The sequence below is a fragment of the Chryseobacterium sp. NRRL B-14798 genome, from assembly GCF_050470705.1.
In the GTDB taxonomy this organism is placed as follows: domain Bacteria; phylum Bacteroidota; class Bacteroidia; order Flavobacteriales; family Weeksellaceae; genus Chryseobacterium; species Chryseobacterium cupriresistens.
Map to the genome: position 1 here is coordinate 113,371 of NZ_JBFLUL010000005.1, position 115,343 is coordinate 228,713.

At 36.7% G+C, this 115,343-nt stretch carries 100 protein-coding genes and 5 tRNA genes (2 of these 105 only partly in view); 70 read left to right on the forward strand and 35 right to left on the reverse strand.

The features are described from left to right. A protein-coding gene (locus AB1278_RS00990; protein WP_343643428.1) for a hypothetical protein crosses the window boundary here: on the reverse strand, positions 1 to 754 show its 5' portion. Its footprint begins 725 nt before the window's first position; 754 of the gene's 1,479 nt are visible here — the first part of the coding sequence; its start codon is at positions 752 to 754; the stop codon falls past the left edge of the window. 61 nt (positions 755 to 815) lie between these two features. Here AB1278_RS00990 and AB1278_RS00995 point away from each other — a divergent pair, with 61 nt between their 5' ends. The 6 genes from AB1278_RS00995 to AB1278_RS01020 all read left to right on the forward strand — a co-directional run bounded on the left by AB1278_RS00995 (position 816) and on the right by AB1278_RS01020 (position 9,586). Beyond that, positions 816 to 1,403: a thymidine kinase gene (locus AB1278_RS00995; RefSeq protein ID WP_062672824.1), complete on the forward strand. Its 588-nt coding sequence runs from the start codon at positions 816 to 818 to the stop codon at positions 1,401 to 1,403. Positions 1,404 to 1,606: 203 nt separating this feature from the next. Beyond that, positions 1,607 to 4,054 (forward strand): bifunctional UDP-N-acetylmuramoyl-tripeptide:D-alanyl-D-alanine ligase/alanine racemase, encoded by a 2,448-nt coding sequence (locus AB1278_RS01000; RefSeq protein ID WP_202842154.1) that lies wholly within the window; start codon positions 1,607 to 1,609, stop codon positions 4,052 to 4,054. Positions 4,055 to 4,056: 2 nt separating this feature from the next. Then, the gene (locus AB1278_RS01005; protein ID WP_110008959.1) at positions 4,057 to 6,216 is read left to right on the forward strand and encodes a patatin-like phospholipase family protein; all 2,160 of its coding nucleotides are present in this window, start codon (positions 4,057 to 4,059) and stop codon (positions 6,214 to 6,216) included. A gap of 5 nt (positions 6,217 to 6,221) precedes the next feature. Then, positions 6,222 to 6,641, forward strand: coding sequence for an rRNA maturation RNase YbeY (gene ybeY, locus AB1278_RS01010; RefSeq protein ID WP_429811837.1), 420 nt, complete (start codon positions 6,222 to 6,224; stop codon positions 6,639 to 6,641). 147 nt (positions 6,642 to 6,788) lie between these two features. Further along, positions 6,789 to 8,651, forward strand: coding sequence for a tRNA uridine-5-carboxymethylaminomethyl(34) synthesis enzyme MnmG (mnmG, locus tag AB1278_RS01015; RefSeq protein ID WP_429811840.1), 1,863 nt, complete (start codon positions 6,789 to 6,791; stop codon positions 8,649 to 8,651). A gap of 113 nt (positions 8,652 to 8,764) precedes the next feature. After that, positions 8,765 to 9,586 (forward strand): class I SAM-dependent methyltransferase, encoded by an 822-nt coding sequence (locus AB1278_RS01020; protein WP_429811843.1) that lies wholly within the window; start codon positions 8,765 to 8,767, stop codon positions 9,584 to 9,586. 1,346 nt (positions 9,587 to 10,932) lie between these two features. Here AB1278_RS01020 and AB1278_RS01025 read toward each other — a convergent pair. Continuing rightward, positions 10,933 to 12,123 carry a phosphoglycerate kinase gene (locus AB1278_RS01025; RefSeq protein WP_429811846.1) on the reverse strand — a complete coding sequence of 397 codons (1,191 nt, stop codon included), beginning with the start codon at positions 12,121 to 12,123 and terminating at the stop codon, positions 10,933 to 10,935. A gap of 644 nt (positions 12,124 to 12,767) precedes the next feature. On the opposite strand from AB1278_RS01025, the gene rpiB reads away from it, so the two are divergent. From rpiB to tsaB, 7 genes are all read left to right on the forward strand, one after another. Continuing rightward, entirely contained in the window at positions 12,768 to 13,202 is a 435-nt protein-coding gene (gene rpiB, locus AB1278_RS01030; RefSeq protein ID WP_330744755.1) for a ribose 5-phosphate isomerase B, read from the forward strand. A 340-nt stretch (positions 13,203 to 13,542) separates the two neighbouring features. Further along, complete coding sequence (gene rnr / locus AB1278_RS01035; protein WP_429811850.1) at positions 13,543 to 15,696, forward strand: ribonuclease R; 2,154 nt, start codon at positions 13,543 to 13,545, stop codon at positions 15,694 to 15,696. Positions 15,697 to 15,949: 253 nt separating this feature from the next. Continuing rightward, on the forward strand, positions 15,950 to 16,636 hold the full coding sequence (locus AB1278_RS01040; protein WP_202842164.1) for a LysE family translocator: 687 nt from the start codon (positions 15,950 to 15,952) through the stop codon (positions 16,634 to 16,636). Next, the gene (locus AB1278_RS01045) at positions 16,633 to 17,562 is read left to right on the forward strand and encodes a S66 peptidase family protein (protein ID WP_202842166.1); all 930 of its coding nucleotides are present in this window, start codon (positions 16,633 to 16,635) and stop codon (positions 17,560 to 17,562) included. The genes AB1278_RS01040 and AB1278_RS01045 overlap by 4 nt, the downstream gene beginning before the upstream one ends. A 42-nt stretch (positions 17,563 to 17,604) precedes the next feature. Beyond that, positions 17,605 to 17,976 (forward strand): YraN family protein, encoded by a 372-nt coding sequence (locus AB1278_RS01050; protein WP_343643426.1) that lies wholly within the window; start codon positions 17,605 to 17,607, stop codon positions 17,974 to 17,976. 82 nt (positions 17,977 to 18,058) lie between these two features. Further along, entirely contained in the window at positions 18,059 to 18,808 is a 750-nt protein-coding gene (locus tag AB1278_RS01055) for an SDR family NAD(P)-dependent oxidoreductase (protein ID WP_429811855.1), read from the forward strand. A gap of 67 nt (positions 18,809 to 18,875) precedes the next feature. Then, complete coding sequence (gene tsaB / locus AB1278_RS01060) at positions 18,876 to 19,556, forward strand: tRNA (adenosine(37)-N6)-threonylcarbamoyltransferase complex dimerization subunit type 1 TsaB (protein ID WP_429811858.1); 681 nt, start codon at positions 18,876 to 18,878, stop codon at positions 19,554 to 19,556. A 17-nt stretch (positions 19,557 to 19,573) separates the two neighbouring features. Here tsaB and AB1278_RS01065 read toward each other — a convergent pair whose 3' ends face one another. From AB1278_RS01065 to AB1278_RS01080, 4 genes are all read right to left on the reverse strand, one after another. Next, positions 19,574 to 22,129, reverse strand: a complete 2,556-nt coding sequence (locus AB1278_RS01065) for a tetratricopeptide repeat protein (RefSeq protein WP_343643423.1) — start codon at positions 22,127 to 22,129, stop codon at positions 19,574 to 19,576. 148 nt (positions 22,130 to 22,277) lie between these two features. After that, on the reverse strand, positions 22,278 to 22,841 hold the full coding sequence (locus AB1278_RS01070; RefSeq protein ID WP_202842176.1) for a Maf family protein: 564 nt from the start codon (positions 22,839 to 22,841) through the stop codon (positions 22,278 to 22,280). Positions 22,842 to 22,849: 8 nt separating this feature from the next. Further along, positions 22,850 to 23,368 carry a KdsC family phosphatase gene (locus AB1278_RS01075; protein WP_202842178.1) on the reverse strand — a complete coding sequence of 173 codons (519 nt, stop codon included), beginning with the start codon at positions 23,366 to 23,368 and terminating at the stop codon, positions 22,850 to 22,852. After that, positions 23,358 to 24,107, reverse strand: a complete 750-nt coding sequence (locus AB1278_RS01080; protein WP_202842180.1) for a Rossmann-like and DUF2520 domain-containing protein — start codon at positions 24,105 to 24,107, stop codon at positions 23,358 to 23,360. Before AB1278_RS01080 ends, AB1278_RS01075 begins: the two co-directional genes overlap by 11 nt. 181 nt (positions 24,108 to 24,288) lie before the next feature. Between AB1278_RS01080 and AB1278_RS01085 the strand changes: the two genes are divergently transcribed. The 5 genes from AB1278_RS01085 to lepA all read left to right on the forward strand — a co-directional run bounded on the left by AB1278_RS01085 (position 24,289) and on the right by lepA (position 28,957). After that, on the forward strand, positions 24,289 to 24,840 hold the full coding sequence (locus AB1278_RS01085; RefSeq protein WP_034694015.1) for an RNA polymerase sigma factor: 552 nt from the start codon (positions 24,289 to 24,291) through the stop codon (positions 24,838 to 24,840). Positions 24,841 to 24,856: 16 nt separating this feature from the next. Beyond that, positions 24,857 to 25,399 carry a hypothetical protein gene (locus AB1278_RS01090; RefSeq protein WP_429811865.1) on the forward strand — a complete coding sequence of 181 codons (543 nt, stop codon included), beginning with the start codon at positions 24,857 to 24,859 and terminating at the stop codon, positions 25,397 to 25,399. A 6-nt stretch (positions 25,400 to 25,405) separates the two neighbouring features. After that, the gene (locus AB1278_RS01095) at positions 25,406 to 25,918 is read left to right on the forward strand and encodes a hypothetical protein (protein WP_137904559.1); all 513 of its coding nucleotides are present in this window, start codon (positions 25,406 to 25,408) and stop codon (positions 25,916 to 25,918) included. 98 nt (positions 25,919 to 26,016) lie between these two features. After that, complete coding sequence (locus AB1278_RS01100; protein ID WP_429811868.1) at positions 26,017 to 27,036, forward strand: hypothetical protein; 1,020 nt, start codon at positions 26,017 to 26,019, stop codon at positions 27,034 to 27,036. Positions 27,037 to 27,160: 124 nt separating this feature from the next. Further along, a complete protein-coding gene (gene lepA / locus AB1278_RS01105) occupies positions 27,161 to 28,957 on the forward strand; it encodes a translation elongation factor 4 (protein ID WP_062672783.1) in 1,797 nt (598 codons plus the stop codon). A 55-nt stretch (positions 28,958 to 29,012) separates the two neighbouring features. Here lepA and AB1278_RS01110 read toward each other — a convergent pair whose 3' ends face one another. Next, a complete protein-coding gene (locus tag AB1278_RS01110; RefSeq protein ID WP_411414393.1) occupies positions 29,013 to 29,654 on the reverse strand; it encodes a DUF1579 domain-containing protein in 642 nt (213 codons plus the stop codon). Positions 29,655 to 29,776: 122 nt separating this feature from the next. Between AB1278_RS01110 and AB1278_RS01115 the strand changes: the two genes are divergently transcribed. The 16 genes from AB1278_RS01115 to AB1278_RS01190 all read left to right on the forward strand — a co-directional run bounded on the left by AB1278_RS01115 (position 29,777) and on the right by AB1278_RS01190 (position 42,714). Then, positions 29,777 to 30,472, forward strand: a complete 696-nt coding sequence (locus tag AB1278_RS01115) for an NUDIX hydrolase (protein WP_110008940.1) — start codon at positions 29,777 to 29,779, stop codon at positions 30,470 to 30,472. Positions 30,473 to 30,925: 453 nt separating this feature from the next. Further along, positions 30,926 to 31,468: an NADAR family protein gene (locus AB1278_RS01120; protein ID WP_429811873.1), complete on the forward strand. Its 543-nt coding sequence runs from the start codon at positions 30,926 to 30,928 to the stop codon at positions 31,466 to 31,468. 29 nt (positions 31,469 to 31,497) lie between these two features. Beyond that, positions 31,498 to 32,046 carry a 2OG-Fe(II) oxygenase gene (locus tag AB1278_RS01125; RefSeq protein WP_429811875.1) on the forward strand — a complete coding sequence of 183 codons (549 nt, stop codon included), beginning with the start codon at positions 31,498 to 31,500 and terminating at the stop codon, positions 32,044 to 32,046. A gap of 76 nt (positions 32,047 to 32,122) precedes the next feature. Next, complete coding sequence (locus tag AB1278_RS01130) at positions 32,123 to 32,458, forward strand: hypothetical protein (protein WP_120232302.1); 336 nt, start codon at positions 32,123 to 32,125, stop codon at positions 32,456 to 32,458. A gap of 2 nt (positions 32,459 to 32,460) precedes the next feature. After that, positions 32,461 to 33,315 (forward strand): hypothetical protein, encoded by an 855-nt coding sequence (locus tag AB1278_RS01135; protein WP_343642655.1) that lies wholly within the window; start codon positions 32,461 to 32,463, stop codon positions 33,313 to 33,315. A 63-nt stretch (positions 33,316 to 33,378) separates the two neighbouring features. Then, positions 33,379 to 34,449, forward strand: a complete 1,071-nt coding sequence (locus AB1278_RS01140; RefSeq protein WP_411414395.1) for an adenylosuccinate synthetase — start codon at positions 33,379 to 33,381, stop codon at positions 34,447 to 34,449. Positions 34,450 to 34,517: 68 nt separating this feature from the next. Next, positions 34,518 to 34,991, forward strand: coding sequence for a macro domain-containing protein (locus tag AB1278_RS01145; RefSeq protein WP_062672771.1), 474 nt, complete (start codon positions 34,518 to 34,520; stop codon positions 34,989 to 34,991). A gap of 14 nt (positions 34,992 to 35,005) precedes the next feature. After that, positions 35,006 to 35,599: a DUF4291 domain-containing protein gene (locus tag AB1278_RS01150; RefSeq protein WP_429811880.1), complete on the forward strand. Its 594-nt coding sequence runs from the start codon at positions 35,006 to 35,008 to the stop codon at positions 35,597 to 35,599. 17 nt (positions 35,600 to 35,616) lie between these two features. After that, complete coding sequence (locus AB1278_RS01155; RefSeq protein ID WP_411414397.1) at positions 35,617 to 36,849, forward strand: TIGR02452 family protein; 1,233 nt, start codon at positions 35,617 to 35,619, stop codon at positions 36,847 to 36,849. Further along, positions 36,846 to 37,355 (forward strand): O-acetyl-ADP-ribose deacetylase, encoded by a 510-nt coding sequence (locus tag AB1278_RS01160; protein WP_202842218.1) that lies wholly within the window; start codon positions 36,846 to 36,848, stop codon positions 37,353 to 37,355. The genes AB1278_RS01155 and AB1278_RS01160 overlap by 4 nt, the downstream gene beginning before the upstream one ends. After that, complete coding sequence (locus tag AB1278_RS01165) at positions 37,352 to 37,936, forward strand: hypothetical protein (RefSeq protein ID WP_202842219.1); 585 nt, start codon at positions 37,352 to 37,354, stop codon at positions 37,934 to 37,936. The genes AB1278_RS01160 and AB1278_RS01165 overlap by 4 nt, the downstream gene beginning before the upstream one ends. After that, positions 37,933 to 38,619 (forward strand): SIR2 family NAD-dependent protein deacylase, encoded by a 687-nt coding sequence (locus AB1278_RS01170; RefSeq protein WP_202842221.1) that lies wholly within the window; start codon positions 37,933 to 37,935, stop codon positions 38,617 to 38,619. Before AB1278_RS01165 ends, AB1278_RS01170 begins: the two co-directional genes overlap by 4 nt. Further along, entirely contained in the window at positions 38,619 to 39,560 is a 942-nt protein-coding gene (locus tag AB1278_RS01175) for an ADP-ribosylglycohydrolase family protein (protein WP_411414398.1), read from the forward strand. Before AB1278_RS01170 ends, AB1278_RS01175 begins: the two co-directional genes overlap by 1 nt. 10 nt (positions 39,561 to 39,570) lie before the next feature. Continuing rightward, positions 39,571 to 40,113 (forward strand): RNA 2'-phosphotransferase, encoded by a 543-nt coding sequence (locus tag AB1278_RS01180; RefSeq protein ID WP_202842226.1) that lies wholly within the window; start codon positions 39,571 to 39,573, stop codon positions 40,111 to 40,113. 1 nt (position 40,114) lies between these two features. Next, positions 40,115 to 40,843, forward strand: a complete 729-nt coding sequence (locus AB1278_RS01185) for a metallophosphoesterase family protein (protein WP_202842228.1) — start codon at positions 40,115 to 40,117, stop codon at positions 40,841 to 40,843. 146 nt (positions 40,844 to 40,989) lie between these two features. Then, positions 40,990 to 42,714: a hypothetical protein gene (locus AB1278_RS01190; RefSeq protein WP_202842230.1), complete on the forward strand. Its 1,725-nt coding sequence runs from the start codon at positions 40,990 to 40,992 to the stop codon at positions 42,712 to 42,714. Positions 42,715 to 42,775: 61 nt separating this feature from the next. Here the strand turns inward: AB1278_RS01190 and AB1278_RS01195 are convergent, their stop codons facing one another. Continuing rightward, positions 42,776 to 43,657 (reverse strand): cupin-like domain-containing protein, encoded by an 882-nt coding sequence (locus AB1278_RS01195; protein ID WP_110008924.1) that lies wholly within the window; start codon positions 43,655 to 43,657, stop codon positions 42,776 to 42,778. Between the two features lie 445 nt (positions 43,658 to 44,102). Here AB1278_RS01195 and AB1278_RS01200 point away from each other — a divergent pair, with 445 nt between their 5' ends. Next, the gene (locus AB1278_RS01200) at positions 44,103 to 46,880 is read left to right on the forward strand and encodes a carboxypeptidase-like regulatory domain-containing protein (protein WP_429811888.1); all 2,778 of its coding nucleotides are present in this window, start codon (positions 44,103 to 44,105) and stop codon (positions 46,878 to 46,880) included. 56 nt (positions 46,881 to 46,936) lie between these two features. Here AB1278_RS01200 and AB1278_RS01205 read toward each other — a convergent pair whose 3' ends face one another. Further along, positions 46,937 to 47,434: a DinB family protein gene (locus AB1278_RS01205; RefSeq protein WP_062672748.1), complete on the reverse strand. Its 498-nt coding sequence runs from the start codon at positions 47,432 to 47,434 to the stop codon at positions 46,937 to 46,939. A gap of 181 nt (positions 47,435 to 47,615) precedes the next feature. On the opposite strand from AB1278_RS01205, the gene AB1278_RS01210 reads away from it, so the two are divergent. The 8 genes from AB1278_RS01210 (at position 47,616) to AB1278_RS01245 (ending at position 57,510) form a co-directional block, all read left to right on the forward strand. Next, positions 47,616 to 48,515 (forward strand): GLPGLI family protein, encoded by a 900-nt coding sequence (locus AB1278_RS01210; protein ID WP_202842234.1) that lies wholly within the window; start codon positions 47,616 to 47,618, stop codon positions 48,513 to 48,515. Between the two features lie 133 nt (positions 48,516 to 48,648). Continuing rightward, entirely contained in the window at positions 48,649 to 48,903 is a 255-nt protein-coding gene (locus tag AB1278_RS01215) for a FeoA family protein (protein WP_082798751.1), read from the forward strand. After that, positions 48,903 to 50,936 carry a ferrous iron transport protein B gene (gene feoB, locus AB1278_RS01220; protein ID WP_429811893.1) on the forward strand — a complete coding sequence of 678 codons (2,034 nt, stop codon included), beginning with the start codon at positions 48,903 to 48,905 and terminating at the stop codon, positions 50,934 to 50,936. Before AB1278_RS01215 ends, feoB begins: the two co-directional genes overlap by 1 nt. Before the next feature lie 218 nt (positions 50,937 to 51,154). Next, a complete protein-coding gene (locus AB1278_RS01225; RefSeq protein ID WP_429811896.1) occupies positions 51,155 to 52,171 on the forward strand; it encodes a DUF4421 family protein in 1,017 nt (338 codons plus the stop codon). A 69-nt stretch (positions 52,172 to 52,240) separates the two neighbouring features. After that, positions 52,241 to 53,623, forward strand: coding sequence for a phosphoglucosamine mutase (glmM, locus tag AB1278_RS01230; RefSeq protein ID WP_429811899.1), 1,383 nt, complete (start codon positions 52,241 to 52,243; stop codon positions 53,621 to 53,623). A gap of 47 nt (positions 53,624 to 53,670) precedes the next feature. Next, a complete protein-coding gene (locus AB1278_RS01235; RefSeq protein WP_429811902.1) occupies positions 53,671 to 54,249 on the forward strand; it encodes a Crp/Fnr family transcriptional regulator in 579 nt (192 codons plus the stop codon). Between the two features lie 702 nt (positions 54,250 to 54,951). After that, entirely contained in the window at positions 54,952 to 55,920 is a 969-nt protein-coding gene (locus tag AB1278_RS01240) for a quinone oxidoreductase family protein (RefSeq protein WP_429811905.1), read from the forward strand. Between the two features lie 207 nt (positions 55,921 to 56,127). Continuing rightward, entirely contained in the window at positions 56,128 to 57,510 is a 1,383-nt protein-coding gene (locus AB1278_RS01245) for a tetratricopeptide repeat protein (RefSeq protein ID WP_227943862.1), read from the forward strand. A gap of 45 nt (positions 57,511 to 57,555) precedes the next feature. Here AB1278_RS01245 and AB1278_RS01250 read toward each other — a convergent pair whose 3' ends face one another. The 4 genes from AB1278_RS01250 to AB1278_RS01265 are packed head-to-tail and all read right to left on the reverse strand — an operon-like array spanning position 57,556 to position 60,426. After that, positions 57,556 to 58,422 carry a hypothetical protein gene (locus tag AB1278_RS01250; protein WP_343642614.1) on the reverse strand — a complete coding sequence of 289 codons (867 nt, stop codon included), beginning with the start codon at positions 58,420 to 58,422 and terminating at the stop codon, positions 57,556 to 57,558. A gap of 47 nt (positions 58,423 to 58,469) precedes the next feature. After that, positions 58,470 to 59,348: a DMT family transporter gene (locus AB1278_RS01255; RefSeq protein ID WP_343642612.1), complete on the reverse strand. Its 879-nt coding sequence runs from the start codon at positions 59,346 to 59,348 to the stop codon at positions 58,470 to 58,472. Further along, positions 59,335 to 59,988, reverse strand: coding sequence for a leucyl/phenylalanyl-tRNA--protein transferase (gene aat, locus AB1278_RS01260; protein WP_202842248.1), 654 nt, complete (start codon positions 59,986 to 59,988; stop codon positions 59,335 to 59,337). Before aat ends, AB1278_RS01255 begins: the two co-directional genes overlap by 14 nt. 60 nt (positions 59,989 to 60,048) lie before the next feature. Then, on the reverse strand, positions 60,049 to 60,426 hold the full coding sequence (locus AB1278_RS01265; RefSeq protein ID WP_041461994.1) for a DUF3127 domain-containing protein: 378 nt from the start codon (positions 60,424 to 60,426) through the stop codon (positions 60,049 to 60,051). Positions 60,427 to 60,604: 178 nt separating this feature from the next. Between AB1278_RS01265 and AB1278_RS01270 the strand changes: the two genes are divergently transcribed. The 9 genes from AB1278_RS01270 to AB1278_RS01310 all read left to right on the forward strand — a co-directional run bounded on the left by AB1278_RS01270 (position 60,605) and on the right by AB1278_RS01310 (position 65,296). Next, a tRNA-Leu gene (locus tag AB1278_RS01270) sits at positions 60,605 to 60,686 on the forward strand. 4 nt (positions 60,687 to 60,690) lie between these two features. Then, positions 60,691 to 60,766: transfer RNA gene (locus AB1278_RS01275), tRNA-Gly, on the forward strand. A gap of 6 nt (positions 60,767 to 60,772) precedes the next feature. Beyond that, positions 60,773 to 60,856: transfer RNA gene (locus AB1278_RS01280), tRNA-Leu, on the forward strand. A 119-nt stretch (positions 60,857 to 60,975) separates the two neighbouring features. Beyond that, positions 60,976 to 61,057, forward strand: a tRNA-Leu gene (locus AB1278_RS01285). A 77-nt stretch (positions 61,058 to 61,134) separates the two neighbouring features. Next, positions 61,135 to 61,218 (forward strand) — tRNA-Leu (locus AB1278_RS01290). Positions 61,219 to 61,587: 369 nt separating this feature from the next. Further along, positions 61,588 to 64,092, forward strand: a complete 2,505-nt coding sequence (locus AB1278_RS01295) for a hypothetical protein (RefSeq protein WP_343642609.1) — start codon at positions 61,588 to 61,590, stop codon at positions 64,090 to 64,092. Positions 64,093 to 64,094: 2 nt separating this feature from the next. Beyond that, a complete protein-coding gene (locus AB1278_RS01300) occupies positions 64,095 to 64,442 on the forward strand; it encodes a YrhB domain-containing protein (RefSeq protein WP_343642607.1) in 348 nt (115 codons plus the stop codon). Between the two features lie 81 nt (positions 64,443 to 64,523). Beyond that, on the forward strand, positions 64,524 to 64,865 hold the full coding sequence (locus AB1278_RS01305; RefSeq protein WP_429811911.1) for a hypothetical protein: 342 nt from the start codon (positions 64,524 to 64,526) through the stop codon (positions 64,863 to 64,865). An 80-nt stretch (positions 64,866 to 64,945) separates the two neighbouring features. Beyond that, positions 64,946 to 65,296 carry a hypothetical protein gene (locus AB1278_RS01310; RefSeq protein ID WP_343642601.1) on the forward strand — a complete coding sequence of 117 codons (351 nt, stop codon included), beginning with the start codon at positions 64,946 to 64,948 and terminating at the stop codon, positions 65,294 to 65,296. 51 nt (positions 65,297 to 65,347) lie between these two features. On the opposite strand, the gene AB1278_RS01315 is transcribed toward AB1278_RS01310, so the two are convergent. Next, complete coding sequence (locus tag AB1278_RS01315) at positions 65,348 to 65,968, reverse strand: helix-turn-helix domain-containing protein (RefSeq protein WP_343642599.1); 621 nt, start codon at positions 65,966 to 65,968, stop codon at positions 65,348 to 65,350. A 124-nt stretch (positions 65,969 to 66,092) separates the two neighbouring features. Between AB1278_RS01315 and AB1278_RS01320 the strand changes: the two genes are divergently transcribed. From AB1278_RS01320 to AB1278_RS01355, 8 genes are all read left to right on the forward strand, one after another. Beyond that, positions 66,093 to 66,488, forward strand: a complete 396-nt coding sequence (locus AB1278_RS01320; protein WP_343642597.1) for a molecular chaperone Tir — start codon at positions 66,093 to 66,095, stop codon at positions 66,486 to 66,488. Positions 66,489 to 66,507: 19 nt separating this feature from the next. Continuing rightward, a complete protein-coding gene (locus AB1278_RS01325; protein ID WP_343642595.1) occupies positions 66,508 to 67,209 on the forward strand; it encodes a PspA/IM30 family protein in 702 nt (233 codons plus the stop codon). 3 nt (positions 67,210 to 67,212) lie between these two features. Next, entirely contained in the window at positions 67,213 to 67,869 is a 657-nt protein-coding gene (locus AB1278_RS01330) for a hypothetical protein (protein ID WP_429811916.1), read from the forward strand. 126 nt (positions 67,870 to 67,995) lie between these two features. Beyond that, complete coding sequence (locus tag AB1278_RS01335; protein WP_062672688.1) at positions 67,996 to 70,017, forward strand: flotillin family protein; 2,022 nt, start codon at positions 67,996 to 67,998, stop codon at positions 70,015 to 70,017. Between the two features lie 154 nt (positions 70,018 to 70,171). Next, entirely contained in the window at positions 70,172 to 74,974 is a 4,803-nt protein-coding gene (locus AB1278_RS01340) for a DNA repair ATPase (protein ID WP_429811919.1), read from the forward strand. Between the two features lie 229 nt (positions 74,975 to 75,203). Then, on the forward strand, positions 75,204 to 75,572 hold the full coding sequence (locus AB1278_RS01345; RefSeq protein ID WP_062672683.1) for a hypothetical protein: 369 nt from the start codon (positions 75,204 to 75,206) through the stop codon (positions 75,570 to 75,572). 41 nt (positions 75,573 to 75,613) lie between these two features. Next, on the forward strand, positions 75,614 to 77,029 hold the full coding sequence (locus AB1278_RS01350) for a PLP-dependent aminotransferase family protein (RefSeq protein WP_343641312.1): 1,416 nt from the start codon (positions 75,614 to 75,616) through the stop codon (positions 77,027 to 77,029). Positions 77,030 to 77,043: 14 nt separating this feature from the next. Beyond that, a complete protein-coding gene (locus AB1278_RS01355) occupies positions 77,044 to 77,529 on the forward strand; it encodes a GNAT family N-acetyltransferase (RefSeq protein WP_429811923.1) in 486 nt (161 codons plus the stop codon). Positions 77,530 to 77,603: 74 nt separating this feature from the next. Here AB1278_RS01355 and AB1278_RS01360 read toward each other — a convergent pair whose 3' ends face one another. The 6 genes from AB1278_RS01360 to AB1278_RS01385 form a co-directional block, all read right to left on the reverse strand. Then, entirely contained in the window at positions 77,604 to 79,457 is a 1,854-nt protein-coding gene (locus tag AB1278_RS01360; protein WP_429811926.1) for a LamG-like jellyroll fold domain-containing protein, read from the reverse strand. Positions 79,458 to 79,856: 399 nt separating this feature from the next. Beyond that, positions 79,857 to 80,525 carry an HAD-IA family hydrolase gene (locus tag AB1278_RS01365; protein WP_202842268.1) on the reverse strand — a complete coding sequence of 223 codons (669 nt, stop codon included), beginning with the start codon at positions 80,523 to 80,525 and terminating at the stop codon, positions 79,857 to 79,859. A gap of 7 nt (positions 80,526 to 80,532) precedes the next feature. After that, positions 80,533 to 81,687, reverse strand: a complete 1,155-nt coding sequence (locus AB1278_RS01370) for a TIGR03364 family FAD-dependent oxidoreductase (RefSeq protein WP_429811929.1) — start codon at positions 81,685 to 81,687, stop codon at positions 80,533 to 80,535. An 11-nt stretch (positions 81,688 to 81,698) separates the two neighbouring features. After that, positions 81,699 to 82,997 carry a DUF5690 family protein gene (locus AB1278_RS01375; protein ID WP_429811932.1) on the reverse strand — a complete coding sequence of 433 codons (1,299 nt, stop codon included), beginning with the start codon at positions 82,995 to 82,997 and terminating at the stop codon, positions 81,699 to 81,701. Between the two features lie 9 nt (positions 82,998 to 83,006). Continuing rightward, positions 83,007 to 85,832 carry a TonB-dependent receptor gene (locus AB1278_RS01380; RefSeq protein WP_429811935.1) on the reverse strand — a complete coding sequence of 942 codons (2,826 nt, stop codon included), beginning with the start codon at positions 85,830 to 85,832 and terminating at the stop codon, positions 83,007 to 83,009. 600 nt (positions 85,833 to 86,432) lie between these two features. Continuing rightward, positions 86,433 to 87,002: a helix-turn-helix domain-containing protein gene (locus tag AB1278_RS01385; RefSeq protein WP_202842276.1), complete on the reverse strand. Its 570-nt coding sequence runs from the start codon at positions 87,000 to 87,002 to the stop codon at positions 86,433 to 86,435. A 177-nt stretch (positions 87,003 to 87,179) separates the two neighbouring features. On the opposite strand from AB1278_RS01385, the gene AB1278_RS01390 reads away from it, so the two are divergent. The 10 genes from AB1278_RS01390 to AB1278_RS01435 all read left to right on the forward strand — a co-directional run bounded on the left by AB1278_RS01390 (position 87,180) and on the right by AB1278_RS01435 (position 96,611). Further along, positions 87,180 to 87,887: a response regulator transcription factor gene (locus tag AB1278_RS01390; RefSeq protein WP_062673733.1), complete on the forward strand. Its 708-nt coding sequence runs from the start codon at positions 87,180 to 87,182 to the stop codon at positions 87,885 to 87,887. 3 nt (positions 87,888 to 87,890) lie between these two features. Then, positions 87,891 to 89,303 carry a sensor histidine kinase gene (locus tag AB1278_RS01395; protein ID WP_429811938.1) on the forward strand — a complete coding sequence of 471 codons (1,413 nt, stop codon included), beginning with the start codon at positions 87,891 to 87,893 and terminating at the stop codon, positions 89,301 to 89,303. A gap of 233 nt (positions 89,304 to 89,536) precedes the next feature. Beyond that, complete coding sequence (locus AB1278_RS01400) at positions 89,537 to 90,031, forward strand: hypothetical protein (protein ID WP_429811941.1); 495 nt, start codon at positions 89,537 to 89,539, stop codon at positions 90,029 to 90,031. Between the two features lie 29 nt (positions 90,032 to 90,060). Next, positions 90,061 to 90,888: a YoaK family protein gene (locus tag AB1278_RS01405; protein ID WP_137904592.1), complete on the forward strand. Its 828-nt coding sequence runs from the start codon at positions 90,061 to 90,063 to the stop codon at positions 90,886 to 90,888. 315 nt (positions 90,889 to 91,203) lie between these two features. Beyond that, positions 91,204 to 93,000 carry a DNA mismatch repair endonuclease MutL gene (gene mutL, locus AB1278_RS01410; protein WP_202842279.1) on the forward strand — a complete coding sequence of 599 codons (1,797 nt, stop codon included), beginning with the start codon at positions 91,204 to 91,206 and terminating at the stop codon, positions 92,998 to 93,000. A gap of 5 nt (positions 93,001 to 93,005) precedes the next feature. Continuing rightward, complete coding sequence (locus AB1278_RS01415; protein WP_202842281.1) at positions 93,006 to 93,761, forward strand: rhomboid family intramembrane serine protease; 756 nt, start codon at positions 93,006 to 93,008, stop codon at positions 93,759 to 93,761. Between the two features lie 234 nt (positions 93,762 to 93,995). After that, positions 93,996 to 94,760 (forward strand): endonuclease/exonuclease/phosphatase family protein, encoded by a 765-nt coding sequence (locus tag AB1278_RS01420; RefSeq protein ID WP_411414426.1) that lies wholly within the window; start codon positions 93,996 to 93,998, stop codon positions 94,758 to 94,760. Between the two features lie 73 nt (positions 94,761 to 94,833). Beyond that, on the forward strand, positions 94,834 to 95,805 hold the full coding sequence (locus AB1278_RS01425) for an endonuclease/exonuclease/phosphatase family protein (protein ID WP_202842283.1): 972 nt from the start codon (positions 94,834 to 94,836) through the stop codon (positions 95,803 to 95,805). A gap of 4 nt (positions 95,806 to 95,809) precedes the next feature. Then, positions 95,810 to 96,172, forward strand: a complete 363-nt coding sequence (locus AB1278_RS01430; protein ID WP_202842284.1) for a hypothetical protein — start codon at positions 95,810 to 95,812, stop codon at positions 96,170 to 96,172. A gap of 28 nt (positions 96,173 to 96,200) precedes the next feature. After that, positions 96,201 to 96,611 carry a hypothetical protein gene (locus AB1278_RS01435; RefSeq protein ID WP_429811945.1) on the forward strand — a complete coding sequence of 137 codons (411 nt, stop codon included), beginning with the start codon at positions 96,201 to 96,203 and terminating at the stop codon, positions 96,609 to 96,611. Between the two features lie 71 nt (positions 96,612 to 96,682). Here the strand turns inward: AB1278_RS01435 and AB1278_RS01440 are convergent, their stop codons facing one another. From AB1278_RS01440 to AB1278_RS01510, 15 genes are all read right to left on the reverse strand, one after another. Continuing rightward, a complete protein-coding gene (locus tag AB1278_RS01440) occupies positions 96,683 to 98,197 on the reverse strand; it encodes a GH3 auxin-responsive promoter family protein (RefSeq protein ID WP_429811947.1) in 1,515 nt (504 codons plus the stop codon). 105 nt (positions 98,198 to 98,302) lie between these two features. Continuing rightward, positions 98,303 to 98,713 carry a BrxA/BrxB family bacilliredoxin gene (locus AB1278_RS01445; protein WP_047099553.1) on the reverse strand — a complete coding sequence of 137 codons (411 nt, stop codon included), beginning with the start codon at positions 98,711 to 98,713 and terminating at the stop codon, positions 98,303 to 98,305. 455 nt (positions 98,714 to 99,168) lie between these two features. Next, on the reverse strand, positions 99,169 to 99,615 hold the full coding sequence (locus tag AB1278_RS01450) for a GatB/YqeY domain-containing protein (RefSeq protein WP_062672649.1): 447 nt from the start codon (positions 99,613 to 99,615) through the stop codon (positions 99,169 to 99,171). Between the two features lie 91 nt (positions 99,616 to 99,706). Next, a complete protein-coding gene (gene ftsZ / locus AB1278_RS01455) occupies positions 99,707 to 101,620 on the reverse strand; it encodes a cell division protein FtsZ (RefSeq protein ID WP_429811950.1) in 1,914 nt (637 codons plus the stop codon). A gap of 125 nt (positions 101,621 to 101,745) precedes the next feature. Next, positions 101,746 to 103,131, reverse strand: coding sequence for a cell division protein FtsA (gene ftsA / locus AB1278_RS01460; RefSeq protein ID WP_120232264.1), 1,386 nt, complete (start codon positions 103,129 to 103,131; stop codon positions 101,746 to 101,748). A gap of 79 nt (positions 103,132 to 103,210) precedes the next feature. Next, positions 103,211 to 104,179: a cell division protein FtsQ/DivIB gene (locus AB1278_RS01465; RefSeq protein ID WP_429811953.1), complete on the reverse strand. Its 969-nt coding sequence runs from the start codon at positions 104,177 to 104,179 to the stop codon at positions 103,211 to 103,213. 90 nt (positions 104,180 to 104,269) lie between these two features. Continuing rightward, entirely contained in the window at positions 104,270 to 104,647 is a 378-nt protein-coding gene (locus AB1278_RS01470; RefSeq protein ID WP_330744695.1) for a GxxExxY protein, read from the reverse strand. A gap of 218 nt (positions 104,648 to 104,865) precedes the next feature. Next, complete coding sequence (gene murC / locus AB1278_RS01475; protein WP_429811956.1) at positions 104,866 to 106,224, reverse strand: UDP-N-acetylmuramate--L-alanine ligase; 1,359 nt, start codon at positions 106,222 to 106,224, stop codon at positions 104,866 to 104,868. A 202-nt stretch (positions 106,225 to 106,426) separates the two neighbouring features. Continuing rightward, a complete protein-coding gene (locus AB1278_RS01480; RefSeq protein WP_429811959.1) occupies positions 106,427 to 106,720 on the reverse strand; it encodes a GIY-YIG nuclease family protein in 294 nt (97 codons plus the stop codon). Positions 106,721 to 106,826: 106 nt separating this feature from the next. After that, a complete protein-coding gene (gene murG, locus AB1278_RS01485) occupies positions 106,827 to 107,921 on the reverse strand; it encodes an undecaprenyldiphospho-muramoylpentapeptide beta-N-acetylglucosaminyltransferase (RefSeq protein WP_346564673.1) in 1,095 nt (364 codons plus the stop codon). 1 nt (position 107,922) lies between these two features. After that, positions 107,923 to 109,161, reverse strand: a complete 1,239-nt coding sequence (locus AB1278_RS01490) for an FtsW/RodA/SpoVE family cell cycle protein (protein ID WP_202842300.1) — start codon at positions 109,159 to 109,161, stop codon at positions 107,923 to 107,925. Positions 109,162 to 109,183: 22 nt separating this feature from the next. Continuing rightward, entirely contained in the window at positions 109,184 to 110,521 is a 1,338-nt protein-coding gene (gene murD, locus AB1278_RS01495; protein WP_429811962.1) for a UDP-N-acetylmuramoyl-L-alanine--D-glutamate ligase, read from the reverse strand. Positions 110,522 to 110,583: 62 nt separating this feature from the next. Beyond that, positions 110,584 to 111,825, reverse strand: coding sequence for a phospho-N-acetylmuramoyl-pentapeptide-transferase (gene mraY, locus AB1278_RS01500; RefSeq protein ID WP_114819545.1), 1,242 nt, complete (start codon positions 111,823 to 111,825; stop codon positions 110,584 to 110,586). A gap of 77 nt (positions 111,826 to 111,902) precedes the next feature. Next, complete coding sequence (locus AB1278_RS01505) at positions 111,903 to 113,363, reverse strand: UDP-N-acetylmuramoyl-L-alanyl-D-glutamate--2,6-diaminopimelate ligase (protein ID WP_411414415.1); 1,461 nt, start codon at positions 113,361 to 113,363, stop codon at positions 111,903 to 111,905. A 55-nt stretch (positions 113,364 to 113,418) separates the two neighbouring features. Then, a protein-coding gene (locus AB1278_RS01510) for a penicillin-binding transpeptidase domain-containing protein (protein WP_110011284.1) crosses the window boundary here: on the reverse strand, positions 113,419 to 115,343 show its 3' portion. Its footprint extends 67 nt past the window's final position; 1,925 of the gene's 1,992 nt are visible here — the last part of the coding sequence; its start codon lies beyond the right edge, outside the window; the stop codon is at positions 113,419 to 113,421.

A 115,343-nucleotide genomic window follows, 5' to 3' on the forward strand; every position in this document is an offset into this window, starting at 1 on the left:
CATCATCTGCTACCGCATACTCAGGTTCTTTCTTCGATTCCTCTCCGGAAATTAGTGATTCCTGTTCTTCTATTTCATGCAGCTGATTATTAAAAACCGCTTCTTCTGCTGTTACTTCATTATAAAACAGATCTTCGTTAAGATCTTCATCCGAATCCGGTGTAGAATCTGCAAGGATTTTATCCTCATCCACAAAACTCAGAACAGCTCTTTGTTCTTCTGAAATTTCATTTTCATCAATTTCATTCAGCTGATTATTAAAAACTGCTTCTTCTTCCAGCGTTTCATTTCCAAAATCCTGTTCCTGATTTTCAGGTGCGTTTTCAGTCTTATTTTCTTCTACAAAGCTTACGATATTTTCATGGAATTCGTTTTCAACAATTTCATTCAGCTGATTATTGAAAACGGCTTCTTCTTCAGATTCCTCAGAAAAAACTTCATTTTCATCAATTTCGTTCAGTTCATTATTGAAAATAGCCTCCTCTTCGGTTACTTCACTTCCTGTATCATGATGTTCTGTTTCTCCTGAAACAAAAGAGACATACTGATGCTCCGGATTTTGTGCCGTATTATCTGTTACGAAGTATTCGATATTTTTTTCCAGCAGTTTCAAAAAAGAAATCCTGTTAGCAAGCTCATCTACAAGATCTTGCTTGGAAAGTAATTCGTCTATATTACTTATTTTGTCCAGATTATCAATGATATTCATGGATTCAAAAAAAATCTTTTCCTTTAAATCTTGGATATTCTGCATAATAAGATTCTTATTAAAATTGCTTACTTTTGATGTTAAAAATATACGGCTAATTTAACAAATGTTTTTAGAAAATACAATTAATCATTCCAAACAAAGTGGTTGGATGGAAGTAATTTGTGGCTCTATGTTTTCCGGTAAAACCGAGGAACTTATCCGCAGATTGCGAAGAGCGGAAATGGCAGGACAGAATGTGGAAATTTTTAAACCCAAAATGGATGTACGGTATTCTGAAGAAGATGTAGTTTCCCATAATCAGAATAAAATCCGCAGTACAGCAGTAGAAAACCCTAATGAAATTCTTCTGCTGGCTTCCAATTGTGATGTAGTAGCCATTGATGAAGCTCAGTTTTTTGATGAAAGCATTGTTGATGTTGCCAACCAGCTCGCCAATAGCGGGATCAGAGTCGTTATTGCAGGATTGGATATGGATTTTTTGGGTCGTCCATTTGGACCAATGCCCAATTTGATGGCGACTGCAGAGTATGTTACAAAAGTGCATGCTATTTGTAAGAGAACCGGTAATCTTGCCAACTACTCGATGAGAACTTCACAGGGAGATAATCTGGTGGAACTGGGAGAAACAGAAAGTTATGAAGCAGTAAGCCGCCGTGTTTTTATTGACGAAGTACTTTCAAAAAGAAAATAATCGGATAAAGCAGACGACGAAATCACTAAATTGTAAAACTGTTTGCTATAAACCGTAAAATATATTCACTAATATAAAATGAAAAGCGAAAAAGCTACACTGTAAAATATTTAAAAAGGAAAAACCGGATGATGTCATAAATCTTAGCCCTTTTACTATTTTACCTTTTTGCCGTTTCGCTAAAAAAAGCAGAAAGGGTACCAATGAATTATACAGTACAACACATTGCAGAGATCACCAATTCACAGTTCATTGGTGACGGAAGTTTATTGATCAAAAATATAGCATACGACAGCAGGATTATTTATTCTATCAAGAATACAGCTTTCATTGCGATCAATACTCACAAAAATTCCGGTGAAAAATTTATTGAGTCTGCAATGGACAAGGGAATCAATGTCATTATTTCTGAACATCATTATCCGGCGTTTGAAAATATAACCTGGATCATTGTTGAAAATTCTGTAGAGTTTCTTCAAAAGTTAGCAAAGTATCATTTTGAACATTCTCATTTACAATCCATCGGGATTACGGGAAGTAATGGTAAAACTATATTAAAAGAATGGCTCTATCAATGTCTGTGGAATGAATTTCCTACAGTGAAAAGCCCTAAGAGTTTTAATTCCCAGATCGGCCTTCCGCTGTCTCTTCTTCAAATCAACAATTCTCATCAACTGGGAATTTTTGAAGTGGGAATTTCAAAACCGCATGAAATGGAAAAACTTGAAAATATTTTCCACCCTCAGATCGGACTGCTCACGCATATCGGAACTGCTCACGCGGCCAACTTTTCTTCCGAGGAAGAATTGATTAATGAAAAAATTATTCTTTTCAAAAATTCTGAAGTGATCATTTATAATGGAGATAATTTTTTGGTTGATCAAAAAATTAAAAAATCCTATTCTGATAAAAAATTAATTTCTTACGGTTTTAAAAAAGAGAATCAGGTTTTCATCAAAAACAATATTTCCAAAGATGAAAACATCATTGTTGAATATTTGGGTGAAGAAATCAGTTTTCCTGCACATCAGAGAGACGAAGCTACATTAACCAATGCTATGGCGCTTATCTCCGTGCTTAAGGAACTGAATATCGAAAATAAAAAGATCGTTGAAAAAATCAACCTTTTAAAAGCCGTTGAAATGAGGCTTGAAGCCATTGAAGGAATTAAAGGCAATATTATCATCAATGATTCTTTTAATCTTGACCTCGACTCTTTGAAGACTGCCCTGCAGTTTTTGAATGAATACAACAAATCTAAAAAATCACTGGTCTTAACAGATATTGTAGGAGTAAACTCCAACGCCAAAGAATTATATGAAGAAGTTTCTGAACTGGTGAATGAGCAAAATTTTGACTCTGTCTTCTTAATTGGTGATGAAATATCAAACTTTAGTGAATTATTTAAAACTAAAACATATACTTTTATTGATACTAAAGAGCTCATTGAAAGCAAACATCTTACTGAAATAGAAAATCAGATTATTCTGCTCAAAGGAGCCAGAAAATTTGAGATCGAAAAACTGAAAGATATTCTTGAACTCAGAAAGCATGATACGGTATTGGAAGTAAACCTTAATGCAATTCTTCACAATATCAACTATCATAAATCATTGCTGAAACCGGGAACTAAAATGATGGCAATGGTGAAAGCCAACGCTTACGGGCTGGGAAGCTTTGAAGTATCAGAATTTCTTCAGCATCATCATATAGATTATCTTGGGGTAGCCTATGCAGATGAAGGTGTAGAGCTCAGAAAAAAAGGAATCACTACTCCTATTATTGTGATGAATCCCGAACAGCACAGTTATCAGACAATTATTGAATACAACCTTGAACCTGAAATCTACAGTTTCAGAGTTTTGGAATTATTCTATGAAGCGGTTCAGAAATCCGGATATGATAAGAAGTATCCAATCCATATCAAGTTGGAAACGGGAATGCACCGTCTTGGTTTTAAAGACTTTGAGCTGGATCAATTAAACGAAACTTTAAGCCATAAAAATGTAAAGGTTCAAAGTATGTTCAGTCATCTATCTTCTTCTGATATGCCTGAAGAAAAAGAATTCACTTTAAAACAACTGGAGGTTTTCGAAAAAAATTCCAGCTATCTTATTGAAAAATTAGGCTACACTCCTATACGCCACATCCTGAATTCAGCAGGAATCACAAGCTATAAAGATCATCAGCATGACATGGTAAGAATTGGTATCGGAATGCTTGGAGAATCTGCAGATCCTGAAATTCAGAAACAATTACGATCTGTGGTAAGCTTTAAAACCGTAATTTCACAGATATCAACCGTTGAAAATGGTGAATCTGTAGGCTACAGCAGAAGATATAAAGCAGATCATCCTACAAGAATTGCAACGATTCCTGTAGGATATGCAGACGGAATTCCAAGACTGATCGGAAATCAGGTAGGAAATGTCGGAATTAATAAAACACTGGCACCCATCGTTGGAAATATCTGCATGGATATGATGATGATTAATGTAGACCATATTCCCAACGTAAAAGAAGGTGATACCGTAACTGTTTTCAACGCCAAACCAAGCTTAAAAGAATTCGCAGGATACTGCAAAACGATAACCTATGAAGTATTAACCTCCATTTCCCCGCGGGTGAAACGGATTTATATAAAAGATTAACTATGAGAAAACTCCTGATTCTGCTTTTCATATTCCCACTGTTATTGATCCATTCTCAGGTAAAAAAAAATCTGGTAATTCCGAAGAATCCAAAAATAGGCCTGTCTCTGGCCGGTGGCGGAGCCAAAGGATTTTCACATGTTGGAGTTCTTAAAGTGCTGGATTCATTGGGAGTGAAAGTGGATTACATTTCCGGAACGAGTATGGGAGCCATCGTAGGCGGATTGTACGCCGCAGGCTATTCCGGAAAAGAAATAGAAAAAATAGTCATGGATACGGATTTCTATTCTCTGATTATGGATCCGAAGTCCCGGCAGGAAGCAAGCTTTTTCAACAAATCCGTAGACAAATATCTTTTATCCATTCCGCTTAAAAACGGAAAAATTACACTTCCCTCTTCCATCAGCACCGGCCAGAGAAACGTTTATCTTCTGAAAGAACTTTTCAAAAACGTTTCCAATATTGAAGACTTTTCTAAAATGCCTATCCCATTCCTATGTGTTGCCACCAATCTTGAAAGCGGAAATATGCAGATTTTTGAAAAAGGAGATCTCGTACAGTCTATTATGGCAAGTTCTGCGTTTCCTTCTTTAATGGATCCCGTAAAAATTGGTGACAGCATTTATATAGACGGAGCAATGACGGTAAACTATCCGTCAAAGCCTCTAAAGGACAAAGGAATTGACATCGTCATTGGTGTGGACCTTAATCAGGATCTTTCTAAAAGAGAAGATTTAAACAATATTATAGCCATTCTGAACCAGGTCATAGATTTCGGTATCAAAAGAGATACCCGAAGACAATACAGATATACAGATATCAATATTAAACCCAATCTGAAAGGAATGTCTGCTACAAGCTACGATGATAAAAAGAAAATTCTCGACAGCGGATATGTGGAAGGTATGAAATATTCCCAGGTATTAGACCAACTGCCAAAGAGATCATTTGACCGTCTCAGACAACAGGTGAACCCTATATATTCCAATGTTTATAAAATAGACAGTATTTCCATTGAAGGAAGCAAAATTTATGGTAAAAACTACACGCTGGGAAAAATGGGATTACGCCTTCCCTCTTTGCAGACCTATGGAAGCATTAATAAAATGATAGATAAACTGGTTGCTACCAACAACTACAAATTTATCAATTATGATATCGTTCAGGAGAATGACGCCAATTATCTGAAGCTTTACGTAACTGAAGATGATGCCCGTCATTTTTTAAAATTCGGATTGCATTATGACGAAGTTTTTAAAACGGGACTTCTTTTGAATTATTCTGCAAAAAGGCTTTTATTCAAAAATTCAAACCTTTCGGTTGATCTCGTTGTAGGAGACCGTCTCAGATATTACCTTAATTATTTTGTAGATAACGGATACATTCCGGGAGTTGGGCTCTATTCATCAGGAATGAGCTTTGATATAAAGAATGTAGATAATTATGTAGTAGACCGCTGGGAATGGATCAGAAATGAAGCTTATATACAGTCGACCTGGAAGGATAAATTTGCCATTGGCGGCGGTATTAGCCACGATTATTTTAAAGCAGAAAACAGCAATGGAGATAACAGGCGATACAGCCGTTTTCTGAACCCTTATGTTTTTATTAAGACCGACACTCAGGATGATAAGGAATTCCCTACAAAAGGGGTTTATTTTGCAGCAGAAGGAAAGGTTGTAGATCTTTTAAAGTCTGAAGTTGATAAAAGAATCATTCAGATCAAAGCGGACCTTAAGCTTAATATTCCGCTTAGCAAACAATTCAGCTATCGTCTCAATCTGTTTGGAGGAGTTACTATCGGTGAAAACCTTCCAGGCTATTACCAATACAGATTAGGCGGAATTTTTGAGCAGAATCTCATCAATTTTAAAAGCTTTGGTGGATTTTATTTCGCCCAGTTGTATACAAACAATGTAATACTGGCATCTAATGATATCCAGTTTAAGTTTAATAAAAACTATTTTATCAGCGGAAACTTTACCTTTGCCAACTTATCAAACGATATCAAGTTTGAGGATGCAGTTAAAGTAAATTATAGCTCACTGGGAATTACAGCTGGTTACAAATCTCCTTTCGGGCAGATAAAAGTAAACTTCAGCCACTCCCTAAAAAATAACCAAAAAGGTATATTCAGTGTTATTTTAGGACACTGGTTTTAAAAAAAATGATACAGTTCTTTTACGAAAACTTACCAGAGTCGGTAAGTACAGATTACAAAAAATGGCTGGAAGATCTTATTCTTTCAGAAGGAAAAAAATTAGGAGAAATCAATTACATTTTCTGTGATGACGAATATCTTCTTAAGATCAATCAGGATTATTTGCAGCATGATTATTATACAGATATCATCACTTTTGATTATGTAAAAGGTAAGACAATAAGCGCTGAGATTTTCGTATCTTTGCAGCGCATTTATGATAACGCCTCTACCCTTTCCCGAGATTATGAAGAAGAATTAAGAAGGGTTTTAGCCCACGGTATTTTACACCTTGCAGGCTATAAAGATAAGACGGAAGAGGAAGAAAAAGAGATGCGGAGAATGGAAGATCTGTACCTGGATAAATACAGGGATTTAAAGTTTTAAAATTGAAGAATCACTTAAAGTCCCACATCTAAAGTACTCTATTCTAGCAACAATATAAGTTTACCTAGAGTACATTCTCCAAAAATGTTTCACGTGAAACATTGGTTATAAAGATAAGGTTTAAAGCTTAAAACAAGCGAGATAAAAATGATTTCAGAAATATATGATGTAATAGTAGTAGGTGCAGGACACGCAGGTTGTGAGGCAGCAGCCGCAGCAGCTAACCTAGGTTCAAAAACACTGCTTATTACAATGAATATGCAGACCATCGGACAGATGAGTTGCAACCCGGCAATGGGCGGAATCGCAAAAGGACAGATCGTAAGAGAGATTGATGCAATGGGAGGATATTCCGGAATTGTGGCAGACAAATCTGCGATCCAATTCAAAATGCTGAATCTTTCAAAAGGTCCTGCGATGTGGTCTCCGAGAACCCAAAATGACAGAATGCTTTTTGCCGAAGAATGGCGTTTAGCATTAGAGAATACTCCCAATCTTGATTTCTTTCAGGATATGGTGAAACAACTGATTGTTGAAAATAATAAAGTAGCCGGAGTGGTTACTTCTTTAGGAATTGAGATTAAAGCAAAATCTGTAGTTCTTACAAACGGAACTTTTCTTAACGGATTAATCCATGTTGGAGATAAACAATTAGGAGGAGGAAGAATGGGTGAACCAAGAGCTTTTGGAATTACAGAACAACTGGTCACTTTAGGTTTTGAGGCAGGAAGAATGAAAACCGGTACTCCACCGAGAGTAGACGGAAGAAGTTTGGATTATTCAAAAATGGAAGAACAGAAAGGAGATGAAAATCCTCAAAAGTTCAGCTATCTTGATACACCAAAACTCACCAAACAACTAAGCTGTCATATCGTATATACTAATGAAACGGTACACGATATTTTAAGAGAAGGCTTTGACAGAAGTCCAATGTTTAATGGAACGATTCAAAGTTTAGGCCCAAGATACTGTCCAAGCATTGAAGATAAAATTAACCGTTTCGCAGAAAGAAACAGACACCAGCTTTTCGTAGAACCGGAAGGATGGAAAACTGTGGAAATTTATGTCAACGGATTCAGTTCTTCTCTCCCGGAAGATGTACAGATCAAAGCGATGAAACATATACCAGGATTTGAAAATGTAAAAGTTTTCCGTCCGGGTTACGCTATTGAATATGATTACTTCCCTCCTACCCAATTGAAACATACGCTGGAAACTAAATTAATAGATAATTTATATTTCGCAGGACAGATCAATGGAACAACCGGATACGAAGAAGCAGCCGGCCAGGGATTAATTGCCGGAATCAATGCACATAATAAAGTACATGAAAAGGGAGATTTTATCCTAAACAGAGATGAAGCTTATATTGGAGTATTGATTGATGACCTAATTACAAAGGGAACTGAAGAACCTTACAGAATGTTTACTTCCCGTGCAGAATACAGACTCCTTTTAAGACAGGATAATGCCGATATCAGATTAACAGAAAAAGCATATCAGCTAGGACTGGCAAAAGAAGACAGATTAAGACGCGTCGAAACTAAAGTATCTGAAAGTCAATCACTTGAAGAATTCCTTCGAGAAACTTCTTTAAAACCAGGTATTATTAACCCTGTCCTGGAATCTATTGAAAGCAGCCCAGTAGACCAAGCTTACAGAGCAGCTCAAATCCTAACCAGACCTAATATGACATTAGAAAAACTGGATGAAATTGATTTTATTAAAGAAGTTTCTACCCAATATAATGATGAAGTAAGAGAGCAGGCAGAGATCAATATTAAGTATAAAGGATATATTGAGAAAGAAAAAGAAAACGTTGCAAAGCTGAATCGTCTGGAAAATATTAAAATTCCTGAAGATTTCGATTATACAAAGCTTTCCAGTCTTTCTGCAGAAGCAAAACAGAAGATGTCTAATGTACGTCCGAAGACTATTGCACAAGCTGGAAGAATAAGCGGAGTTTCCCCTGCTGATATTAATGTTTTATTGATTTACCTAGGGCGTTAAAAAAATGTTTCACGTGAAACATTAGAAAATAAAAACAAAAATTAAGGTATTTATAAGCGTAAAACACTTCTGAATATCTTAATTTTTTTATCATATAAAAGATATTTACTTCAATGAAAATAAAAGATCATTTTCTTTCACAGGAAATATTTGAAATTAAAGAAACAGAAACTAAAGGAGTTTTTAAAACTACTCCTATTCCATCCAATATTTCCAGATATTATGAAAGTGAAGATTATATTTCTCACCACCAGGATTCCGGAAGTTTAAAAGAGAAACTTTATAAATTTCTTCAGTCTTTTAATCTGCAGTATAAAAAAAATATACTGGTAGACAGAATAAAAAAAGGATCAAAAGTTTTGGACTATGGATGCGGCGCAGGAGAATTTGTAAAATATATTGAAAATGATTTTGAAACCTATGGATTTGAACCGGATTCTGATGCCAGAAAAGCAGCACAGGGAAAAATAACCAAGGCTTCTATTTTAGATGATATTACCAAAATTGAGGAAAATACCTTAGATGCTATTACACTATGGCATGTATTTGAGCACATCGAGAATCAGGACGAAATGCTTGCTGTTTTTCATCAAAAATTAAAAGAAAAAGGAATACTTGTTATTGCAGTTCCCAACCCTACTTCCTATGATGCAAAACATTATAAAGAATATTGGGCCGCTTATGATGTTCCAAGACATATCTATCATTTTTCAAAGAACGGTATGGAAAACCTGATTTCCAAAAATCCTGACTGGAAAATGAGAAAGATCAAACCTTTGGTTCTTGATTCATATTATATCTCTATGTTGAGCGAAAAATACAAAAAATCACCCTTATTTTGGCTAAAAGCAGTGATCTTTGGAACAATTTCCAACGTAAAGGCATTATTTTCGAATGAATTTTCAAGTTTGATATACATTATCGAAAAAAGATAGAAAATCGATTTTTGACCTATTTATGAAGGTCAATTTTCAGCAATTTTAAACTTAAAAACAAAAAACTCAGGATTTTTTCTTCTGAGTTTTATTTTTTTATATCTATTCAATCAATAATTTCTTTACCAACTTTAAATGCAATTTTTTAATCTGATTATCTTTATTAAAATTAACAGACCTATCCCCTACTCTATTTTTAAAATATTCAAAGAACAATCCAAAATCAATCTAAAGTTGAAAATCATGTCAGAATATTATACAATCTTTCTACGAGCATTAAAAGAGAAAAAAATATAAAAAAACAAATTATGAAAATAAAATTCCCCAAAAACAATAGTATTTCCTGCTAAAAATAAATCAGCATATAAATTCCCGAAAAAAAACAGAAAATCGATTTTAAAGGCATTTATGTAGGTCAATTTTTCAGCGTTTCAGGCAAAAATAAAAACCAGCAGTCAGACAAGACATTAATTTTTAAATTGATTCAAAAGATGCAGGAAATGAAAATAAGAACTGCCCTACCCTACACATCAAGAATAATGACAAAATATAAAAGTATCAGAAAACAATAAAGCGAGTTTGTAAAATTTTATCAGAAATTAATTCTTAAAAAAATTTCAATGCTAAAAGTATTTCAAAAAACTACCTAATTTTTTCTTACTATAAATAACATAAGAAAATCTGGTAATTGGTTCATTTTACAGTACTTAAGAAATAATCAAAGCTAAACCAAACCATTTAAAAAATAAAATAAATAAGCTTATTTATTGAAATTCAACAAAATACAGAGCATTCACACTTATATGAAATAAATTAGATGCAAAATAGTATTTTAAAATAACTATCAGAATCTTCTAAGCAAGAAAGAAAAAGTAAATCTACCCTATTTCAAAAATAAAAGCTATAAGTTCAGTCATTAGGTTACCTACACCTATGAAAAAACTACCTGAAAAATAAATATCAAAATAAAAAACGATCGAAACTGCTTTTAAAATAGAGATCTTCAACCATGCAAAATTTACCAGAAAATTGATAAATAAAATTCAATAATCTATCTACTATTTCAAAATTACAAAGCAAAAAAATGATCCAATGATCTCCAAAAATTCTGTTTAAAAAATAGAAAAAACACTAAAATTACGGAGATATAAAGGAAGATTCTGATAAGAAAAAATACTTTAAAAGCTTAAGCAGTTGAAAGAGAATTCAACTTAATCACATATAACTATAAGTTATATCTAAAATACAATGGAAATACCGATCGATAAAGGATTTTCTGTATATTCCGGAAATAAAAAAAGCCTGCTAATATAATTAGCAGGCTTTACAATATCTTGCTTTTTCTATTAATTATTGATTGCTGCTACCCCTGGTAACTCAAGTCCTTCAAGACTTTCAAGCATTGCTCCACCTCCGGTAGAAACATAGCTTACCTGATCGGCATATCCGAATTGCTTAACAAAAGCAACACTGTCACCTCCTCCAACTAAAGAGAAAGCACCAAGTCTTGTTGCTTCAGCAATACTCTCTCCTAAAGCAACTGTACCACCAGCAAAATTTGACATTTCAAAAACCCCGATAGGCCCGTTCCAAAGAATAGTCCTTGAATTCAACAATACATCATTAAACTGATCTCTCGATTTGTGACCCGCATCAAGTCCCATCCATCCTTCAGGGATTGCATAGATATCAGCTTCTTTTCTCTCCACATCATTACTAAAGCTTTCAGTAATGATAGCATCAGAAGGAAGATATACTTTTACTTTATGCTCTTTAGCTTTTCCTAAAATCTCAAGTGCCAAAGGAAGCTTATCTTCTTCTACAAGAGAATTACCAATTTTTCCTCCAAGTGCCTTAATAAAAGTAAATGCCATACCTCCACCAATGATCAGATTATCTACTGCAGGAAGAATATTTTCTATAATGGTAATTTTAGTTGAAACCTTAGAACCTCCTAAAATAGCTGTAACAGGTCTTTCCCCACTTTTCAATACTTTATCGATAGCCTGAAGCTCTTTAGCCATTAGCAAACCGAAATATTTAGTTGATGGAAAATACTGAGCGATTACTGCTGTGGAAGCATGAGCTCTGTGCGCTGTACCAAATGCATCATTTACATAAGCATCTCCTAACTTTGCAAGTTTCTCCGCAAATGCAGCATCCCCTTTTTCTTCTTCATTATGAAAACGTACATTTTCCAATAATAAGATTTCCCCAGGTTTTAAATCGGCAGCTGCCTGCTCTGCTTTCTCTCCGATACATTCATCCACAAACTTTACTTCCTGTCCTAAAACAGAAGAAACTTCGCCTACAATATGTTTAAGGGAAAATTCATCTTTAACCTCTCCCTTAGGTCTTCCAAGGTGTGTAATTAAGATGACAGAACCACCATCATTAAGGATCTTCTCCACTGTAGGTTTCACAGCAACAATTCTTGTATTGTCTGTCACTTTCAGTTGATCATCCTGCGGAACATTGAAGTCCACTCTTACCAGAGCCTTCTTATCTTTAAAATTAAGATCATTGATTGTTTTCATAAGTAGATTTATTTTTTGCTAAGCCCTATGAAACCGTCGTGCTCAAAATCCGTTTTAGCTTTCGGAAAAATCTCGCAAGAACAATTTCATAAATCTCATTGAATTTTTGTTTCACAAATGTAAGGTTTTAAACTTTTTCAACAGTTTGATTAAAATAAAAGTTTTCAAAAACTTTCCCCGAACCCAATCACCCATTAATCAACAATTTTTTCTCTTTAAAAAAAAAGAATAATGTAGTTGTTGTTGAGTGTTGTGAATTTCGGGGATAAGTTTTATGATAATAATTGATAACATTCAACTTGTATCCAATTCATATTTAACTCACAATATAAATTCCTGTAAACCCGCTATTTCAAACACTTATTAACAAATGTTGATAACTTTGAAATGAAGCCATTATTAGTTATTTTATTATGGAAAAATCTGGGGATAGCTGAAGAAAACATCTGGAAAGTTGTGGTAAAAATCTTCGGAAAGAATTTCTATTACGAAATAAATTGATCTTTAAAAATAGAAAGTTGAGAAAAGTTTTCCACAGTTATTCACATACCTTTTCACAATTAACTCAGGGTTTACTAACACGAATTGTTATTATTCTTACCTTTGTAAGGAAATAGAATCTAATAAAGCTTAATAAGAGTATTATGAAAAGAAAAATTGCGATCGCAGCAGACCATGCCGGCTATGAATATAAGGAGATTGTTAAGAACTACCTTTCAGAAAGGTTTGAAGTTCAGGATTTTGGAACGTTTTCCACAAACAGTGTGGATTATCCGGACTTTGTACACCCTGCTGCAACCTCTGTGGAAAACGGAGAAAATGAGCTGGGAATCCTGATCTGTGGAAGCGGAAACGGAGTTCAGATCACTGCGAACAAACACCAGAAAATAAGATGTGCTTTGTGCTGGATGCCGGAGATTGCAACACTGGCAAGACAGCATAATGATGCCAATATGATTTCAATACCGGCAAGATTCATAGCTAAAGAACTGGCGCTGGAAATTGTAGATCAATTTCTTTCAACAGACTTCGAAGGGGGAAGACACCAGAACAGAGTTGACAAAATTGCATTTTGCTAAATAAATAAAATAAGGCTTGTAAATCACTTTGCAAGCCTTATTTATTTTTTATTCGTACATTTGCAGTGTCCAATAGAAATTTATACTCTATTTTTCTCCAAAGCCTTTCTTATATTTGAAATATATTAATAGAAGGTTTTTCTCTTTTCTTCTCCAGAATTGTATTAAATTTATACAAAACTAAAGCTCCCGTTGTAAGTAAACTGAAAGATAATTTCTGATGATTTACGGAAAGATTCTAATGATGAAATTGAATGACCTTATACAAAGGAACGAATAAGGAAGATTTAGAAAAAGGTTTTATTTGAGATAAGACCAAAACAATTAAAAGAAAATTAAAATGCCAAAAAAAAGAAAATATATAAGTCATAAAAATGATTTAAAAATGATGGAGATCGGAAGAATGATCCTCCGTTTTATGAATGCAAATTCATCCAAAATTTATAATTATAAGCAGATCGCTGACGGAATAGATTACAAAAATCCAAGACAAAGAGAACTTGTGATCCAGGCACTGCATAAACTTCAGGGATCTGAAAAGATTAAAGAAGTAGAAAAGGGAAAGTATATTGTGAACCTGAAAATCGCAGGAACGCTTACTGGAACTATTGATTTCAACCAAAGTGGAAATGCTTATGTAAGTGTGGAAGGATTGGAAGATGATGTCTTCGTTCATTCCAAAAATGTGAAGGATGCGCTGCAGGGAGATAAGGTTCTTATTATAACTTATCATTATAAAGGAAAGAAGCTGGAAGGCTCTGTCCTGGAAGTTTTGGAGCGTACCAGAACAGAATTTGTAGGAACATTTCAGAAGGTTACCCACAAGGAATTTGGATTTGTGGTTTGTGATAAAAAAACAATCAACACAGATATCTTTATTCCGAAAGGAAAGTTCAACAATGCTGAAGATGGTGATAAGGTCATTGTAAAAATGACAGAATGGAGGCCGGGTGACAAAAATCCGGAAGGAGAAATCATTCAGGTGCTGGGTGCTCCGGGAGAACATGAAACGGAAATCCACTCTATTCTTGCAGAATATGGTCTTCCTTATGAGTTTCCACCGGAAGTAGAAGCAGACGCAGATAAAATCGACAGAAGCATCACAGATGAAGAAGTTGCAAAACGATGGGATATGCGTAGTATCTGTACGTTTACGATCGACCCTAAGGATGCGAAGGATTTTGATGATGCTTTATCCATAAGAAAGCTGGAAAACGGAAACTGGGAAATCGGGGTTCATATTGCAGACGTATCCCATTATGTAGTTCCGGGAACTATTCTGGATGATGAAGCTTATCAGAGAGCCACTTCGGTATATCTTGTTGACAGGGTTGTGCCGATGCTGCCGGAAGTATTGAGTAATGATGTCTGTTCACTTTGTCCCCATGAAGATAAATATACTTTTTCTGCAGTTTTCGAACTGAATGACAATGCAGAAATTCAAAAGCAGTGGTTCGGAAGAACGGTTATTCATTCAGACAGAAGATTTACTTATGAGGAAGCGCAGGAGCGTATCGAAACCGGACAGGGAGATCTGGCTGAAGAGATTAATACGCTTGATAAGCTGGCCAAAATAATGCGTCATGAACGTGTCAGAAAAGGAGCCATTACTTTTGACAGAAGTGAAGTAAGATTCAATCTTGATGAAAATAATGAGCCGGTTGGGGTTTACTTTAAAATCAGTAAAGATTCCAACCACCTGATCGAAGAATTCATGCTTTTAGCCAATAAAAAAGTATCAGAATTTGTATCCCTTTCAAGAAAAGGTGAGATCACCAATAATACATTTATTTACAGGGTACACGATGATCCGGATCCTGCAAAGCTGGAATCGTTGAGAGACTTCGTTGCTACTTTCGGATATAAAATGGATTTGGCCAATACCAAAAAAGTGGCTGCGTCTTTGAATAAACTTCTTCATGATGTAAAAGGAAAAGGGGAAGAAAATATGATTGAAACCCTTGCGATGAGAAGTATGAGTAAGGCGGTATACTCTACGGAACCAATCGGCCACTATGGTTTAGGTTTTGAGTATTACAGTCACTTCACCTCTCCTATCCGTCGTTATCCGGATTTGCTGGCACACCGTCTTCTTCAGCATTATCTGGACGGAGGGAAATCTCCAAACAGAGGTGAACTTGAAGAAAAAGCAAAACACTGCAGTGCTATGGAAAGACTGGCAGCTGATGCGGAAAGAGATTCCATCAAGTACATGCAGGTGAAATTCATGGAAAAACATCTGGGAGAAACATTCAGAGGAGTGATTTCCGGAGTGGCAGAGTTTGGTTTCTGGGTTGAAATTCCTGAGAATGGTGCTGAAGGTTTGATCAAGTTAAGAGACCTTGTGGATGATTCCTATATGTATGATGCGAAAACCCATGCTGTATACGGAATAAGACATGGAAATAAATACCAGCTTGGAGATGAAGTTCAGATTAAGGTGGTGAAAGCCAATCTGATTCAGAAGCAGCTTGACTTCCAGATTGTGAAGTAAAGAATTAAGTCTTTAAGAAGACTGTTGATAAAATTATAAAGGCTGATGTGTTACCAAACCGTCAGCCTTTTATTTTCTAAATGTAAAAAGTATGAAATGTACTCTCCTCTACTCTCCTATTTCTTAATAAAAAATTACATTAAACTCTTATTAATATCCACTTGATATATCACAACTTTATTGAATAATTAAATCATAAAGTCTAACTTTGTATTAAACGAAATGAATTTTATTCATTTTAAAATACTACTTAATGCTAGAACTTGTACTATCTGCCGTCATATTAGGATTTATGCTAAGCCTGGTTTTCATAGGACCTATTTTTTTCCTGCTTATTGAAACCAGCTTTTCCAGAGGCCCCAGACATGCCTTGTCTCTGGATCTTGGCGTCATTACAGCAGATTTATTATGCATTGTAGCAGCCTATTATGCCAGTACAGATATTGTAACGTTAATAGATAAACATCCGGGATTCTACAGGATCACTTCTATTCTTATTTTTGTCTACGGGATTGTGATGCTGGTGACCAAAACAAAAATGCATATGCCCGGCGAAGAAAGGATTATTGGACAGAATTATATTAAGACATTTTTCAATGGTTTTTTCTTTAACCTTCTCAATGTGGGAGTCATTCTTTTCTGGCTGGTAACGGTAATTTCCGTAAGGAATCAATATCCGGACACCAGCAGTTTTGTTTTATACATCAGCATAGTTCTGGCCACTTACCTTTCTATAGATCTTGCCAAGATATTTCTTGCCAAGCAGTTTCATGATAAATTAACACAAAAACTGGCCAACCAGATCAGAAGAGTTGTTGGCTGTATTCTCATTATCTTCAGTTTCTTTATTTTCCTGCAGAGTTTCAAAAAATTCAATCAGTTTGAAAGACAACTGGAGGAAGCAGAAAAGAAAGAAGTAAAATATCAAAAAGCAAAATGAAAAAAATGATCTTTCCAAAGTCTCTTAAAAAAGGAGACAAAATAGCTGTTATTTCCCCTGCAGGAGCTGTAGATGCCACTCAACTGGAAAAGGGAATAGAAATGATTAAAAGCAGAGGTTTTGAACCCGTTCCCGGAGAACATCTCTACACTAAATTTTCAAACGGATATAATTATGCCGGAACAGAAAAGGAAAGAGCAAAAGATATCAACTGGGCTTTTAACGATAAGGAAATAAAAGCTGTATGGGCTTCAAGAGGAGGCTATGGTTGCCAGCATCTTATTCAGCATCTGAAGCTGAAAAATTTCTCAGAAAACCCGAAATGGTATATTGGATATTCTGATAATACAGTTATCCAAAGTTATCTGATGAAAAAAGGTTTTGTTTCCATCCATGGACAAACCATCAAAACATCCAGCTTTGGAGTTACCGGAGAAAGTTATGATCTTATTTTCGATATCCTGAAAGGGGAAAAGCCAAAATACAGCCTTAAATCTCACCCATTCAATAAAAAGGGGAATATTCAGGGAGAACTGGTCGGAGGGAATTTAGCCCTTATCTATGCCCTTCTTGGAACCAAATATTCATTTGACTTTAAAGACAAGATTCTGTTTATTGAAGATATCGGGGAAAACTTCTATGCACTGGACCGTATGATCATGAGTCTGGAGCTGGCAGGTGTTTTCAATAAAATCAAAGGATTGATTGTTGGTGGAATGACCAATATGGGTGATGAAAAGGAAAATCAAAGCTATGATGAAAGTTTTGATGAGTTCGTTTATAAACTGATCTCAGACAGAATTTCAAAATATAAATTTCCCGTAGTGTTTGCTTTCCCGAATGGACATATTAAGGACAACAGACCCCTTTTAATTGGTGCCAACGTGAAAATGAAAGTGGATGCTAATGTAAAAATAGATTTTTAAGGCACCACTACTCTCCTATCTCCAAACTCTTAACTATACACTATGGCCCATCATAATGATTTTGGAAAAATAGCAGAGAATCTTGCTGCTGATTATCTTCAGAAAAATGGTTATACCATTAAGGCCAGAAACTTTCGTTTTAAGCAAAACGAAATTGATATCATTGCTGAAAAAGATAATCTGATTATTATCGTGGAAGTGAAAGCAAGATCCACCGATGCGTTCATCCTTCCTCAGGAAGCTGTAACCAAAACAAAGATAAAATCTATTGTTTCTGCAGCTAATCATTATCTGGAGGAATGTAATAACGATCAGGAAGCCAGGTTTGACATTATTTCTGTTCTTCCCGATGAAAACAAAAATTTAGTACTTGACCATATCAAAGATGCTTTTCAGTCTTTTGATGCGAATTAATATATCAATACAACAATGTTTGAATGTAACAGAATCATGACATTGATAGAGGAGTGCATTCGGACATTTAACAACCAATTTTATGAAGACAATATTAATCACCGGTGCAACTTCCGGTATAGGCAAAGCCACTGCAGAACTTCTTGCAAAGCAAGGAAACAGAATTATTATTTGTGGAAGGAGAAGTGAGGTGCTGGAATCTGTAAAAACAGAACTTTCCCAATACACCGAAACATTTAGTTTAATATTTGATGTAAGGAATCTTGAAGAAGTAGAAGCGGCCATTAATTCCCTTCCTGAGAACTGGAAAGATATTGATGTTCTGATTAATAATGCTGGCAATGCTCATGGGTTAGATCCTCTCTCTGCTGGTAAGACGGATGACTGGGATTCTATGATTGACGGAAATGTGAAGGGATTACTGTATGTTTCCAAAATGATTATTCCGGCGATGAAAACTAAAAATTTAGGTCATATTGTAAATATCAGTTCTGTAGCAGCAAGACAAACCTATGCGAATGGAGTAGTGTACTGTGCAACAAAGAAAGCAGTAGACGTTATTTCGGAAGGTATGAGACTGGAGCTTACCGAATTTGGAATCAAAGTAACCAATATCCAGCCGGGAGCTGTAGAAACCGATTTCTCTCTGGTAAGGTTCAAAGGCGATAGTGAAAAGGCTTCAACGGTGTATGCAGGCTATGATGCCCTGAAAGCAGAAGATATTGCTGATGCCATTGCTTACTGTGTAAATGCTCCGAAACACGTTACTATTTCAGATATGACTATCTATCCGAGTGCTCAGGCTGAGCCAAGAACGATTTATAGAAAATAGTCCAAAATAATGGAGTAAATTTGCAGAAAATTAAATGCAATTTTGCTGTTTAGCTTAAAATAAAAAAATGAAAATTCTATATCTGGAAACATCATCGAAAAACTGTTCAGTAGCCATATCAGATAATGAGAAGTTATTGTGCCTTTGTGAAGAAGTTTCTGAAAACTATAAACAGTCTGAAAGTCTTCACACTTATGTAGAGTGGGCATTGGAAGGAGCGGGGATAGCGCTTAAAGATATCGAAGCCGTTTCTTTAGGAAAAGGTCCCGGATCTTATACCGGCCTAAGAATCGGAGCAGCCTCAGCTAAAGGGTTTTGTTATGGACTCAGAGTTCCTTTGATAGCAGTGAATTCTCTTGAAAGCATGATAGAGCCTTTTTTAGGCGATAACTATGACTTCGTTATCCCTTTGATCGATGCAAGGAGAATGGAGGTTTATACGGCCGTTTATGACGGTAAAACAGGGGAGGAGTTATCCAATACCGAAGCCAAGATTCTGGATGAAACATCTTTTAAAGAATTTAAAGATAAAAAAGTTCTGTTTATAGGGGATGGCGCTAAAAAAGCAAAAGAGATCGTAAATCTTCCGGATGCAGTTTTTAATGAAAACGTTTATCCGTCTTCCCAATATCTGATCAGAAAAACGCTGGAGAAAATAGAAAATAAAGAATTTGAAGATATGGCTTATTTTGAGCCTTTCTATCTGAAGGACTTCCACGGAGTAAAGAAAAAGAAAAGCGAAGAATAAATCTTCGCTTTTTTATTTTATTGAGGTCTTGGCGGGATCTTGGAACCCGATTTTGTTTCGTTTGGCTGTTTAGGACTTTGCTGTGGAGCAGTATTCGTATTAATGTTCTGCATCGTATCCAGCTTCTGTACTTTTCCACTATTCATTTGTGGAACTCCCGTATTTTGGGTGTTAGGTTGTACAGGTGCTCCTGACGGTTGTTGAGGAATATTATTTCCTTTGTTGTCCGTTGCCTGGAAGCTGAGGTCACTTTTCAGATAATTCAGCATTTCTTTAGCTCTTATTCCTTCAGGTGTTTTGGAATAATTCAGGGCAATCTGTTCCAGCTGGAGAATCATAACTTCTTTTCCACTTGATTTTCCTGCATTGAACGCATTTAATAAATACAGCTTAGGAACCAGAGCATCTTTCGGAAACTTCTGAATCGTCTGATCTATAATATCTTTACTTTCCACAAATTTTTCTGATTCAAATAGCGCATATGCCTTCTTATATTCGTTTTCAACTTCTTCAGTTGATTTTACAAATGATTTATTTTTAGGATTTCTGGCAAATTCAGCGTAAGAAGTATAAGGATAATCAGCTAAGAGAATTTGTTTTGCTCTTTCAGAAGCCTGTGGATTTTTCTCATAATTCATGGCAAAAATCTCATACAATGCCTGTAACATCACTTTTTCTTCCGGTTTTACATCTACAAGATCATAAAGCGTTTTCGTAGCCAGTGGAGTATTGGTAAAATAATTCTGATACATAATTCCCAGACCTAGTGAAGCAGTGTCTCTGTCCTTTTTTAACTGAGATAATTTCCCCTGATCCGTAGGAATCTGTTCAATATAGTACGCAGGCTCAAAACGTCTTGGATTAGGCGCAGAAGTTACTCCCAACGCTTCATTTTTCATATCTTCAATAGAGGCCATTTTCTTGGAAGAACGCCAGTTATCGGCCAGGGCACGGTCTCCCCAGATCTGCTTAAATGAAGAGGTTCCTTTGCTTACCGTTCCTGAATTGCTGAAATAAAAACCTTTTGTAGTGACTCCAAAGTCTTCAAAAGAATTGCCGCTATTGGCAAAAATAGAATTGGCACTGTAATCTCCGGTATCAAAACCTTTACTTCTTTCTGCACGTCTTCTTTCCTGCTCCTCTTTCTCTTCTTTAATCTTTAATTTGGCAATATATTTTGTGAAATAATCTGTTTTCTGACTGTCATTCATCTTTGCCAGCGTAAGGATACTGTCATTCTTTTTGATCAGATAGTAGTTTTTGGAAATCTTTTTAATGTATTCAGACTGGTCTTTTAACAGTATTTTTGAAGGTTCATAAGTCATTACAGCAAGTGCAGAATCATAATAACTTCCGGCTCCGATATAATCATTCTTATCAAGATAGCTTTTTCCTATTTCATAATAAGCCAATCCACGGATCTGAGGATCAGAAACCTTTTCAAACAGTGATTTTCTGAAGAATTGCTGCGCTTCATCCTTTTTGCCTGCTTTATTGGCCATTAATCCTAAAGCGTAGTAAAATTCGTTCTTTCTGGAGCCATACATTCCCTTTTTACTGATTCCTTCCAGGTAATTTTTTGCTCCTGCATAATCACCTTTGCCGTTAAAAGTTTTGGCGATGGCAACCTGAGATTTTACTTCAAATTCGAAATCACTGGCATATTTATACGCTGCAGCATAGCTTTCTCTTGCTTTATCATTCTGATTCAGATTTTCCAGCACCTGACCTCTCAGATAAGCGATTCTGCTTTTCAGTTTTCTGTTTGTATTGAGCTCAAAAGCATTGTCAAGTTCCTTGGCAGCTTCTTCTTTCTTACCGGCATCAAGAAGAGATTCGGAATAGTAAATGCTCAGCAGTTTTGCATAACTTTTACTGATATCTTCACTTTTCAGTTTGGCAAATGTTTCATGCGCTCTGTGATAATCTTTGATTTGATCATAAGCAAGCCCCTGATAGATTCTTGCAAGTGCAATTCTCTTATCATCTTTCATACGGGTGAAGACATAATTGAGAGCATCCAGGGCCTCCAGAGATTTACCACGGTAAATTCTTGCCTGCGCAAGGATCATGTAGGCATCAAAAATCTGCTTGTTTTTCTCTTCACCATTTCTGGTTACAGAATATTTATTAATTGCTTTTAAAGCTTTAGCTTCTGCAATTTCCAGAGTAGTGGCTCCTTTATTCTCTTCTCCGTCAGGTCTTGAAGGACCGTTTCCCTGAGGTCCGCCGGGAATATTCGGAATTCCTGAATTGCCTCTTCCTGAAGGTCTGTTGGCTACTTCTGCCATCTTCATCGAATTTTCGGCAAAAGCCTCAGTCTGTCCAAGATCACTTCCTAAAGGCTGTTCTTCATAAGTCAGAATAGGAATGTAGGGAGCATAAAAGTTGTCCTTATGCCCTTTGTCTCTGGTGGTAAACTCACTGTTTAATGCATCTTTTGCATTAAATAATGTGTTATAATATGTGGAAAATCCTTTCAATACTCTTGATCGCTGCTCCGGCTTTTTGGTTTTGGTAGCACAGGAAGCAACAAGACATATGACTAAAAGGAATAATATATTCTTTTTCATTATTCAATATAACTCGCTAATCTGCTTTTTATTATCAGCAGTTTGATGATTTTGTAAAAATAATAAAATTTTATAATGAATAATATTTATATTTCTGGTAGAAATATTTTATTTCTTCTTTAATGGGAGTTTCGAACCTGATAATCTTTTAAATCAGAGAAGATTCTTTCAGTATTTTATAAACAAGATGGGTAGGGAGCCCCATAATGGTATAATAACTTCCGGTAAGACTTGTGATCTTTGCCATTCCCAGCCATTCCTGAACACCATAGCTTCCGGCTTTGTCGAAAGGCTTATAGTTCTGAATATAATAGTTTATTTCATCATCCGAAAGCTTGTCCAGAGTAACATCAGCCACATCGGTTTCAGTGATCGATTTTCCGGCGGTTTTGATGGTAATTCCCGTATACACCTGATGCGTTCTTCCTGAAAGGTTTTGAAGCATTTTAAAGGCATCCGCTTCATCTTTAGGTTTACCAAGGATCTGATTGTCGATAGCAACTACCGTATCGGCAGTCAGAAGTACTTCACCCGCTTCAAGTTTTCTAAAGGCTGAAGCTTTTAAATCAGAAAGATAAGCTGCAGCATCTTCTATTTTGATGTTTTCCGGAATAATTTCTTCACAGTCTATTTTTACAACTTCAAATTCAAAGCCTAAACTCGAAAGAAGTTCTTTTCTTCTTGGGGATTGTGATGCTAAAAGTAATTTCATACAGATACTTATACAGATTGAGTATTATCGTCATGCCAGTTCCCCTGAACTTTCATTACCTGTTCAATGACATCACGAACCGCACCGGTTCCACCTTTTTTCGGGGAAATATAATCGGAAATTCCTTTTACTTCAGGAACCGCATTTTCAGGACATGCCGCAATAGCTGAATTTTCCATAATATGAATATCCGGAAGATCATCACCCATGGTTAGTATTTCTTCGTTCTTAAGATTGTATTTCTTCTTAAAGTCTTCAAAATCAATCATTTTGTTGTGGGACTTAGGGTAGTAGTCCTGAATACCCAGATAATTGATTCTGTGCTTTACCATTTCATCATTTCCTCCCGTAATAACCCCAATTAAATAATTGTTTTTTAAAGCTTTTACTACTGCATAACCGTCCAGGACATTCATTACCCTGCACATATTTCCTCCGGGAAGCAGATATACGCTTCCGTCTGTGAAAACTCCGTCAACATCAAATACAAATGCCTTAATATCTTTTAATTTCTCTTTATAGCTCATACATTTCCTGAATAGAATGATTCATTGTTTTATAAATTTCAAGACTTTCGTCTTTTAATAATTGTTCATGCAGCTGTAAAATTCTTACATCATTTCTTACTGCGGGGCCTGTTTGTACCATTTTAGGTTCAATTTCATGAATTTTCTGAACCGTTTCATCAATCAGCGGCAAGAAATAATCAAACGGAATTTCCTGAGAATCTGAAATTTCTTTAGCCCTTGAAAAAAGGTGATTCACAAAATTGCAGGCAAAAACAGCTGTCAGGTGAATATATTTTCTTTTCTCGTAGCTGCTTTTCATCACCCTTTCTGAAATTTTTGAAGCAAGATCGAACAGTATCTTTTGATCCTCTTCATTTCCGGCTTCTACGAAAAACGGAATTTTTTCATAGTCAAGTTCCTTGGATTTTGAAAAAGTCTGTAAAGGGTAGAAGCTGGATTTTCTATACTCACCAGCCAGAACTTCTTTTGGAAGAGATCCTGAGGTATGGGCCACCAGACAATCTTTTTTTGTAATAATTTTTGAGACTTCTTCCACAGAATGATCGCTTACACAAAGAATATAAAGATCTGCTTCTCCCAGATGATCCGTAGAGTAAGGAATATTTAATTCTTCAGAGATTTTACTTAATTCTTTTTCGTTCCTCCCAAATAGCTGCGCCACAGGAATGCTTTTCAACGTGAAAGCTTTTGCCATATGATAGGCAACATTTCCGGAACCGATGATTACAATTTGCATATAACAAATATAAGATTTTAAGCTGAGCCGGGAAAGGAAGATCACTTCAGAAATCAGGGACTGTAATCTAGGCACGTTTATTGCGTAAGTGTCTCATATTATTTTTAATATTTAAAATGAAAATTGAATTTTTAATTTAACTTTCAGCTATTTTTGTAATCCAAAACAATGAAGGCATCTTATGAAGATTAAGGACGCGGAAATTATTTCGTTGATGCAAAATCCACGAACCCAGGATAAAGGGGTTCGTGCCTTGATGGATGCCTATCAAAGCAGATTGTACTGGCACATACGAAGAATTATTGTGGACGGAGATCTTGCACAGGATACTTTGCAGGAAACTTTTATTAAAGCATATCAGAATTTTCATCAGTTTAAAAATGATAGCCAGTTGTATACCTGGTTGTACAGAATCGCTACCAACGAAGCACTACAACAGGTCAACAAAATGAAAAAAATGCAGAAAACGGATGAGGATCCGGAGTATCATATGCAGAATCTCGTCGCAGATAATACAGAAGGAGATGCTGAAGAAATACAGATTTTACTGCAGAACGCTATACAGAGCCTGCCCGAAAAGCAGAAACTGGTATTTATGATGCGGTATTATGATGATTTGCCCTACGAAGAAATATCAAAAATTGTGGATATGTCGGTAGGCACTTTAAAAACAAATTATCATTATGCCAAACAGAAAATAGAAGATTATATTAAAGAAAATTACGAAAAATAATTTTTGACCAACAAAGATGAAAGAGTTCGACATAGAAAAATTAGAGCGTAAAAACATTTACACAGTTCCTGATAATATGTTTGAAAATATTCAGGAGAACGTTATGAATGATATAAAGGCAAGTAAAAAAGCACCTGTCTTTAAGCTGAACTGGATGTATGCAGCAGCGGCATCGCTGGCTTTGATTTTTGGAGCAACTTATGTTTTTAATTCAGATAATGATTCCCCTGAACAGATGCTGAACTCTAAAACAGCTTATGCTGCCAATAACGGAGCACAGAAAACAGAAAGCGAGCTGGCTTATGAAACTTTAAAATCTGATTTAACTTCTGTTGAAAACAATGATCAAACAGTTGACAATCAAAAAAATAACAATGTCTACGCTTCTAAAAGTGTAAACGAAACCAAAAAAACTGCAGAGACCCCTGAACCGGTGAAAACTGTAAAGAAAAAAGAAGAAACACGAATGAATGAATATCTGGACTCGTTTTCTAATTCTGAAATTGCAGAGTTAGCAAGTAATTCGACTCAGGACGTTTATTTGGATATTTATAATTAAAAGAAAATGAAAAAGATATTATTGACGTTTTTGATTATTTATGGCTTTGGATTGAATGCCCAAAGAACGGATTATGATTGGAAAAAGATGGATCCTAAACAAAGGAAAGAAGTCATCAATAATCTTTCTCCGGAAGAGAGAAAAGAACTCCTGAAGAAATTCAGGGACAATATGATCATGGATAATCTTAATGTTGATCCAGACGATAAAGCCGAATTTACACAATTGTATAACGAATATCTGGATAGCCAGAGGCAGATAAAAAGTCAGTTTAATTCGAACTTTGATCCTGAATCCTTAACGGATGACGAGGCTAAAGCAAAATTGCAGCAAAGTTTTGAATTGGGACAGAAGTTATTGGATAACAGAAAGAAATACGCAGATAAAATGCAGCAGGTAATTCCCTGCCAGAAAGTTTTGAAGCTGTTTCAATCCGAGAAAATGATGAAGGATAAAATGGACGAAAGAAGACCTCACGGAAACCATAACAATGCTTCGGGACCTAAACAGAACCCATAATAGTTTATTTTTTTAATGTTGGACGGCTCTTACAGATCTTTCTGTGAGAGCCGTTTAATTTTATCAAAAAAAAATTATTTTTACCACAAAGTTTATCTATGAAAAATGTACTTTTCTTTTTATTGTTTTCGATCGTATTATGGGGTCAGAAAATAGAAACCATTGATCTTTCAAAATCTATTAAAGATAACAAAAACTCTATCAAAAGTCTTACGGTGATAGATAAAAGAGCCCATCAGGAAATTGGAATGGTTATGTATCATAAAGATGAGGTAAAAGTTGTTTTCGAAAATAATGCCAGTAAAGATATACAGGATTGGTTTTATAAATACAATCCGGTAAGGGGAAATGATGAGATGATTTTTTTGCTTGAAAATTTGAATGTTTCAGAAGACAAAAAGGAAAAGTACTCTATCGGAAAGCTTGAATTAAAGGCAAGCACATTTATTAAGAAAAAAGACGGATATCATTTTATGGATAGAATAGATACTGTAGCAACAGTCTCATCACGAACAACTCCTTATCTGGCACAAAGTCTGGCAAGAAAAGTAACTTTAATTCTTACTGATATTTTTAAAGAATCTTATAAAGCAATACCTTGGGAACTTAGTATTTCAGAAAATGATTTTCCTGATTATGCCTCTGTATTAAAAGAAAAACTGAGCATTCTAAAAGCAAATGAACTTAAAGAAGGGGTTTATAAAGACTATTACAGCTTTTTTACACACAATCCTGAATCCGGATTTACTTTGCAGACTAATGATAAAGGAATCGTTACTAAGGCCGTAAAAGGAGAAGAAAAAATAGCAATAAGACATTTTTATGGTTTTGTGTATAAAGGGATTGCCTACAAAAATATACCCGTTGGTTACACTGAAATTTTTAAAGATGATAAAGGTGTTTTTATTGAGGTAACAAAAGCAGAATTATTTCCTGAAACGGCAACAACGGGGGTTACAATTGGCGCCGCAGCAGGAGGTCTGATTGGTGGCGTTATTGGTGCAGTGATAGATGTCAGTTTATCAGGCAAAAGAAAGAATACTGTAGGACCTAAAGTTTATCTTGATCCTTTTACTGGAAATTATGTATTACCGGAAGACTTTGGCAAAACAAAATGATATTTAAAAAGAGGAAAAATTTTCCCTCTTTTCTTATTGTTATCTGTGTTTCAGTTAAAAGAAAGAATTAAGGATGAAAAATTCTCCTGCAATTTCTTATCTTTGCAAATTACAAGATTCTTAAATGAAAAACATACGAAATTTTTGCATAATCGCTCATATCGACCATGGTAAAAGTACCCTGGCAGACCGTCTATTGGAGTACACGAATACCGTTACCCAAAGAGAATTGCAGTCTCAGACGCTGGATGATATGGATCTGGAGAAAGAACGTGGGATTACCATTAAGTCACACGCCATCCAGATGGATTATGAGTATAAAGGAGAAAAATATATTTTAAACCTTATTGATACCCCGGGACACGTTGACTTCTCTTATGAAGTATCCCGTTCTATTGCTGCCTGTGAAGGAGCTCTTCTTATTGTAGATGCTGCACAGAGTATTCAGGCACAAACCATCAGTAACCTGTATCTTGCATTGGAAAATGATTTAACGATCATTCCGATTCTGAATAAAATTGATCTTCCGTCTGCAAATCCTGAAGAAGTAACCGATGAGATCATGAACCTTATCGGATGCGAATATGAAGATGTATTGAGAGTTTCCGGTAAAACAGGAGAAGGTGTTCATAACCTTTTAGAGCAGATTGTTGAAAGAATTCCTGCACCGGTAGGAGATCCTGACGGTCCGCTGCAAGCTTTGATCTTTGACTCTGTATACAACCCGTTCAGAGGTATTGAAGCTTATTTTAAAGTAGTGAACGGAAGCATCACTAAAAATGAAAAGATCAAATTCTTCGCTACAGGAAAGGAATATGGAGCTGATGAAGTGGGTACATTAAAACTGAAGCAGGTTCCGAAGAAAACAATCCATTGCGGAGATGTAGGATATCTTGTATCCGGTATTAAAGATGCCCGTGAAGTAAAAGTAGGAGATACCATCACTTCATTTGAAAAACCTGCTGATGCACCAATTGATGGATTTGAGGAAGTAAAGCCAATGGTATTTGCCGGGATTTATCCAATCGATTCTGAAGATTTTGAAGAATTAAGATTCTCTCTTGAAAAATTAAGACTGAATGATGCTTCTCTGGTTTTCGAGCCGGAAAGTTCTGCCGCTCTTGGTTTTGGTTTCCGTTGCGGATTCTTGGGAATGCTTCATATGGAAATCGTTCAGGAACGTCTTGACAGAGAGTTCAATATGAACGTAATCACGACGGTACCGAACGTATCTTATTTTGGATATACTAAAAAAGAGCCTGAAGTTCCGATTTTGATCAACAACCCATCTGAAATGATGGATCCTTCAACGATGGACAGAGTAGAAGAACCATTCATCAAGGCGTCTATCATTACAAAATCCGATTTCGTAGGAGCAGTAATGACTTTATGTATTGAAAAGAGAGGAGAAATCGTTAACCAGAGTTATCTGACATCAGAAAGAGTAGAGTTAATTTTCAATATGCCTCTTGCTGAGGTGGTATTCGATTTCTATGACAGATTAAAATCTATCTCTAAAGGATATGCTTCATTTGATTATCATCCAATCGGATTCAGAGCTTCCAAGCTTGTAAAAATGGATATCCTGATCAATGGTGATATGGTAGATGCCTTATCTTCATTGATTCACGATTCTAATGCTTATTACATCGGTAAAAGAATGTGTGAAAAGCTTCGTGAGCTGATCCCGAGACAACAGTTTGATATTGCTGTTCAGGCTGCATTAGGTACGAAAGTAATCGCAAGAGAAACTATTAAGGCCTTGAGAAAAGACGTTACCGCAAAATGTTACGGAGGGGATATTTCCAGAAAACGTAAGTTATTGGAAAAGCAGAAAGAAGGTAAGAAGAAAATGAAGCAGATTGGTAGAGTAGAAGTACCGCAATCAGCGTTCATGGCTGTATTAAAGTTAAATGATTAATTATTAATCTATTATAAATTGAAAACCGCTTCTGATGAAGCGGTTTTTTTATGGATTATTTTTTACGCGTATATTTTATTTCCATAGTTTTATATTCCTTTCCGGTCTTGGAATCAGGGCCGTACATTTCAAGTTTTTGAGTATTATCATCCACAAAGGTGAATACTTCTCTGAAATTACAATCTTTTCCAGGTCTTGAAGGATCCGTCATTTTTCCTTTAAACTCAACCGATTTTGTGGAAGGATTCCAGTCTCCTTCGCTGTGCATGATTCCGGTTCCCATATTGTCGATCCATGTACTGACAAACTTTTTCTTTGCGTTATCATATCCCACAATACTCATTCCTTCAAAAGGCATCCCCATAAAGTCACCTTTATGATTAGTGATCTGATAACGTCCGCCAAACATCATTTTATTGGTCGCCTCAGATTTACTCATCATAGGTTTTGCTCCGTTTTCCATCCACATTGTCGTTTCACCTGTCCAGGTTCCATCAGATTTTGCAAGCATTTTCTGCATTTCTCCCGGAGTTGAGTACGCCATCCAGTCTTTCATTGCGGTTGCGGAATCTACAGGTTTCCATTCAGATGTAGAAGCTGAATCTGTTTTATCAGAACCAGTGGCAGCTGTCGTTTTTCCTTTCTCGCAAGCTATTAATAAAAAAGCTGCAGAAAGAATTGTTAATAAATTTTTCATAATAATTTAGTTTTAAGATGGTTAGAAAGATAACTTAAAGGTAAGAACTTTTATGCTAATTAAAATTTTTTTTAATACAGGCATAAATTGTAACTTTGTGTATTCATAACGCAAATCAAATTATGGAGTCTCCAAAAAAATTACAGGATATAAAAGTGGCTGTAGATGCCGTTATCTTTGGATATTTTGATAAAAAAGATCTTCAGATCCTTCTGATTAAAAGAAATATTGAACCTTTTAAAGGAGGCTGGGCACTTCCGGGAGGGCTTGTTCTTGATGATGAAAGTGTAGATGATGCGGTAAAAAGAGAATTGTATGAAGAAGCCGGTATAAAGCCCGATTTTTTGGAACAACTGTATACTTTTGGTAATCTGGGCCGCGATCCGAGAAACAGAGTGGTTTCTGTGGCTTATTTGGGGCTTGTAAACCCATCTTATCATGAACTGTTTGCCGATTCAGATGCCGATGACGCACAATGGTTTAGTATTAATAAACTTCCATCAGTAGCATTTGATCACAAAACCATTATTGAGACAGCATTAAAAAGACTTCGCACAAAAATTCAATACCAGCCGATCGGCTTCAATCTTCTCAATGAAGAATTCCCTTTTTCAGATCTTGAAAATCTTTATAAAACCATTGTCGGACAAGAAATTGACAGAAGAAACTTCCGCAAGAAAATCATGAGCTACGGACTCCTGAACGAAACCAATAATGTTAAAAAAGAAGGCAGCGGCAGACCTGGAAAACTTTTTACTTTCAATAAAGAAAAATATAAAGAGCTGGAAGAGCAGGGCTTTTATTTTGAAATCAAATAGTTTGTTTTAAACACAAATTTCACAAATGTCTTGCACAAATATTCATTAATATTTACAGGCATTTTCGGAATGCACATTATACAGTATTAAGACATTCAATAGGAAATATCTAACTCCGGATTGTATTATCGGTCTTCTGTCATTCTGACGGAGGAAGAATCTCCTAATTGATTAGGTTCTTCACACACTGTTGAACTACGTTCGCAGACCTTCAGTCTGTGTTTAGAATGACATTGATATAATAACAATTTTTAAGATCAAATTCCACCAGTTTTAGCTGAAACCTATCAAATTTGTGTCATTTGTGATTAAAATTTGTGTTATTCGTGTTTGTTAAGATTAATTTTTTATTGCTGGAAATCAATTAATTATATTTATTAGCGTAAAATTAACACAAATAAATTTGGTGTAAAAGCTGATATTCTTTTAAATTTGTGTCAAAATAACGCAATCATGAAATATACCTTACAAAATATTATAGAACGCTTTCAAAAAAAGGAAAAGATAAAATATCTCTTTTTCTGGGGACACACGGCAACAGATATTGTTACCAAATCATGTTTAAGCCAATGGTCTCCAGGAAGTTTTGAAGAAAACGGAATTACCTATAGAACAGCAGAACATTATATGATGGCTGCAAAAGCAAGATTATTTAATGATGCTGAAATGGAAAAGGAAATTTTAAAAGCCACTACTCCGAATCAGGCAAAAGCTCTCGGACGGAAAGTGAAAAACTTCGACCCGAAACTTTGGGATGAACATAAATATCACATTGTAACTCAGGGAAATCTTTTGAAATTCTCCCAAAATCAGAAATTTAAAGACTTTCTTTTATCAACCGGAGACAAAGTTTTAGTGGAGGCAAGTCCTTATGATAGAATCTGGGGAATCGGGATGCTGGAAACAGATAACAGAGCTGAAAACCCTTTATTATGGAACGGAGAAAACCTTTTAGGATTTGCTTTGATGGAAGTAAGAGATGAGTTAAGAAGGTAAAAACACAAACCAGACACAAAATATTAATTATGGAAAAAATAGAATTACACCCACAAATATTTCTGATTGAAAATTTTCTTACTGAGACTGAATGTGATCATTATATCAGTCTTTCACAGGACAAAGTATTTGAAGAAGCAAAGATCAATGTATTGGGACGCCAGCAGATGAATAAGGGGATCAGAAATAATGACCGGCTGATGATTTTTGATACCGCAATGGCTGAGGAACTTTTTACCAAGGCTGTAGAATTTCTGCCTCAGGAACATGATGGATATCAGATTCTTAACTTTAATGAAATGCTCCGGGTTTATAAGTATGCTCCGGGTCAGCAGTTTAAAATGCACAGAGACGGAAGTTATATCCGGAATGAAAAAGAAAAGAGCTTTTATACCTTTATGATCTATCTGAATGATGACTTTGAAGGCGGAGAAACAGAATTTGAGAACTTATTTACCGTAGCTCCCAAAAAAGGAACAGCACTTATTTTTCATCACCCGCTTAGGCACGAAGGAAAAACTTTAATTAGCGGAGTAAAGTATGTTTTAAGAACGGATATCATGTATTACAGGAAATAACCATTCTTAAAAAATAAAGGCATTGCTATGTCTTGTTTAATTAGCGTAATTTTAACACAAATAAAAATATTTGATCATGGAAGATGAATTAAAACCCAGATTTATCGAATCATTACAAAGAAATAATGATCAGATCAGAGAAGACCGTGCAAAAATCATCGGAGCAGATTCCGAACTGATTTACAGGCGCAGAGTGGAAGATATCGAATTAAAAATTAAAAGACTCGAGCGCGAACAGGAAGGGCTTATTGATATCAGTCCTTTAGACAGAAACAGTCTGACTTTTGCGGATTTCAATCCCGAAGCATTCGTTCAGAAAGACATGGAATTATCATTAACAATCAGAAATCTGAATATTCAGCTCGAAGTTACCCAAAAGAGATTTGAATATTTATTTGGAAAAAAATTATAGTCATGGGAAGTACAAGATATGATTTAGAAGCTCGTTATGACAGAGCAAGAAAAGCAGGTTACGGAACAAAATCCGCAGGGGAAATTTTCACTCAGAATGCCAAAAGAATAGCTCATGAATCGATGAATCCACATGGAATTTCTTTCAGGGAATCCCGGGATTCGGAAGTCCACCCCAATTCAGTTCCCATTATTTTAGGATTAGATGTTACCGGAAGTATGGGACATATTCCTCATGAGTTGATCAGAGATGGATTACCGAAACTCATGGGCGGAATCATCCAGGGAGGCGTTCCTGATCCGGCCTTACTATTCCTTGGAATCGGAGATCATGAATGTGATGGTTATCCGCTACAGGTGGGACAGTTCGAATCAGGAGATGCAGAACTGGATATGTGGCTTACCCGAACCTATATTGAATCTGGAGGAGGTGGGAATGCAGGTGAAAGTTATCTTTTAGCGTGGTATTTTGCAGCATTTCACACAAGAACAGATGCCTTTGAAAAGAGAAAACAAAAAGGACTGCTGTTTACCGTAGGTGATGAACCTTGTTTAAAAACACTTCCTGCTTCCGCCATCAGGGAAATTATGGGAAAAGGGCAGCAAACCTATACTCATTTTGAACTGCTGGAAGAAGCACAGAAAAAATACGAAGTATACCACATCAGTGTTTTGCATTCGGATCAGGCACTGAGAGCAGACAGAGGCTGGAAAGAATTATTAGGACAAAACTGTATTTCCATAGCAGATCACAGGAACATTCCGGATGTTATAAAAAACATTATCTGTGATAAATTTAAAGACCAAACCTTTGGGACACCAGGAACAGGAGGGTTGGATCAGTTTCAAATGCTTTAGAATTTCTGAATACCAGTAGTAAATTGATAAAGCGGTCATTAAGGTTTAAAAAAATAAAAAGAGATGAAAAAGGCGCAAATCGTAATAGGACTTGGTTTTGGTGATGAAGGAAAAGGAATTACCACAGATTTTCTGGCTTCTCAGAATCCGGAAGCTGTTGTGATCAGATTTTCAGGAGGACAGCAGGCTGCCCATACCGTAATGATGAATGAAAGAAAGCATGTGCATTCCAGTTTTGCAAGCGGTGCACTTCGTGGTCTGCCTTCTTACTTTACCGAGCATTGTACCATTCATCCGGTTTTTCTACTCAATGAAAGAGAAGAGTTAAAAGCAAAGAACGGAAACATTGAGCTGCATATCCATCCATTGGCAAAGCTGACAACTCCTTTCGATGTATGGCAGAACAGAACAAATGCCCGTAATCTGGAACACGGAACCTGCGGAAAAGGAGTGGGAGCCACGATGAAAAGACACGAAAGCCCTTATAAACTATTTGCTGCAGACCTGGTTGCGCCCAGAGAGATGCTGATGGAAAAGCTGAAAGGAATTGCCTATTATTATGGCTTTATAGATAAAAACGAAATTAGTGAACTTTTACAGCCTTTTTTAGATGCTATTGACAGTATGGATTGGAAAATAAGTGACTATAACTATCTGGCTAGCTTCGATCACCTTATTTTTGAAGGAAGTCAGGGTATTTTACTCGATATGGATCACGGCGTTTTTCCCAATGTGACCTATGCCCATACCACTTCAAAAAATGCCTTTGAGATCTGTAGGCTTTTAAAAATTGAAGACGTTGAAATGTATTATGTCACCAGAAGCTATTCTACCCGTCACGGAAATGGCTGGATGAGCAATGAAAAAGTAATGGATCTGAAAAACAATGAAGAAGAAATCTGTATATTCAATGAATATCAAAAGGAGCTAAGAACCGGAGAAATAGATTACAAACTGCTGAATTATGCCTTAAAACTGGATGGAGCTTATGCATTTCCGGTTAAAAAAAATCTTGTCATTACTTGTCTGGATCAGATTGATGAGGAATTTAAAGTAGAAAATCTTGATGAGGAATTTGATGTTGTCTATGGATCCTATTCTCCTTATTCTAAAGATTTTAAACGGATTTTTTAAATTCAGCAGTTAAAAATGTTAATTTTATTTGGAGAGGAGGAAATGATAGAGAATAAAAGTAAATAACCATGAAAACGATACAATATTTAAAAGGGGATGCTACGGTCCCACAGGCCAAAGGAATAAAGATCATCGCCCACATCTGCAATGATATCGGAGGTTGGGGAAAAGGTTTTGTACTGGCAGTTTCCAAAAGATGGGAAGAGCCGGAAAAAGAATATAGAAACTGGCACCGTTTCAGAAGTAAAAATAATTTTGCTTTAGGAGAAATTCAATTGGTTCAGGTTGAAAAATACATTTTTGTAGCCAATATAATCGGGCAAAAAGGAATAAAAACCGGAAGTAATGGTGTCCCTGTTCGGTATGATGCCATTGAAAAAGCTCTGGAAAAACTTTCCAACGAAGCTTTGCTGCTGAACGCAAGCGTTCACATGCCAAGAATCGGATGTGGACTGGCAGGAGGAAAATGGGAAGAAATTGAACCTATTATCGAAAGAACATTGCTTGTAAAGAATGTGGAGGTATATGTGTATGATTTTTAATAAATTAACCAACAATGAGAGAATTTGAAATAAGAGCAGATTATAAAAATGACACGCTGATTGTCTATCAGGCCTATAATAAAGCAATTGCAAAATCAGCCGTAGAGAATCAGAAATTTACAGCTCCTTTTTCATTCAACAGGATGACCTGGATAAAGCCTTCTTTTCTCTGGATGATGGAGCGCAGCAACTATGGACAGAAACCCAATCAGGAATGTACCCTGGCCATACATATTAAAAGAGAAGCCTGGGAGGAAGCTTTAAGCAAAGCAATTCTTACTTCACCTGAAAAAAGGGTTTATCCCGATCCCCGAAAATGGGAAAAAGATTTTGAAAATGCCGGAATATATGTGCAGTGGGATCCTGAAAGGAATATTAAAGGAGCAAAACTGAATTACCGTTCCATTCAGGTAGGAATCAGCCGCTCATTGATTAAAGAGTTCAATGAAGAATGGATTGTAAAAATAGAGGATTATTCTCCTTTGGTTAAGAAGATTCTGAATCTTACCAGGTCGGGAGAATTTGATAAGGCAAAAAAACTGCTGCCGGTAGAAAAAAACTATCCTCTGTCAAAAGAACTGGCTTACAGAATTGGAGCCACAGTATAACCAAATAAACGAACGTCATGAAAACAACAACATTATACAGACCGGTAGGAGAAAAAGAAATGATATTGATTATGGAAAGCGGATTTAAAAAATTTCCTCCAAGACTGGAATGGCAGCCCATTTTTTACCCCGTTCTTAATGAAGAATATGCTTCAGAGATTGCGGAAAAATGGAACACCAGAGACGAAGCTGGAAACTATCTTGGTTTTGTAACCCGGTTTGAGGTGTTGGAAAAAGTGACGGATCAATATCCTGCACAGAATGTTGGGGCTAGAAATCACAATGAATTATGGGTTCCTTCTGAGGATCTTAACAGCTTTAATAAGGCAATTGTAGGAGATATCAAAGTAATCAAAGTCTTTATAGGAGATGACTTTAAGAAGGCTGCAAGTGCTGAGTTGGAAGATTTGATGATCAACATAAAAAAACTAACGATGACTAATAAAGGAATGGCAAAAGATACTTTGGATATCTTAGCTAAAAAATATTATATTAACGAACATAACGAAAAAATAAATATAGAAAACGAGCTGGAAATCAGTAAAAAAGAAACCTCTCTTTTCACTCCGGAACAGCTTTCTGAAATGAAAGAATCTCCGTTGCCGGAAATCAGTTTTGAAACAAAAATTGAAACCTGGAAGTGCAGTTCTTTAAAAGCAATTTTACAATTAGCCGAAGAAGAAAATCAGGAAAAGATTATGTGTCTCAATTTTGCATCAGCAAAAAATCCGGGTGGAGGATTTATCAATGGAGCAGAAGCACAGGAAGAAAGTCTGGCAAGAACTTCCGGACTGTATGAAAGCTTACTTCAGGCATTTGATTATTACACAATTCATCGTGCAATGGAATCCTGTTTTTATACGGATACAATGATTTACAGTCCTAAAGTTCCTGTTTTCAGGAAAGATAAGGGAGAGTTGCTTCCTAAGCCTGTTCTGTGTAATTTCATCACGTCTCCGGCAGTCAATGCAGGCGTGGTAAAACGTCAGGAACCGGAAAGAGCACATGAAATTCTTGATGCAATGGATCTTAGAATGGATAAAATGCTTTCACTGGCTTTACAACAAGGAAATGAAGTGTTAATCTTGGGTGCATGGGGCTGTGGAGTTTTCAAAAATGATCCAAAAGAAATTGCAGGATTATTTAAAAAACATCTTCAGGGAAAATATAAAAATAAATTTAAAAGAGTGGTTTTCGCAGTGCTTACCAAGAAAGAAGAAATGTTGAAACCATTTGAAGAAATACAATGAAAATTGAATTAATAAAAGGGGATATCACAAAAATCAAGGCCGATGCTATTGTCAACGCAGCCAATTCTTCCTTACTTGGTGGAGGAGGAGTTGATGGTGCCATTCATCGGGCAGGAGGTTCTAAGATATTGGAAGAATGCAGGGCAATCAGAAACAGGCAAGGAAAGTGTAATACTGGCGAAGCTGTCGTAACTACTGCCGGAAATCTTTCGGCAAAGTATGTTATTCATACGGTAGGCCCGGTTTGGAATGGTCATGCTGAGAAAGAATCAAAACTTCTTGCAAACTGCTATCATAATTCTTTGAAATTAGCGGAAAGCCTTGGTGTGAAAACCATTGCTTTTCCTAATATTAGTACAGGAGTCTATAGATTTCCAAAAGAACTGGCAGGAAAAATTGCGGTAGATGAAGTCAGAAAATTTCATTCAGATAGTTTTGAGAAAGTTATTTTTGTCTGTTTTGATGATGAAAATGAAAAGATTTATAAAGACCTTTTACAACTGTGAAAAAAAATAATTTCAGATTCGTAGATCAACCTGAAGATCCTAACGTGGGATTGGCAAATGAAGAAATTGCTTTTCTTCAGAAAGAATTGAATCTGCGGTTTCCTGAAAATTATATTTATTATCTTCAACATGCTGGAAAAGAATCAAATGTTTTCCCTGTGGAAAATGATATTGTAAAGCTGAAAAAATACCAAAATCAATTGAAAGATGCTTTGAAGCAAAGAGGCTTACTGAGCACCGAAAGTCTTTTTTGTTTTCAGTATAATATAGAGTATGAACCTCTGGTGGGACAGGATTTTGAAACCTTTTATTTTTTCAATTTATCACATCCTGAATCTCCCGATCTGTATATTTTTGGAGACTTTATGACCAATTTTGATTGGCGAGGATATGATAAAGAGCTTACAAATAAAGAAAATTTTGTAGATTTTATCAATTATAAAACGAAAGATAAATTTGGACCAAAGCGACTTAAAAGAATAGGAAATACCCTTTTAGGGATTCTGGTAGCTCCTTTTATTATAATCGTGCTTATTATTGTTGCGGGCCAAGTTTTAATAGAAAAAATTAAAAACCAATGAAAAAACTAACCATATTAAGCGGTGCAGGAATCAGTGCCGAAAGCGGAATAAAAACCTTCAGAGACGGAGACGGTCTCTGGGAAAATCATAATGTAACGGATGTGGCAAGTCCGGAAGGCTGGAAAAAGGACAGAGCTTTGGTTCTGGAATTTTACAACCAGAGAAGACGCCAGCTGCATGAAGTACAGCCCAACGAAGCTCATCGCTTACTGGCAGAGCTGGAAAAATATTTTGATGTTCAGATCATTACCCAGAATATTGATGACCTTCACGAAAGAGCAGGATCTACTAAGATTCTTCATATTCATGGAGAATTGTTCAAGTCATGTTCGAGTAATAATAAAAGCCTGATTTATGAACAAAAAGATGATATTAAAATTGGTGATAAAGCTGAAGATGGGGCACAATTAAGACCATTTATCGTTTGGTTTGGAGAAGATGTCCCTTTGTATCAAACGGCAAGAGAAATCGTAAAAGAATCGGATATTCTGCTGGTTATCGGGACTTCTTTGCAGGTATATCCCGCAGCAGGACTGATTCATGATATCAAAGACGATTGTCTTTTAATTGTCATCAATCCTAATGAAACGGGATTCGGATACGGACAGAGAGCTGTAGTAATGAAGGAAACAGCCACTCAGGGAATGAAAATATTATTTGATAAATTAGTCAATTTAGCTTGATGGAAAATAAGGTAAAAGCTGGAATTATGGGTGTTTGCATAGGTGACGCTCTTGGCGTTCCTGTAGAATTCAAAAAAAGAGAAGATTTAAAACGTTTTCCGGTAACGAAAATGCTGGAGTATATGTCATGGAACCAACCCAAAGGAACCTGGAGTGATGACAGCTCTCTTACACTTTGCCTTGCTGATGAACTTTCCAAAAGATATGATCTGGAAAAAATCGGACAGAGTTTCGTAAAATGGAATAAATACGGTCACTGGACTGCCCATGGAAGGCTTTTTGACATTGGAGGAACGACAAGACATTCTCTGGCGAGATTAATCAAAGGTGAGAGTGCACGATTTTCAGGAAATATTTTTGAAGAAGACAACGGGAATGGTTCTCTGATGAGAATTCTTCCCCTCGCTTTCTATCTTGAGAAGGAAAATGATATTCAGAAACTCTATCTGACGGTAAAAGAGGTTTCTGCAATAACTCACGGCCATTTCCGTTCTGTTTTTGCCTGTTTCATCTATGTCATTTTTGCCATTCAACTGTTGAAAGGAAAGAATAAAAAAGAAGCATATGAGCAAACACAGAATATCACTTTAAAATATGCTGAAGAACAAGGATTTAATCCTAATGAAATTGAACTTTTCAGAAGGATCTTAAAAAATGATATTTCCAAATATCCTGAAGATGAAATTAAGAGCGGCGGCTATGTTCTTCACAGCCTGGAAGCCTCTCTATGGTGTTTTTTAAACTCAGAAACCTATTCTGAAGCTGTTTTGAAGGCTGTCAACCTCGGGGAAGATACCGATACAACGGGAGCTATCACAGGAGGAATTGCCGGAATTTATTATGGATATGAAAATATTCCACAAGAATGGATTTCTGAGCTGGTGAGAAAGGATGATATTGAAGCATTATGTGAGAAATTACACCAAAAATTAATGAACTAAAACACAACCCATGAACGAAATAGAAAAGAAAAAGATAAGTAAATTTTTAAGCCTGATCTTACGTCATCAGCCGGATAGTATAGGTCTTACCCTGGATGAAAATGGTTGGGCAGATGTGGAAGAGCTGAGAGCAAAATCAGCCCAAAAGAGAATATATTTTACCTCCGAAGAATTGGATGAGGTGGTAGAAACAAACAACAAAAAGCGTTTTGCTTTTAATGAAGATAAAACAATGATCAGAGCAAGTCAGGGACACTCTATTGATATTGACCTGGCTTTGGAAGCCAGACAGCCTCCGGAATTTCTGTACCATGGAACAGCAGAAGCCAATATTTCTTCTATTTTAGAAAAAGGAATTGAAAAAAGAAGCCGTCAGCATGTACACTTAAGTGCTGATAAAGAGACTGCTACCAAGGTTGGAATGAGACACGGTAAACCTGTGATTTTGACCATCAGAACCGGAACAATGCATCAGGAAGGATTATCTTTCTATCAGTCTGCAAACGGGGTTTGGTTAACAGATTTTGTAGATGCAAAATATATTTCAAAGTAAAATGAGCAGAACATTAGTGGTTGGAGACATTCACGGAGGATTTAAAGCCTTACGGCAGGTTCTTGAAAGAGCCGAGGTTACGCCAAATGATCAGCTGATTTTCCTGGGAGATTATGTAGACGGATGGAGTGAGTCTTCTGAAATAATACATTTTTTAATGGATCTCTCCAAAAAGCAGGAATGTATTTTCATCAAAGGAAACCACGATGCATGGTGCGAAGATTGGTTAACATCAGGCAAAAATCCTGATGTTTGGCTTTTCAACGGAGGAAAAAGTACTGTTGAGAGCTACAAAGAATATCTTCTGGAAGATCTGGATCTTCACCTTGAATTTTTTCAAAGGATGAAAAACTATCATATTGACGATCAGAACCGGTTGTTTATTCATGCCGGATATGCTTCCATGCACGGCCCCGAAAGAGAAGTATATTCCAGCAATTACCGCTGGGACAGAACCCTCTGGGAAACGGCTGTTGCAATGGATAAAAAACTGCAGAAAAACTCAGAGCTTTATCCTAAGAGACTGCTTTTGTACAATGAAATATTTATAGGGCATACACCGACTCTTGATATCGGAATTACAGTACCGGCCAACAAAGCCAATATCTGGAATATGGACACCGGAGCGGCTTATACCGGATCTTTATCTATCATGGATATCGATTCCAAAGAATTCTGGCAAAGCGATCCGCTTCCTTTCTTATATCCAAAAGAAAAAGGGCGAAATTAATACTGTTGAGAACAAACCTAACAGGTTTTCAAAACCTGTTAGGTTTCTATCTGCAAAACAATTTTACCTTTTGTAATTTTGACTGTCAACCCATCCCCGTTTCTCACAAAAGATGATTAATTTTAAAGTCTGAAAATATGACTTCAATGAAACTGAAATATCTTTTATTCACCCTGAGTTCTACCTTGTTTTTGGCTCAAAAATCATTTCAGACCCCTTTTGAAAAAGGAAACGGAAATCAAACTGTTACCTACGATGAAATGAATAGCTATTACCAGAATCTGGCTAAAAATTTCAATACCATTCAATACCTTAAAAAGGGAGAAGATGACAATGAAAAACCCATTTATGTAGTGGTTTATAATCCTTTTCCTGAAAAAGACCTTGAAAAATTAAGAAAAAACAAAGCCATTCTTTTTGTCAACAATGGAATTCACCCGGGAGAGCCGGATGGAATAGATGCTACCATGATGCTGATGAGAGATCTGGCGGCTAAAAAAATTAAAACTCCGCAGAACTTTATTATTGCTGCTATTTCCGCTTACAATGTCAGTGGAATGCTCAACAGAGGATCTTACTCGAGAGCCAATCAGAATGGACCGGAGCAGTACGGTTTCAGGGGAAATGCAAGAAATTATGATCTGAACAGAGATTTTATCAAGGCAGATTCCAAAAATGCCAGAAGCTTTCAGGAAATCTACCAGTGGTTAAAACCGGATGTTTTTATTGATAATCACGTCAGCAACGGAGCGGATTATCAATATACGTTTACCTATATTTCTACTTTTAAAGAACGTCTGGGCAATACTCTGGGGAATTACTTCTACAATCATTATCAGGCTAAAAATCTTGAAGATATGAAAAAGCTGGGGTATGAAAGTACACCTTACGTCAACATTCACGGAGATGTTCCGGAAGTAGGATTTGCCTCATTTGAAGACTCTCCCAGATATTCTACAGGATATACTTCGCTTTTCAATTCCTTAGGAACTGTTCCGGAAACCCATATGTTGAAGCCTTATGATAAAAGGGTAGATGCTACCTACAAATATATGTTGGTGAACCTGCAGAATTTGGATAAAGATTATCATACCATAAAGCAGCTCCGTATTGAAAATTTAAAACAGTATCAGGCCGGAAAACAATATGGAATCCGTTGGAAAATAGACTCCACAAAATTTTCAACGATGGATTTTAAGGGCTACGAAGGAAAGTACAAACCTAGTGAAGTTTCGGGGAAGCCAAGGCTGTATTATGACCGTAATAAGCCTTTTACAAAGAACATCAAGCTTTTTACAACAGCTGTTCCAACGGGATATATTACCATTCCGAAGTATTATGTCATTCCACAATCACAATATCGTGTAATTGAAGAATTGAAGAGAAACAATATTCAGATGAGTCCTTTGCAGAAAGACAGTACTTTGTCTGTTGAGTCCTATAAAATCAAAGATTTTAAAACCGTTAAAAACCCTTATGAAGGCCATTATCTGCACTTTGAAACGACGGTTGATGCTTCCCGTAAAAGTTTGCTGTTTTCGGCAGGGGATTATCTTGTTACTACCGATCAGCCAGGGGTAAAATATATTATAGAAACTCTTGAGCCTGAGGCATTAGATTCATTTTTCAACTGGAATTTCTTCGATGGAATTCTGGCGCAGAAAGAATACTATTCTGCTTATATTTTCGAAGATACAGCTGCCGAACTCCTGAAAAAAGATAAAAAGCTGAAAGAAGCCTTTGAAGCAGCGAAAGTGTCAGACAAAAAACTGTCCGAAGATGGAACTGCACAACTGGATTGGATCTACAGGCATTCTCCTTATTTTGAAGAGAAAACTTTCAGGCAGTATCCGGTTTACAGAGTGTTGTAATTAATTGATAATAAAGAATTAAACTAAAACAGGCGTTTCCACGGAAACGCCTGTTTTTTAATTATCTTGGTAAGCCTCTTTTCAAAGCTATTTCTGCTCTTTTGATCGCCATTTTCTCCTTCCAGTCCATGTATTTCTTTTTGAAATTAGACTTCATGATATCGTCAAATTTACGCTGTACGGTAAGATTCCATAGGGAATGTGCTTTTACAGCCCATGATTTGTCCCAGGCTCTTAAAGAAATTGAGAAACTTCCGTCCAGATATTTCATCCAATGCCACCATCCGGTAGGCATGAACAATGTATCTCCATGTTCAAGGAAACACTCAATTCCTTCCACACCATCCAGTGCAGGGAACTTGGTGAAGTCAGGATTTTCAATATCATAATCTTCCAGGGCATAGGTTGCATACGGAATCTGATACAGCCTTTCTTTCCATTTGTAATCAAAAAGAAGAATATGTTTTCTTCCGTTGAAGTGAGTATGGAAAATATGAGCCATATCAATGTCAAAGTGAAGGAACGTCACTGATCCTTTTCCACCAAAGAACATATTCGGATATTTATCCAGGAATCCTCCCATCAGGTCTTTGGGAGAAATATAATCTTCCAGTAATTTCGGGGCATATTTTATAGGGTCGAAGAGAAAAATTCTAAGATCGGTTGGCTCTCGCTGGATAAGATCTATATAATCTCCAAACTTCATTTTTGCTGCTGATGCATTGATGGGAGCCGAAGGATCTGCCTTTGAGCTGTCGTATAGCGGAACCTCCACATCTCCTACAACTTCCTTCATATATTCCATCGTCCATTTTTGATAAGCAGGCCACTTTTTTGCCATATTTCTGATGACAACGGGCCTTCTTGGCTTCAGATATTTTTCGTAGAAATCTTCTTTAGAAATGTCTTCTACAACATCTATAGGCTTTAAAATAATTCCCATTTTATAAATTTTATGTTACAAAATTATTAAATATATATATATGTACGAGTGTTTAATTTTTTTTTAATCTATGATTCAAATCAGATTTTCCTATTTAGAATAAGTAAAAATATCAATTTTCTTACTTCCCTTTAAAATTGTTGTTTATGCCTTCATTAAGACAAAACCTATTCATATTATGTTACACAAATCAAAAATTAATTTAACTCTTCTTTTGCAGAATCTATATGCCAAAGATCATCTTATCATGAAATAGATATCATAAAAAAAAGGGCGAATCGTTTTGATTCTTTTTTAATATATTTCTTTTTCATAGAAAAACAAAAGTTTAAAAATTATCACTATGTTTGTAGTGATAAAGATTTAACCTTTAATCGTAAAACTCATCTTTATAAAAAGTGTAACAAAAAACAATAACCATTAACTAATTGAGCAAATAATAAGTATGAAAAAAAATATTTCTTTATTTCTGATGCTATTCTTTACTGTGCTTACTTTTGCGCAGAAAACGGTTTCAGGAAAGATCACCGATGATGATGGGGTCGCGATACCCAGTGCCAGTGTGACGATCGAAGAGCCCGGCAAAGACGCTATTCTTGCTTACGCTATTACGAACTCAAAAGGAGAATATAAAGTAACCTTCACTTCCGCTGAATCCAATGTGGATCTGAAAGTGAAAGCGTTCAATCAGAAACCTCTTACAAAGCAAATCAGTAACAGCGATCAGACTCTGAACTTTAAAATGCAGTCTGAAGCTACAGAAATTAAAGAAGTACAGCTGAAAACCAAAATGATCACCGCAAGAGGTGACACCATTTCTTATGATCTTAAGGCTTTCAATAGTAAAAATGACCGAACCCTTGCGGATGTAATGAAGAAGATTCCGGGAATTGAAGTAAACAAGGACGGAACAATTCTTTACCAGGGGAATGCCATCAATAAATTTTACGTCAATGGAAAAGACCTTATGGAAGGAGGTTATGGAACCATCAACAACTCTCTTCCAAAAGATGCCGTACAGAAAGTAGAAGTTCTGGAGAACCACCAGCCGGTAAAAATACTTCAGGACAAAGTGCCTTCTGATCAGGCAGCTATCAATATCAAGCTTAAAAACTCTGTCACCATGACAGGTAGAGGTGAGGTAGGAACCGGTTTTGGAGATCCATGGCTTTGGAATGTAAAACTGACTCCCATGTTTTTCGGGCAGAAAAGCCAATGGGTAGTCAATTATAAAACCAATAACATGGGTGAACAGGTGGAAAATGAAGGGAATATTCTGGCGTTTGGAAGTTCATGGGAAGGAAGAAGAAGTAATATCTCTCAAAATAACTGGTTGAGTGTAGAGAATGCAGATACTCCGAATTTGCCAGTGAAAAGATATCTGATGAATAATGTTCACTATTTGTCTGCAAACTATTTAACAAATATTGATAAAAAGAAAGAGTGGGAATTGAAGATTAATGCAAATTATACCAACAATGCAGTAGAAAGAGAAGACTATAAAGAAACAACTTATTTTCCAACCATAGAACGTCCACAACCGTCCACGGTGATAATGAGTACAAGGAATAATTTTTATACAGATAAACTGAAAGGAGAATTAATCTTTACCAAAAATGCTAAGAAAGGGTTCTTTAAAAATACCACAAGTTTCAGCCAGTTCTGGAATGCAGACAGAGCATTTGCTGAAAGAGCAGGAAGATCAGGAAATCAGGGAGTGGAATCTCCAACATCATCTTTCCAAAACTCATTGAGTACTATTATTCCATGGGGAGAAAAGATGGTGAATTTCAAATCATATATCAATTATCAGGATGATCAGCAGACATTAAAAGTAGATCCGGCAAGTTATTTACAGTTGCCATACAAACTTCCAAAGGTAAACCCGAACGATCCTAACGAAAAAGATAGATATGGCATTGTAAATTTTGCACCAGGCACTTTAGCGCTACAACAGTTCAGACTAAAAACTTTAGATACCTCACATTCAGCAAATATTAGTTTTTCTAAAAAAGGATGGACATTCACTCCTCAGGTGGGATTTGATTTCTCTACAGATAAGCTAAATACAAACTTTGATGGGCAAGCAATTCAAAATCCTTCTGTGCCGAATGATGTACCGCCAAATTTCAATGATGGTATTTATGAAAACAACCTGAAATTTACAGAAATTGTTCCTTCTGCTTCGCTAGGTGTTAATTATAAATCTGAAGCTTGGAGTATTTTTGCAAATTTTCCAGCAAATTTCAATAGCATTAAAGCTGAAGATGATTTAAGAGGAGTTTCAAAATCACTAAATAAGACAACGTTTACTCCAAATGCTTTTATTCAGTATTCATTTGCTTCATTCTGGAAAGCAAGTTTGAATGGAAACATCAGCAATAATTTTGGAGATATTCAAACGGCTTATGCAGGTTACATGTTATTAAGCCCTAGAGGATTTAATGTAATGGATCCTAATAACCCGATACCTCAAATAACGTCAAAAATGGCAGGATCTAGAATTGAATACAGAAATCCATTAAACAATCTATTCTTTAATATTAATTATTCATTGAGTGATAGTAAAAGAAATTTGCTTTCTTCTCCAATTTTGGATGCAGCAACGGGGTCTACTTTAATCCGATACATTGAAAGAGAAAATCATTCAAAGAGTAATAGATTTAATGTTGAGGTTGGTAAATACTTCCCAAAATTCAAGACCAATGCTTCTGTGAGCTATGGAAATACATTGACAAAAAGTGATGCGTTCTTGGATGACACTCAATATTTGAGCAAAAACAATACTCAGACTTATGGACTTAAGTTCAATAATACCTATTTTAGCTGGGCAAGTGTAGATTATACACTTAATTTATCAAGAAACAAGCAAGATAATATAGGCTTGAGTTCTAATCAGAGCAGGCTCGGTGTCAATACAGGATTTAATCACAATCTGGCAGTTTATTTCTATCCTATAGAAGACCATACGATTGGATTCAATTGGGATCAGGTGAATACAAGTGATGGAAGTAATAAATATAAGAATGCGTTCTATGATATTTCTTACCAATTTTCATGGTCTAAAAAGAAAATTGATTTTGAAATTAAATGGTTGAATATTGCTAACAGAAAATTCTTTGAAACCTATAATATCAATCAAACAACAAATAGTTCTTCTTACACGAAAATTCAGCTTCGCCCAAGCCAGGTCATGCTAACCGTAAAATTCAACTTTAAATAAAACAAAAAACCAATCCATGCGGATTGGTTTTTTGTTGAGATATATTGAGATGTTAATTAAAAACTTTGCTGGTCTGCTGAAGGCCCATAGCTTCCCGGCAAAGGAATATTGTTCAGCCTGTAATACACTCCTAGTTGAGCCCTGTGATGAGTAATCTGGTTTAAGGCATGGCGTATTGCCCCATATTTGCTCCAGCTTGCCAGCTCATGGCCGTCATTTTTAATCGTCCAGCTGGGATTCAGATCGTTTTCTGTACTGTTTTCTAATGCTGTTTTTGCTGACTGGTAATCATCTTCCAGTTTTTTCATCAGTTCATCTCTTGTAGAAAGAATGGTAGGTTTATAATCTCCTTTGGCAAAATCCAGTTCAGAAGTTTTTAAAATTGTGTTCGGCCATTCAAAAACTTCTACAAGATGGGTGGCAAGGGGCATCATTTTCATACTTTTTTCATGTGGAGCATAATCATTTTTTCCTTCAGGGAATAGTTCAATAAATTTTTTTGTGGTTTGAAATTCTCCCTCCAGTTCGGATTTTAATTGAGATAAAGTGTCCATAATATTTTGTTTTTTAGAAACTTAAAGGTAAGCGTTTTAAAAATGAAACTGTTCTAACAGAATCATAATTTTTTAAGTAGTAAAGATTGAAAAGGAAGAATATTTTTTACTGGAAAATAAAATTTGAAAAAAACTGTAACAAAAGAAGACATATGATTACTAATTATATAAACTTGTTACAATGAAAAAGTTATTCTCTATATTTTTGATCACTCTGTTTGCTTTTGCAGGCGCTCAGGAGTCGAAAGAAACAGCCAACCGTTTCTTTTATGAACTGACTTTTAAGCCTAAGAAAGATTCAGCAAGAATGGATAAAATCATTACCATTCTTGATATCACGCCAAAAAAATCAATCTATCAGGATTATACAATGCCCGCTCAGGATTCTATCATTAAAGTTCAGATAGAAGAAATGGAGAAAACCAAATCTTTTAAGGATATGACCAAGTTGATTAGGTGGCCGAAATTTTCCTATAAAATTATTAAGACTTATCCTGACATGAAAGTACAGTATGTAGACAGAATCAGCAGAAATCTGTTTTCATATGAAGACGATCCGAAGCTGCAATGGAGTATTCTACCAGATAAACAAAAAATAGGCGCGTACAATGCTCAGAAAGCAACTACTGAATTTGGAGGAAGAACATGGACAGCATGGTTCAGTTCGGATATCCCTTTTCAGGATGGACCTTACAAATTTAAAGGACTTCCAGGGCTGATTGTAAAAATTGAAGATGGTGATAAAAATTACTCATGGCAGTTAAGCGGCAATAAAAAAATAGAAAACTACGAAGAATTATCTTATGCTGATAAGATTAATGCCAAAATGGGAATGATGAGCAATACAGTAACGCCTACATCAAAAGAAAAGTTTCTTAAATCTTATGAAGGATACAAAGCAGATCCTTTTGCAGAATCCCGTCCATATATGACTGCAGAGAATATGAGCAGACCAATGCCAGGAACAGATGGAACTGTAGGTGACTTTATGAAAAGACTTGAAAAACAAGTGAAAGATTTCTTCGGATCTAATGATAATCCAATAGAAAAAGAACAGCCTTCTGACAAGAAGAAAAAATAAGACTTCATATCAACTAAATTATATTTTGAATCACCCCAGATACAGCAATGTGTTTGGGGTGATTTCTTTTATGCTAAAACGTTATTTAGATTAAATTTAAATAGCGTATATTTGCAGGACTAAAAATTAGGCTTTGAAAGAGAAAGGATTACATAAATTAAGTGGATTCCCTAAAAACAAAATGGGGAAGATATTGGGATATGATAACGACCATCTTAAAATGCCCAATAAAATTATTGAAATGGGACTTCTTCCGGAGACCATTTTCAGAATTTTGTATCAGGCTCCGTTCAGCGGGCCAATGTATGTAGAATTTGGAGCAGAAAAAAGCCGGATTGCTCTTCGTGAGGAAGAAGGAGATTACATCATTGTTGAAGAATTGAATTAATGCAGGAAAACAAGAAAAAACAGATACTTTTAGTCGGGAATCCTAATGTAGGAAAGTCAACGGTTTTCAACACGCTTTGCAACAAAAAGCAGAAGACCGGTAACTACGCCGGCGTTACCGTTGCAAGTCATTCGGGGAACTATGTTTACAAAAACGAAGAAGTAGAGGTTATTGACCTTCCAGGTTCTTACAGTGTATACCCGAGTTCAGAAGATGAGGCTATTTTTTCCAAATATCTTATTGATGAGCAGAAAAACTATGCAGGAGTTGTTTATATTCTTGAAGCATTAAGTTTAAAAAGAGGACTGCTTCTGTTTCAGCAGATTCAGGATCTTGGAATTCCTATGATATTGATTGTCAATCAGATTGACCAGGCAGAAAGAAGAGGAATCACTATAGATATTCAAAAATTTTCCGAAGCATTAGGGATAAAAATTATTCAGACCAATGCCAAAGAACAGATCGGAATTGATACAGTAAGGGAAGCTGTTTATAACAACGAATTTGTAAAAACAGATCAAGTTTCTTTTGAAACACCGAATGAACACAGAGATTTTATTCAGAAACTGGTGGCCCATAAAGGGTTTGACAATGAATATAAAGCCTGGATGAGCCTTTCATTGGGAACTGATCTTGGAAGAATCAGCGGAGTAATGGAACAGCTGAATGAACCGGATTCTAAAAGCTTAGTACCGAAAAGGCTGCAGGTACAGGAAACCGTAAGAAGGTATCAGAATGTGGACAAAATTCTGGCTGATGTCATCTCTAAAAAGGCTCAGTTCAAAGAATTATTAACCGAAAAACTGGATAAAGTTTTAGTTCATAAATTCTGGGGTTATGTAGTCTTTTTAGCAATTCTGCTGATTATTTTCCAAAGTGTTTTCTTCCTTGCCGAATATCCGATGAGCTGGATTGAAGATGCATTCTCCTGGCTGGCTGCATTTACCAGCGAACATCTTCCTGAAGGCCCCATTAATTCATTGATTTCAAATGGAATTGTTCCTGGTATAGGAGGAATTGTGGTTTTTGCACCACAGATCGGAATTCTTTTGTATTTCCTTTACCTGCTCGAAGATTCAGGATATATGGCAAGAGTAGTATTCCTGATGGACAGACTGCTGCGCCCCTTCGGACTTAACGGTAAAAGTATAGTTCCGCTTGTATCAGGAACTGCCTGTGCAATTCCTGCGGTGATTTCTACAAGAAACATTGAAAATGTAAAAGAAAGATTGCTGACCATACTCGTAACACCATTCATGACATGTTCTGCGAGACTTCCGGTATACAGTATTATCATCGGACTGATTATTTCAGAAGGAACATTTTTAGGAATAAAATATAAGGCACTGGTATTGATGGGGATGTATCTTCTTGGCTTCCTGGTCGCTTTATTCTCCGCATCAATTCTCAAAAGATTTATTAAAAGCAAAGGAAAAACATATCTCGTAATGGATCTTCCTGCTTATAAAAAGCCGCTTTTCGGATATGATTTTAAAATGGTTTTAGGAAAAGTATGGGAATTCATTACGGGAGCCGGAAAAATAATTTTCATCGTAAGTATCATTATCTGGTTTTTAAGCTATTTCGGGCCAAGCCAAAAAACAAATGAGTTTGTAGCCACAGACGTTCACCTGGATCATTCTTACCTTGCTAAAATGGGTAAAGGAATAGAACCTGTAATTGCTCCTCTTGGTTACGACTGGAAAATGGGTGTAGGAATTCTTACAAGTTTCGTGGCAAGAGAAGTCTTTGTGGGAACAATGTCTACGCTCTATAGCCTGGAAGATGATGCTCCGGAAGTGAAAGTAATTGATAAAATGAGAAGAGATGTAAAACCCAACGGAGAAAAAGTCTTCAGTTTTGCAACCGGAATTTCGGTGCTTCTTTTCTACGCATTTGCAATGCAGTGTGTTTCTACACTTGCAGTAGTCTACAGAGAAACCAAAAGCTGGAAATGGACCAGTTTTCAGGTAGTCATGATGACAGGTTTGGCATATTTTGTGTCGATGATAGTATATCAGATTTTAAAATAATGGACTCATCATTAATTATTCAGTACGTACTTATTATACTAATTGTAGCATTCGCCTGTTACTCTTTATTTAAAGTACTTAAAAAGAATTTCGCTCCAAAGAAATTCAGCTCCAAAAGAACCCACTGCGATAAAGATTGCGGCTGTTCTTAATATTGGGTTCACCGGATATTGAAAAAAATGTAGTAATTTCATTTTTTCTAATATAAATTATTCGGGTTGAACTTTTTAAAAGCAGGATTATTAATTGTATTTTCTTTACTGGCCATTTTCGGAAAGGCACAAACAGATACCATAAATACCAAGTCTTATGCAGACAAGGTAATGATCCGTGTGAATCTTGATACCAATATTGAAAGCTATGTTTTCTCATCAGGAGAAGGTAAGAATGCATTCAATATGGACCTGTCCATCAACAATAAAACAAAAACCTCATTTTCAATTGATTATAGAATAATAAGTGCGACAGTATCATTTGCACCCAGATTTTTAGAGGGAAATAATGATGATGAAATGAAAGGGAAAAGTTCTTACTCCGACTTAAGCTTCAGGTTTTTTCCGGGAAGATTTATTCAAAATGTTTATTATAAAAATGTAAAAGGCTTTTATGTTGAAAACATGAAAGAACTATCTCCGGAATGGCAGGAAGGAAGAGATCCCTATATTCAGTTTCCGGATTTAAGGGTACAAACCTTTGGCGGGTCTACATCCTATGTTCTCAATAAAAATTTTTCAGCAAGAAGTATCTATACACAAGGAGAATGGCAGAAGAAAAGCAGGGGAAGCTGGGTACCGTTTATAGATTATGATCTTACCATTTTCAGAAATACGATTGACGGAGTAAAAAGCAAAGACACCCAATACAATATAGGAGGAAACATGGGATATTTCTATAATTGGGTTATTGGAAAAAAAGTAAATATTTCGCCTCATCTGGCTATTGGGATTGGAGGTAAATTCTCCAGTTACAGAGAGCTTGATAATGGATCAACAAAACAAAATGCCCAATATGCAACTATAAGAATGCAGGGCGGTCTTCATGTGGGTTATAATACTGACCGGTTTCTGTTCGGAGGTAAAATAAATTTTAAAAGCTATGCCTACGATCAGAAAAACAGCCAGAGTGTAGAGAATAGTAACCTTTATGGGCTGTTGTATATAGGGTATCGTTTTGCACCACCGAAAGTTGTGAAAAATACCTATGATAAAGTCCAAAAAAAGATTCCGGTTTTATAAGTTGAAGGGTCTTTTAAGTATCTTTGCGTTGGAAAATTTAGAGAAAACAAAATAAATTAAAAAAACATCATGTCATTAATAAAATCTATTTCCGGAATTCGCGGAACCATTGGTGGTAAAGTAAATGATAACTTAACACCGCTGGATGTTGTAAAATTCGCATCCGCTTTCGGAACCTGGCTTCAGAATAATAAAAACAAAAAAAATCTTACTCTTATCATCGGAAGAGATGCCAGAATTTCCGGCCAGATGGTTTCTTCCTTAGTTACAGCTACATTACAGGGATTGGGGATTAATGTGATAGATCTTGGCCTTTCTACAACCCCTACTGTTGAAGTAATGGTGCCTGAGCTGAATGCAGACGGAGGAATTATCCTTACCGCTTCTCATAATCCAAAACAATGGAATGCCCTTAAATTATTAAACGAAAAAGGAGAATTCATCAGCGGTGAAAACGGTGCTGAAGTCCTGGCGCTGGCAGAAAGTGAAGACTTCAACTATGCAGAAGTGGATGATCTTGGAAAATATGAAACAAGAGATGATGCTTTCGATATCCATATTCAGCAGATCCTGGATTTGCCAATGGTAGATGTGGATGCGATCAAAGCGAAGAACTTTAAGGTTGTTCTGGATGCGGTAAACTCTACAGGAGGGATTGCTATTCCAATGCTTTTGGATAAATTAGGTTGTGAAACCGTTAAATTATATTGTGAGCCTACAGGACACTTCCCACACAATCCTGAGCCTTTAAAAGAACATTTGGGAGATATCTGCGAATTGGTGAAGAAAGAAAATGCAGATTTGGGAATCGTTGTAGATCCGGATGTAGACAGATTGGCCCTGATTGATGAAAAAGGAGAAATGTTTGGGGAAGAATACACCCTGGTTGCCGTTGCAGATTACTTACTGAAACATAAAAATGGAGTAGCTGTTTCTAATCTTTCTTCAAGCCGTGCTCTGAGAGATGTGGCACAGACTCACAACTCAGAATACTTTGCGAGCGCTGTAGGAGAAGTAAATGTAGTTACTCTGATGAAAGAGAAAAATGCTATCATTGGAGGAGAAGGAAATGGAGGAATTATCTACCCTGATTTACATTACGGAAGAGATTCTTTAGTGGGGGTTGCACTGTTCTTAACGCATCTAGCCAAAGAAAATAAAACTGTCTCTGAACTGAGAGCAGGATATCCGGGCTATTTCATGGGTAAAAAGAAAATAGAGCTGACACCGGAGATTGATGTAGATGCTATCTTAAGCAAAATGGAGCAGGAATACAAGAATGAAGAAGTTTCTACAGTAGATGGTGTAAAAATAGACTTTGAAAACAACTGGGTTCACCTTAGAAAATCCAATACAGAGCCAATCATCAGAATTTATACTGAAGCTCAATCTCAGGAAGAGGCAGATCAGTTGGGAGATGATATCATTGCTAAAATCAAGAGTTTAATCTAATAATATAGGAAGAACGGGCATATTGTCCGTTCTTTTTTATATCAGAAATGTTTGAACATATCAAAGACAGATTTCCTTTCCCCAAAGAAAAGTGGAGAAAATTTCTGGGCAGTTTCCAGCGTATGGAAGTCCCTGCCAAGACTTTGCTTTTAAAAGAAGGTGAAGTTTCCTGCAATGCCTATTATATTGAAAAAGGCATGGTAAGAGCCTGGTACAATAACGACGGAAAAGATGTTACCTTCCAGTTTTTTCTTGAAAGTACCATGTTTTCATCCCTTGAAAGTTTTAAAAAAGGCCTGCCGAGTATGGTGTCATTTGAGACCATAGAACCGTGTATTTTATACAGAATCAACAAACCTGATGTGGAAGCTTTCTTAGATGAAGTTTATGAAAATCCAGAGCTCAGAAATTTCTTTATGGATGCTCTTTTTGAAAGAGTATTCGATTATATGAAACATTTCTTTTCATTTATTAAGGACTCACCACAGCAGCGATACCTGAATCTTGTCAGGCAAAAACCGGAAATTATCAAAAGGGTTCCGCAGCATTATATCGCTTCCTATCTCGGGATTACTACCGTACATCTCAGCAGAATCAAAAGTAAAATATTAAAAGAAAGACTTTAAGAGGCTGGAAGATGGAAGTCAGAAGCAGGTAGTTTAAAAACATACGGCATAAATTCTGACTCATCTTAAACGCAACGTCCGCAAAGAATAATCTTTATTATTGAAAATGTTCGCAAAGACGTTCCACTCAGCAACGATTGTTCTTTGTTGAACGAAGTGCCTTTGCGAACAAAAATAGTATACAATATCCTGTTCCCTAGCGTCCTCCGCGTTTCCATCTTTAAGTGGCATATATTGTTTTTAATGCAACGTCCGCGAAGAATAAAATAATATGTATTGTTGAAAATGCTCGCAATGGCGTTCCACTCAGCAATGGTCACTATTCTTTGCTGAACGAAGTGCCCTTGCGAACAAAAATAGTATACAATATCCTGTTCCCTAGCGTCCTCCGCGTTTCCATCTTTAAGTGGCATATATTGTTTTTAATGCAACGTCCGCGAAGAATAAAATAATATGTATTGTTGAAAATGCTCGCAATGGCGTTCCACTCAGCAATGGTCACTATTCTTTGCTGAACGAAGTGCCCTTGCGAACAAATAATAATAACAATATTATGTTTCCTAGCGACCGCAGCGTTTCAACTCTATTACTGGATTTATAAACTCCCAGCCTCCCACTTCCTGCTTCCTTTCCAAAAACTCATAACAAATGTTATCGCTTTACAGCCTTCTCCCCTCCTAATTTTGTATAAAAATTAAAAGAATGAAAGCAGCCGTAGTATTTGAAAAAGGAAGCACTCCTCAATATGCAGATTTCCCGGAACCTGAAGTACAGGAAAATGAAATTTTGATTTCTGTAAAAGCCGCATCAATTAAAAATCTCGACAGGGCCAGAGCAGGCGGAAATCACTATTCAACCGAAAACCAGGAACACCGGCCAACGGTTATCGGAACAGACGGAGCAGGATACCTTGAAAACGGAGATAAAGTGTATTTTTTCAGCAAAAAAGGAACCGTAGCGGAGAAGGCCGTGGCTGATAAAAAAATGATCATTCCCATTCCTGAAAAACTGGACTTTTCTTTGGCGGCCGCATTACCCAATGCAATAATGGGATCCGCAATGGCCTTAAAATTCAAAGCAGGATTGCAACCGGGAAATACTGTACTGATTAACGGAGCAACTGGAATTACAGGGAAAATTGCCGTTCAGGTGGCCAGAATATATGGAGCAGGTAAAATTATTGTTACCGGTAGAAATGAAGAATCTCTGCAGTCTTTGCTTGAATTAGGTGCCGATGAGGTGATTTCGCTCAGGCTGGAAGATGATGATTGTAAGCAGAAAATAAAAGAAATTCATATGGAAACTCCTATAGATATTATTATAGACTATATCTGGGGGCATTCTGTAGAAGTTATACTGTCAGCTCTTAAAGGAGACGGAACTTTTTCGCATAAAACAAAACTCATAACAATAGGAGGAATGAGCGGTGATATCGTTCAGCTGTCTTCACAGATCCTAAGAGGAACCGATATTCAGATTTCAGGATCAGGATTGGGAAGCTGGACTAAAGAAGAATCTCACCTCCTGTTCTCAAAAATCATCCCTGAAATGTTTCAGGCAGCAACAGAAGGAAAAATTAAAATGGAAACACAGGATGTTGATATTAAAAATATCGAAACTGTATGGAATGCTGAGATACAAAGTGGAAAACGCCTGGTCATAAGAATTTAACCCCAATTTCCGTTTTTTTATCCACAATCCTTTTATCGGTTTTCTTTTTTTACTATTTTTATAATAGAAATTTATGAAATGGAATATTCAAAAAAAAGTTGCAACTTTGCATAAATATTTGAATATCAGTTTCAGATATATTATTAATTAAACGTTTGCCGAGGTTTGTAAGCAAATTCAGACATCAGGCCGACAAAGAGGACACTATTGGAAGAGTATTTTGGAAATGAACTTGTAAAAAAGTTCGAGGAAATGATGGAAAACAATGACGAATTCTACTTTGATACAGAAGAGTTGGAAGATATCATTGTTTATTATTTGGAGCTTGGTGATTTTAATTACGCTGACATGGCTGTTAATTATGGACTGAAGCTTCACCCTAATTCGTTGGATATTAAGATCAAAAGACTTGAAATCCTTCTGGAATGGGAAGACTATAATACGGCGAAAGAACTTATTGACGAACTGAAAGGCGCTTCTATGGAGAATACAGACTTTTTGGTTTGTTACGCCAAGTATTATTCGAACCTAGGAAATCCCAGAAAATCCATTGAAATCTGCAAAAAAGCTTTGACATTAGAGGAAGAAGAAAACTTTCTCCACAACTTTATTGCGGACGAATATGTGAATCTCGGAGATCCTTTTAACGCTCTTAAACATTACAGGAAAGCACTGAAGGAAGATCCTACGGATGAATATTCGCTGGAAAATGCTATGGTATGCTTCAGTGACCTGAATAAGAGTGAGGAGGCTATTGCCTTTCTTAATGAATATTTAGATGAATTCCCTTATTCTGAAACCGCCTGGTTTGAATACGGACAATTCTATTTTAACAGAAAAAATTATGATGAAGCGATAAGAGGCTACGACTATTTACTGGCAATCAACTCAAACTCTGTAGGAGTATATGCCAATAAAGCAGCTTGTTATGAAGCTTTGGGACAATACCAGAAGGCGATCGAAACGTATGAAGAAATGCTGGAGCTGGAATACACGAAAGCATTTACTTATTATAAGATCGGACTATGCAATAAGGCCTTAAAACAGCCTATTTTAGCTTTAAATGCATTCCAGAAATCATTAAGAGAAGACCCTCAGTTTTATCTTGCCATGATGGAACAGTCTTATCTTTACGAAGAAATGGGAGGAATGTCTGAAGCATTGCATTTTGCCAAAGAAGCTACCCAGCTGAATGAAAACAATCTTGATTATCAAAAGAGATTAGCGTTCTTATTCATCGATTCAGGAAAATTTGAAGAAAGCCTTTCCTGTCTTAAAAAACTGGTAGATGCAGAACCTTCAAGGTTTTACAACTGGTATGCCTATTCAGAAGTTTTGATGTTGGTAGGAGAGTATGAAGATGCGGTAACAGTCTTGAACAGAGCCATAAAAAAACATTACAGAGCAGAGCTTTTTTATCAGCTGAGCAATTGCTATTACAATCTTAAAGATCAGGATAAAGGTTTTGAATCTCTTCAAAAAGCATTGGAACTTGATCCTTCTTTAGCAAAGGATATGCAGAAAAAATATCCTTTCATTAAAGATGAGGTGAAAAAGGTAAAAGCCAGTAAAGTGAAGAAAAAGAACTAGAATAACCTAAAATAAAAGAAAAACCTGCAGAAATGCAGGTTTTTTTTATTGATAATTGTATTCGTAGAAAAACTTATCCGGGACAATGCTGTTCGGGTTTCCGTTTGTATCAAGCGATTGCCTGCTTTCTTCAGATGGGTAACCGGCAGTATTAAAAGTTGTTGTATACTTATGCTGAGTTGTTCCGGTTGCTGTTCCCCCTCCGGCTGTAGTTTGGGTAAATTCTCCCTTATAAGCACTTAAGCTGTTCTTGATATTTGAGAATAGCATGCTTATGCCATCGCTGCTCTCATTTCCATTAAAGATAATTTTGTCAAAACCTTTTACATTTTTGAAAGGATAGTTTTTATCCGTGTATGTATAAGTCTCTTTTTCTGTATAGTTAACGGTATTTCCATTGACAATTCCGGTTCCTGAGCCTGCATTGCTTACCATATTTCCATTATTATACGTGATTACACTGTTGATAATAGAAGAACCTGCCGCTCCTGAATTCGTTTGTTTTTTTACGCTGATTTCTGTAGTACTGGTATAGGTATAAGTAAATGTAACAGTGTTCTGTACGGTTCCGGTTGTAGAATATTCCTTCGTAACCGCTGTTGACATACGCCCGTTATTATATCCATATTCAACAGTGCTTTCAAGAATATTATTTTCGTAATGTTTAATGCCTGTAATATAATCATCGGTATACGTGAACTCAATTCTTTGCCCGTGATTAATATTGTTAATCATGCTGATGATTTTAGTTCCGTTGTAATTGATTTTCATGACAATCCCATCCATTGTCATCTTCGTAGGAAGAATCACATTTTGATTAGAGGGATCACTGTTATCAAAAGGAGTATCGTCAGCATTGTAACAGGAAAGTAAAGATAAGGCTGCGGACCCCAAAAGTAGAAGTTTTTTCATAGTTATAAGTTAAATCACCCAAATATAATTTAATTTATAATATGATTTTATTTTTTTGGATTTGTTCTTAAAAAGATGAGCCCGGCAATAATAATTCCAGCTCCTGCAAATTGTAAATAGGTCAGTTTCTCACCATCAATTATTCCCCAGATAATAGCAACAATAGGCATCACTAAAGTTACTGTGGATGCAAAAAGAGGAGAGGAAACTTTAAGTAAACGGTAATTCATCATCATCGCCAGACCTGTTCCGAAAACAGATAACAGACTGACAAACATAAGTCCCATCAGATTATCCTTCGAAAAGCTGAATTCCGAAAAGAATCCCGTACCTGTCAGCGCAAGAATGGAAGGCAGCAATAAAACAAAAGAAAATACAAAAGCAGATAAAACCGTAGAAGAAACCTCCATAAGCTTTGATTTTACAGTGGTTGTACTCAGTGCATAACATAAAGTAGCCAATAAAAGGAGCAGAATAGGGATCATTTTCAACTCTCCGCTGTCGCCTCCGCCAAAAGCCAGAATGCATACCCCCGTAAAGCTTATAAGTGTTCCTATGATCTGTTTTTTTGTCGTTTCAAACTTCCATACCAATGCGCCCACAATAATCACAAAAATAGGCATCATTGAGTTGATAATTCCGGCAATGCTGCTGCTTACTTCAGTTTCTGCAATCGGAAATAAAAACATAGGAATGAAATTTCCTGTAAAAGCAGCCAGAATTAACCACTTCAGATGTTTTCTGGGAAAAAGTTTATAATTGGAAATCGCGACCGGAAGTAAAATAATTCCGGCAATAAGAACCCGTAAAGAACCTACCTGAAACGGATTAAAATGTTCCAGTGATTTTTTGATCAAAATAAAAGATGATCCCCAGATAATACTCAGGACAATCAGAAGAACCCACTTTTCTTTATCTGCGTTCATTATTTTCGTGTAAGATTTTTAGAAATTCTTTTTTGGGAATCATTTTTGCCCCCAAGCTTTCCAGGTGTTCTGTATGGGATTGACAATCAATTAACTCAAGGCTGTTTTTATTGCTTTCCACAAAGTTGATAAAGCCCGCTTTTGAAGCATTACTTACCTTGGCAAACATGCTTTCTCCGCAGAATACATTTCCAATCTGCAACCCGTAAAAACCCCCTACAAGTTCTCCATCCTGCCATACTTCAATACTTTTGGCCAAACCGTATTGATGAAGCTGGATAAAAGACTCCATCAGTTCATCAGAAAGCCACGTTCCCGACTGCCCTTTTCTTGTAGCCTGCTGGCAATTTCTGATTACCTCCCTGAAATTCTTATTCTCGGAGAAAGTAAAAACATTTCTGTTGAGTATCTTTCTCATAGATTTTGAAACTTTTAATTCTTCAGGAATAAGCACAAACCTTGGATCGGGACACCACCAAAGGATTTCCTCTCCGGGGTTGTACCAGGGAAAAATACCGAGCTGATAAGCAAACCAGATACGCTCTACGGACAGGTCGCCACCAAAAGCAACCACTCCCTCATGGCCATCATACAGCTCCGGGTCGGGAAATGAAATCTCGTTTTCGTCTAATCGGACCATTTTTAGCAAAAAAATCCCACTTCAAAAAGCAGGATTTATAATTGATCTTTTATTCTTTAATTAGAAAGGTAAATCATCATCGTCGTCTCCGGCAAAAGGATTCTCATTAGAAACCGGGGATGCAGACTGCTGAGGCATTGCCTGAGTAGGTTCTGAAGCATTATCAAAAACTTTCTCTACTCTCCACCCTGTAATAGAGTTGAAGTATTTAGTTTCACCCTGCGGAGAAACCCATTCTCTACCTCTGATGTTGATTCCTACCTTTACGTTTTCTCCTTCTTTAAGGTTATCTAATAAACTGATTTTATCAGATAAAAATTCTATGTTTATCGGCTGTGGATACTGTTCCTGGGTCAAAATAACCATTTCTCTTTTTTGAAACCCGCTCGCAAATGTTTGAGCATCAAAAAGTTTCTTTACCGTTCCTTGTAATTCCATATCGTAAATATTAACGATGTAAAAGTAAGAAAATGAAATGTAATAAAAGAAGCTGTGAAAAAAAAATGTGGAAATTTTATTTTTTTTTCCTGAAAAGTTTGGTAGTAAAGGAAATTGTCCTATATTTGCACTCACAAAAACGAAGCAAGCTCTTTAAAACTTACAATATAAAAAACCAGCGGATGTGGTGTAATTGGTAGCCACGCCAGACTTAGGATCTGGTGCCGTGAGGCGTGGGGGTTCGAGTCCCTTCATCCGCACTATGCGAAAATAGCTCAGCTGGTAGAGCACAACCTTGCCAAGGTTGGGGTCGCGGGTTCGAATCCCGTTTTTCGCTCCACACCATGCCCTGGTGGTGGAACTGGTAGACACGCAGGACTTAAAATCCTGTGTCCGCAAGGACGTACGGGTTCAAGTCCCGTCTGGGGTACAAGACCCTCTGTAATATCTTACGGAGGGTTTTTTGTTTTAATAGAGAGTGTTCTTTAAATAAAAATCTTATATTTGTAAGAAATCAGGTTGAATCTGAGTATTCAGATCAGCGAATCAGCGGATGTGGTGTAATTGGTAGCCACGCCAGACTTAGGATCTGGTGCCGTGAGGCGTGGGGGTTCGAGTCCCTTCATCCGCACAATTCGAAAAGGGCTCTTTAGAGTCGTTAAGAAGGTTGGAACCTCTGGTTCGAATCTTTTTTTTTGCCCACACCATGCCCTGGTGGTGGAACTGGTAGACACGCAGGACTTAAAATCCTGTGTCCGCAAGGACGTACGGGTTCAAGTCCCGTCTGGGGTACAAAGCCCTCTGTAATTTATTACGGAGGGCTTTTTTGTTTCTAATAATCACAACTATTTATTCGGATTTATTATAAGGTGTGTTTCAATCATAGCCACTTTGATTGATCTGTTTATAATATTAACCAAGATTTCAAAAATTAAGTGATGTTTGCTTTTAAATTTTAATACGTCAAGTTCTGTCGTTTTCCGCACTGATATTTGTGACAATAAAAACACAAATATGAAATTCAATATCAAAGTTAGGAAGATTCTGTGCCGGGTATTATAGAATTTAAGGTTAAAATAATCCTGATCAGATATTTGAATCTTTCCCTAAACTTTGTTTCGATTTTCATGCTGAATTTTTATTAACCTAAAATTTTAAGCAATGAACTATGACAATTATTTTAACGATTTTGATGACTTCGATGAAACGAGTAAAAGAATCCTGCAATCTTTCTCAAATCATTTGGTGTACAGTGAATCTTTTTTAAGCAAAACACTAAAACAACCCACGGATTTACAAAAAGAAACCTCTTTACCATCCACTTCGCCTTCGGTTTCAGATATTTCAGACTGGCAGACGGATGAATATATCAATCTGGAACTTTTGGTTTCAAAAATTAAGTATGCCAACAGTGGAATGAGGGATTATATTCTGGAATACAATCCGAATGATTATCAATCTAATACTCAAAGCAAGAGTCTTTCACTTCCGGGCAAAAATTTCATCAGGCTGAAAGCTTATCTGAACTCAAAAGCAGAAAGTGTCTCAGTAAAATGGAGCCAGACCCAAATTGCCCAGGAAATAGCAGTAAGAAAAGAAAAAATCTATTACAGAATCAATTTTTTCTATGGAAAAAGTGACGAAAAGGCAATTATCCTGGAAACCTGTTCTTATCAGGAATTCAGGGATTTGAATATACAGTTAGGGTATGGTAATATTGATGATTATGATGCTGACTACAAATACTTTCTGAAAAATTTTGCTGATGCTCTCAAAAAGTATGAAAACCCTGAATCGCTGAAGTTTATTTACGAAAACATTCCGGACACTATTTTATCCAATTTGTCTGTGCATATTGATAAATTAACATTCTTTAATCATCTTGAAATACTTTCGGACGCAGATGACTCAAATATTTTCAAGGACAGCAGTTCTGCGGTGATACAGGTTTTCAAAGCAATCGGAGATCCGGTTCCTGTTCTTAAGTATTTCCGTGAAAACCCGGGTAAGCTGAACAGAATGTATTACAATTTAGACGGAAGCACAGAATATGAGGGTAAAATGCAAAGCAACCGGATGATCCTGGCCAATATCATGATGCTGTTTTCTCTGTTTGTGAATAATGATAAGCGGAAAAAAGAAGCCCAATCCTTTATTATTGGTAAGGGTTATAAAATCAACAGTGATATTCTTGAAATGGGAATTTTCCAGAGAAGTGATGACCACTACAGAGATACATTTCTCCTGCAGCAGCAGAAAGAGGTACAGCGAAATGTAAAAATAGTACCGAAAGAAGGAGATCCCAATGCAAAAGAGACCGTTACAGAAGATCTGGATGAAGGGACACAGTTTCATCCTCTGGATATGGTGTATCTTACAGATATCAGCGGAGAGAAAGAGAAAACCTATCTGGTGCCTGCTATTTATCTGAAAGCAATGGCAGATGCAGAAGAGTGGGCGGTTGTACAGCAGAACATCCGTATAGCGGCTAATCTTATCGCTATTGTAATTGGTGTTGCCACATTGGCAACCTCCGGAAATCCCTATTTTATTTTACTGGCTGCTGCCGATATTTCTTTGGCGGGGGCTGACCTTACCGTACAGACATTTAAAGAAGAAATTGCTACCTATGAAGGGGGGGCAAAATTTCTGGCAGTCTGGGAAGAGATTTATATGGTGGGAGGTATGGCATTGGCAGGTTTAACTGTTGTAGGTGGTTTTTATACCGGAGCAGCCAAACTGATTGCAAAAATGGCTGACGGAAGTGCTAAGAATTATCTTAAGACTTTGGTATTAAAAGCTGTGCTGGAAACCAATATTTCTAACTTCCAAAGAAATACGATAAAAGTAATCGAACCCCGGGAAATTTTCCTCGGAGCGGAATATAGAGTGCTTGGTAACACCATGGCAGAAAACGGAGTCGTTTTCTTATCCGGACAAAGACAGGGGACATTTTTGAACGCCTATGCTGTTGTGTACAAAGGTGAAGTGATAGAAGAGTTTACTAAAGCAGAAATGCATATGTTCTACAAAAAATGGCGTAAATTACAGGGAGAAAAATTAGTAGAGGAGCTGGAACATCTGGGTGGACATGTGCCGCCAGGCAGCTCTATTGTAGAAACAACCGTTGAAGCAGAAGTAAAAGCATTTATAGAAGGGGAAAAACAATTTTTAAATACCATAATTAAAAATCCTTTTGAAAAGATGAAAGAAGCGATGCCTTATTTTAATCATAAATCAGAAGGGAATATAGTCAAACAAATAGATGATGAGAATTGTGCTAATGTCGTAGAAGCTGTAATAGGATTTTTAAAAACAGGGGAATTACAATTAGCCAAGCCATCGACATATCAATCATTTGATAAAGTAATAGCAAAATGTGGAGGAGGTCGCTTTAGTGATACAACATTTCCTCGTTTAACAAAAGAGGCTATATTAGGAGAAGGTGAAATTGCTATTATTTATGGAGCCAAGAAATACCATCCAAGTGGAATAGTTGATGGGCATTATTTTGTGGCAGTGAAAAAGAATAAGGAATTACATTTATTTGATGGGCAAACAGGTGAATATGTCGTTTATGATGTAAAAAGTATGAAAGCTAGGAACTTTCTCCAAAGAAATTATTTAAACTTTATGTACACAAAAACAGGAAAAATAAAAAATTAGTTATGTTAACAGACAAAGAATTGCTGCAAATAGCAGAGCGTTATTTAAAAAGAAAAGGAGAACGTGGAGATGAGAATATTGAAGTTATGATCTATACAAATGATATTATTAAAAAGCCATATGGTAATATTTACTTCTATAATTCTAAAGAATTTATATTAACTGGAAACTTTAATAAATCATTGATGGGAAATGCTCCCTTTCTCGTAGAAAAAAAAACAGGTAGGGTAGTTGGCTTTGGTACAGCAAGAAGATTAGAAGATTATATAGAGTCTTATGAAAATGGAACATTATCTACATCTTTGCATACTTATTGGTATCCGGACGAAGATAGATTTGATTACAAATAAAATGAAAATAGAAACAGCAGTGAAATTACTGCTGTTTTTTTATTATTTTTCATACTTCAAAATCACAAAACTGAAGAAAAAATGATGTTAACAGACAAAGAAATGCTAGCAATAGCAGAACGTTTTGTAAGAAGAATAGTAGATAAAAATATAGAACCGATAATATTATTGGAAGAAATAATTAAAAAAAACTACGGCAATATTTATCGCTATCAGTCCAAAGAATTTCTTTTGACAAGAGATTTTAATAAAGCACTGGGAGGCAACGCTCCTTTTTTAGTTGAGAAAAAAACAGGAAGAGTGGTTACTTTTGCTTCAGCAATGAGTTTAGAGAATAATGTAAAAGCCTATGAAAATGGAACGATGGGAAAAAGTTTAGACCTTTACTGGTATCCCAACGAAGATCGGTTTGATTACAAATAAAATGAAAATAGAAACAGCAATGCAATTACTGCTGTTTTTTATTATTTTTCATACTTCAAAATCACAAAAGCTGAAAAATTATGTTAACAGATAAAGAAATGCTAAAGATAGCGGAACGCTATTTACAAAGTAGAGCGGAACACTTTGGAGGATTAGATATTGAAGTAGTAATATTGACAGATCATATCATTAAAAAGTCATATGGAAATATTTATGATTATCAATCTAAAGAATTTCTTTTAACAGGAGATTTTAATAAAACATTAGTAGGGAATGCCTCTTTTTTAGTGGAAAAAAGGACAGGAAAAGTGGTTACCTTTGGTACTTCGGTGATATTAGAAAGGCAACTAAAAGCCTATGAAAATGGAACATTATCAACGGCTTTAGACACTTACTGGTATCCTGATGAAGATAGATTTGATTACAAATAAAATGAAAATAGGAACAGCAGTGCAATTACTGCTGTTTTTAAAGACTTAAAACTATCTTTTATTTTCCAAATTCTCCAGTCTTTCAAAAATACCAGTGAAGATATTCTTGTTTCCTGTCGAAAAGTATCCTACAATCTTAAAGTATTCCTGATCGTTTTTGTTTTTTAGTTGATTATCGGTTGCGTATTGAAGGTTTCCATTGATATGAACCAGTAGATTGTTAATAGGTTCTGTTTTCGGATCTGCTTTGTTCAGAAATAAAATATCACCGGATTGATACTGGGGAAGCAGTGTTTTTTCAGGAGAAAACTCATAGACCAGATCAACAGATGCTAATATTTTTTGCAATAGTGCCGTGTTTGGATTATTTTCTTCTGTGTTTGTTTTTGCTTCTTTGCTATTTTGAATAGCCAGCTCCGGGAAAAGCATCAGCTGATCAATGTCTGAAACACTTACTAGCTGGTTTACCTGAAGGGTTTCAGTCAGTAATTTATCAAGATTAAGATTAAAATGATTCGCTACCTTTAGTATAGTTTCTATCTTAGGTTCTGCGCGCCCTTCCTCGTAAGAGCTGATCACTCCTCTGTTTAAATCAAATAAATCAGCAAAAGCCTTTTGGCTTAGTCCTTTCACCTGTCTTATTTTTTTAATATTAGTTCCAAAGAAGCTCATTTTGTCTAATCTTTTTTGCAAAGATAGAGAATCTGGAATAAATAATTGCTAATAATATTTGCAATTTGAAAATTTTATTTTATATTTGTGTAGACGAAAAAAATAAAACACTAAACCAGCCATCATGAGAAATCAAATATTCAGAACGGTTAAAGAATGGTTGTTAGATTATGAGTTCAACATCACGCTGGAGGATGAAGCTCAGAGAATCTTAATCATTGAAAAAGAATCCAACGGAATAAAAAACATGATCCTTATCGTGTCAGACTCTATTCTGATCATGGAACAGTTTCTTTTTGAAATTAAAAATCCCACCGAAAAAATTTTTCTGAGATTGCTTCAGAAAAACAGAGACATTGTTCACGGGGCATTCGCATTGGACGGTACAGGAAGACGTGTGATTTTCAGAGATACGCTTCCCACTGATAACATGGCACAAAACGAAGTAATGGCTTCCATTAATTCTTTAGGAATTTTGGTGGGGGAATTTACAACAGAAATGCTGGAAATGAGTAAGTAATTCACAAAAGATATTTAAAATGAACATTTTCAAAAGATTGTTAACGATAGGAAAAGCAGAGATCCATTCTGTGATCGACAGCTTTGAAGACCCGATCAATTTAACGGAAGAGGGAATCCGTGAAATGAAAGAACAGCTGGGAAAAAGTATAGAAGCACTTGCCCAGTTGAAAGCCCTTGCTATACGTAAAAAGAACGAAGCAGAGACAGAAGGGCAGACTGCCAAAGATTACTATAATAAAGCTATAGTCATTGTTCAGAAAGCAGAAAAAGGAGAGGTAGAAACAGCAGAAGCAGACCGTCTTGCCAAAGAAGCACTGAAAAAACAGACCTCTTCATTGGAAAACGCAACAGCTCTTCAGAAAGAACATGAGAAACTGTTTGCTGACTGCGAGAAGTTACAGGGTAATATCAACCATTTGAAATCAAGCATTACCAAATGGGAAAATGAATTGAAAACCCTGAAAGCAAGAGTTCAGGTGAGTGAAGCCACAAAAGATATCAATCAGAAGATGACCCAGATGGATACCGGAAGCGCGGTAAGCATGCTGGAAAAACTGAAGGATCGTGTTGTACAGCAGGAAGCCCTTGCAGAAGCTTATTCTGACCTTTCAAAATCAGGAAAAAGCATTGATGAAGAGATCGATGCCATGGTAAACAGTAATGATACAAAAGCTGAAGAAGCTTTAAACAGATTAAAGGAAACCCTTAAAAAAGGCTAATATATGACCTTTCAGGAATTTTTAAATATAGCATTTTCTCCGGTAAATACGGTGCTGACAGTGCTTCTCGGGCTTTCAGTGGTCTATTGGCTCTTTACCATTCTTACAGGGTTGGATGTCGATGTAGGAATTCATTCCGACCTGGATGCAGATGCTGATATAGAAGCTCCGGACGGTCATCTTCACGCACCCGATCATGATCCTTCAGCCTGGATGCATTTCCTGAAATTTCTGAATCTGGATATCGTTCCGGTCACGTATTTTCTTACACTTTCATTGCTGATCACATGGCTGGGCTCGTTTTATCTGAATTATTTCGTACCTCTTCCTACTTGGGCAGGAATACTGATCCTTTTTCCAATGATGATTGGAGGAATGCTATTAACCAAAATCATTCTAAAACCGCTGAATCCCTTTTTTAAAGAGATTAATCATAAAGGAGAATTATCCTATGCCTTTTTAGGAAGAGAAGGACGCTTAAAATCCAGTATTCAGGATGATAAAATAGGAATGATGGAAGTCTTTATCGGAAGTGACCCTATGACTCTGATGGTGAGGAGCAATGACGGAAGCAGGCTGGAGCATGGAACCCGGGTTATGATTGTAGATGAGGAACCCAAAAAAAGGATTTACTATGTACAGAAATCAATAAGATATTAAAATAAAAAACTAATAACCATGCTAACTATTTTTTTGATCTTGCTGAATTATATCCAGGATATCATCTTCCAATTCTTATAAAAACAAAAAAAAACACATCTATATAAACTATAAACTTATAAAACTATGAACTTACCTTTAATTGCTGGAATTGTTGTTGCTGTGGTAGCATCAATCGGATTGATTTTCTGGATTTTATCGATGTATAAAAAAACTGTTCAGGGAATTGTTATTTTAAGAACTGGTTATGGAGGTACAAAAGTCTTCTTTAATGCCGGTATTGTCATTCCCATTATCCATCGTATGGAATCTATGGATATCTCCGTAAAAAAACTGGAGATTTCAAGAGAGGGAAGAGCAGGCTTGATCTGCAAAGACAATATGAGAGCAGATATTCAGGTGGCATTTTTTATCCGTGTCAATAAATCAGTAGATGATATTGTGAATGTAGGTCAAACGATTGGTTGTCAGCGCGCTTCAGATGCCCAGACATTAAGAGAATTGTTTGAAGCTAAATTTTCAGAAGCTCTTAAAACAGTAGGAAAGAAATTTGATTTTACAGAATTATACGAAGCAAGAAGCGAGTTCCGCCAGGAAATCCTTGATATCATCGGAACAGATCTTAATGGCTATGTTCTGGACGACTGTGCGATAGACTACCTTGAGCAGACTTCTATTGACAAACTGGATAAAGATAATATCCTTGATTCTGAAGGGATTAAAAAAATTACTGAACTTACGGCCACTCAGAATATCAAAGCCAATCAGGTTCGTCGTGATGAAGAAAAAACCATTACAAAACAAAATGTAGAAGCCAGAGAAGCCATTCTGGAACTTGAAAAACAGCTGGCAGAAAAAGAAGAATCTCAAAAAAGGGAAGTGGCTAATATCAAAGCCCGTGAAAATGCAGAAATTCTGAAAGTAGAAGAAGAAGAGCGTCTGAGATACGAAACTGTTCGTATTGCTACAGAAGAAAAATTGCAGATTGCAGAAGAAAATAAACTTCGTCAGGTCGTTATTGCTGCCAAAAATAAAGAACGTGCAGATCTGGTAGAAACCGAAAGAGTATTAAAAGATAAAGCCCTTGAAGCTACAGAAAGAGAAAGAATTGTCTCTCTTGCTCAGATTGAAAAGGAAAAAGCAATAGAACTGGAGAAAAAAAGTATTCAGGATGCGATCCGCGAGCGTTTAACCATGGAGAAAACCGTAGTAGAAGAGCAGCAGGGAATCAAAGATCTGGAAGCTTTCAAAACTGCAGAAAGAAACAAGCAGGTAGAAATTACCGTTGCCACTCAGGAAGCAGAGAAAAAGCTGATCGAGGAAACAAGAGCTGCAGAATCCCGCAGATTGGCAGCAGAAAAAGATGCGCAGAAATATGTCATTGAAGCACAGGCGAAGAGAGATGCAGCAGAAAAAGAAGCTGAAGCCCGTAAGATCATTGCAGACGCGAAAGCAAAAGAAGAAGCAACCGTAGGATTATCAGAAGCTCAGGTAATGCATGCGAAAGCAGATGCTGCAGAAAGACAAGGCGTTGCAGAAGCAACTGTTATTGAGAAAAAAGCTGATGCCAACAAAAAAGAAGGAATTGCTCAGGCAGAAGTCATCAAAGAAAAAGCATTGGCAGAAGCAGCAGGAATCACAGAGAAAGCAGAAGCCATGAAGAAACTGAATGATGCCGGAAAAGATCACGAAGAATTCCGTCTTCAGCTTGCCAAAGAAAAAGATGTGGAACTGGCTCAGATCGCTATTCAGAAAGATATCGCAGAAGCGCAGTCTATGGTACTGGCGGAAGCTTTCAAATCTGCAAAAATTGATATCGTCGGAGGGGACAATACTTTCTTCGACAATGTTATAAGACAGGTTTCTGCAGGAAAAGGGCTGGATAAGTTCATCAGCCACAGTGAAAACGCACAGATTGTAAAAGAAAACCTTCTGGGTGATGGAGAAAATATCATCGGAAAAGTGATGGGAATGGTGGATAAATATAAAATCTCTTCTGATGACATCAAAAATATGAGCATTGCTTCTTTGATCTTTAAACTGAATGGCGTAGCCAATCAACAGGAAAAAGGAATTCTGGAAAGAGCTCTGGACATGGCTAAACACCTGGGTGTGGAGCACAAGCCGGTGAATAACAACCATGTTTAATACAAGAGTGCTTTAAATGCTTAAAAGATTCTAACACTCAAACCTTACAGGTTTTTAAAACCTATAAGGTTTATATCAAAAAAATTTTCAAAGTACCACAAGTTATACAAAGAACTGCTGTAATTCAGCAGTCATGACAACCTAAATAAAAACGATGTCAGAACAACTTAATTCCGGAACTTACGAAATTATTCAGAACCGTTTAAATGAGCAGAAGAATGATCTGATTCAGAGACTTCAACAGCTTAATGAAAACCGTAAAAATATATTTGGCGGAGTAGATTTTTCGCTTGTAGCCAATGAAAGAATTTCTACGGATCACAGCTGTATTGCCAAAGATGTCTATTCACTAGGTGATCACCTGATTTTCGGGTCTAATGCACATCTGGGACTTCAGACGGAAATCAATATTTCGGACGTTTTTTCAATATATACAATCAATAATGACCGGTTTGAACCTCAGGATCACACCCTGATCAATGATGAGGTTTTCATTGACGAGTTTAAAAACCTTTACAAATATTACAGAAATACTTTCTTTGCAAGATTTACCTTCACGGAAAACTATCTTTATATGGTTTTTCAGTTGTCGGAAAGTACTACAGATATCAAAGCCTTTAAATGGCTGATTAAAGGGAATCAATTGACGTATATCGATTCGAGAAGTGCCTCCGAAACCTCATATCCTCAGCAGCATGGCTTTGTATGGACAAAGGCAACAAGAGATATGCAGAGATCCGGAAAACATCCTCATATTTCCTTAGCAGATAAAGTTTTTGTAGAAAGCATCGGTGGAGATATTACCATCAAAGTAGAAGACAATACAGATACCGGGAAGGGAATTTATTCTGAAGATGTCATTCACAAAGATCAGAATCTGGATGATGCAGAGATTCATTTCTGTGATCTGGATAATCTTGTTTTGTTTAAAATAAAGCCTTATCAGGAAACAGAACGCTATTTTATTTATAACCACAAAGAAAAAACCGTTTCCAGAGCAGATGCTCTTAAATATTCGGGGCTTTTGCTTCCCGAAAATCAAGGGGTATTGTTTTCAAACGGATATGCGCTTCAGACCGGAGGATTAAAAGTGATTTCTCAGGATCAGAACAGGCTTTACTATCTGAAAACCATTACGGAACCAAACGGAGAGAACTTTTTGTATGTTTTTTATGATGATAAAACGAATAACTATCAGCTTATTTCTTACAATATCATTACCCAGACCATAGAAACTCCGATCCGTTGTAGTGGATTTACGTTTTTGCATGATGGAAAACTGATCTATCTCAGAGAAAGCATAGAAACAACCAAACATCATCTGTCCCAGATCTGGCAGACTCCTTTTTCTAAAGAACTGTTACCCAATATTGAAAAAGCAGACAGTTTACTTTACAAAATAGGAAATAAGGATATTGTACGAGTCATGGCAGAAAGCCAGGAGCTGATTACACTTTTAAATAAAAAAGATTCTTACAGTGGTTTATATGATGATATCGTAAAGCTCTCAACCTTTATTCTGGATACTTACTATTTCCTTGGTGAAGATGAGGTCCAGAAGCTTGATGCACCATTGAAGGAGATCAGAGCGATTGCCCATTCTGCCATCAATGAATACGAAAAAGTAGTAGAACAGAAAAAAAATACAGAAGAAGCTTTAGAAAAGATAAAACAGTCCTGTGAGAAAATTCTTGATGATACCAAAAGGCTTCATTATTCTCAGCTTACAGAGTATATTGATGCCCTTTCTCAGATCAGAACTTTAAGGGGAGAAGTGACAGGAGCAAGAGAGTTTAAATATGCAGACACTGCTTTGCTGGATAAATTGGAAAAATCCCTTGCAGGCCGTTATACAGAACTTTCAAATGCCTGTGTGGAATTTCTGCTTCAGGAAGGAGCATTATTGCCATACGAAGAAAGAGCACAGCAGATTTCCGAAGATATCATTGGATTACAGAAAGCCATTGATGCCAAAACAATTGAAGAAAATATCAATACGCTTTCCGGGCAGCTTGAATTATTGGTAGATATCGTTAATAACCTTAAAATTGAAGATACCTCCCAGTCTACCCAAATTATTGAAAACATCTCTTTGATTTTTGCCAGGCTGAATCAGGAAAGACTTGGGCTCAGCAAAAGAAAAAGAGAAATTTCAGGAAAAGAACTGGCTTCAGATTTTCAGGCTCAGATTACCTTATTTGACCAGTCTGTGATCAATTTTCTGGAGCTTTCGCAAACTCCTGAGAAATGTGATGAATATCTGACCAAACTTTCTATTCAGTTGGAAGAAATGGAAACGAAATTTATTGATTTCGAAGAATTCATTCAGCAGATAGGAACCAAAAGAGAAGAGGTTTACGGACATTTCCAAAATAAAAGGGTACAGCTTACCGAAGCAAGAAATAAAAGGACGCAGAATCTTTTTGATGCTGCACAGAGAATCCTGAAATCCGTACAGACCAAAGCAGAATCTTTTGACTCAGAAAATGAGATCAATGGCTATTTTGCCGCCGATCTGATGGTGGAGAAAGTGAGAGATCTCTCCAGACAGCTCGCAGAACTGGAAGATTCAGCAAAGTCGGAGGAGGTTCAGACCTTGTTAAAAACCCAGCAGCAGGAAGCCGTAAGAAAGCTGAAAGATAAAAAAGAGATCTATGCAGACGGGGAAAGTATTATTGCATTGGGAGACTATAAATTTGCAGTCAATCAGCAGAAGCTGGACCTTACTTTGGTGCTAAGAAATGCTCAATATTACTACCACCTTACCGGAACCAGCTTTTATGAACCTTTAAACTTTACAGCTGATGAATTCAAAGAAGTATGGAATCAGGAATTTGTTTCGGAAAATAGCAAAGTAAAAAGGTTTGAATATCTTGCCTGGAATGTGTTTTTCGCTCACAAGGAAATAACCTCAGAGGCTGAAAACGAAAAGGCTGTACAGCAGTTTACAGCAGAGCATTTCGGAGAAGGACTGGTAAAAGGAATTCATGATAAAGATGCTGAGACAATTGTATTGAAACTTCAGCAGATGCACAATGAACTGGGACTGATGAGGTTCACAGCAGAGGAAAGATCATTAGCACAGCTTTTCTGGTTTTTCCTGGAAAATGATAAAAAAGAATATTATACCAAACAGTTTGAAGCAGCCGCTATTATTGCTGAATCATTCACTATAAAGCAAGGATTTGAGTATTTAAGCAGAGAACTTTCAGAAGAAATGAAATCTTTTGCATCAGCCCATTGTATTTTTAAAGAAACGGATTGTATCAATGCTGCCACCTACCTGAAACAGGAAGATAAAGAAAACTTCCTGATTTCAGAAAAAGCAGCAGCATTGTATGAATTGTTCCTGAAAGAACTGAAGGAAAAAGGCAAAGACCTTGAGTTTATTAACCAGCTACAGGTGATGTATGAATATCCTAAGGCATGTTACTATATTGCGGGAAGCGCGGTAAAGGCCTTGGGTTCAGAGGCTAACCAGGATATTATGCCGGAGGTGGCAGCATTTATCATTACCCAAAAATTTGATCCGAAAAATATCAAACACATTGCGTATGAAGTAGCCATAAAAGAGCTGAAGTCGCTTGAAAAAGAGACAGAATATCATCTTAACTACTTTGAGTTTGTATCCCGCCTTAGCCATTTTAATACAGTTACCGTTCCTAAATACAAACAGCTTCAGGAATTGAAATACAACTGGGTAGATGAAAAGAAAAAAGCATTGAAGCTGGATACTTTCAAGCCTCAGGTATTAAGCTCATTTGTGAGAAATAAACTGATTAATGATGTTTATTTTCCTCTTATCGGAGCGAATCTTGCCAAGCAATTGGGAACAGCAGGTTCAGACAAAAGAACAGACAGAATGGGAATGCTTCTTCTAGTATCTCCACCCGGATACGGAAAAACAACCCTGATGGAATATATGGCAGAGCGTATGGGACTGGTATTTATGAAGATCAACGGACCATCTTTAGGATACGATATTGTATCAACAGACCCTTCTGAAGCCAAAAATGCTGGGGCAAGACAAGAGCTTGAAAAACTGAATCTTGCGCTGGAAATGGGAGATAATGTTATGCTTTATCTTGATGATATCCAACACTGTAATCCTGAGTTTTTACAGAAATTCATCTCTCTTGCAGACGGACAGAGAAAGATTGAAGGAATATATAATGGAGAAAGTAAAACTTATGACCTTCGATCCAAAAGATTCTGCCTTGTCATGGCTGGAAATCCATACACAGAGAGTGGAGAAAAGTTTAAAATTCCGGACATGCTGGCCAACCGTTCAGATACATACAATCTGGGAGAAATATCCGGATCGAAAACAGACCTTTTTGACCTGAGTCTTATTGAAAATGCTTTAATGTCTAATGAATATCTGACCAGGCTGACCAATCCGGGAATGGAAAACCTGTATGAACTTTATGATTGTGTACTTACAGATAATCCTGCCGATAACCTGAAAGGAAATTTCAGCTCCAGTGAAATATCAGATTTCAGATCAGTACTGAAAAGCACAATCACAGTGAGAAATATGGTGTTGAAGGTGAACAAAGAATATATCGCGTCCGCAGCCATGTCAGACGATTACAGAAATGAGCCGCCATTCAAACTGCAGGGATCTTACCGTAATATGAATAAGCTGATTGCACAAATACAGCCTATTCTTAAAGATAATGAAGTTACCCAGATTGTCCTGAATCACTATCAGAATGAATCTCAGACACTGACAACCGGAGCAGAAGCCAATATGCTGAAACTGAAAGAGCTGATAGGAATTCTTTCAGAAGAAGAAACAGAACGATGGAATGAAATAAAGAAAACCTTTGTTAAAAATAAAACTCTGAAAGGACTGGGTGAAAATGATAGAATGTCGCAGATTGTAGCACTGCTTGCGCAATTCGGAGACGGACTGGAAGGAATCAAAGAAGCTCTTAAAAAAGCAGAACAATAACCATGAGACTTTAAATAGTTGTCAACAGGCTGTTTCTATGTGAAACAGTCTGTTTTTTATTTCTATGCTATTATCAATTGTGCGAATAACGATTTCTTCCGGAAAAAATCTGCTTTATATGCGACAGGAAAAAGATTAGATAAAAAATCTGTACCCATAATATTCTATAGTTCTGTATCTGTGTCCAAAATTAAATACTCCATAATTTTGTTTAGCTAAAGAAGAAAATATGGAAACAATCACTCAACATCAGAAACAGTTTCAATATGCTGAGGCTTATGTATCAGACATGTTGGTGCTGAAAAACATTTTTCTGGAAACACAGAATTTGAAGCAGGTAGATCAGAATTTCGGACTTCCTTTTCTTTTGGCTAAAAACGGAAAAGAAACTGTTGCTTTTGCCAGTCTTATCATCAACGAAAAGGATGAAATATCTTTTAAAATCTATGATAAAAATAGAATGACGGAATCAGAAAAAAGGAATTTTTATTCCCGGGCTGAAAGATATTGCAAAAATAATAATACATCCAATTTCAAGGATCCGGAGCAATTAAAAAGCAGTATCAACAGTATGATCAGTTGGCTGAATCCTGAATAAAAACAGGATAAAATTGTACATTTACTTAAAACCCGGATTCTATGTCTAAAGATGTTCTGTACCTTAAAATAGCCAATTCTGTCACAGAGCAGATTAAAAGTGAAACTCTGCAGTTTGGGGACAGGCTTCCTTCATTGCGAAGTGCCCAGAAATTATATAATGTAAGTCTGAATACCATAAAACAGGCGTATATGGAACTCGAAAGCCGTTCGCTGGTAGAATCACGTCCGAAATATGGATATTATGTAAGCCAGACTTCTCAGCGAAAACTGGCGCTGCCTTCTGTGACACAGATGAAGGTTTCTGAAGGTAAAAATACCCCTCAGGATTTGATTGACAAGGTGTTCGGAAGTATCGGAGGAACAGATGTTACACAATTTGCTCTTGGAATTCCGGGGAAAAGTCTTCTTCCGGTAGCTAAGATGAAAAAATGCATGATTGATGTGATGAAAAGGAAAAGTGACAGCGGAACCAACTACGAACCCGTGCAGGGAAGCGAAGTGCTGCGCCGGGAAATTGCCAAATGGTCAATGGTTATGGAGGGGAAAATCACAGAAGATGATCTGGTCATCACTTCCGGAGCGATGAATGCCGTTTATAATTGTTTAATGGCCGTGACGCAACCGGGAGATTCGGTGGCAGTGGAAAGCCCTGTGTATTTTGGAATTCTTCAGGCCATTCAATTATTGGGATTGAAAGCAGTAGAAATTCCTACGCATCCTATTACAGGAGTGGATCTGGATGCTCTAAAGAAAGTGCTTCCAAAGCTATCTGCATGTTGTTTTGTGGTAAATTATAATAATCCACTAGGATTTCAGATGCCGGATGAAAACAAAAAAGAACTGGTTAAAATGCTTACCGAACACAATGTTCCTTTGGTAGAAGATGATGTCTACGGAAACATCTATTTCGGAGCAGGAAGACCAAAGCCTTGTAAGTTTTATGATGAAGCAGGAATTGTGATGTGGGTAGGCTCGGTTTCCAAAACATTGGCTCCGGGATTTAGAGTAGGATGGGTAGCACCTGGAAAATTTAAAGAGAAAATTATTCGCCAAAAACTGGTTCAGACGGTGAGCGGACCTTCTTTGTTTTCAGATGTGATTGCAGATTTTCTTGCCCACGGACGCTATGATCATCATCTTAGAATGTTTAGAAAAAAATTATACGCCAACTACCTTCAGATCCAGAAATCGGTGATTGAATATTTTCCGGATAATACCAAAATCTCAGAACCCAAAGGCGGTTTTATGCTCTGGCTGGAACTGGATAAGAGAATATGCACAGAAGATCTTTATGATTTGGCGGTCAGCCAGAAAGTAAACTTTGCCCCGGGAAGGATGTTTTCACAATATAATCAGTATCAGAACTGTATGCGCCTGAATTATGCATTAGAATGGACAGACAGAGTGGAAAGTGATCTGGAAAAGCTGGGGAAAATGATAAAAAACAGAATTTAATAAACCTTATAGTGATGAATGATATCAAGAATGAAGTAAAAATTATAACGTATGAACCTCAGTATAAAGAAGCCTTCAAAGCTTTAAATGAGGAATGGATCAAAACATTTTTTGTAATGGAAGCGGGAGATTATAAACTGCTGGATCATCCGGAAGAAGAGATTTTAAATAAAGGAGGACATATAGCCTTTGCTTTGCTGGATGGAGAAGTTGTAGGAACCTGCGCATTGGTAAAAACGGAAGATCATCCTCTTACTTTTGAGCTGTCAAAGATGGCAGTAAGTCCTAAAGCTCAGGGAAAAAAAATAGGCTATCTGCTGGGAAATGCTCTAGTGGAAAAAGCAAAAGAATTAAAGGCAGAAAAAGTTTTTCTAGTTACCAACTCTATCCTTGTTCCGGCTATTAAGTTGTACGAAAAGCTGGGCTTTATCCATATCCCTATCGGTCATGCCGAGTACGACCGTGCAGATGTCAGAATGGAGTTGATCTTCAATTCATAAACAAAAAAATATTAGAACTCGGATAGGAATATCCTTGTTCTAATATCAAATTTAAATCTAATTGCTTTACTGTTTTATTTCTTGATGAATGTCTTGGTCAGTGCTTTTTTGCTTCCGTTGATTTTAATGAAATACACCCCAGCCGGAAGATTTCCGATATTGATTTTTTCATCGTAAAAACCTCTTGAAGACTTTAAATGGGTTGTTAAAACATTTGATCCTTTACTGTCGATGATTTCTGCTTTAATTTCCTTATCCTCAGATTGATACTGGATTCCAAGGAATGTTGAAACTGGATTAGGATAAATTTTAAAATCTTCAATGATTGCTTTCGTTTCTTTTGCTGCCAATATTTCTTTGGAACATGCCGGAATTCTATTCACTCCATCTATTCCCCATGAAGACTGTACCGGAATACAAAGCCAGTTCAATACCGTAGGGAAATGATCCGTTTCTCTTGTCGTTGAGGTGTAATCATACACTTTAAAATTGTTAACAGTATTGGCATTATAAGTAGGAGAACCTGTCACGGTCATATGATTGGCGTTTGGACCAGAGTCTGTCAATGTAGTTCCTGAAGTTCCATTACACTTCCAGTTGGCTAATAATTGAGAATAATAAGGATGTGAAGTTGTAATATCCTGGTTCGCCCAATTCACGATAACATCATTGGGAAGAGCAGATTTCCAGATTCTTATATCTTTATAAGAAGCCGCCAGATTAATTCCGTAAGCATTGGTTCCATCTTGATTTAATGTTAGAGGAAGTCCGGAATCAATATTTCCAATGGTGTTCATTTTTGCAAAAGTTACCGGAACACCGTCTTCATATAATGTTACAAGACCATCTCTGTCAAAGCTTGCCGCAATATGTTTCCATTTATTGGTTTCTACTTTTCCGCCTACCAGGTCAATTCTGTTCGTTCCATCTCCAATATTCATTTTGAAAGTCTGTCCTGAATATCCTGAGAACACAAATCCTTTATTTTTCCCATTAGCCCAGTTTTTATTACTGATCATCACCGGATCACTGGAGTAAGCTGCATTAGGCTTTACCCAAAACTCGATGGTGAAATCCTGATTAGCTCCAAAATTAAAAGGAGTCTGGCTTGCTGGCTTTGCATAAGTTCCTGCCGGGAAATTCAATTGATTGAATGTTTTATTGGATTCTAGAACAGTTTTGCTGATCTGCTGAGGAATAAATCCAGGATTGGAATACACCGTGAAAATATTTCTTTCGGTAAGATTTCCTCCTCCATGAGAACTTTCGATCGCTCCATGATCTGTGGTTAATACAACCAGCCAGTCTTCATTATTATAAGAAGGTCTGTTTTTCATTGCAGTCACAATTTCTCCAATATAAGAGTCCGTAGTCTTAATAGAATTGACATATTGAGAAACAGTGGATGAGAATCCATAAGAATGTCCGGCATGGTCTACATCATCAAAATCTACAAAGAGAATATCCGGATTATCATTCTGTAAAGCTGTAACAGCTGCGTTTTTCACTGCAAGATCCGTTGCGAAATTACTTTTTACATCAGCGGTTTGAATGATGTTGTCGTTAATAGGCGACCAATGAGCCAGAGAAATTGTTCTTAGAGCGGGATTATAAGTCTCTGCTCTTGTTAAAAAATCCGGATAATTGACATAGTTTGGGCTGGCAAAGTTATTGTCCTGAACATTGTGCTTGGTATGCCATACGCCGGTAAGCATGGTGCTCCATCCGTTTCCGCTCCAGGTGGTGGCAGCGCAAAGTCCGTCGATAGAATAAATAGACTGACTGATGAGGTTTTGAATGTTGGGAGTTGGTGTAGACATCATGACATCTGCACGACATCCGTCAATACCGATAAAAAGGACTTTTTTAGTCTTAGCTCCAAGGAAACAGCTTATAACAACAGCCATTGAGAATAGTTTTGTTTTCATGGGGAAAAGGGTTTTTAGAATTGTGAAAGTTTACAAATAGTAATTTATTTTTAACTATTGTAAAATTAGTTTACTATTTGTAAACATTCGTGAACTGAAAGTTAATTAATTGATAATTAAAAAGATCACCGAAAAAAGCTTAGATATTAACCACAAAAGCCACAAAAGAAAAATGACTCTGTTTATTTTAAGTTACATGCTTTGTGAATAGAAGATCAAAAAAGGTTTCTGGAAATGTTGGTTATAACAAATACCTAATGATCAGTACTACATTCCACTCCTCCGGAGGGGTGTCAAATTGGAAATTTGACGGGGTGGTAAAAACACAAACATTTCCAATAGAAAAACCATGAAAACATTTGTGTCAAGAAGTATTTAAAAATAATCTGAAAAAATGGATTAAAGGATTCCCTCAGCTTCAGAAATCGTATTCAGAATATAATCAGGAGCTGCCTTTTCAAGTTCTGATTGGGTCTGAGCTCCGGAAAGAACCGCCACTGTTAATCCGCAACCAGCATTTTTGCCCTCTTCAATATCAATCACAGAATCCCCTGCTTTTAATACTTTATGAGCTTCAGTGATATTGAATTTCTTCATGGCAAGATGAATCATTTCAGGGCTCGGGCGGCTTTCTGAAACATCATCAGCGGTAATTAAAGCATCAAAATGAATACTTTCTTTCCAGTTGAGTTTATCTAAAAGCTGATGGGCTATTTCTGAAGTATAGCCTGTATTCAAAACGATTTTCTTGTTTTGAGCTTTCATATTCAATAAGAAATCTTCCGTTCCGTTGATGGGTTTTACATCCAGATTTTGATAAGATTCTTTCAGTTGTTCAGAAAAATTCTCAAAAATAGCAGAAGCATCTTCTTCGTTCCCATTGATTTCTTTTAAAAGACTTGTGATGGCTTCCAGTTTTTCCATTCCGGCACAGCTGGATAATACTTTTTCCAGGCTTACCACATAGCCATAATCATTCACAGCGTTGGTAAGTGTTTTGTAAACTACATTATCCTCATCAATTGTTGTTCCGGCCATATCCAGAACGAGTAATTCTATATTTTTCATGTAAATGTTATGCGTAAATTTTTTCAATATTAAATTTGGAAAAGCCACCGCTTCCCGTCATTCCTTTTCCTCCGATCCCTGTTACAATATGAATATTGGCAGAAGGGCTGTGCTCAAAAATATCTTTCGTTTTGCACTGAGAATAGATTCCGAACCATCTTCTCTGAATTTCATACGTAGGAAGATCAATAATTTTTTTGGCCTCATGAATCATGAATTCATCAATCTCCATATTAAGGTCATACCCCAAATCATCGGCATTTTTGGCATCTGCATATTCGTGAGAATCTCCTATGATTACAGAACCGTCAAGAGCCTGTTTGAATAAAATATGAACTCCGTATTTCTTCTCAAACGAATTAGGATCTTCTAAAGCCTTGATTTTCTGAAAAGAAGGACATTCGCTGAAAGATTCATACCTTCTTACAGAAAGTCCAGTAAGGATATTTCCCTGAAGTGAATAGATTCCTTGTGGTTTGGTCTGAAGCATCTGCAGCTTACTCACTTCCAGATCACTGTCATTGAATACTTTAGTATATAAAGTTTTAAACTCGTGTCCACCGCAGATTATGATTTTGGAAGCGTTAAATTCCGTTCCATCAGCCGTTACCGCTGTACATTTCTGATCATCTTCATGGGTTTCCAGTACAGATGTATTGTAGAAGATCTGTAAGCCCATTTTTTCCTGAAGCAGCTTGTGAAGCTTTACAATCATATCTGCAGAATCTACGGAAAGTTCCTGTGGGAAAAACAGACCTCCTTTGCAATAGTCTGAACGAAGACCATCAAACTTCTTGATGCAGTCGTTTTTAGATAATAAAACAGATTCATACTCATTATTTCTGTTGATTTCATATAGCTCTTCAATCAATTGAAGCTCTTCATCATTGGAAGCAATATAGATGGAGCCATTTTGCCTGATGGTAAGGTCTGCCTGATTATGAAGTTCATTGTATATGGCAAGACTTTCCCTTCCGAAATTCTGCCATTTAAGATCCATTCCGGAAGGTACTACCTGTCCGAAATTTCTTACCGTGGCACCCTGGGGAATAGAATTTCTTTCCAGTAAAGCTACCTTAAGATTTTTCTTCAGCGCATGATAAGCATGGAATGTTCCTAAAATTCCGCCTCCTACAACGAGTAAATCAAATTTTGTTGTCATTTTGCAAATATTTATAAGATTTTCGACGTATCGAAATTGATGAATTGATTAGATTTAGATTTGGGTTTTGACTTTTTTCTGAAAGCCAGAAGAGCAATCACGGAAAGAACGAAAACCGCTATGGTAATGATATAATTTAAGTGGATATAAAAATGCAACCAGGAAGTCTGGGCCGAGCCAAAGTTTTTATACAAAAGAATCAGAACACTTCCCAGATAACCAAAAGAATCTACAATATAGATCAGAAAACCAACATTTCCCTTAATTTCAAAAGCGGCGATCATCCGGTCAAAATAAATTCCATTGAAAGGAATATAGCAAATGTACATTCCGAAGCCTGAAACCGTCATCCATAAAAAAGGAGACAGAGAACCCTGCTGAAACAGATACGTAGAAAGCCCTACCGTAAGAATTCCCATAAAAAGAATGTAATGATAATAGGCAAATGCCTTTTTATTGTTCTTTACTTTTACCATAAAGCTTAAAATTACCAGAACCATTACGGCGATAGGAATTTCCGTTAAAGTGAAAATAGAACTGTCAAAAGTAAAGTTCAGTCCGTCCCAGATTTCACGATTAAAATTATCTCTGAAATCCCTTAAAACGGTTAAACTGATATATAAAAATATGATGCACACAATTGGAACAAAAAACTGTTGGATCAGGGCTTTTCTTTCTTTACCATTCAACGGTTGTCTCTTAATTTTAAGCAAAATATCTTCTTCTGAAGGTTTGGGAATTCTTTCAAGCAATAATCCGAAAAGAATCAGAGGAATAATGAAAATAAGTCCGGTTGAAAAAGGCATCCAGAATTCTGAAATGGAAAAAGTATCCATCAGAAATTTTCCTACAGATTTTGTAAAACCTGAAGAAACCACAAAGCTTGAACATAAAAATAATCCTATGATTTCGGTGGTTTTTCGTCCTTCAATATAAGAGAAAACAATTCCCCAGATCATTCCCAGCGGAATACCATTAATAAACATGAAGAGAATATTGTAAGGAGCAGGAACGGCTGCAAATCCTAATAAGGAAAGCTCAGCAATAGCAATGAAAGTAAACAGATAAGCGATTCGTTTCTCAGGTTTCAATTCCGAAATAAATTTGATCCCGATGAATTTTGAGATAAAATATCCAATAGCTTGGACAATGATAATCAGAATTTTATAATCTACTCCGAAATAGGAAAGCCCTTCGAAGGAAGCTACGGTAAAAGGTTTCCTGAAACCGTACATGCAGAAGTAAACACCGAAAGCAGCAAATGCGGCCTTCAGTGTTACCAGTGTTTTTTTATTGATGGTTCTGGCCATGGTAATGGTTTAGAAGTTCAGTTTTATTCCAAGATTGAATCGTACTCCATAATATTCCACCTGTTCCGGACGGTCTTCGCTTTTTCCAAAGTGATAGATTAACGGTTTGTTCAGTATATTGTTCACATCCGCATATAAGGTCAGGTATTTGGTAAACTGGTAAGAACCTCCGAAGTCAAGATTACTGTATTTGCCATAGTAAGAATCATTGATATCTTCCTCGGCATATTCTACAGCATATTTTCCTTTATAATTGTAAGCCAGCCTTGCATTGAATCCTTTTTTCTCAAAGAAAAGCTGCGCGTTGTACAATTCTTTTGCCTGGTAGGGAAGTGCTACCGTTCTTCCGCCTGGCTTTTCCATTTCGGAAGTCATGAAGGTAGCATTCAATTGTACTCCAAAGTATTGTAAAAACCCTGGAAGGAAGTCAAATCTTTTATTAATTCCCAACTCAACTCCTCCTAACCATGCTGCTTTCCCATTATTAGGAGCTGTGAATTGTACGCCGTTGATTCCATTGTAATCTCCGATAAAAGAATCCTGGAAAATAGGATCAGTAATCGATTTATAGAAAACACCGCCACTCAGAATCCCTACGTTGGAAAAATAATATTCTCCCATCAGGTCAAAATTCAAAGAATAGGTAGGATTAAGATTTGGGTTTCCCCCTTTGAACTCGTTATCTGCTTCAATATAAGTTCCTCCCGGAGTAAGATCGCCAAAATTCGGTCTTGAAAAAGTTCTTGTCGCAGCAAAACGAAGATTGGTTTTATTGTTCAACGTATATTTTAAATGAATCATCGGAAGAACAGCCAGATAGTTTTTAGTATTTTCTACCGGTGTCAGTACGTCATCATTCACACTGTATCCTCTTACTTTGGTATTGGTATTGGATAGCCTGATTCCTCCTAGAATGATGATCTTGTCATTCAGTTTGTAGGTTGCCATTCCGTAAGCATCTGCGTGTTTTTCAAACACATCAAAGTTTCTTCCTAATGCTTTATTATATTCCAATGCTTCAGTATCAGCAGTATTGATTTTTAAATTTCCCTGATTGTCATACCAAAACTGGTTCATTCCTGCGGTTGAAAGTACCGGGCCAAAAGTATTGCCGATGTGGGCATTCATTTCACTTAAATATTTCGGTCCGTTGGGCTGTGTCGTGATGTATTGAGAATAATTTGACAGAAGAGGCGCTGTTCCGCTGCTCCAGTTGTAGAAAATATCGGAGAATTTTGCATTACGTTCCTTATCTCGGTATTTAAAACCATATTTTAAAGTCAGTTTATCAGAAGCATTAATTTCGTGGTTGAATGCCGCTACGATTTTATCCTTTTCCTCTACAAAGACTTTATAAAATTCAAGATCTGTAAATCTCATCTGAGAAGCATCCATTTTAAAGTTCGGATCACTGTAGAAACCGAATAAAGCATCCGGATTTTTATAATCTAATTTCCCACCGTCAGCTTTCCAATACGCTCTAGGACCATTTCCATGATTTGAAATATAATCAGGATTGATGCCTACACCAGATTGAGTGTACTTGATGACATAGTAAGAATTGTTTTGCTTATCAGGGATATTTCCATACTTGAATTGGTTGTTGTAGTAAGATAAATCCCAGTCGATTTTTCCTTTATTGAATTGATGAACCGCTCCCAAAGAAACAGAAGTAAGCTCCGTTATCAGTAAATTGTGGATGTTTTGAAGCTCTACTCTTGCTGTATTGCTGGCACTGCTGAATTTATCAAAACGGATTCTGTGTTTATAATGAGTCTCGTCATCCGATAAGGTACCATACATTCCTTTTAAATAGAAGGTCGTTTTTGGAGATAGTACGTATTCGAAAGCAGTATTGATTCCTGTTGTTTTTCTGACTCCGTTATAATCGCGAAGTTCCAGCCTGAAAACTCCTTCATCGCCACTTCTTCTAGCCTCAAAATTATCTGTAGACCAGTTTCTTATGAAATGCGCAAAGTTGAATAAATACCCGAACTTTTTATTCTTCGTTCTTCCCCCATACAAAAATCCAAGGTTGTAAACTCCTTTATCAGACTTTGCATTATAACCGCTTCCCACAGTAGCTTTAAACTCTGTTTTCATCGGTGGAGTTTTGGTGATAAAATTGACACCGCCGCCTATTCCGTCAGCTTCCATATCTGGGGTAAAAGACTTGTTTACATGTACATAGGAGATCAGTTCTGTAGGAAAGAAATCAAATGCCGTTGCTCTGGAAGTCGTTTCTTCCTCTGCGGTGGGAAGTCTGTTTCCATTAATGGTTGTGGATGCCCAGAATGGCGGAAGTCCTCTCAGGGAAACAAATCTTCCTTCTCCCTGGTCTCTTTCAATAGAAACTCCCTGCACACGCTGTACGGTTTCTGCTGCATTTCTGTCCGGTAGCTTTCCGATTCCGTCTGAAGCGATGACATTGGTGATATTAATGGCATTTTTCTGAAGGTTTAAAGCTCTCGCTTCCGTATTTTTTAACGTTCCGGTAACGACAATTTCGCCAATATTTTTTCTCGGTTGGGATAGTTTGATAATTCCTAAGTCAACCGTTTGTTCCGGTTTAAGATCTACATTGATATCTGAAGATTCATAACCAATGTAGCTGATTTGTAGAGTGTACTGGCCTTCTTTGATATCATTGATGGCAAATTTCCCTTCAATATCAGTCGTTATATTTTTAGATAAGCCTTTTATTTTGACTGTGGCCCCGGGGAGAGGCTGGCTGTCGTCAAGCACAGTTCCTATAATTAACTGTTTTTGCGCTGAAACAAAGACTATGAGACAGACAAAAACAAGGGTGAATAATTTCTCTAATTTTGTTTTCATTTTTACATATATTAAATTTTTTATGCAAATCAAGCTAATAATTTTAATATATATAAATATTTTGTGTTAAGTATTGTTTAACAAATAAGTTCTGTTTGTTACGTTTATTTTACCTTTAAATGTATTAATGCCATCCTTTAAAAACAGATCTAAACAATTTTTAAATTCACTGTTTCAGCATTTTCCACAAATATTTCCTGAAAATAAAAGGAATTGAAATTTCCCAAAAGCAGGCTTGATTTGGTTCATATTTCGTTCATCTTGGAAGAATGACGAAAACCAGAAGTTGCATATTTGTAAACTTTTGTGTGTGCTGTAAAGTCAAAAATTGAAGAATAATGTAAAAATTGAGATATGATGTAAATGCAAAGTTTAATAATTATAATGCTAAATTATAAGTGTGCAAAGGTTACGACGTTGTCGTTGAAGAAGCTTGATTATTATATGTGTATTTATAAGGAATCTACACTACAATTGTTATTCTAAATGAAATGAAATGTAATGAAGAATCTCGCGTTATTGAATGCAAATAAGAGATTCTTCCTTCGTCAGAATGACAAAAGAAAAATAGTAAAAGCTTTGCGTTAAAAAAATGAATAGTTAAGCCGTATAAAAATAAAGAACAAGCATTACACAGCTTTCATTGCTGATGCTTACCGGAACGTGAGGAAACTTTCCGTTGAAATACAAAGAATCTCCTTCTTTTAAGATGACTTCTTCATTATCAATCACATATTTCACTTCTCCTTTCAGAATATATTTAAATTCCCAGGCATCCGTAATGACCTTTTCCCTTTTAGAATTAGGTTCAAGCGTCAGCAGAACGGCCTCAAAACCTAAAGAATGAAGGCTCTTGCTGAAGATGTGCATATATTTAAACCCCTCAGCTTCCACTTCTTTTTCTATAATTTGCTGGCTCTCCTTCGGGACATAAATGAATTTGGCATTGGACTTTTTTTCAACTCCTTCAAAAAAATAACTGGCATCAATCTCCAGCGACTGAATCAGATCCAATAACACAGGTAGTGAAGGAATCGTTCTTCCGTTTTCAATTCTGGAAACAAGTCCGTTGCTCACATTCGCTTTGAAGGCCAGCTCATTAATGGTTAAATTATTCTTTTTTCTAATATCCTTTAATCTCTTGCCGATACCTATTAAAAAGTCATTCATACTGTGTGTAATTTAACCTGAATTATATTCAAACAAAGGTAATATTATTCTATAGAGTTTAGGTACAGGAGGGAATCAATTCATTGAAAATTATTATTTGCTACTTGACTCTCTGATATTCCTCGCTTTTTCTCCCAGGAAAATTTCCCTATTTTTGTAAAACTCCTTATTTCATCTATGAAAAAAATTATTCTTATCGAAGACGAAACCAGTGTGGTGTCCTTTATTAAAAAGGGACTTCAGGAAAATGGATATGAAATTTCTGTAGCTTTTGACGGCCGTACAGGAGTTCAGCTGGTGCAGGCTAACGATTTTGATCTGGTAATTTTAGACATTATGCTTCCGGAAATGAACGGTCTGGATGTGTGCAAAGAAATAAGAAAAACCAATCAGAGCGTTCCTATTTTATTTCTGACTGCTTTGGGAACTTCTGAAAATATTGTTCTCGGCCTGGAAAGCGGTGGAGATGATTATCTGGTGAAACCTTTCAAATTCATTGAGTTGGTTGCGCGGGTAAAATCCCTGCTAAGAAGAAGCAATAACAACGGTCCGCAGGAAATTGCTGAACCGGAGCCGGATAATGAACATGTATTCCAGTTTTCGGATCTGATGGTGAATGATTATACCAAGAAAGTAACCCGAGCCGGAGAAGAGATTTCTCTTACTTCCACAGAATATAAACTGCTGCTGTACTTTCTGAATAATCCGGAAAAAGTAATTTCAAGAGCAGAAATTCTGGATGCGGTCTGGGGCGTAAACTATGAACTGGGAACCAACGTGGTAGATGTTTATGTTAATTATTTAAGGAAAAAACTGGACAGCCAGGATGATAATAAGCTGATTCATACCGTTATAGGAATGGGTTATGTGTTGAAAAAGACATAATGAATGTTTAACAGAGTCATTACAAATCAAACCAAAACGATGGTGCTTTTGATGTTGGTTTTTACCGCCATCATTTTGCTGTTCAGTGGTTTGGTGTACTTTTCTATTGTTAATTTTTCACATCAGAGGTTTTATGAGCTGCTGAAGATAAGGACAGCGACCATTGTTCAGATCGAAAAAAGTAAAGATCATCTCGACCTTCCTGAAAACTATATTCTCAGCAACCTGAATGATGAGGAACTTCCGATGGAAAGAGACTATGTTTTTGCGGTTCCTGCCGATTCCAATTTCAAAAAAATATCTCAGGAAGTTCATATCCCCGATTATTTCTTTAAAAATATTATCAGAGAAGGAGAATCCAATTATAATGATGAAGAATTCTATTATATAGGACAAAGTTTCAGATATGATGATAAAGATTATATTGCCATCGCTTCTGCCAAAAACCATTATGTTGTTTATTATCTGGGCTTTTTAAAGAGAACACTGCTTACCTGTATTGTACTGTCTCTGTTTTTCAGTATGATTTTTTCTTTTTATCTGTCCAAAACCTTATTCAGGCCGATCTTAAAAATTACAGGAAAAGTAAAAGAAATCAGTTCTGAAAACCTTCACTTAAGATTGGAATCACATCCTGATAATAAAGAGCTTAATGAGTTGGTAGATACCTTTAATGATATGCTCAACCGCATTGAAACGTCTTTTGAAACCCAGAACCACCTGATTGGCAATGTTTCCCACGAATTGAGGACGCCTCTTACATCCATCATGGGAGAAGCCGATGTTGCGCTTTCTATCAGCAGAACGGCTGATGAATACAAAGAAACCCTCGGAATCATTCTGGATGAAGCTGAAAAGCTGGATAAAAAGATTAAAGCACTCTTAATGATTGCCCAAACCGGATTCGACGGGAAAATCCAGAAAATGGATAAGGTGAGAATTGATCAGCTTCTTTGGGACGTTATTGAAACCTTAAGGCGAATTGATTCCCGAAACAATATCTATCTTGATATCAGCATGCTTCCCGATAATCCTAAGAAATTAAAAGTTCAGGGGAATGAGCAGCTACTGCATCTTGCAGTGGCCAATATCATCAGTAATGGCTGTAAATATTCTAATTTTCAGCAGGTTAAAGTCTCTCTTGGCGCCACCAATACAGATGTCTACATCATTATAAAAGATAATGGGATCGGAATTCCTGAAGTGGAAATGAATAAAATCTACGATCCGTTTTTCAGAGCTTCCAATACCAATAATTATGAAGGCTACGGGATTGGGCTTCCACTGGCAAGGAATATCGTCAGAATGCACCACGGTGAACTGATTGTAAGCTCTCACGAAAACCAGGGAACAACGGTACAGATGAAATTCCCGAATTTCTATAGCATGCAGAAAGGCGAAGAGATAAAGAAGTAAGAATCTCTATTCTATCATTTTCCTACCAACTTTAATTTTTTTGTTCTGAAAAGCAAACTGTTATTTCCGTTTTTAGATTTTTGTTTTTGTCAATATTAAGTCCTCTTAACAATTTTCTAATCTCATTTTAATCTCTTTAATCACATTTTAATTCCATTCCAAAGATCTTCTAATATGGTCGTTCTAGTTTTGTATCATCAAAAAAGATAAACACAATACAAAATAATAAGAACATGACTAAAACAATTTTAATTGCAACAGATTACTCTCTTGAGTCATTGAATATATTGAAAAAAGTACTTAAAGAGAAAGAAGCAGCAGAAGATCATAACCAATATAACATTTTTCTGACTTCCGGGTATGATTCCGGAGATTCTATCAGAGATCTTTTGTTCAGTACCAAAACATCGGTATTCAATAAAATAAGACCTGTAGAATTCTGTGATGCTTTGGGAATTATCAGCAATAAATATCCTCATCTGGTCAATAAAATCATCTGCGACATTTTCACAGGAAGTTTCCAGAGAACATTCAACCAATATGTAAAGGCGGAAAACATTGAGGAAGCTTATTATTCTCCATCCATCAAAAGCAGAGGAAACGGAAAATTTGATCTGATTCCTTATATCAGGAAATGCAAAGAACTGAAATCTCATGAAATTACGGTCGAAGTAAGAGAAAAACTTCCGGAAAGAGGAAGGCTGGCAGAGATTTTTGTAGAAGTCTGAAAATTAAACACAATTTAAAAAAATAAAAAATGTTAAGAAATTATAGTAACAGCAGGACATTGGGAGACAACATCAGGTTGGGAACGCTGACTGCCTTCACGGCAGGTACTATAAACATTGCTTCCCTGTTGATATTCCTCTCTTTTACGTCAAACGTAACAGGACATTACGCTATTTTAGCGGCAGAAATCAGTAAAGGAAACTGGACACAGGTAGGAGTTGTAGGCGGATGGATCTTTTTGTTCTTCTTCGGAAGCTTCCTGTCCAACTTTATTGTTATCAATTTTAATAAGAAAAGTAAATATTTCGCCCATGCCATGCCGATTGTGCTGGAAATCATATGTCTTCTGTTTGTAGGAATATACGGACAGTTTTATTACCAGAAAACATTGGAAGAAACAGAATATTTAGTGGCTTTGATGCTTTTTGCCACCGGACTTCAGAACGGTCTTACCGCAAGTATTTCCAACTTCTCTGTGAAAACGACCCATCTTACCGGAACCACTACCGACCTGGGAATTCTGGTATCCATGTTTACCCAGAAAAAATACAGAAAAAACGGGGAGCTGATTGGCAGGGCAAAACTTCTCATGAGTATTATGCTTGCTTATGTAATGGGCGCCGTATTCTCGGGGTTAACATATTACTATCTGGAATTCAGAGTATTCTATGTGATCAGCATATGTCTTCTGATTGTCATCGGATATGATGCTTATAAAATTCATATTCGTCATTTCAACACAAAATACAGATACAGCAGGATTTATAAAAAACCTAATCTCTTTGCTTATCTGTATGATAAAATCCATGGAATTCCTAAAAGAGAAAAGAAAAGAAAGCTTGTCTTTGAGGATTAAAATATAAAACACACTATTAATTTTTTGTATAAACTAGCTGTAAGTGCCCTTATTTTATCATAGAATAGGGGCATTTTTCTTAAAAATTAATTTAATTATGTAAAAATGACTTGTTTTTGTCCTGTTTTTAACGATTGTTGAAATAAAGATTTCCGGATTGGAGCAATAAACTTGCTAACGCCCTTCATTACAAACATTAAAAAAACCGGTTGGGGATAAATAGGCAAAAATGTTGATAATTAAATATTAAATCACGATTTTAGTATTTTAATTCCCGTTTTCATTGACTATTTTTGTAAGTTGATTTACGTTTTTATGTCAGATATTATTCAGCTTTTACCGGATCATGTAGCCAACCAAATTGCAGCAGGAGAGGTGGTGCAGAGGCCTGCATCCATCGTGAAAGAACTTTTGGAAAATGCTATTGATGCAGATGCAACGAAAATTGAACTGATCATCAGAGATGCCGGGAAAAACCTTATCCAGGTGGTGGATGACGGAAAAGGAATGTCTGAAACAGATGCCCGTATGGCGTTTGAAAGGCATGCTACCTCAAAAATCAAAGGAACTGAAGATATCTTTAAGATAGCCACCAAAGGATTTCGTGGTGAAGCGCTGGCTTCTATAGCAGCAGTTTCCCAGGTGGAGCTCAGAACAAAACAGAAGGATACTTCCATTGGAACCAATATCTATATCGAAGGAGGGGTTTTCCAGTTTCAGGATCCGGTTCAGACAGCAGACGGATCAAATTTTTTAGTAAAAAATCTTTTCTACAATGTTCCTGCAAGAAGGAAATTTTTGAAAAATAATAATATTGAATTCAGACACGTAATTGATGAATTTCAGCGTGTTGCACTGGCTCATGAGAATCTGGAGTTTTCCCTTTTTCATGATGATGAAGCTGTTTTCAGACTGAGAAAAGGAAGCCAGATGCAACGTATTGTGGATGTTTTCGGAAGAAAGCTTCAGCCGCTTCTGATTCCTATTAAAGAAGACATTATCTGGTGTAAACTTCATGGTTTTGTTGCTAAACCTGAAGGGGCCAAGAAAGCAAGAGGCGAGCAGTTCCTTTTTGTTAATGGAAGATACTTCAGAAGTGCATACTTCAATAAAGCAGTACAGGAAGCTTTTGAAGGCCTGCTTCAGCCTGGATATGTGCCATCCTTTTTCCTTTTTCTGGAACTTGATCCGGAGAAAATAGATGTTAACATCCATCCACAGAAAACTGAAGTGAAATTTGAAGATGAGCATCTTATTTTTGCTTTGCTTCGTTCAACCATTAAGAGATCTTTAGGGATTTACAATGTTTCTCCAAGCCTGGATTTCGACAGAGATCCCGAACTGGATGAAATGATGAATAAACCTATTCCGAGCAAAGGAAATGGAGGAGGATCCGGCGGAGGTGTTTTCAAAATGCCTGAAATCATTGTAGATAAAGACTATAATCCGTTTCTGGAAGAGAAAAATGTAGTACATCCGGAGGAAATTCAGAACCTTACGGAAATGTACCATCAGAATATTACAGCAGAGCCTTCAAAGATTAACCTGTTCGAAGATGAGGATTTTGATGAAGATCTGATGAGGCTTCCCAATGGATACTGGCTTTTTAACAAAGGAGATGTCACTTTAATGCTGGATCTGGGAAGAATGCACAGACTGTTGGTTTCTGAAGGAAACAAATCCACCAGAAAATCAAGCACAAACAGCCATGCTCTTCTTTTCTCTCTGGAGTATCATATGAATGAAATCGAAAAGACAAAATACAATTCGATCAAAAAATATCTCCCGGAATTAGGGTTTGACATGAAAATTGCTCATGAAAGTGTACTTCGAATAGATTCACTTCCGGAAGGGCTGAAAGAAACCCAGGCCATGAAATTCCTGGAGAACCTTTTTGAGATCCTGGATTACAAGACGGAAGAAGAATTCATGCAGTATTACCATAACCAATGGAATAAAATGCAGTCGAAATCCAGATTTGACTTTATTTATAAAAAAGATGCGGAACAACTGATCAAAGACTTTACAGCATTAGGCTTCCCGGAATTTTTACCGGATGGCAAAAGATGCTTCTATGAAGTTCCGTTTAATGACTTTAAAAACAAATTTTAAAAAATATGTTTAACAATATACCACCCATTACAAGGAACATTATTATTATCAACATTATTGTTTATTTGGTTGCTAATTTTATGCTTCCGAATTTATACGATACACTTTCTGGGTTTTATCCATTCTCTCCCAATTTTAAATCCTGGCAGGTTATTACCCATATGTTTATGCACGCTCCATTTAGAGAGCCTGGGGGTATAATGCATATTTTATTTAATATGTTTACATTATTTAGCTTTGGACCTATTCTGGAGCAAACATTGGGAGATAAAAAATATCTGATACTATATTTCGCAAGTGGACTAGGCTCGTTTTTCTTATTCAATCTTTGGAATTTTGTAGAAGCTCAGCAAATTATTTCTGGTTTACAAGATATGGGACTTAGCGCGGCCGAAATTTATCCAAAAGCCGCACTTGATTATGTGGGAAGTCTGAAGATCAGTGCTACAACAGTTGAAGGACAGGAATTATCCAGTCAATATTATAACCTGCTTATATCTCGTATGATGGGTGCTTCCGGCGCTATTTTCGGAGTAGTAGCAGCTTTTGCCACATTATATCCCGATGCTAAAATCGGAATTATGTTTATTCCTGTTCCGATTAAAGTAAAATATCTTTTACCAATTATTGTTGTAATTTCAATATATCTTGGAGTATCAGGAAACGGAGGAGGCATTGCCCACCTTGCTCACGTAGGAGGAGCTTTGGTTGGATGGCTTTTGGCAAGGATATGGAAAAAGCATTTATACAGATTCAACTAAAGTAACATTGTGAAGATTTTCCGACTCATAGTATTTATTATCCATCTGGGAATTTTGTTTCTGCTGCTGGGTACTTTACTGAACGCTTACGTACCGCCAAAGATTTTTCCATGGTTTAATCTGCTGTCATTAGGATTCCCGGTTCTCATGATTTTATATATGATCCTGACCATATTCTGGGTATTAAGCTGGAAAAAAAGGGCTTTTGTATTTATGTTGGCGGGTTTGGCATTTATGAATCCTGTAAAAAGATGGGTTAACTATTCTGATCAGAAAGGAAACGCTGAAATAAAAGTGATTTCTTTTAATACAAGGGCTGGCAGAATAGGAAACAAAGAGGTAGGACCGTACCTGAAATCTCAGGATGCTGATGTTATTCTTTTACAGGAGGACGCGGGTATTAAATATCAGTTTGATGGTTATCAGAAAGCAAATCCCGGAGGCGGCTTAACAATTCTGACCAGGCATAAAATCATTAAACAGCAGATTATTGATCCTCAAGATGAAGAGGTAAGAATTCCCGGTGTGCTGGCTGATATAGAAATTAAAGGCAAAACCTACAGGTTCATTGATGTCTATCTCAATCCATTTCGCTTTCAAAAAGAGATGGTGAAACTTAACGGAGATACCGATAACGACGAACAAAAAATAAAAGATGTTGTTAAGAGACTCATTCCTACCTTTAAAAAACATCAGGATCAGGTAGCGCTTATTCGTGAAGTAATTGACAATTCGCCTTACCCTGTTATCCTTACAGGTGATTTCAATTCTGTTCCCAATTCTTACGAATATTATCATTTATCTGATGGGCTTGACGATGCATTTCTGACTGCAGGAAAAGGAAGTGCAACCAGTTTTCACGATTATAAATTCCCCATCAGGATCGACTATATTTTTTCTTCAAAGTCATTAAAGGCAATATCTTACGAAATTGACCGTTCTGTAAGTATTTCAGATCATTATCCTGTCGCAGTAACATTTTCTACGGAGAATAAATAATCATAAAAAGAGTTAAAATTGTCTGCTTGGTAGGATTTTTGTTGAAAGAAAATCGTACCAAGACCGTTTTTTCATGAAGTCGAACCAGATATTACTATTTATACATATCGTTGTTGCTGTTTTGCTGTTATGCACATTGGGGAATGCATGGATTCCACCAAACATTTTAGGCAACCTGAATCTTCTGTCTCTTGGTTTTCCTTATCTGATACTGGCACATGTAATTCTAACGCTGATCTGGATCTTCAAAAAAGAAAAAATAGCCATTGCTTTTGTATTAGGTACATTTATTTTCTATAATCCGATCAGACGATGGATCAACTTTTCCCCAAAAACAGAAAATTTAAAAACAATCCGTGATATTAAGGTATTGACTTTTAATGTGAAATATGGAGAATATGGCTGGGATAAAGTAAAAGATTATATCAAGGCACAGGATGCAGATATTATTCTTGTACAGGAAAAAGATACAAACCGTGTTATACAGCGTGATCTTATAAAATACCCGTCGGTTATTCTTAAAACCAAGCATAAAATTGTAAGACAAGCAGAGCTTATTGACGAGAAAGCACGTGGAAATTCATTTTATGCTGATATAGACATTAATGGAAAAGTAATCCGAATTATTAATGTGTATCTTGAACCCTTCAGACTTCATAAATCTATGTTTACGAAACTTGATAAACTAGGTTTGGGAAATGTATCAACGCTACTTTCTCATATGACTCCTACATTTCAGGCACATGAAGACCAGGTAAAAAGAATCAGAAAAATGATAGATTTATCTCCTTATCCTGTTATTCTGGCCGGAGATTTTAATTCTGTTCCCAATTCATATGAGTATTATAACCTTGGAAAAGACCTTCAGGACGCATTCCTGGTTGCCGGAAAGGGCAGTGCCAGCAGTTTCCATGATTATAAAGTGCCTTTGAGAATTGATTATATTTTCAGTTCGAAATCAATCATTCCGCTAAGCTATAAAGTAGACCAGTCTGTGAAATTATCGGATCACTATCCTGTAATTGCGGAATTTCTATTAAATTAGTTCCATGAAAAATTTACTGGCTGCGATTTTTATTTTTATCATTCTTTTTACTGCTTGTTCGAAGAAAGAATCACCGGGATTCGGGGCTGAGCAGGAAGTTAAAATAAGTTATGATACTACTGCTGTCGATTCCTTTTCTACAGGAGCCGTTTCAGTGGATATTGCACGCAAAATACGAATGTCTTCTCCCCAGTATATTGATTCTGTAAAACAGGCTAAAAAGCTTCAGGACGAAGAAAATAAAATTAAAGCCGAGCTCGAAAAAGAAAATAAAGCAAAACAGGAAGAAGAAAAGAAAAAAGCAGAAGCCGAAAAGAAACTAAAAACAGCAGAAAAGACGGCTGCGCAGGAAACTAAATCAGAATAAATCCAGATTCCATTAAAAAATAAACAATATGAAAAAACAAATTTTAGCTGCACTGGTGATCTCAGTATTCACGGTAGCATGTACAAAATCAACAACAAAAACAGAACAGGTAGAAAATCCTGACGGATCAGTTACCACTACAACCACTACCACTACAGAAACACCAAACGTTGTGGATACTGCAAAGATCAACAACGCTAAAGAAGATGTGAAAGATAAGGTAGATGAAGCGGGTAATAAGATTGATGATGCCGCACAGAAGGCAAAAGATAAGATTGATGCCACTGCAGATAAGACAAAACAGGATCTTAATAAAGCGGGTCAGGATATCAAAGCTGAGGCCAACAAAGTAGGGCAGGATGCAAAAGAGGCTGCCAAAAAAGGGGCTTCGAAAGTAGAAGAAGCCGCGAAAAAAGTAAAAGAAGATTTAAGCAAATAAATAATAAAAGCCGTAGTTCAACAGAATTACGGCTTTTTTATATGCAATTGAGAGTTAGGAGTCTTTCTCTCTTATTTATTCATTTCCAATAATGGATCAATATATTCTCTGTCATTGCTTAGTCTTGGTACCTTATTTTGTCCGCCTAGCTTTCCTTTAGCTTCCAGCCAGTGATAGAACAGATTTTCTTTGGCGATATGTACAATCGGCCTTTTCAGAGTCATATTGTTGTATCTTTTCGCTTCATAGTCTGAATTGATGGTCTTTAAGTGTTTGTCAAAAGCATCAATAAAATGGTCCAGATTATCCGGGTGCTGGCTGAATTCAAAAATCCATTCATGAGCGCCTCCTTCGTTTCCTTTCATGAAAACCGGTGCTCCCGTGAAATCTGTGATCTGTGCTCCTGTTGCTTCGCAGGCTTTTGCAAGAGCAGATTCTACATTGGTAATCATCAGTTCTTCCCCAAAAGCATTGATATAGTGCTTTGTCCTTCCTGTTATTTTTATTCTGAACGGATTGATTGAGGTAAAGACAACGGTATCACCAATCAGGTATCTCCAGAGTCCTCCATTGGTCGTGATCACCATTGCATAATTTTTTCCTAATTCCACATCTTCCAGGCTTACGACCTTAGGATTTGAAAAATGGAACTGATCCATTGGAATAAACTCATAAAATATCCCATAATCCAGCATTAAAAGCATCTCATCACTGTCTGATCTGTCCTGGATACCGAAGAAGCCTTCGGAAGCATTGTAAATTTCGTAGTAATTGATGTTTTTTCCGATGATCTGTCTGAATTGTTCCCTGTAGGGCTTAAAGCTGATTCCACCGTGAAAAAACACCTCTAAATTAGGCCACAGCTCCGAAATACTTCCTACATTGGTTTCCTTTAATACTCTTTGCAGAAGAACCATCATCCAGCTTGGTACTCCAAGAATACTTCCCACGTCTTCATTTTTTACTTCGGATGTAATTGCTTTAAGCTTACTTTCCCATTCTCCCATCAAAGAAACTTTCTTGCTGGGAGTAGTGGTAATTTCTACCCAAAACGGAAGGTTGTCGATCAGGATCGCAGATAAATCTCCAAATTTTGTATTAAAATCCGCATAAAGCTCGGAACTTCCACCTAAGCGTAAGTTTTTATAATTAAAAAGCTGGTTTTCGGGATGGTTGTTGGCATAAATCGAAACCATGTCTTTTCCGGCTTTCATGTGGCAGTATTCAAGGCTTTCGGCAGAGATCGGAATGAATTTGCTTTTAGCATTGGTGGTACCCGATGATTTGGCAAAATGTTTAATAAGCCCCGGCCAGCTTACGTCTTTATGTCCCTGTCTTGCTTTTTCAATAAAAGGTTCCATTTCTTCATAGGTAACAATAGGAACTTTGTTTTTAAAATCCTGATAACTTGAGATAGAATTGAATCCGTATAATTTACCATATTCCGTATCTTCCGCATGAAACAGCTGAGAAAAGAGTATACCTTTCTGGGTTTCAATCGGATGGTCTATAAAATTCTGTATCTGATCAATCCTTTGACGGATAAACCAGTTAACTACGGTATTGAAAAGTGCTTTGGTTGCCATTTCAACAAATATAATGATATTTGAATTTTCAGAAAATTTTTTACGGCATTAAATAAAAAAACCGTTACAAATTTTGTAACGGTTTGGTATTTAGTTGATTGCTTATTAGCAATATTCGTCATATGCTGCCTGAAGGTTTGCTGCGATAGCTCCTGCAGGGTTCCCTTCAATGTGATGTCTTTCCAGCATGTGAACCAATTCACCATCTTTGAAAAGCGCTACACATGGAGAACTTGGAGGGAATGGAGCAAGGTGTTTTCTTGCTTCTACTACTGCTTCAGTATCAAATCCTGCAAATACAGTCGTTAAATGATCTGGCTTTTTATCTCCTGTCAAAGAGTATACTACTCCTGGTCTTGCAGCACCTGCCGCACAACCACATACAGAGTTGATAACCAATAATGTGGTTCCGGACTGCTTCAAAGCTTCCTCTACCTGAGCCGGAGTTGTTAAATCCTGAAAACCTTTATCTGTAAGCTCTGCCTTCATAGGCATTACTAAATCTGTTGGATACATATATTTTGTTTTTTATCCCTACAAAGTTAAGCAATTCTTTGCGTTTGTTCAATATATAAAAACTATCAATTGATTAGTCATATAAAATTAACCGACTATTAATATTGCAATAATATTCTAAAAAACGTGAATTAACTATAGGAATGTTGAAATATTATTATTAAATTTGAAATGATTCTGAAAAACAAACGACCGTGAAAAAAACATTTAAAGCTTTCCCTCAAGCAATCAACCACTTAAATACTCTCTGAAATATGGTAGTAGCTTAATTCTTTTTCAGTTTAGAATTAAAAACTGATTAACAAACTTTAATATCCAAAGAAAGTGAAGCCCGGAACTGAAGAGTTCCGGGCTTCTTAATCAAATCGATATGCAAAGGTTGTATATCCTAAGTTATGGAATGAGACATAGTTTTGCAGGATTGAGATCAACTCAAAATCCCAAAACTAATCGCATTAAGAAAGGAGCTTTTTAGCCATCTCGGAAATACTTTTTCCGTCTGATTTTCCGGCTAATGCTTTTGATGCAACTCCCATTACCTTCCCTAAATCTTTAACGGATTCAGCTCCGGTTTCAGAAATAATATTTTTAATTTCTGTTTCCAATTCTTCAGCAGAAAGCTGTTTTGGCAGAAACTGCTCGATAACTTTCATCTGAGCATCTTCGACTTCTGCAAGGTCATTTCTTCCCTGTGCCGTAAATTGGTCGTAAGAATCCTTACGTTGTTTTACCATTCTCTGAAGAATAGCAATTTCCTGTTCTGCTGTTACTTCGGCACCGATAGCCTCTGTTTTAAGCAGTAATATCTGAGATTTTACAGCACGCAGAGAATCCAAAGCCACTTTGTCTTTAGCTCTCATTGCTGTTTTTATAGCTTCGTTTATTGTATTTTCTAAACTCATTTTTTATATGCTTTATGCTTTATGCAATAAGCAGTAAGCTTTTGGATTCGGCCAGAATAGCCTATAGCTTACTGCGTATAGCTTATAGCGTTTAGTCTACATCTTTATTTAAAAATCTGTTTTCTCTGATCTGCATGGATCCATTGTTATCAGACAGGTAAGTATTGATATTCTGGTCTGAAGCATTGTTTCCGTCGATCGAAATATTTTTTCTTTTAAAAGCCGGAATAGATTCGAATTCACTTGTGCTGTCAAAATTCTGGTAGCGCGAGTTGAATTCTTTTAATTTATTTCTTCTTTCAATAACTCTGTCCTGATCAATCGTTTTATTCACGAAAGTGAATTCTGATTCTTCAGTTTTTGGAGTTTCAATTTCTGTTTTGTTTTCAAAAGATGGTCTTGTTTCAACTTTTGGCTCTTCCTGTTTCTGATAGAAAGTTTCAATCTTTTGAGCTGGTTCAGCTACAGCGGCATTTGTAGGTGTATTAAACTCTGCTTTTGGCTGTCCGAAATCCGTATTAGGTTCATTTCTGATAGGCTCATTTACAAAGAAACTGAATTCAACAGGCTTTTCATTTGAAAACGAGTTGTTAAAAGGAGTTCCGGATTGTGGTTCTTCTTTTTTATTTTCAAAATCAAATGAGAAAGACTGGATCTCAAGATCATTAGGATCTTCACTCTCCTCATCAATAGAGAATAAGCTGTATTCTTCTTCTCCTTCCTCCTCATTTCTCCAGTTCTGTTCCGGAGTATTTACCGTACCTTCCTCTTTATCAAAGAATTTTATTTCAGTTCTTGGCTGTTCTTCTTCAATAATCATTTTTTTTTCAGTAGACGTCACATTGAACGGAGTGTCGTGTTCTTCGTCATCAAGTCTGAAAAGGTTTTTCCCACCAAAATCATGCGTTGCTTCAGGAGCTGATTCTCTTTCTTCTCTTGTTTTGAAAGGAGAATTTTTAGGTGCTTCAAAACTATCATTAAGACTGATTCTGATTTTCTCTGTAGGCCCTGCAAATTTTTTATTGTCATTAGAGAATCCAGTGGCGATCACAAGAACGCTTACCGCATCTCCTAATTCTTCATCTGCACCTACCCCGAAAATGATATCCGCTGTGTTTCCAGCTTCTTTCTGAATGTGGTCCATGATAATACCGATCTCATCCATGGTCACTTCCTCAGCACCACTTCTGATCAATAATAATACGTTTTTAGCACCTGTAATCTTGTTATCATTCAATAATGGAGAATCAAGGGCTTTTCTTACCGCTTCTTCAGCTTTATTTTCACCTGAAGCTGTTCCTGTAGACATCAATGCAGTACCTGAATTCTGAAGTACAGATTTAGCATCTCTAAAGTCAATGTTTACATCAAAGTAACCGGTAATAACCTCTGCCATACCTTTCGCAGCATTGGTTAACACTTCATCGGCTTTTGAGAATCCCTGCTTGAATCCAAGGTTTCCGAATTGCTGTCTTAGTTTATCATTGTTGATGACAATAAGTGAGTCAACATTGTTTCTTAATTTATCAAGACCGTTTTCTGCCTGTTCCAGTCTTCTTTTCCCTTCAAAGCTGAAAGGAACCGTAACAATACCTACGGTAAGAATTCCCATGTCTTTCGCTACTTTAGCAATGACAGGAGCGGCTCCGGTACCTGTACCACCACCCATTCCGGCAGTGATGAACACCATTTTGGTGTTTTGACCCATAGCAGCTTTGATATCTTCAATACTTTCGATGGCTGATTTTTCTCCTACTTCAGGATCGGCACCAGCTCCAAGACCTTCTGTGATAGAAGTTCCCAACTGAACTTTATTGGCTACCGGGTTATTATCTAAAGTCTGAGCATCCGTATTACAAATCACGAAATCTACTCCGTGGATTCCTTTCTCGTACATGTGCTTCAGAGCGTTATTTCCACCGCCCCCTACACCGATTACTTTTATAATGGATGAATTTCCTTTTGGTAAATCAAATGAAAATCCTTGTGTACCTATATTTTCCATAACTATACTTTTAATAATTGATAAGTGATAGATGATAATTGATGAATGATATTCGTCTTTAATTTAATAAATATTAATCTATTTCAGGTATCATTGATCATTAATCTTTTATCATTTATATTTATTTACTCTACTTCTTCAAAGAATTTTTTTACTTTTTCCATAAGCGACTGCCCGAAGGTCAGTTTCGCTTTTCTGTTCTCTTGCTTTTCATTTTCGAAAGACTGCTGCTCCTGAACCGGGGCTGCCTGCTGAACAGGTTGAGCTGTTTCTGCCTGTGCTGCAGTAACTTCCGGTTTGGGTTGCTCTGTAACAACTTCTACAACTTCGTCAATATTCTGTTTTTTGTCTCTGATCTTTAAACTTTCCATCAGTAATCCGATAGAGGTAGCAAATTCAGGGCCTTTCAGATACTGATTTTTATCATTGGCGATATATTCATTCGCAAAACCGATTCTGCTGTCGAAACCTGTCGTATAATTGGCCAGCTGACGAAGGTGTTTCAGGTTTGAACCACCACCCGTAAGAACAATTCCGGCAATCAGTTTTTTCTTTTGTTCAAAAGCACCGTAAGCTTTCAGCTCTGTATTCACCATTTCCAAAACTTCTTCTACTCTTGCATTGATGATCTGCGCTAAAGTTTTTAAAGAAATCTCTTTGTCCGGTCTTCCGTGAAGTCCGGGAATGGTTACAAAAGTACTGTCTTTTTCTAATTCGGGAACAGCCGAACCAAACTTTACTTTCAGTTGTTCTGCATGTTTTTCTATGATGGAACAGCCTTCTTTGATATCTTCGGTAATAATTCCGCCTCCGTACGGAATCACACAGGTATGACGGATGATATTATCTTTAAAGATTGCAATATCTGTTGTACCACCACCAATGTCAACAATGGCTACACCGGCTTCTTTTTCTTCTTTTGTAAGGACAGCTTCAGAAGATGCCAATGGTTCTAAAGTAAGGGCTTCCATTTCTAATCCGGCTTCACGAACGCATCTTGCAATATTTCTGATGCTGCCCATTTGCCCTACTACGACGTGGAAGTTGGCTTCTAAACGTTTTCCATGCATTCCGACAGGTTCCTGAATTTCCCCCTCGGAATCCACTTTATATTCTTGAGGAAGTACGTGGATAATTTCTTCTCCGGGAAGCATAACCAGCTTTTTTACCTGATCTTTTAATGCTTCGATGTCGTCGTCTGTAATAAATTTGTCAGGATGTTCACGCATAATATAATCGGAGTGCTGCAGAGAACGGATGTGTTTTCCTGCAATACCTACCGTAACTTTGCGGATAGGAACTCCGGCGCTGGATTGTGCTTCGGAGACTGCAGCCTTGATTGAATTAATGGTTTGTGAAATGTTATTCACAATACCTTTATGAACACCAAGACTCTTAGCTTTTCCAACACCGAGAACTTCTATCTTCCCGTGTGCATTCCTTCTTCCGACAATCGCGACTATCTTCGTTGTCCCGATGTCCAGACCTACTGAATACTCTTGATTTTCCATTTTATATCGATTTGATTTTTTTCTACTTTTTTATCTATAAGGATAGTTTCCTATTTGTGTATTAAATGCCCTGAGGGACTTATTCTATTTTTACTTTTGCCTTAGGCTTGGACTGCGCCTTGACGGGTGGCTTTTTCTCCGCTTTTTTGGTTTCTTTTGTTTGTCCTTTCGGTTTGGTAATCTCTTTCGGTTTTACCGAGGTGGAGCTGGTCTTTTTTACCTCTGCTATTTTGGGTTTAGCTTCCGTCTTTTTAGCGGCTGTTGGGGAAGGAACTTTTGCCAATTCCATCTTTCCTGCCTTTAAAATACTGTCATTTTCCTTAAAATAAGGGTTTAAAGTAGTGACAATCTGATTCTGATATTTTACAGAAACCATGCTGTATTTCTGAGGATCCTGATACACAAGGTATTTTTCCACAAACGTTTTAAATCCTTTTACTTTAAAATCAATATTATCAAGGTCTCCAATTTCCACTCTATAATTTCCTTCACTTGTCAGAAGGCTATAGCTGTCTTTACTTTTAGAGATTCCAATAAAGTACTTCTTACTGAAATCATCTTTATCAATTTTTTCTACCAGTTCTGCCAGCTTCTCATATTCATCAGGCTTTACGTTTCCGGTTACCAGCATACAAGGGTGTGAATAGGTTCTTGAAATTGGGAATTCAATTCCTTTTTCGTCCACATAAAAGTCTTTTCCGTCTTTGTTTAATCTGAAGACCGGAACTCTCTGTTTGATATCCAGGTTCAGTTTTCCGTTCAGGTTCAGATAAACATTGGCGCTGTCTACTGCCGGTAAGGAATTGATCTTTTTTTCTAAAGCAGGAATATTAAGATCACCTACTTTCCCTGATGGGTTTTCTTTTTTTACAATCTCCCTGATGTCTTTTTCATCCACAAAATACACCGGTGTTTTCTCGCTCATTTTTACAGAAATCTTATTGTCCGTAATCTGCTCACGGCTGAATCTCCTCAATGAGAAGCTCAGTAACAATCCCAGGATAATTACGGTGACAACAATTTTTAATATTCTGTATTTATTTTTCATATTTTTATTTTAACGCAACGCTCGCAAAGAGTTTACTTTGTTTTTATTATTTAGTTCGCAAGGGCGTTTTACTTAGCAAGTGTTTAAATTTTATAATTTATTTACAACTCGTTTTACTCCATTTTTGAATAACACTGAATGAAAATTCAAAATCATTCCTAGTTTTATATTTGTTATTCTTAAATAATTTAAAAGCTGAAAAAAATGATAATCATTAATTTCCTGAACTGCTTTTATTTCAATTATTACTTTGTTTTCAATTAATAAATCTACTCTGAACGCCTTAAAAATTTTTAATTCCTCATAGTTTATGTCAATGTTTTTTTGACGTTCTACATTCAATCCTCTATTTTTCAGTTCATAAACTAAGCATTCTTCATATACATTCTCATAAAGTCCAATTCCAAGGGTACGATGTATTTTCATTCCAGCATCGAAAACAATCTCTGAAATTTCATTTTCTATCATACATTTTGTGTTTTTTGTTTTAACGCTATGATCGCAAAGCAATCTTTTTATTTTTCCGTTCGCGAGGGCGTTTCACTCAGCTACGGCTATCATTTGAATAATTTATTTTTAATAAGTAAATTATTTTTTTAACATAAATCAGTTATTTTTCTCATTTGCTGAGTGAAACGCCTTTGCGAACGATTTTATATTTTTCTTCGCGAGCATTGCGTTTATACTCAAATTTTTTCAATCCACTCACAGATAGGGTCATACAGGGTATCTATATTTCCCGCACCTACAGTAAGGAGAATATCAAAATCTTTTTCTTTTATTTTTTCAAAAGCATCGGATAAAGCCGATACCTCTTTTTTATCTAATGTTACTTTCTCCAGCAGCCAGTTTGAAGTAATTCCCTCAAAATTTTCCTGCAGCTCTCTTGCAGGATAAATATCAAGAAGAATGAGTTCATCTGCCTTACTTAAGCTTTCCGCAAATCCATCTGCGAAATCTCTTGTTCTGCTGAAAAGGTGAGGCTGGAAGGTTACCAGAAGTTTTTTATCTGGATAAAACGTTCTGATTGAGCTCATTACAGCGTTGATTTCTGTAGGATGGTGAGCATAATCGTCAATATAAATTTTACCGTTTTGATAAATATGTTTGGTATATCTTCTTTTAATTCCCTTAAAATTGGCAATGCCCTTTTTCAGCGTATCAAAATCTGCGCCTAAATTATGCAGAATAGCCAGTGCTGCAGTGGCATTTTCCACATTATGGATTCCCGGAATTTCCCAGACAAAATCATTTATTGTCTCAGTTGGAGTATGGAAGTCAAAATAAATTTTATCATGTTCCATACGCAGGTTGTCTGAATAATAATCCGCGGGCTCATTGACTGCATAAGTCTGATGTCCTCTGCCAATCTCCAGACCTTTTCTTACAAAAAGTTGTTTGTCTTGAGGAACTAAAGCAGCAAACTGTCTGAAACCTTCTTCAATATGACTCTTATCTCCGTAAATATCAAGATGGTCCGCATCTGTAGAGGTCACCACTGCCCAGTCCGGAGACAGGTTCAGGAAGCTTCTGTCATATTCATCTGCTTCTACTACGGAATAGGTGGAACCGTTGTACAGGAAGTTGGATTTAAAATTTTCAGAAATTCCTCCCAGAAAACATGAGAAAGGAAGGTCTGCTTCTTTACACAAATGAGCCACAAGGGTAGACGTGGTAGTCTTCCCATGAGTTCCTGCAATGGCAATACAGTCAGTATTTTCAGTAATTAATCCTAAAACTTTAGCACGTTTTAAAACTTCAAACTGATTTTGATTGAAATAATCCAATATTCCAAGCATTTTGATCGCCGGAGTATAAATTACCAACGTGTCTTCTTTCTGAAGGGATGTGATCCTTTCATCAATAAGATCTTCAAAAACAATATCAATGCCTTCATTCATCAGATTCTGAGTAAGTTTTGTATTGGTTTTGTCGTAACCCAATACTTTTTTTCCGGACGCATTGAAATAGCGTGCCAATGCGCTCATTCCTATGCCTCCGATTCCGACGAAGTAAAAAGTCTGATATGTTTGTAAAATGTTCATTTATATTTTAATCTTTAACCACTCTTGAATAAGTTCAGAGTTGTATTACTATATTTTGTATTATAAGGCTTTAATCAACTAACATCCACGCCCCTTTAATAAATTATATTTTAGCTGTGTGACCCTTCGACAAGCTCAGGGTGACAGCTCTAATACTAACTGTTTTATTTTACTCGTGTCAGGCTGAGCTTGTCGAAGCCTTCTAATCTTTCATCCTATTTTTTGATAACATTGGCAATAAATCCCAGTTATCATTTATTATTGCTTCCTTCTTTTTTCTACTCCAGCCTTTAATTTGTTTTTCAAAGTTTATCGCTTGAGTAACATCATTAAATTCATGGTAGAAAACAAGTTCTACAGGTTTTCTTGTATACGTGTAACTTTCAGGATTTAATCCGCCATTATGTTCATTAATTCTTCTTTCCAAATCGTTGGTAAAGCCTGTATAATAAGAATTATCAGAACATTTTACAATGTATACATAATATATTTTCATTCATTTGTGTTTGCTTACTGGCCCTTCGACAAGCTCAGGGTGACACCTCTAATACTAACTGTTTTATTTACTCATGTCAGGCTGAGCTTGTCGAAGCCTTTCCTAACTATTTTATTACGTTAAAAATCTCGTCTACAATCTCTTTTGCAGCATTTGGCTTGGCAAAATATTTCAGATTGTCGGACATTTCTTTTCTTATCCTTTCATTTTCGCAGATTTCTGATAATGTATTCCAGAATTTTTCCTGCATTTCAGAGTCTTTTACCATTCTGGCAGCATTTTTTTCAACCAGGTTTATGGCATTTTTGGTTTGATGGTCTTCCGCTGCAAAAGGGAAAGGTACCAAAAGCACCGGCTTTTGTGCTACAGCCAACTCTGAAATGGCAATAGCTCCGGCTCTGGAAACAATGATATCAGCTGCTGAATACGCCAGTTCCATGTCTTTGATAAATTCTTTCAAATGAATGGAAGCTGGAAGCTGGAGGCTGGAAGATAATTCTTTGTAATCCAACTTTCCTGTTTGCCAAATTAATTGATATCCTTTTTCTTTCAGATTCTCAATATTTTCTTTCCAGGCATTATTCAATGTTCTGGATCCCAAAGAACCTCCTACAGAAAGAATCGTAAGTTTATCTTTATCCAGTCCCATTTTCTCTTTTGCCTGAGCGGTTTCCTGCATTCCTGAAACAATATTCTCACGAATCGGATTTCCCAGAAACTTTATTTTCTCCGTTGGAAAACCTTCTACTTTAGGATAAGCTGTGAAAACGGCTTTCGCTTTCTTGCTTAAGATTTTATTGGTAACTCCTGCATGAGCATTCTGTTCCTGAATAAAAATCGGAATTCCCATTTTACTCGCTTCATAAAGCGCGGGTCCGCTGGCAAATCCTCCTGTTCCTACAGCAAAGTCCGGAGCGAAGTTTTTGATAATCTTTTTAGATTTTGATAAACTTTTCAGAATCTTGAAAGGAAGTCCCAGATTGGAAAGAAGATTCCCCCTGTCAATTCCTGCGATATCAATTCCTTCGATTTTATAGCCTGCCTGAGGAACTTTTTCCATTTCCATTTTTCCGTTGGCACCAATGAACAAAAATTCTGCATCAGGAAATCTTTTTCTGATCTCATCAGCAATGGCAATGGCAGGGAAGATATGTCCTCCTGTTCCTCCGCCGGATAATAATATTCTTAATTTTTTGTCCATTTTAAGCGATATCGTTTATTTCTGCTATACTTTGTTTTTTGCCCATTCCTTCTTCGTCATAAATCTGAATTCTTGAGCTTATATTTAAAATAATACCTAACTGTAAATAGGTCACCAGCATGGATGTTCCTCCATAACTAATTAAAGGCAGCGGCTGTCCTGTTACCGGGATGAGGTTTACAGCAACGGCAATATTTACCGAAAGCTGAATGAAGATCATTACCCCGAGACTGAGCACGAGCAACGATCCGAAAAATGCCGGCATTTTACTGGCGATCATCACAATCCTGATCATCATAATCAGGTACAAACTGATCAGAAAAGCGGCTCCAATCACCCCATATTCTTCTACAATCACTGCGAAAATAAAGTCGGAGGCAGATTGCGGAAGCATTTGTTTCAATGCACTTTTCCCTGGCCCCATTCCGGTAATTCCGCCGTGTACAATAGCTGCTTTGGCCTGCATTACCTGATAATTTTTTGCTTTTACACTTTCATCATCTACATCTGCTGTTTTGGCTTTGCTTGATGTAAAGGTTTCAATACGGCTCATCCATGTGTGAACACGGTTTCCACCGATCATATTGGTATTTAAGGCAATCAATAAAAAGAACACAATGGCTACAAATGATGCGGAGATAAATCCTGCAATGTATTTCCAGTGAAGCTGTCCTATTATGAGAACCACTACGGAAACCATTAAAATCATTAATGCCGTTGAACCGTTATCTTTGGCTACCAATACAAAAACAAGCAGGATAGGCCCGAAAATATACATGATATTCTCTATCGGAAGCCTTTCCCTGGTGATCTTTTTGGTCAGATACCTGCACAGATAGATGATCAGCATTAAAAAAGCAAATGATGAAGGCTGAAAAGAGATTGGTGTTCCCGGAATTTTCAGCCATCTGGAAGCACTGGCTCCATCAATGGTTTGTCCGGTAAACATGGTGACAATCAACAGAATAATCATCAGGCCGAGCAAAATACTGCTGAGCTTTCCGATGTATTCATATTTTATAGTTCCTACCAGTCTCATAATGGCTAGTCCCAGAACTACAAAGAACATATGTTTGATAACGTGGCCTGTTGTGGTCCCGTTATTGACTATGTATTCGAGATTTGAACTTGCAGAGTATACCGGGAAAATAGAGAAAATGGAGATCACAAGGATGACCATCCAAAGTACTTTATCGCCCTTTAGAAATTCAAATCTGTTTTCTGTGTTCTGTTCGTCCATATTTAATGCTATTGGCTAATGGCTAATGGCCATTGGTATTTAATACCTGTTCTTTAAACTGGCGTCCTCTGTCTTCATAGCTTTTGAACAAGTCAAAGCTTGCGCAGCATGGGGATAATAAGACCGTATCACCTTTTTTTGCCAGTGATTTTGAAATTCTCACGGCTTCTTCCATGCTTGAAGTATCATAAATAAGCTCTTTTTTATCTTTAAAGAAATCGATGATCTTCTTGTTATCTATTCCAAGACAAACAATTGCCTTTACTTTTCTTTTGACTAAATCTTCAATTTCGGTATAGTCATTTCCTTTATCTAATCCACCAACAATCCATACGGTTGGCGTTTTCATGCTTTCTAAGGCATAGTAAGTTGCATTTACATTGGTTGCTTTACTGTCGTTAATGTATTTTACGTTATCAATTTCAGTAACGAACTCCAATCTGTGCTCTACGGCCTGGAAAGTCATCAATGAATGTCTGATGCTTTCATTGTTGATTTTTAATATCTTACCGGCAATAGACGCTGCGAGACTGTTGGCTACATTATGATTTCCCAGCAGAGACAATTCATCAACTTTCATTGCGAATTCGTCTTTCATTTTAACCACAATTTCATCATCATTCACAAAACCTCCTTCCGTTAATTTCTCTTTGGTTGAGAAAGGAATCATTTTCGCCTTTATTTCAAGCTTTTCCAGAAGGTTTTTACTCATTTCATCATCCTTGTTGTAGATGAAGAAGTTATCATTCTCCTGATTTTCTGTGATTCGGAATTTGGCCAATGCATATTCTTCATAATTGTAGTTGTACTGATCCAGGTGATCCTGAGACAGATTCAACAATAAAGAAATATAAGGTCTGAAATTCTGAATATCATCCAGCTGGAAAGAGCTTACTTCCAATACATAATATTCATGGTTTTCATCTGCCACCTGCTTGGCAAAGCTGTATCCGATGTTTCCTCCTAAACCTACATTCAATCCGTCATTTTTCAGGATATAGTAGATCAGGGAAGTTGTGGTTGTTTTTCCGTTGCTTCCGGTAATGGCAATGATTTTGGCATCTGTAAATTCAGAAGCAAATTCAATTTCAGAGGAAAGTCTGATTCCTTTTTCATGAATTTTATTGATTATATCGGCCTTTTTCGGAATTCCCGGGCTTTTTACGATCCAGTCAGCATTTAAAATCCTTTCTTCATCGTGGTTTCCTTCTTCAAATTCAATTTCATTTTCGGTAAGAAACTGCTTATAGTTATCCTTAATGGCTCCTTTATCTGAAAGAAATACTTCCAGACCTTTCTTTTTAGCCAGATAAGCAGCTCCGCATCCGCTTTCTCCACCTCCTAAAACAACTATTTTCATATTATAAAAGCTTTATGCTATAGGCTTTAAGCTTTAGGCTTATTGCTTACAGCTTTTATTTTTTATCTCATTTTTAATGTGATCAGACATACAATGGCCAATATTACTCCGATGATAATCATTCGGTTCACGATTTTACTCTCGTGGAATCCTTCCTTTTGATAGTGATGGTGTAATGGTGACATTTTGAAGAGTCTGTTGTTTTGAGCATATTCCAGCCCATATTTTCTTTTTCTGTATTTGAAAACAACTACCTGAAGCATTACAGACAGGTTTTCAATTAAGAAGATTCCGCATAATACAGGAATCAGCAATTCTTTTCTTAAAATGATGGCCAAAACGGCAATTACTCCTCCCAGCATCAAACTTCCGGTATCTCCCATGAAAACCTGTGCAGGATAGGTATTGTACCAGAAGAATCCAATTACGGCACCTACCATTGCCACTGCAAAAATGGTGGTTTCTCCCATATTCGGAAGGAACATGATATTCAGATAATCTGCAAAGATGATGTTCCCTGAAAGATAGGCGAAAAGAGCCAGCGTGAGGAGTATAATGGCACTTGTTCCTGCTGCCAGACCATCAATTCCATCGGTGATATTCGCTCCGTTTGAAACGGCTGTTACAATGAAGATCACGATCGGAATAAAGACAATCCATGCCCACTCATGGGCATCTTTATCATTCATCCAGAATAAAATTCCACTATAATCGAATTCATTATTTTTGGCAAAAGGAACAGTGGAAACGGTAATTTTTTCTGTAGGCATAAAGTTTTGCTCTACATTGTTCCTGTTTACCACTTTAGCATCTGCATATTTTCTTTTAACGGTAATATCCGGGTGGAAATACATTGTAATTCCGACAATTAGCCCTAATCCGACCTGACCAACAATTTTGAATTTACCACTTAAACCGTCTTTATTTTTTTTAATTTTCTTTAAGTAATCATCAAGGAAACCAATAGCACCCATCCAGAACATAGAAACCAACAACAGCACAATGTACACATTGGTAATTCTTGTAAACAGCAATACCGGAATGATGGTTGCCAAAATAATAATAAGCCCTCCCATGGTAGGAGTTCCTTCTTTTTGTTTCTGCCCATCCAATCCCAGATCACGCACCAATTCTCCCATTTGTTTAGTTCTCAGGTAATTGATTACTCTTTTCCCGTAGACAAGAGCAATAATCAATGAGAACAGTACAGCCATTCCGGCACGGAAGGAAATGTATTTTAACATTCCTAATCCCGGAACGTGAATTCCATGGTTGGTTAGATATTCGTATAGATAGTATAGCATAGTTTCAATTGTTAATAAATGATCATTGATAATTGATGAATGATTGAACAATTATTCTTTCAGTTATCATTTGTAATTTATTTGCTCATTAATTTCCAAAGCTCATTAATTACTTCTTTGTCGTCAAAATGATGTTTCACACCATTGATCTCCTGATAGTTTTCGTGGCCTTTTCCGGCAACTAAAACGATATCTTTAGGTTCTGCAAACTTGATGGCCATTTTTATGGCTTCTTTTCTGTCCGGAATTGAAGTGTATTTACTGAAGTTCTGTGGTTCAACGCCTGCTTCAATTTCTTTGATGATCTGTGCAGGATCTTCTGTTCTCGGATTATCTGAAGTGATGATTGCCAGGGTTGATTTTTTAGTGGCAATATTTCCCATTTCAGGTCTTTTGGAGTGATCTCTGTCTCCTCCGCAGCCGAATACGGTGATTAATCTTTCGTTTTTGGTTCTGATATCGTTGATGCTGTCCAGAATGTTTTCCAAAGCATCCGGAGTGTGTGCATAATCTACGATAAAGAAAATTCCACCATCGGATTTGAAGGTTTCAAATCTTCCGGAAACTCTTTTTAATTTGCTGATAGCCTGAAGAATTTCATCCTGCTCAAAACCTAGTTCAGCAGCAATTCCAAAGACAAGCAGTAAATTATATACATTGAATTTCCCGGTTAATGTCGTCCAGAACTCTTTTCCGTTGAAGTTCAACAACATTCCGTTGAAATCCACTTCCAATAATTTCCCGTGATAGTCTGCCATGGTTTTCAAAGCGTAAGACTTCTTTTTAGCCTTGGTGTTCTGAAGCATGACATTCCCGTTTTTGTCATCCACATTGGTGATGGCAATAGCGGTATCTTCTAATTGATCAAAGAATCTTTTCTTTGTTTTTAAATATTCTTCGAACGTTTTATGATAATCTAAATGATCATGAGTAAGGTTGGTGAAGCCCGCTATTTTGAAGTGTAATCCTTCAATTCTGTTTTGGGCAATTCCATGTGAGCTTACTTCCATGAAAGCAAATTCACATCCTTTTTCAACAGCTTCCGCTAAAATCCTGTTGATGGTAATCACATCAGGAGTGGTGTGGGTAGCCGGAATAACCTCTTCACCAATTCTGATTTCAACAGTAGAAAGTAAAGCGGCCGGATATCCAAGGTTTTTAAAAACATCAAAAAGAAGGGTCGAAACGGATGTTTTTCCGTTAGTTCCTGTAACTCCTATCAGTTTTAATTTCTGAGAAGGATTTCCATAGAAGTTTGAAGCAAGATGACCAAGGGCTTTAGAAGAATCTTTTACCTGAACATAGGTTACATTTTCCACCAATGTTTCAGGGAATTCTTCGCAAACAATTGCGGTAGCTCCCTTTTCAATAGCAGAGGCAATGAATGAATGTCCATCCACCACTGTTCCTCTCATGGCAATATAAAGAGAGTTTTTTGTAACCTTTCTGCTGTCGATCACCAACTCAGTTACCTCACGGTTGCTATCGCCGTGGATTTCCAGTACTGGGATTCTGTTTACTAATTCTGTTATAATCATCTTTATCAATAAGGCTTTGCCCTATTCCGGTTTAATGGATCTTCCGAACCTTGTTTTAATTTTGCAGAGATAAATAAATTCTCTGGTTTTTACTTATCGTGGTGCCTTCCAGAGGGAATTGTTCTTTGATTCTTCCGACTCCTTTATAATCGACACGGTAGCCTAAGTTTTCCAACTGTGGGATTACATTTTTCCCGATTAATCCTACCACATTAGGCATTTGTTTATCATTGACCGCTACTTTGACATTAGGCTCCACCATTTTGCTAAGGTTTACCTTTTTGTCTACAAGCATTTCTTTTTCAATATTCTGAGGCGTTTTCAGGAATGTTTTTCCTGCAATTTCCTTAAACACCGGCGCTGAAACGGAACCTCCATAAAATCCTTTTGCGGTATTGGGTTCACTGATCATGACATAGCATGTATATTTTGGAGCATCAGCCGGATAAAATCCCGCAAATGATGCACGGTACTTCATTGGGCCAGGCAGCCAGTATTCAAATCTTGCGGTACCTGTTTTTCCTGCCATTTTCAGGTTGGGAGTAAAGATGCTTCGTCCGGTTCCTTTTTCTACTGCTTTGGTTAATGCACTGGTCATCATTTTAATAGCTTTCTCCGAAGCCATTTTGTTTACCATTACTTCAGGTTTTGCGCTGTACATCACTTTTCCGTCTTTCATGATTTTATCAATGAATAAGGGCTTAAGCATTTTTCCTCCGTTGGCAACTCCGTTGTAGAAGGTTGTCAGCTGCAGCAGATTGATGTTGGAAGAATATCCGTAAGAAATAGAAGCCAGTGTTGCGGCATTCCATCTTTTATTTTGCGGTGTTACGATCTTCGGTTTTGTGATTCCCGGAAGCTCGATATCCATTTTATCGAATAATTTCCAACGTTTCAGGTGATCAAGGAAAATCTGTGGCTTTTCAGCATAATACTTTGTGATCAGCTTAGCTGTACCCACATTACTGGACTTCGCCAACACATCACTGATATCGTATGTTCCTCCACCGTGGCCGTCAGAGATTCTTTGTTTTGCATATACCCAAACTCCGTTTCCTACATTTACTGTTGTATTTTCATCAATGAATCCGTCATCCATTGCTGCTAAAAGAGAAATGGTTTTAAAAGTAGATCCAGGTTCGATATTATCTTTCAGGGCATAGTTGTAAGAGTCTTCATAATCTCCTGATTCTGTTCTTCTTAAATTAACAAGAGCACGTACTTTTCCGGTTTCAACTTCCATGACAATTACGGTGCCATGTTTGGCTTCGAAATTAATCAGCTGTTTCTCAAGAGCAGAGTGTGCAATGTCCTGAATTCTAAGATCTAAAGTCGTATAAACATCCTCACCGTCTACCGGCTCCTGAACCTTCCAGAAGTCGATAGGTTTCCACTGGGAAGAATTGATTCTTTGTTCGAGTCTTTTGCCGTCTGTCCCGGTTAAATATTTTGAGAAAGCACCTTCCAGTCCGGATTTAAGTTCACCGTTGTCCATACCGATGGTTCCGGCTCCGATTTCTGATGTTGCTAACTCTCTTTTATAGTTTCTGTCAACGATAAATCCCCCTTTATTTTTACCTTTTTTGAAGATCGGGAACTTTCGGATTCTGTCATATTGATCAAAATCAAGTCCTTTCACCAAAGTGTAGTACTGGTTTTTCTTTTTTTTCTGCTCGTCAAACTTCTTTCTGAATTCACTTCTTGGTTTTCCGAACATTTTGCTCAGAGAATCAGTAAGCGCTCCGATGTTGTTGGTGTACACCGTATCTTTCATTGTTTTGAAGTCAAGATAGATGTCGTATCGCATTACAGTGGTTGCAAGGATAGAGCCGTCAGAGGCAAAAAGGTTTCCGCGGGCCGCTTTTAAAGTGGCCTCACGATAGTTTTTATTAATGTAATCATCTTTTATTTCCTGGACATTGGTATTCTGAAGGATCACAATCCTTGCCAAGAACATTACAAACACGCACAAAGCTACCA

What these genes read in the sequence shown, in the direction of transcription:
- AB1278_RS01210 (WP_202842234.1), top strand. Translation starts at nt 47,616, where the DNA reads ATGAAAAAGTTATTCTCTATATTTTTGATCACTCTGTTTGCTTTTGCA.
- AB1278_RS01235 (WP_429811902.1), top strand. Translation starts at nt 53,671, where the DNA reads ATGTTTGAACATATCAAAGACAGATTTCCTTTCCCCAAAGAAAAGTGG.
- AB1278_RS01405 (WP_137904592.1), top strand. Translation starts at nt 90,061, where the DNA reads ATGTTAAGAAATTATAGTAACAGCAGGACATTGGGAGACAACATCAGG.
- AB1278_RS01445 (WP_047099553.1), bottom strand. Translation starts at nt 98,713, where the DNA reads ATGTATCCAACAGATTTAGTAATGCCTATGAAGGCAGAGCTTACAGAT.
- AB1278_RS01055 (WP_429811855.1), top strand. Translation starts at nt 18,059, where the DNA reads ATGAAGACAATATTAATCACCGGTGCAACTTCCGGTATAGGCAAAGCC.
- AB1278_RS01005 (WP_110008959.1), top strand. Translation starts at nt 4,057, where the DNA reads ATGAGAAAACTCCTGATTCTGCTTTTCATATTCCCACTGTTATTGATC.
- AB1278_RS01250 (WP_343642614.1), bottom strand. Translation starts at nt 58,422, where the DNA reads ATGAAAAAACTTCTACTTTTGGGGTCCGCAGCCTTATCTTTACTTTCC.
- murD (WP_429811962.1), bottom strand. Translation starts at nt 110,521, where the DNA reads ATGAAAATAGTTGTTTTAGGAGGTGGAGAAAGCGGATGCGGAGCTGCT.
- AB1278_RS01110 (WP_411414393.1), bottom strand. Translation starts at nt 29,654, where the DNA reads ATGAAAAATTTATTAACAATTCTTTCTGCAGCTTTTTTATTAATAGCT.
- AB1278_RS01020 (WP_429811843.1), top strand. Translation starts at nt 8,765, where the DNA reads ATGAAAATAAAAGATCATTTTCTTTCACAGGAAATATTTGAAATTAAA.
- AB1278_RS01365 (WP_202842268.1), bottom strand. Translation starts at nt 80,525, where the DNA reads ATGAAAAATATAGAATTACTCGTTCTGGATATGGCCGGAACAACAATT.
- AB1278_RS01295 (WP_343642609.1), top strand. Translation starts at nt 61,588, where the DNA reads ATGAACTATGACAATTATTTTAACGATTTTGATGACTTCGATGAAACG.
- AB1278_RS01415 (WP_202842281.1), top strand. Translation starts at nt 93,006, where the DNA reads ATGTTTAACAATATACCACCCATTACAAGGAACATTATTATTATCAAC.
- AB1278_RS01080 (WP_202842180.1), bottom strand. Translation starts at nt 24,107, where the DNA reads ATGCAAATTGTAATCATCGGTTCCGGAAATGTTGCCTATCATATGGCA.
- AB1278_RS01440 (WP_429811947.1), bottom strand. Translation starts at nt 98,197, where the DNA reads ATGGCAACCAAAGCACTTTTCAATACCGTAGTTAACTGGTTTATCCGT.
- AB1278_RS01125 (WP_429811875.1), top strand. Translation starts at nt 31,498, where the DNA reads ATGGAAAAAATAGAATTACACCCACAAATATTTCTGATTGAAAATTTT.
- AB1278_RS01370 (WP_429811929.1), bottom strand. Translation starts at nt 81,687, where the DNA reads ATGACAACAAAATTTGATTTACTCGTTGTAGGAGGCGGAATTTTAGGA.
- glmM (WP_429811899.1), top strand. Translation starts at nt 52,241, where the DNA reads ATGTCATTAATAAAATCTATTTCCGGAATTCGCGGAACCATTGGTGGT.
- AB1278_RS01160 (WP_202842218.1), top strand. Translation starts at nt 36,846, where the DNA reads ATGAAAATTGAATTAATAAAAGGGGATATCACAAAAATCAAGGCCGAT.
- AB1278_RS01130 (WP_120232302.1), top strand. Translation starts at nt 32,123, where the DNA reads ATGGAAGATGAATTAAAACCCAGATTTATCGAATCATTACAAAGAAAT.
- AB1278_RS01360 (WP_429811926.1), bottom strand. Translation starts at nt 79,457, where the DNA reads ATGAAAACAAAACTATTCTCAATGGCTGTTGTTATAAGCTGTTTCCTT.
- AB1278_RS01045 (WP_202842166.1), top strand. Translation starts at nt 16,633, where the DNA reads ATGAAAAAAATGATCTTTCCAAAGTCTCTTAAAAAAGGAGACAAAATA.
- AB1278_RS01430 (WP_202842284.1), top strand. Translation starts at nt 95,810, where the DNA reads ATGAAAAATTTACTGGCTGCGATTTTTATTTTTATCATTCTTTTTACT.
- AB1278_RS01425 (WP_202842283.1), top strand. Translation starts at nt 94,834, where the DNA reads ATGAAGTCGAACCAGATATTACTATTTATACATATCGTTGTTGCTGTT.
- AB1278_RS01330 (WP_429811916.1), top strand. Translation starts at nt 67,213, where the DNA reads ATGACCTTTCAGGAATTTTTAAATATAGCATTTTCTCCGGTAAATACG.
- AB1278_RS01120 (WP_429811873.1), top strand. Translation starts at nt 30,926, where the DNA reads ATGAAATATACCTTACAAAATATTATAGAACGCTTTCAAAAAAAGGAA.
- AB1278_RS01255 (WP_343642612.1), bottom strand. Translation starts at nt 59,348, where the DNA reads ATGAACGCAGATAAAGAAAAGTGGGTTCTTCTGATTGTCCTGAGTATT.
- AB1278_RS01400 (WP_429811941.1), top strand. Translation starts at nt 89,537, where the DNA reads ATGACTAAAACAATTTTAATTGCAACAGATTACTCTCTTGAGTCATTG.
- AB1278_RS01435 (WP_429811945.1), top strand. Translation starts at nt 96,201, where the DNA reads ATGAAAAAACAAATTTTAGCTGCACTGGTGATCTCAGTATTCACGGTA.
- AB1278_RS01385 (WP_202842276.1), bottom strand. Translation starts at nt 87,002, where the DNA reads ATGAATGACTTTTTAATAGGTATCGGCAAGAGATTAAAGGATATTAGA.
- AB1278_RS01240 (WP_429811905.1), top strand. Translation starts at nt 54,952, where the DNA reads ATGAAAGCAGCCGTAGTATTTGAAAAAGGAAGCACTCCTCAATATGCA.
- AB1278_RS01070 (WP_202842176.1), bottom strand. Translation starts at nt 22,841, where the DNA reads ATGAAATTACTTTTAGCATCACAATCCCCAAGAAGAAAAGAACTTCTT.
- mnmG (WP_429811840.1), top strand. Translation starts at nt 6,789, where the DNA reads ATGATTTCAGAAATATATGATGTAATAGTAGTAGGTGCAGGACACGCA.
- AB1278_RS01195 (WP_110008924.1), bottom strand. Translation starts at nt 43,657, where the DNA reads ATGGGAATTATTTTAAAGCCTATAGATGTTGTAGAAGACATTTCTAAA.
- AB1278_RS01465 (WP_429811953.1), bottom strand. Translation starts at nt 104,179, where the DNA reads ATGAAAAATAAATACAGAATATTAAAAATTGTTGTCACCGTAATTATC.
- AB1278_RS01135 (WP_343642655.1), top strand. Translation starts at nt 32,461, where the DNA reads ATGGGAAGTACAAGATATGATTTAGAAGCTCGTTATGACAGAGCAAGA.
- AB1278_RS00995 (WP_062672824.1), top strand. Translation starts at nt 816, where the DNA reads ATGTTTTTAGAAAATACAATTAATCATTCCAAACAAAGTGGTTGGATG.
- murC (WP_429811956.1), bottom strand. Translation starts at nt 106,224, where the DNA reads ATGAACATTTTACAAACATATCAGACTTTTTACTTCGTCGGAATCGGA.
- AB1278_RS01480 (WP_429811959.1), bottom strand. Translation starts at nt 106,720, where the DNA reads ATGAAAATATATTATGTATACATTGTAAAATGTTCTGATAATTCTTAT.
- AB1278_RS01065 (WP_343643423.1), bottom strand. Translation starts at nt 22,129, where the DNA reads ATGAAAAAGAATATATTATTCCTTTTAGTCATATGTCTTGTTGCTTCC.
- AB1278_RS01170 (WP_202842221.1), top strand. Translation starts at nt 37,933, where the DNA reads ATGAAAAAACTAACCATATTAAGCGGTGCAGGAATCAGTGCCGAAAGC.
- AB1278_RS01325 (WP_343642595.1), top strand. Translation starts at nt 66,508, where the DNA reads ATGAACATTTTCAAAAGATTGTTAACGATAGGAAAAGCAGAGATCCAT.
- ftsZ (WP_429811950.1), bottom strand. Translation starts at nt 101,620, where the DNA reads ATGGAAAATATAGGTACACAAGGATTTTCATTTGATTTACCAAAAGGA.
- AB1278_RS01265 (WP_041461994.1), bottom strand. Translation starts at nt 60,426, where the DNA reads ATGGAATTACAAGGAACGGTAAAGAAACTTTTTGATGCTCAAACATTT.
- AB1278_RS01150 (WP_429811880.1), top strand. Translation starts at nt 35,006, where the DNA reads ATGAGAGAATTTGAAATAAGAGCAGATTATAAAAATGACACGCTGATT.
- AB1278_RS01380 (WP_429811935.1), bottom strand. Translation starts at nt 85,832, where the DNA reads ATGAAAACAAAATTAGAGAAATTATTCACCCTTGTTTTTGTCTGTCTC.
- AB1278_RS01000 (WP_202842154.1), top strand. Translation starts at nt 1,607, where the DNA reads ATGAATTATACAGTACAACACATTGCAGAGATCACCAATTCACAGTTC.
- AB1278_RS01085 (WP_034694015.1), top strand. Translation starts at nt 24,289, where the DNA reads ATGAAGATTAAGGACGCGGAAATTATTTCGTTGATGCAAAATCCACGA.
- AB1278_RS01145 (WP_062672771.1), top strand. Translation starts at nt 34,518, where the DNA reads ATGAAAACGATACAATATTTAAAAGGGGATGCTACGGTCCCACAGGCC.
- AB1278_RS01300 (WP_343642607.1), top strand. Translation starts at nt 64,095, where the DNA reads ATGTTAACAGACAAAGAATTGCTGCAAATAGCAGAGCGTTATTTAAAA.
- AB1278_RS01200 (WP_429811888.1), top strand. Translation starts at nt 44,103, where the DNA reads ATGAAAAAAAATATTTCTTTATTTCTGATGCTATTCTTTACTGTGCTT.
- ybeY (WP_429811837.1), top strand. Translation starts at nt 6,222, where the DNA reads ATGATACAGTTCTTTTACGAAAACTTACCAGAGTCGGTAAGTACAGAT.
- AB1278_RS01490 (WP_202842300.1), bottom strand. Translation starts at nt 109,161, where the DNA reads ATGGACGAACAGAACACAGAAAACAGATTTGAATTTCTAAAGGGCGAT.
- aat (WP_202842248.1), bottom strand. Translation starts at nt 59,988, where the DNA reads ATGGTCCGATTAGACGAAAACGAGATTTCATTTCCCGACCCGGAGCTG.
- AB1278_RS01355 (WP_429811923.1), top strand. Translation starts at nt 77,044, where the DNA reads ATGAATGATATCAAGAATGAAGTAAAAATTATAACGTATGAACCTCAG.
- AB1278_RS01175 (WP_411414398.1), top strand. Translation starts at nt 38,619, where the DNA reads ATGGAAAATAAGGTAAAAGCTGGAATTATGGGTGTTTGCATAGGTGAC.
- AB1278_RS01155 (WP_411414397.1), top strand. Translation starts at nt 35,617, where the DNA reads ATGAAAACAACAACATTATACAGACCGGTAGGAGAAAAAGAAATGATA.
- rpiB (WP_330744755.1), top strand. Translation starts at nt 12,768, where the DNA reads ATGAAAAGAAAAATTGCGATCGCAGCAGACCATGCCGGCTATGAATAT.
- AB1278_RS01180 (WP_202842226.1), top strand. Translation starts at nt 39,571, where the DNA reads ATGAACGAAATAGAAAAGAAAAAGATAAGTAAATTTTTAAGCCTGATC.
- AB1278_RS01050 (WP_343643426.1), top strand. Translation starts at nt 17,605, where the DNA reads ATGGCCCATCATAATGATTTTGGAAAAATAGCAGAGAATCTTGCTGCT.
- AB1278_RS01115 (WP_110008940.1), top strand. Translation starts at nt 29,777, where the DNA reads ATGGAGTCTCCAAAAAAATTACAGGATATAAAAGTGGCTGTAGATGCC.
- AB1278_RS01470 (WP_330744695.1), bottom strand. Translation starts at nt 104,647, where the DNA reads ATGATAGAAAATGAAATTTCAGAGATTGTTTTCGATGCTGGAATGAAA.
- tsaB (WP_429811858.1), top strand. Translation starts at nt 18,876, where the DNA reads ATGAAAATTCTATATCTGGAAACATCATCGAAAAACTGTTCAGTAGCC.
- murG (WP_346564673.1), bottom strand. Translation starts at nt 107,921, where the DNA reads ATGGACAAAAAATTAAGAATATTATTATCCGGCGGAGGAACAGGAGGA.
- AB1278_RS01310 (WP_343642601.1), top strand. Translation starts at nt 64,946, where the DNA reads ATGTTAACAGATAAAGAAATGCTAAAGATAGCGGAACGCTATTTACAA.
- AB1278_RS01095 (WP_137904559.1), top strand. Translation starts at nt 25,406, where the DNA reads ATGAAAAAGATATTATTGACGTTTTTGATTATTTATGGCTTTGGATTG.
- AB1278_RS01450 (WP_062672649.1), bottom strand. Translation starts at nt 99,615, where the DNA reads ATGAGTTTAGAAAATACAATAAACGAAGCTATAAAAACAGCAATGAGA.
- lepA (WP_062672783.1), top strand. Translation starts at nt 27,161, where the DNA reads ATGAAAAACATACGAAATTTTTGCATAATCGCTCATATCGACCATGGT.
- AB1278_RS01335 (WP_062672688.1), top strand. Translation starts at nt 67,996, where the DNA reads ATGAACTTACCTTTAATTGCTGGAATTGTTGTTGCTGTGGTAGCATCA.
- AB1278_RS01350 (WP_343641312.1), top strand. Translation starts at nt 75,614, where the DNA reads ATGTCTAAAGATGTTCTGTACCTTAAAATAGCCAATTCTGTCACAGAG.
- AB1278_RS01100 (WP_429811868.1), top strand. Translation starts at nt 26,017, where the DNA reads ATGAAAAATGTACTTTTCTTTTTATTGTTTTCGATCGTATTATGGGGT.
- AB1278_RS01340 (WP_429811919.1), top strand. Translation starts at nt 70,172, where the DNA reads ATGTCAGAACAACTTAATTCCGGAACTTACGAAATTATTCAGAACCGT.
- AB1278_RS01315 (WP_343642599.1), bottom strand. Translation starts at nt 65,968, where the DNA reads ATGAGCTTCTTTGGAACTAATATTAAAAAAATAAGACAGGTGAAAGGA.
- AB1278_RS01395 (WP_429811938.1), top strand. Translation starts at nt 87,891, where the DNA reads ATGTTTAACAGAGTCATTACAAATCAAACCAAAACGATGGTGCTTTTG.
- AB1278_RS01390 (WP_062673733.1), top strand. Translation starts at nt 87,180, where the DNA reads ATGAAAAAAATTATTCTTATCGAAGACGAAACCAGTGTGGTGTCCTTT.
- rnr (WP_429811850.1), top strand. Translation starts at nt 13,543, where the DNA reads ATGCCAAAAAAAAGAAAATATATAAGTCATAAAAATGATTTAAAAATG.
- feoB (WP_429811893.1), top strand. Translation starts at nt 48,903, where the DNA reads ATGCAGGAAAACAAGAAAAAACAGATACTTTTAGTCGGGAATCCTAAT.
- AB1278_RS01090 (WP_429811865.1), top strand. Translation starts at nt 24,857, where the DNA reads ATGAAAGAGTTCGACATAGAAAAATTAGAGCGTAAAAACATTTACACA.
- AB1278_RS01345 (WP_062672683.1), top strand. Translation starts at nt 75,204, where the DNA reads ATGGAAACAATCACTCAACATCAGAAACAGTTTCAATATGCTGAGGCT.
- AB1278_RS01420 (WP_411414426.1), top strand. Translation starts at nt 93,996, where the DNA reads ATGAATCCTGTAAAAAGATGGGTTAACTATTCTGATCAGAAAGGAAAC.
- ftsA (WP_120232264.1), bottom strand. Translation starts at nt 103,131, where the DNA reads ATGGAAAATCAAGAGTATTCAGTAGGTCTGGACATCGGGACAACGAAG.
- AB1278_RS01205 (WP_062672748.1), bottom strand. Translation starts at nt 47,434, where the DNA reads ATGGACACTTTATCTCAATTAAAATCCGAACTGGAGGGAGAATTTCAA.
- mraY (WP_114819545.1), bottom strand. Translation starts at nt 111,825, where the DNA reads ATGCTATACTATCTATACGAATATCTAACCAACCATGGAATTCACGTT.
- AB1278_RS01505 (WP_411414415.1), bottom strand. Translation starts at nt 113,363, where the DNA reads ATGATTATAACAGAATTAGTAAACAGAATCCCAGTACTGGAAATCCAC.
- AB1278_RS01185 (WP_202842228.1), top strand. Translation starts at nt 40,115, where the DNA reads ATGAGCAGAACATTAGTGGTTGGAGACATTCACGGAGGATTTAAAGCC.
- AB1278_RS01140 (WP_411414395.1), top strand. Translation starts at nt 33,379, where the DNA reads ATGAAAAAGGCGCAAATCGTAATAGGACTTGGTTTTGGTGATGAAGGA.
- AB1278_RS01040 (WP_202842164.1), top strand. Translation starts at nt 15,950, where the DNA reads ATGCTAGAACTTGTACTATCTGCCGTCATATTAGGATTTATGCTAAGC.
- AB1278_RS01190 (WP_202842230.1), top strand. Translation starts at nt 40,990, where the DNA reads ATGAAACTGAAATATCTTTTATTCACCCTGAGTTCTACCTTGTTTTTG.
- AB1278_RS01320 (WP_343642597.1), top strand. Translation starts at nt 66,093, where the DNA reads ATGAGAAATCAAATATTCAGAACGGTTAAAGAATGGTTGTTAGATTAT.
- mutL (WP_202842279.1), top strand. Translation starts at nt 91,204, where the DNA reads ATGTCAGATATTATTCAGCTTTTACCGGATCATGTAGCCAACCAAATT.
- AB1278_RS01025 (WP_429811846.1), bottom strand. Translation starts at nt 12,123, where the DNA reads ATGAAAACAATCAATGATCTTAATTTTAAAGATAAGAAGGCTCTGGTA.
- AB1278_RS01305 (WP_429811911.1), top strand. Translation starts at nt 64,524, where the DNA reads ATGATGTTAACAGACAAAGAAATGCTAGCAATAGCAGAACGTTTTGTA.
- AB1278_RS01375 (WP_429811932.1), bottom strand. Translation starts at nt 82,997, where the DNA reads ATGGCCAGAACCATCAATAAAAAAACACTGGTAACACTGAAGGCCGCA.
- AB1278_RS01075 (WP_202842178.1), bottom strand. Translation starts at nt 23,368, where the DNA reads ATGAGCTATAAAGAGAAATTAAAAGATATTAAGGCATTTGTATTTGAT.